This window comes from Bifidobacterium sp. ESL0690 (assembly GCF_029392315.1).
Lineage (GTDB): Bacteria > Actinomycetota > Actinomycetes > Actinomycetales > Bifidobacteriaceae > Bifidobacterium.
In genome coordinates this window covers 2,479,874-2,595,216 of the sequence record NZ_CP113939.1, presented here as the reverse complement: position 1 = coordinate 2,595,216, position 115,343 = coordinate 2,479,874, and the positions used below count along the sequence as shown (strand labels likewise).

Here is a 115,343-nt window from a genome sequence, read left to right as displayed (position 1 = left end):
GCTGACGGTCTCGCCGGCCTGCCATGGCATGGCGGTGCCTTGGATGGTGACGGTGTTGGTCAGGGTGTTGCGCTTGATGACGGAGACGTCGGGTGCGGTGAGCTTGTGCCAGATTGCATACAACGTGGTCTGGGTCTCGGTGGCTCCCGTGGTTGCGGGCAGCTGGATGTTGCGGTTGGCGGGGTCGCCCATGCCGGTGTCTGGGTTGGCGGCGCTCGCGGTGGCGGACCATCCGGCGAACAATGTGTGTTCGGGGGTCATGGTGTTGGTGGCGTTGGGCAGGGAGGCCCAGGCCTTGCCGCTGGCGGTGTCGACGAACGACTTGGCGTCGTCGGGTGCGGTGCCGGTGCCGCCGTGTGAGTCGTTGGTGTCGAAGGAGGTGTCGGCCCAGGGCAGGGTGCCGGTCACGGAGCCGCCTCCGGCTTGTGTGGCGGTGGAGTCGATTTGGTTGCGGGTCTGGGGGTCGGTGAGCGTGTAGGTGGCAGCCAGCGTGTATTGCTCTCCGGGTGCGGGGAAGGAGACCGTGTTGCCATCGAGTTGGGCGGTGCCGGGCAGTTGCAGCGGGTCGGGGGTGATGGTCTGGCTTCCCGCGGTGGTGCTGGCCTTGGCCTGGCATTGCACGCTGTAGTAGTCGTCGTTCTGGCTGCTGGGTTTGGCGCAGACCTTGACCGTGCCGCCGGCGTCTACGGCGGGTTTGGCCGGGTCGCCGTTGGCGGCGTCGATGGCGGGCATGGCCGTATCGAGCGTGGCGGTGACGCTTACGCTGACGCCGCCCTGGTCGGTGGTGTTCGGGGTGACGGACACGGCCAGTGTGCCAGGCATGGCCTGGGGGGCCGGGGTCCATTGGGCGGTGACGGTTGCCACGCCGCCGGCTCCCTTGGCCGCGGTGATGGTGTGGTTGTTGATGGTGGCGGTGCCGCCGGTCATGTTGGTGGTGTCGATGGCCCAGCCTTGGAAGAGTTGGTGGGGTTTGTTGCCGGTGATGTGGGTGGGGCTGGCGGTGGCGTATTCGCCGTCCTTGAAGGTGGTGTCGATGGCGAGGCCAGTGCTATCGGTGGTGCTGACGGCGGTGGGCAGGCTGGCGTCTCCGGCGCCGCCGTTGAGGTTGTAGGTGAGGTCGGTCCAGGTGGGGGTGACGTCGTCGCGGATGTAGGTGCCGGCCGGGTCCGAGGAGGCGGCGCGCGACTCGAACGCGTCCAGCGTGCCGTTGGTGGCTGTTCCCGCAGGGTCGGTGACGGCGCCGCCGTCGACGGGGTGGTGGTCTTTGGGCCAGTCCCATCGGTGCCAGGTGTGGGTGGCCGATATGTAGACCCATGCGTCGTCGTAGCCTGTCGAGCGGGCGATTCTTGTGTTGGGCCCGAGTCGCAGGCGTTTGAGGTTCTTTGGCATCAGCTGGGACAGGCCGTACCCGTCCATCTGGCTGGTCACCCATTGGCTCATGTCCAGGTCGACCAGACTGTCACAGCCGGAGAACATGTATTTCATGGAATCCACTTTGGCGGTGTTCCAGCCGGCGGTGCCCGACACGTCCGTCAGTTGGCCGTCGCCGTTGAACATGGACGACATGTTGGTGATGTTGTCCGTCTTCCATGACTCCAGTCCCGTGATTGATTCCAAGCTGGCGCACCTGGAGAACATGTAGTCCAGCGTTTGGGCGGCGGCAATGTCGAAACGGGTCACATCGAGGGAAAGCAGCGCCCCATCGCTATCGAAAAGACTACCGGCCGCCTGACCGGTCAGGCGGAGTCTTCCTGCTGGGATGATCGTGAAGTCGCTGAGGAGCGTCATGCGACGGAATGGCGCCCCGGCATAGACTATCCTGTTTCCGTCAAGGGTGAGGTCGCCCTCGACGCTGATCTTAGTGATGAGGGCCTTTCGAGACGCCCAGGGAACACCGTCGGGGTCTTCGTAGGCCGGGCTGGTGCCGCCGGTCAGGCGCAGGGTCGTGCCCTCAATGGCATAGCAGACCGCGCCCGTGTCCTGCGGGTGGGCCGCGTCGCCCACGCCCGCTATCGCGCCGGCCGATGTGCCCCACTGCGCCCAACCCGCCACACTCGCACACGGTTGGCCGCGCGCGGGCGCCTGCGTCGCCATCCTCCACCGGGCGTACAGGGTCAGCAAGACCGTGCCGTCGCTTCCGGCCGCGCCCATGCTGGTGGGAATGTCGGCGGCGCCTATGTCGTAGGCGCTGCCCGAACCGTCCGGGCGGGTGGTCCACCCGCCGGTTGATTGGAACGCCATGCCGGCAGGCACGGTCCCTACGCCGGCCGGCAAGGTCACGTACCCCTTATGCTCGACCTGGTCGACCAAGCCCTTGGCATGGCCAACCGTGGTGTCGCCGGGCTGCTGGCCGCCCGGCAGCAGGGTCACATCCATCCAGGGCAGGATCCCGGTGATCTCAGGACTCCAGTCGCTGGTGACGGTGTTGCCGTTGCCGTCCTTGGCCACGTCGCGCAGTTGGACGGTCCACGTGCTTCCGGGAGTGAAGTCGAAGTTCTCCGTCTCGTAAGTGTCGGTGGGTGCCATCTTGTCGCTGGGCGAGGTCCACCAGGACTGGCTGCTCTTGGGCTTGTAACGGATTTGCCAGCCGGTCGCCGCTGTCGGCAGGCCCGAGGCCGTGAACACAACCCCGGGATTGCCGTAGCGTATGTCATGCTTCCATGTGACCGTCACGCCGGTGGGTGCGGTGACGGTGTGCCATTGGGCGGTGAGGGTGAGGGTGGTGTGCCCGTTTGCGTCGGTGGATGCGCCGGTGGTGTTGGTGGGGATGTCCCTGCTGCCGGGCTGCCAGAGGGTGGTGCCGTCGGTCCATCCGGTGAAGTCGGGGAACGCGTGCGCGGGCGGTGTCATGGTGCCTTTGTCGGGCAGGGTGAATGTGGCCTTGCCGGTGGCCGTGTCGGTCAGCGCGTTGGTGTCGGGTATAGTGCCGGTGGCGCCTTCGCCGTGCTTGTAGCTGACGGTCATCCATGGGAGCGTGCCCTGCAGGTCGGCTTGGGTGCTGTCGATGTTTTTGCTGGTGAGTTTGGCGGTGAAGTGGTGCTGGCGGCCGATGCCGTAGCGGGTGGTGTAGTCGCCGGCCGGGAAGGTGATGGTCCACTGCCATGCGCTGTTGTTGGCGGGTGCGGTGATGGCTGGCTGGCAGGCGGTGTCGCCGGTGCCTTCGGTCATGCAGGCGGTGATCTTGTCGCCGGACTGGACGTTGCTGGTGCCGGACAGGGTGACGGTGCCGGCGATGTGGTAGGCGGCGGTCAGGCCGGTCGGTGCCTGGACGGTATGGGTGCGGGCTGTTGCGGTGTAGGTGGCGGTGTAGTGCTGGGGGTAGGTGAAGATGCCGCCGGGGTTGTAGTTGTATCCGTTGATGGTCCATCCGTCGAAGGCGGTGTGTGCGGGGCAGGTGGAGGGGGTTCCTGCGAGGCTGGTGTTGGTGTAGTAGGTGCTGTCGACGGACTGGTCCGGCGGCTTGTTGCAGCCGGTGGCGCCCATGTCGTAATGGATGGTGACGGTGTCGTAGCGGGTGTGCCAGCGTGCGGTGACGGTGTGGGTCCCGTTGTCGTGTGCGGCGTAGGTGTAGGTCTGGCCGGGGTTGTAGCTGGAGCCGTCGATGCTCCAGCCGTCGAAGATCTGCCAGTCGGGGTGCGAGGGTGGATTCGGGAGGGTGAACGAGCCGCCGTAATAGGTGGTGTTGAACTGCAGGGAGCCGGGTGTGCTGCCGGACATGCCGTTGAGGTTGTAGTTGAACGTCGCGGTGGTGGGCTGGTGCCAGCGGGGAGTGACGGTGTATGTGGCGTTGGCACGCCAGTCGAAGGTCACGATTTGTCCGGCGTTGTAGTTGGCGCCGTTGAAGGTCCAGCCGTCGAATACCTGCCATGAAGGGTGGTCTGGCTCGTAGGCGAGTTGGCCTCTGGCCTGTCTTGCGCTTGTGTTCACCGTCACGCTGGATGGCGTGGATGCTCCCGGCATGCTTGACATGTCGTAGATGAGCGTGACCTTCGTGGCTGACGCGCGGTTGCAGGTGTAGGCATAACGGATGATGTTACTTTGATAGGAGTTCCAGGCCCAGCTCCTGTTGTAGGCCCAGATGTCGTAATAGCCCGGTCCTGCTTTGAAGTCGCTGTCTTGGGTGGTCCAGGTGGAGTTGCCACGTCCCTCGTCGCCACTCCAGGTGAACGTGCCTCCGCCCGTATAGCCGCCAGCGTGCCCGTCGGTGTAGGTTTCGATGTTGCTGCAAGCCGCAGGCACGTCGCCATTTCCTGTGACGGGGCCGGGTTGGGTGAAGGGGTTACCGATAAGCCCGGTGGGACATATGACCACGTGGACCCAGTTGTTCGGGTAGTAGACCTGATCGGCTTCGCCGCTGATTTGGAGATGCCCGTCATCGTTTGGGTCGGCGTAGAGACGGGTGAGACGCGGGTTCTCGGACTGCGGGCCGACCATGGGTTCGTCTTGCGGGCCGACTGCGGATGTTTCACGTGTCAGTGGGGAGGTGGCTTTCGGGGAGACCGGGCTCTGCCTGGCGGTCAGCGTGGCTGTGGCGTGCGGCAGGGTGCCGGTTGCCGATGACTTAGATTCGGTGGCGGCGGTTGGTGTGGTCTGGTGACTGTCGTTGGCGTTGTGGCGGCTCGGTTGCTTCATTCTTTGCTGGAATGTGGCGAGGGTCTTAGACGCGTTGGAGAAGTCTTTTGCTGTGAGGGCGCTTAGGGTTTTGGGTTTGGCTGTGGGGGTGGCGGCGGCGTTGGTGTGGGTGAGGCCGGCTGTGGGCTTGTTGGATGCTTGCGCGTTGACGCTGCTTTGGGCCTGATTGGTGGCAGGGTTGCTGGCGGCGTTGCCAGTTTGGCTGTTGCTGTTTTGGGTGGCATCAGCGGAAGTCGAAGATGCTGTGGTGCCTGCGGAGGTGGCTGAGATCGAAGAAGTAGTTGTGGAAGATGTTGAGGGGCCGTGGGCCGGGACGATGGCCGAGGTTGATGATGCAGCCGAGGCCGTGGCAGCCTGGCTGGAAGCGGCGACCGGGCTGGAATTATTCGGATTATTTAGTGACGGTTCATTTTGCGGGGGGGGGGTACGATTCCCGTGGCTATGCACAATGTCAGTGCAACTAGACTGTGAATGACACTCATAAGGAACCCACCCTTTTACTTCAAAACTTCAAACTCTTCTAGACGCGACTTCGTATTACGCCGCGATTTCACACAACACCTAAACTATTGATTAAACATTAGGGTGTCTTACGCCCAAATTCAACCCAAGGTCGTATGGCGAATCAGGTTGCCCGACGCCGTTTCCGGAAGCTAAGTGGAACGTTTGCCGTCCTACTTTGCCTTACATTTCATGACCATTTGGAAGGATTTGACGCGTCCTCAAAACCCAGTGAATTCGTCACTTCATCGGCGTGTCGCATTCTGGCCGCAGGCTTACAGTTTTTACCTTTTTGTGACCGCTTGGTAGATTGATTAGCGCACACATCACCAATGACCGAGCGATTTGAATAGTCGGATCGTGCGATGCTACACGATACCGTCAATTGCGGTCTGAACCTGAGTTCATGGGGTCAAAGACACGCGGCTTATGCTTTGAACTTTTTTGCAAGTCAGAGATTTTTCCATCTATGAAATGTATAAGGTCATCGATATCAGCCGACTTGTTTTTGAAGCGTGGGTCATTGAGACCCGTCTCGCTTGCGTCCAACATCAGGCTATTTGACATTTGTTCTTTCCTGCAAATTACCGGTATTCATTATGTGTACACTGCAAAATCTGATAATCAACCTGCCAGAAATTGTAGCGTAAATAGTAAAATAAGGAAATATAAGGGATATTTCCTTATTTGAACTCATTTTATGTCCTTGATAACAAAAGCTTGCGGTGGAAAACTTGGACACCGCTTCTGCCGCACCCTTGCGGTTTGGTTTTTACGAATATCATCGTCCTGCTCCACGCTGTAGCGGAGATCGGGACTCAAAATATGTCGCAATGTGTTGGAAATTTTGAGCTGTGGTCTTTTGGGGCGTTTGCTCGGCTTTTGGCCATCCTCTTCCAACAGCATCTGTACCGCGGTGTCCGCGTCAGGAGCACCGGTGATATACATCAGCACTGCGTTGGCTTGCTTTTGTGCTTCTTCGCCGGTGTACATGACGGCTTTGCTATCGTCCCAGTGCCATTCTCGGTCCTTTTTGTATTTCTTGATTCGTTCGAACATTTTTCTTCTCAGGTCTTCTCAGGCTGGGTTTCTATGCCGAAGGATTCGGTTTGGCAAGGCGTGTGCGTAGCCAAGTCGGTAGCTTAAATTGCATTTGCTTGCTATGATGGCCGAGTTTCTTCGGACCCTCCTCTGGGGCCTCCAGAATCGTTTGCACCGCGGCGTCCACGTTCGTGGTGCCAGTGACCCTCATCAGCATTTCGTCGACGTGCTTTTGTCCTTCTTCGCCGGTGTATTCGACGGCTTTGCTGTCGTCCCAGTGCCATTTCTCGTCATTGTGACGTTCCTTGATTCTTTTGAACACTTCTGTCTCCGTTTCAGTCTTTAGCCCAGAAATTGCCTTGTTCTGCATTAACGTGGAATATAATGAGCCTACCGTTCCGCGCTATTCTCATCATTACTTCGATGGTTTGGACAAGCGAATCGCCATGATATTCGCCGGTAAGTTTCATATACGATTCGCCATGGCGCTGGAATTCGTCGTATTTTGTCATGTGTGTGCATGCATAGGTTACGTCATCCAAGCTGTATCCGTGTTTGCCGGCCGAATGGGTGAAGGTCACTCCCTTCGGCCGAACGTTCCAAGGTAACACCATTTGACCTCGATTCCAAATCACTCTTTAACTTCGCTGTTGATGTCTGTTGCTATCCAGTGAACACGAAAAAGCGCGATTAGCGCGGGAAAACAGGGCACTGTGGTCGAACGCTTGGGGTTATGCACATTCCGGGCGTGTCGCAAAAGTTATCCACAATAAATGTGGATGGTTGCTGCCTTGCGTTGCCTCGGTTTCGGCGGTCGTTTTGACTTGAGACTAGGGGTAGGAGTAACTTGGTAGAGCTTGACTCATGAGGAGCCGTGCTTTTGCATGGCTGAAAAGAAAACCGGGAGCATATTATGAAGAGGACATTCCAACCGAATAACCGCCGTCGCCACATGAAGCACGGATTCCGCGCTCGCATGCGCACTCGTGCCGGCCGCGCGGTGCTGAACCGCCGTCGCGCCAAGGGCCGCAAGAACCTGGCTGTCTGATCAATCGGCGGCAAGGGCATGGATCGGCTGAAAAGCCATCGTGATTTTGTCCGGGTGCTGAAGCGTCGCAGAAAAGTCACTGAAAAGGATATCGTCGTGCATTTTTTGGTGTACGACGATTCTTGTTGCATTGACGCCGATGGCCGTCACGCCGCCGCAGCACAGGCAGAATCGACCGGCAAGGCTATGGAAGCTATGGCTAAGGAAGCTACGAGTGGTTCCGTATCCGCAGACGCGATCCGGCAGAAGATGTCGGAGCGACGCCTTGGGCTTGCTGTGTCCAAAAACGTCGGTAACGCCGTTGCGCGCAATCACGTCAAGCGGCGTTTTCGCGTTTTGGCCCGCGCATATGAAGACCGTTTGCCGGAGCATTGCGATATCGTCATGCGCGCCAAGCCGAGCGCCGCACGGGCCGATTTCTCATCCTTGGATACCCAAGTAGGGGAGCTGTTCGCCGCAGTAAGCCGAAAGGCGGCGGGGCAGGGGCGCAAGAGCCGCGCAAATCGTGATGGCATGAACGATGGTATAAGCCCCAAAACCGGCAGCCGCCAGGGTGACCGATCATGACTGCCGAAAGCGTGTCGAAAGCGACGAATATCGCTGTTATCGCAGGAACGAGGGTGCCGGCTTCTCAATCCGGTAAGTCCTCCCGTTCTAAGTCCTCCCGTTCCGTTTTCGCGCACGCGATGCTTGCCGCCGTACGCTGGTATCAGGTCCATATTTCCGCCGGAAACCCGCCTTGCTGCAAGTATTATCCGTCCTGCTCCAACTATGCAATCCAGGCGGTGAGCCGTTACGGCGCCGCACGCGGAGGGCTGCTTGCGCTGTTGCGGCTGCTGCGCTGCCGGCCGTGGAGCAACGGCGGCATCGACGACGTGCCCCAACACTATTCGATTTTCTATAGATTTTCCTGGTCCAAAGCTCACGAAGAGCCGCGACTGACCCCATTGGCCTCAGACGTGAAGGAGACGGCCTAATGAACTTTACCAATCCTGATTACAACCACTTCCTTTTGGATAGTGGCGTGTTCGGCTGGGTCTACAAGATCCTGACGCCTATCGAATGGCTCATGAGCGAGATCATGTACTGGTTCCACAAGCTCATGACCCTCATTGGCCTGCCGTCGCGCGGGCTTTCGTGGATTCTCGCCATCGTCTTCCTCGTGCTCGTCGTGCACGCCATCATCTTGCCGATGTACGTCAAGCAGATGAAGGCCATGGCCCGGATGCAGGCGTTGCAGCCCAAGATGATGCACATCCAGAAGAAGTACAAGGGCAAAACGGACCAGGCCAGCAAAGAGGCCATGAGCCGCGAGACCATGAAGCTTTACCAAGATAATAAGGTCAACCCGATGGGTTCCTGCCTGCCTATGGTCATTCAGGGCCCCGTGTTCATGTGTATGTTCTATATGCTTTCCGCTATACCGTATATCGCGCACGGCTCGCGCGGAACGCTCGGCGCCTTCGACAAAGCGACGGCCTCGGAATTTGCCGACACCTACCTTTTCGGGCTCAAGATTTCGAACACCTTTGGCATGGCCAACGCTTCCGGCAAAGTCGTTATTGGCATCTTTACCGTGCTGATGTGCCTGGCGATGTGGTATATGCAGTTCAATAACATGCGCAAGAACCTGCCGCCGGCCCAAATGGAAGGCTCGCAGTACAAGATGCAGCAGGCGATGACCTGGGTCTTCCCGCTGATGTACATCTTCTCCGCCATTTCCATGCCGTTCGCGGTGCTCGTTTACTGGCTGACCAACAACATCTGCAACATGCTGCGTTCGCTCTGGCAGGTCCGTGAGTTCCCGACGCCGGGTTCCCGCGCTGACGACGAGAAGAAGAAGCGCGACCACACCAACGAGAACAGGCGTCGTGAGAAGGCCGGCCAGATATCGCTCGAGGAAGAGGCCTTGCAGAAGGCCCAAGAGGAAGCGAAATTGCGCGAAGAGCACGGCTTCCAGCGTGAGCAGCCGAAGCGCAAGCGCAAGAAAAAGAAGTAAGGCTTTGACTCGGCCCCGTTAGGTGATGTATTATATTACTTTTGGGGTCGGGTATGGTTTAAACTTAAGGACAATACGTCGGGTTAAGGAGTTGAATATGTCACGTGATGAAGAAAAGACGGTTGAGCAGCTCAATGACGAAGCTGACATTGCCGCCGACTATCTTGAAGGGCTATTGGATATCGCCGATTACGAGGGTGATATCGAGATGGGTGTGCGCAATGGGCGCCCAACCGTTCAGATTGTTGCTGATGACGACGAGGACATCAAGAACTTGATCGGGCACAAAGGCGAGGTTGTTGATGCATTACAATTGCTGACTCGCTTGGCTGTACAGCAGAAGACAGGGGACCGGTCGCGACTGATTCTTGATGTTGACGGTTACCTCAAGAAGCGTCGTCAGCACCTGCGCGACTTGGCGCTGGATGTTATTGACGAAGTGCGTGAGACAGGTGAACCGGCTAATCTTGACCCGATGAATTCCTTTGAACGCAAGGTTGTTCATGACCTCGTACGTGAAGAAGGGCTCAAGTCTCGCTCTCATGGTGAGGAACCGCATCGTTATGTCACCATTTATTTGAAGGCTCGTGCTGCTGAAGACGATCTTGACGATGATGACGATTTGGATGAGGATGTTCCTGAGAATGTTTCACGTGAAACAATCGTAGATGACGATGTTCGTGATTCTGATGATATCAACGAAGCCGATCCGGACGAAGAACGCTGATTCGGTTTCTGTCGTTTTCGCATAATTCATTTGATGTTGTGCGATGAAGAGGCCACAGTTTTATTGCTGTGACCTCTTCATTTTTGTTAGTTTCGCTCTTAATCATTCTTAAGTCCGAACATTTCTGCCCTTCGTACTGTTTCTTTTATCAATGTGCTGATATGGCTGTTTTTGTTTTAACGTCACATGTGCAAAGTCTCTGGTAGATTGGGTAGTTGTTCTTAATAGATAGGGTAGAGATGGACACAGAGATACATACAGACGAAGCGCTTGAGCAGTCTACGCTACTGCAGGATATATTTGGTGACGTATTTCCGAAGATGAAAGTCTTTAAAGAGAAGCTTGCCAAAGAAGGCGAAGAGCGGGGTATTATAGGTCCTCGCGATGTAGACATTATCTGGGAGCGTCATATCCTCAATTCGGCCGCTATTGTTCCATTTATTGAGTCTTCCACTGATGGTGAGCGATTTAAGACAGTTGCTGACGTTGGTACTGGCGGCGGGTTCCCCGGTATTGTAGTTGCGGCTTGCTTGCCAGATCACGAAGTTACACTTATCGAGCCTATGGAGCGACGCGTAGAATGGCTCGACGAATGTGTCGACGAGCTTGAGCTTGGCAATGTACAAGTTGTTCGTGCTAGGGCGGAGGAGTATATCAAAGCATTGAAGCGCGATCGAAGCTTGCATCCTTTCGCCGTAGTCACCAGTAGAGCTGTCGCGCCGATGACCAAGCTTAGCGGTTGGACATTTCCCCTTCTGAAGCATGGAGGCCAACTTATTGCTCTTAAAGGTCGTTCAGCTTCTGCTGAAGTTCGTAAAGCCGCTAAAGAGATTCAGAAGAACGGTGGACGCAACCCACAAGTTCTAGAAGCTCCCATTGCTGACGGTTTCGAACCAACTCATGTCGTCATAGTCGACAAGAAGTGACTGTTTGTTTTCATCGTTTTGAGGAATGTTTCACGTGAAACATTCCTCATTATGTTTCCTCCTTCAGTTTTCTGCAGATAATGTTCTCTATGATTGTTTTTTGTTTTTAAGTTACCTGAGAATCCATTACGCATTGTTTCACGTGAAAATTCTTAAAATCTAGAAAAGAATCAGTTTTAACACTTCTTTATATCGTTTAAATGACAAGACTTTGAATAATAAGGTGACTGTCAATTGTTTCACGTGAAACAATTGACAGGTTATATGATTTCAATTTGTTGCTGATACTGCTTTTTTTGTTTCCGTTTTTGAAGATTTGGATTTTTTACTATGGGTCGGTTGTTTCACGTGAAACATTTTTCGGGTTATATCATTTGTAATTTGTTGCAGTTCTTTCGTTTTATCGTTTTTATTATTGACGACGTCGATTTATAACTGGTCGTCTATTGTTTCACGTGAAACATTTTGATGCGAACTTTATTTGTTATTGAAGAATTCTGTTCCTGTTATATATCTGACCTTGCAGTTCTGTGATTTCTATATGCAGATTATGTAAGGTAAGTTGTAGCTATAAACCGACTTATCCACATTTTCCACAACTCGAAAAGTTATCCACATTTTTAGTTGTATTTCACAAAGTTTTCAGAAAGCCTCGAATTCCAACGATTATCCGACTCTATTTTTCCAACTTTGAACTTGTGCACAAAAGTTACGCACACTTATCCACAAGGATGTGGATAAGTGAGTAAATGTGAAATCTGTCCATACGAATGACGAAACTAGAAGAAATAGAACAATAATATGCTGTGCTGATCCCACAGTCTGTGATTCACGGCGGATCGTCGTAGGGAGTTGATTGATATGGAATCTGCCTCGGAAACAATCAGACGTATCTTCGGCGGTAAAAGCAATTCTCTAGGCTCAGAGATGGCTGAAGTTTCGTCACGATATGAGGCATTGAATAAGGTTCGTTTTCCGAAGCCTAAAAAAACACGCTACATCGCTGTAGCCAATCAAAAAGGTGGAGTAGGGAAGACGACCACAACAGTCAATCTCTCTGCTGCTTTAGCTCTTGCCCATGAGCAGGTACTTGTTATTGACATGGATCCTCAGGGAAACGCTTCAACCGCGCTGGGTGTCAAGCACAATACCGGTGAACCCTCCATCTACGACATTCTCGAAGGTCGTAAGTCCATAGATGACGTGAAGAAGACTTCTGCTTCTTTCCCGACCTTGGATGTTATTCCTTCGTCGATTGATCTAAGTGGTGCTGAACTTGAGGTAGCGGATCTGAGCAATAGGAATGATTTGCTCAAAGAAGCGCTGGAACGTTTTGCATTGACTTCGAGAAAACATTATGACTTTGTCATCATTGATTGCCCGCCAAGCTTGGGTCTTTTGGTCATCAATGCGATGTGTGCCGTCAATGAGGTGTTGATTCCGATACAAGCTGAGTATTATGCACTTGAAGGTCTTGGCCAGCTTATTCAGACAATCGGCTTGGTTCAGGAACACTACAACCCCACACTTTTGGTTTCGACGATGATTGTCACGATGTTCGACAAACGTACATTGCTGAGCAAAGAGGTCTTTGATCAGGTTAAGGGGCATTATCCCAATATCGTTTTGCAGACAACAATTCCCAGGTCGGTAAAGATTTCAGAGGCACCGAGTTTTAGCAAAACAGTCATCGAATACGATCCTCGTGGTACTGGGGCTGTGTCGTACCGAGAAGCCGCGCTGGAAATCGCAAGAAAGTCGCCTCAGGTTTTGAAGACATTAGAAGAAAGAAAGCAGAGGAGTAACTGATATGGCATCGAAGTCACGTTTAGGAAAAGGCCTTGGTGCTCTATTCCCTGCTTTGCCTGGAGAATCTGAAAAGGCGAGTCCGGATGCCAATGCTGTTTCCGCAGTTGCGGAGGAACCGATAAAGAAGGAACCGTCACGAAATGTTTCACGTGAAACAACCGCTAAAGATCGAAAGTCAGCAACGGGCAAAACTGCAAGTGATTCTTCTGCAAAAGTAACCAGCAATGAGCCGAAGAAAGTTTCACGTGAAACACCGAATAAGAAAGTCGCCGGAACAGTAAAGTCTGCAAAAACTCCATCCAAAACCACCGCTGTGAAAAGTAGCGTTCAGCCGAAGAACAAAACCGTGAAAAAGAATGTTTCACGTGAAACATCGTCACCTTCTTCGAGAAGGCGCTTGGCCATGCCATCGTTGAAAGAAGGAGTAGCGCATCCCAGTGATTTGTTCTTTGGCAGCACTGTAGGAAATAAAAAAACCAATACAGCAGATAAATCAGTTACAGAGAACAAGCCGAATCGTATTAAGGCGGCTAAAGGCGAGAACAAGGGAGTCGAGTCTTCGGTCAAGGAAGTTGCCAAGGATAAGAAAACAGGGCAATCGAATACCAGTGAACTGAAACCTGTCGAGGGCGGATACTTGGTCGAGCTGGATCTCGACAAGATAGGACCGAACGCCAATCAGCCAAGAACGATCTTTGATGAAGACGAGTTGAAAGAGCTTGCGGCTTCATTAAAGGAAGTTGGAGTTCTGCAGCCCGTTGTGGTTCGAAAGCGCCCGGCGAATCAGAAAGTCTCAAATTCGGCCGAGTCTGACAGCAGCGTCATTAACAGGCATCCGCAGCAGAACATGAACAGCGAGTATGAGCTGATCATGGGGGAGAGGCGCTGGCGCGCTGCCCATCTTGCGGGGTTGAAATCAATTCCTGCAATCGTAAAGACGACCAGCGATAACCAAATGCTTCGCGATGCCTTGCTTGAGAATCTGCATCGTGTGGCATTGAATCCTTTGGAAGAATCTGCTGCCTATCAGCAGATGATGGAGGACTTCGGCCTCACTCAGGAGCAGCTTTCGAAGTCGGTTTCGAAGTCACGTTCACAGATTGCCAACACTCTTCGCCTGCTCAATCTTCCGCCTTCCGTGCAGAAGAAGGTCGCGGCTGGTGTGCTTTCCGCTGGCCATGCCAGGGCCTTGCTTGGTCTTCCCAACGAGGAGGAAATGGAGAAGCTGGCGAACCGCATTATCGCCGAAGGTCTCTCGGTGCGCAGCACTGAAGAGATTGTGGCGATGAAAACCAACGGCAAAGACGGTGGCAAAAAGCAGAAGTCTCAGCAAAACAATCCATGGGCACAGTCGCCAATCCAGCACACATTGGAAAACCATTTCGACACGAAGGTTGCGATTAAAGGCAGCAAAAATCGTGGACGTATCGAAATCGTCTTCTCGTCGCAGGAAGACATGGATCGCATCATGAAACTGTTGGTCCCGCAGCAAAGCGAAAAGAAACAAAACGGCTGGGTGTAAACAGGTTCGTAAAATATTAAAGCAACGTAACAAAAATCCTGCCGAGTAACATATGGTATAAAGGCCAAATTACTCAGCAGGATTTCGTTTATTTGAGTTCGATTCTTGTCAACAAGGTCAGCCAAGAATCGGTGAATTGCTGTATTGAAATTATACAAAAATAAGAGTATTACATAATTTTTGGAAAGTTAATGTCGTAGCTTAGAACGATAAAAATAAAACCTTCCTGTACTTTTGAAAGTTAATTTCTCAGCTGAGAACCATTTAAAAATAAAAGCCTTCCACTGCTTTTGAAAGGCAATGCCTCAATTACGAACATGCAAAATTAAAGCCTCCCGATTCGATTGAAATCGAAATCGGAAGGCATCGTTTTGGAATGTCCTGGTTGCATTCAAGACAAAAAGCAAATTTACTTGAGGCCGTCTTAGTTGTCCAGGCTGTCCAGATAATCCTGAGCATCGAGGGCGGCACGGCAGCCCATACCAGCGGCGGAAACAGCTTGGCGGTAAACGCTGTCGACCACATCTCCTGCGGCAAAGACTCCCGGCAGGGAAGTGCGGGTGGAGGCGCCGTCGACGCTGATATAGCCCTTCTCGTCGAGTTTCAGTGCCCCGCCAAGGAATCCGGTGGCAGGGGTGTTGCCGATGGCCACGAAGACGCCAGAAGCCGGCACCTCGGTGGTCTCTCCGGTTTTAACGTTGCGAACAGTGACGGATGTGGCGCTGCCGTCTTCGCCGTTGACCTTGTCGACCACCGAATCGAGGATGAACGACATCTTGTCATTCGCCTTGGCGCGGTCCACAAGAATCTTGGCAGCGCGGAATTCGTCGCGACGGTGAATCAGAGTTACCGAAGAACCAAAACGGGTCAGGAACTCGGCGTCGGTGAAGGCGCTGTCGCCGCCGCCGACCACCACAATCGGCTTGTCGCGGAAGAAGAAACCGTCGCAAGTGGCGCAGTAGGAGACGCCCTTGCCGGAGTATTCCTTCTCGCCGGGCACGCCGAGCTTGCGCACGTTGGAACCAGTGGTCACCACGATGGCCGGAGCCTTAAAGACGTCGCCCTGGTCGCAGGTGACGCTTTTCATGGCGCCTGCATCCGAACCGTCGCCGAAGTCGACCGACACCACATCGTCGAAGACGATTTCCGCACCGAACTTTTCGGCCTGCTTCTGCATGCTGTCCATGAGGTCGGGGCCCATCACGCCGTCGGGGAAGCCGGGGTAGTTCTCCACCTCTGTGGTGTTGACGAGCTGACCGCCAGGGGTCAGGGCTCCCGCGATGACGAGCGGCTTGTAACCCGCACGGCCGAGGTAGATGGCCGCGGTGTAGCCCGCAGGCCCGGAACCGACGATGATGACGTCGCGTACGTTATTCTGGGTGTTCGTGTTATTGCTGCCCTGAGTATCGTTCTGTGGGCTGTTTCCGTCATTGCTTTGTTGAGCGCCGTTTCCGGTATTCTGCGCGTTGCTGCCAGAGATATTTATGGCGTTACTTCCCGCAAAGTTCAAAAGGTTGATCTGCTGTGCGTTTTCTTGAGTCATAAAATCACTCTAACATCGTAGCGGGTTTATGGAAACCTTACGCCGCGTCCATTGATTTTAGGGCGGAAAATCGCGTTACAGGCCGCAATCAACCTATCAGCAACCGCAATTGCCGTTAGTTGTTGTTAGTTGCCATCAGTTGCCGTCAGCTGTTGGCAGTTGCCGTCAGTTATTCACCGCGACGTAGTTCGACATCTGATGCAGAATCGGGATATTGCTCGCCGCCCACGGGCAGGCCCATTGCATGATGGCAAGCGCCACCGTAACCAGCAGCAAGAGCACCAGCAGTATGCGAATCCCTTTGATGCCAGGCTGGAGCCTCGTCAGGCCTCCGTAAATGCTCGGGTCCGGCTTCTTGACCTCACCGTTGCGAATGGCGCGGCGAAGCGGCCAACGCCAAGCGAGCGCGGCGGCGATGAACAACACGACATAGATAACGAGCAGCGCGGTGATGATCGGAACCAGCGAAGGAAGTTTGGCGAACACCGATTCCTGCTGGTTGTTGATGAACTGGACCTTGCCGTTCTGCCCGACGTGGGTGAGTTCCTGCGGCACGCCGTCCGAGACCTTCGCCCAATACTTGAACTTGCCGTAAGTAATCCAGCGGTGCGTCGGGGTGGAGTATTTCGGCTCGCAGGTCGTCAGCGTGAGCATGCGTTGCGTGGCCGGGGCCGTGGGATCGTCAGGGTTCGGCGCGACGACTTCTACATGGTCCGGCGTCACGATTTTGTAGCTGGTGTAGGTATAGACATACCAGTAATCCTTCGTGCGCAGCACAATCGCATCGCCGGCCTTGAGCTTGTCGACGTCGCCCAGCGGCTGCCCGTAACCGTTGCGATGGCCTGCCGCGGCGAAATTGCCGATCTGCCCGGGCATCTGGGAATCGGTATAATGCCCCATGCCGTGCTTGTTGAGCGAGGTCATATCGGTGCCCTGCACGATGTTGCGCTGCCACTGGTCGCCGAAACGTGGAATATAGATCTGCGCGACGATGTCGCCGGTATCGGCCGATTGCGGCTGGACTGGGGGAGCGCCGTTCTGGGCTTTCGCGATGCTGACACCCTTGGACGAGCCCGCAGCTTTGCTCGGGTCGCTCCACGAGACCGATTGGCGTTGATTGTATTGCGTATGTTCGGATTGCACGCCGGTCCACCACATCTGCCAAACGATGTATAGCGCACAAATCGCGGCTACCGTGAAGAGGATTTCGGCGAAGATTCCCAGCACTATCCACAGGCGCTTCGATTTCGAGCGCGGTGCCCTGGCGTTGCCATTTCCGCCATTGCTCCCGTTGCTGCCCGCATTGTGGCCGGAATGCCGACCATGGCCTGCTTGGCTGGCATTGGCTATATTGCCTGCGTTACCGATATTTCCAGTATTACCTGCGTTGCCATTGCCGCCGATGTTTTGTGCCATATACCCGGCCTGCCCAGCAAAGTTCCCCTGTCCCGCAAAGCCGCTTTGCTCCGCGGTTTGCGCAGTCTGGATAGGCTGGAACACTTCCGTTTGAGCTTGGTCGGTTGCACCAGTCGGGTTCGCTGCGGATCGGGGGAGAGGTATCTGGCCATCAGCCGAAGCCCAATTCTGGGTCGGAGCCGAGGAGGAGTTTGGAAGCGGAATCGCGCTCGTAGCCGCGTTTGCAGTGGCATTCGGAAGTGGAACTGTGCCCGCAACGGAACTTGCATCAGAACCCAGACCCGCGCCCGACGGCGGATCCGGAACGCCGAAATCTTCGAAGGCCTTGTCCAAGTCTGTCGGTTCAACGGCATCCTTGCGCCGCCCGCCGCCGTTAAACCCGCTGTTATCAGCCATGAAATCCATCTCTCGTTCCTTGTAACTCACCACATCAATCCGTCATTGCCGTGCAATAGTTGCGGGTTTGAATTGCCGCATTACTTTATCGGCCAGTATGCATTAATTGTATCCGTCTGTGTGCCCTTTGCGCTCTTAGTCCTTATTTATTATTAGTAGCGCCCGTTTTACTGTCGCCGGATTTGGTATCGCCAGATTTGCCGTCGCCGGCCTTTGCATCCCCGGATTTTTCATTGCCGGTTTTGCCGTCATTTTCTTTATTGTCATTTTTCATCACGGTGGCATACTTCAGTGTCTGCAGCACCGGCGCCTCGGGGAACTTCAGGTTGTCTTTGTCCTCGACCTTCCAGCCCAGCCCGAATGCGCTGACGTATTCCTGATAGGTCTGAATCGCCTTCGAATCGTTGAGTGCATCGCGCATCTTCCCGCTCGGCCCGATGGCGGAAATGGTATAAGGCGGCGAATACTGCTTGCCCTGCAGCATCAGGATGTTGCCCTTACAGATGATCGCCGAGTTGTATAGCACGCGCTGATCCTGAATCATCATCGCCTCGGCGCCGCCCCGCCAAAGCGCGTTGACCACGGATTCGATGTCCTGCTGGTGGATGACGTAATCGTTGATATTTGTGGCCGTCCCGGTCGCGGAATCCGAGACCATATGCTGCCAAAGCGGCGAATCGTTGAGCGTGACGCTTATACCAGGTCCGGTGACGGCCGGAAGCATGGTCCCAGCCCCCGGATCTTCGCTTGAATTGCCGGTTTTTGTGCTGTCTTTGCCCTCGTATTTGTTGAGGGTATTGACTTGCGAGCCCAGCGATTTGACCTGTTTCTGCAGTTTGTCGACCTGGCCGACGCGTTGCTCCACCAGTTGCGCGGTATCGGAAGAAACAACGCTGGTTTTGTTGACGCGGATATTGGTCATCAGAAGGTACCCGGTAAGCGCCACCACCAGAAATACGGCTATCCCACCAAGCCGCGAATGTTTCGCTTTATGCCTGCCCGGATTTTCCTTCATTGTTCCAGATTCCTTGACTTACAATCTCTTGCTTCGAGTGTACACTAATGTATGTTTAGGCTATTGAATGGAGACTACGCTTATGGCTGACGAAGAGCTGGACAAGGGCACCGATGCCGCCGCTAAGAAGGATGAGGCGCAGAAGGCATGGGATGAGCCGGAAACGCAGAAGGACGACGATGCCGCTGAAGCTGCCGAAAGTGACGTCAAAGTGACGGATGAAAAGGACGCCGCCAAGGACGCCGACGACGATGAGGCAAAGCCGGCCGATAAGGATTCTGATGACGCTGCTGGCGCCACCGACGAAAAGGACGCCGACACCAAGTCGGATAGCGACGACGACGATGACGACGACCTCGATCTGCCGATGGACAAGATTGATGCGTTGCTGAGCGCCACCAGCGCCGACAAGAAGTCGATGACCCCGCAGATGCGTCGCGTCGCCCAGCGTCAGGCTGAGAACAGCAAGCGCGTTGAGGAGACCATCAAGGGCACCAAGGCGAACCCGAGCTGGTTCGTGCCGCTGTTCTGCTTCCTGATGATTCTCGGGCTTGCGTGGGCTGTGGTCTATTACCTCACCAGCAAGTACCCGATTCCTGGCATCGGCGCATGGAATCTGCTCATCGGCTTCATCATCGTGATGGTCGGCTTCATCATGACCATGTGGTGGCGTTAATCGCTTTTCCTGTAGCGGGTGAATCCCGCACGGTGGCGGCTGGCAGTTGAGGCTAGGCCAGGCCACTGTCGATGAAAAACCGTTAAGCGTGTCTCCTGATTATCGGGAGACACGCTTTTTGTATGTTCTGTAGGCTGTGGTGGCGTACTGTACTTGGTTTCGTAGTTATAGGGTCATAGGTCAGGAGCTTTGGTTTGAGAATCCGGTTTCGATGGTGGTTTGGTGAGCAAAGAGGCCCGGCCAAGTGCTATTGAGATGATTGAAGTGTCCGTTTAAGAAAACAACCAAGCAATATTTGTCACCAAAGTTATCCACAAAATGTGAATAAGTGCTGTAGATAAGTGTGGATAATTGAATGCTAGGTTCGACGTATTGAGCCTGTTTCGGATTATGTGTACAACTGTTATCCACATAATCCGCATTAAAGAATCGTTGAAAAATCAATGATTTCAAATACGGCCGTGGATAACTATATAAGTTTTTCGCAGGTAATGCCCAAGTTATCCACAAATTTTTCCACATCGGTGGAAAACTACAGTGATGTAATTCGATTGTTCTTTTTAAGATATGGGTCATCTCTTGTTTATTGGCTCGAATCTGCGTTTAATTGCATCTAGTTTTAGCAAGTTGTATTCAGCTGGTGTCATCTGTACTCATGTACTCGGCTGAGGCCATCTATATCCGGCTGGTGAATCTGTACCCGGCTGAAACCATTTGTATCCACTGATGCATCTGTACCCGAGGGATGTCGTCATTCTGACCATATAAAAATTGGGATCCACCGACCAAATATCGGTGGATCCCAATTTTAGGTTCCAGCTATTGCGCTGGAATCAGGGCCGGACTTTACTCCTCGCTGCTCGTATGTTTGCGGCTGAAGTAGTAGCCTACGCCGCTTGCGGCTACCAGCAGCAGGGCGACCAACGTAACCATTGCTACGTCGGCACCGCTGTTTGCCAGCTCGCCTTGCGGCTTGGCAGCAGGCTTCGGCTGAGCCGGCTGAGCGGCAGGCTGAGGCTTCGGGGTGACGAACGTGCCGAGCTTCAGAACCTGCATGCCAGAGGAATTGCCATTGACATCAAGGGTCTGAATCTGAACCTGATCGCCGCTGCGAACGTCCACAGGCCAATTGGCGGTGAACGTACCGTCGGCATTGGTCGTGACAGACGTACCCGTGAAGCTCTTCAGCAACGGGTTCGCGTGCTGCAGCGGGTTGCCCTTGGCATCGAGCCAGGTCAACTGCACTGTGGCGCCGCCTTCGCCCTTACGGTTGGGCTGCGCGTTCGCGTTGGCAGACGACATAGCCTTGCCGGTCACGGTACCGCCTTGTTCGCCGTTCTCGCCATTCGCTGCGTAATTAAGCGACTCTGTCTGGGGGGCCACCATATCGATCAGCGTATCGGTGAAGACGAAGGCCGAATACTTCGTGGTGCCAGGCTGCGTCAGGCTGCGACGAGCGCGGAAGACGTAGTTCTGGCCGACGCCCACGGAATCCGGGAAGTCGGAAATCGGGAAGGTCGCTTCCCAATCGCCATTGCTTCTGTTGATCGTTACATTGGCCGCTGCGGTTCCCGCGGTAGGAACCTCGGAGGTAGAACCGGCGGGCAGCGCGACAACCTGAACCTCGTCATTGGCGTGAGGCGTTGGCATATTGCCCTTGACCTTGATGACAGAGCCAGATAGAGCACCGTTGACCATGTTCGGAGCTTCGACATCGGCGACGATAGGCGCATCGGAATCGAAGGACTTGGTGAGTACACTTGCGGTATTGCCGGCGGGATCCTTAGATTGCATGGTCACCTGATCGGCACCTGCTGCAGCGGCTGGAGGCGTGGCGTTGAATGCGCCATTGACGCCGCTGGTTGCGGAGCCGGTTGCGAGCACTTGCCCGCCCTTCATCCACTTGAGCGCGATCGTATCGCCGCTTTCAGCATGATTTCCGGTCTGCACTGTAGGATACATGGTCGTCAATTCAGTACCGGACAGGGTGGCTTCCAGTTGCAGGCTGCTGACATCGACGCCAGGAGCGACCATATCGACCTTCTGAGCCTTAGGCGCAGCATAATCGGAATCGGTGCCGTCACGCGTCAGACGGGCATAGAACGTGAAGTCCTGGCCACAGCCAACGTTGTCAGGCAGGTCTGCGGGGTTGAATTCCGCGGTCCATGTGCCGTCGTGTGCGATGGTCTGGCTGACAGCGGCTCTGCCGGAAACTGGCGTCGGAGAGGTGCTGGAGCCCGTTACCACCTGGGCTTCAACTGCGTCTCCAGCTGCATACGTATAGCCGGGCAGCGTTCCCGTGACCTTGACATGGCTGGTGGTGACAGCCACGCCGTTGGTCATCTTCGGAGCCTCGACCGATGTGATCGTAGGCGCATTGTTCAGAACGAAGTCGACCACGGTCGCTGCCGACGTGTTGCCGGCGGCATCCTCGGCATAGACCGAGACCTTGGTTGCTCCGGTTGCATCAGACGGAGGCGTTGCAGTGAACTTGCCGATAGGGGCTGTTGTGCTGCTGCGCACCGTGGTGGCAGTGCCGAGCTGTGAGCCATCGGTCTTCTCCCACTTCAGGTGCAACAGGACATTGCCTTCTGCGACTGGAGCCGAACCGCCAGATGCCGCCGTTCCGTTGACGCTGCCGGTCGGCTGTGGCGTGGTGACGCCAGGGGTCGGCGCGATCATATCGACAGGCTTCATCGTCGGCGTGCCATAAGCGGAGTCATGGCTGGAACGGGTGCGCTTGGCGTAGAACGTGAAGTCCTTGCCCTTGCCCACGGTATCCGAGAAATCAGTCAGCGGGAAGGTAGCGGTCCACGTGCGTGCGGAGCCGTTGACGGTAGTGGAGGTTGCCGCAGTGCCACTGACTGGCGTTGCGACAGAGCTTGTGTCTCCGCTTACTGCTTCAACATGCACATTGTCGCCTGCAGCAAAATCAGGAAGAGTGCCGTGCACGACCACATTGCCGGAAGCGGCGACGCCGTTGAGCATGTGGGGCACATCAACACTGGTGATGCTTGGGGCCTGCGAATCGAACTGCACGTTGACCGAAGCCGATTCATTCTGGTTGGTATCCTTCGCTTTGACGTCTACCTGGCTGATATCGTTTGCCCAAGTACTCGGGAAGGCGAAGTCCACAGCTCCATTAGCGCCGCTCGTGACAGGTGAAGTACCGAGCACAGTATTGTCAGCCTTCTTCCAAGTCAATGTGAGCGCTACGCCGTTCTCCTTGACACGGTTGTTTTGTGCAGTCGTATCGCCTGAAGACCAGACGGTGCCGACCAAGTGACCACGGGATTGCGTAGTCCCGTTGGGCTCAAACTCAGGAGCTACCTCATCGATCGACTGGTTGGTGAGGTCCTTGGTGGCTGCGGTTCCGCTGGAGACAGTACGCGACGCGGTGAACGTGTACGCGCTGCCTTTTCCGATTGCATCGGCAGTACCGGTGGCGAAGTCGGTTGCGTGGAACTTGACGGTCCAGTTATTGCCGCTCCAAGTGGTGGTGCCATAGGAGCTGATGTCCGGCATGCCACTGCGGGTTGCCTTGGCGGTGATGACATCGTCGCTGGATACATGATGCGGAACAGTGCCCTTGAGCACGATATCGCCGCTCAAGGTGCCGTTGGTCACGTGCGGAAGCGGCGTATCGAGCGCCAGATTCGCAGGGGCCTCGGGAGCCTGGCGGGTCAGAGTCTGCTCGTGAGTGAAGGTATTGTTGTGGGTATCGGTGACATCGATGCTTACCTTCTTCAAGTTGCTGCCGTTCACGCCACTGGGCCAGGCGACGCTGAAAGTGCCGTCAGACCTTGAAGTCGCGGTTGAATTAGAGATGCCAGGCAACGGGGTACCGGTAGCGTTCAACCAATGAATCACAATATCGACACCGCCTTCAACGACACTGGAGGTACGGGTGTTGCTGTTGAACGCGGTCTTCACCGTGCCCTTTACAACACCATCGGCGCCGCCATTGGTGGTTCCGGGCTCATAGGAGCTCCACTGTTCGTTGTCGAAACCAGGAGCGACAAGATCGATGGTCTTGGTGACGGTGTCCGTCGCCTTGTCATTCGCGGTGTTGACGTGGGTGACAGTGAACGTGAAGCTCTTGCCGGTGCCCACAGGATCCAACGCCGCAAGGGCGCGAAGCTCTGCACCGGAGAAGGTCGCCGTTACAGTCTTGCTCGTACCGGCCGCACCTGGTGTCCAAGTAACGCTGGTGGCGTTGATCGCCGGAGCCGAACCGACCGTTCCGCTAACAGTCACTGGATTGGATACTGGATCGCCGGTTTGGTGTTCGACGGTGGCAGTGACCGTAAGAGCACGGTCAAAGGTGGGGTCGGCGCCGTTGACGCCAGTCATCTTCGGCAGCGGGGTCGCAACCGCGGTGCCGGTAGGTGCTGTCGGCGCAGCAGGTCCGTGGGAGTCCAAAGTAATCACCTTGGAATAGCTGTTGCCGGAAGCATCGGCTGGGATGCTCACCTTGACCTTGTCGCCGTCGACTACACCCGCCGGCCAATTGACGGTGAACTCTCCAGCCGCATTTGTCGTAGCTGTGCTCGGGGAGACAGGCGGCGACAATGGAGCACCGGCTGAATCGAGCCAATCCAGAGTGATGGTAGTCGAAGCGAGTGGCGTGCGGTTGGGCTGTGCGTTTGAGCTGCCGTCACCGGAGGTATAAACCGTTCCGAAGACGGTACCCGTGCCGCTGTTCTCTGCAGGCGTCTTGTGATCCAGCTTGTCCGTTGAACCAGAACCGAAGCCAGGAGCGACAAGATCGAGATTGTTGTTGTGGCTGAACTCATAATCAGTCTCGGTGCTATCTATGCTTTTGCGCTTTGCACGGAACGAATAATCGGTGCCGGTTCCGATCTTATCCAGATCAAGGCCGGTGAAATCGGAGGCGTGGAACTTCGCGGTCCAGTTGCGGCTACCATCGAGTGTTACATTGAACGCGTTAATAGCAGCGTTGCTTGCGATTGATGTGCTGCCGGCAGTCTTCATCAGCCCGACCTCGATGGTATCTCTGTTTGGGTCGCTGAGGCCGGTGCCGAGATCGGCGTTAGGCGCAGTTCCCTTAACAGTGATGATGTCGTCAGGTGTGTAGCTGCCGTCAACGCTCGTTGGCTTGCTGTCGATGCCTGTGATGGTCGGCTTGGTAAGACTGCGCTGCGTCCACTGAGCCACTAATTTGGCACGGGTATTTGGCTCTGGAAGAGGATCGCCAGCATGATACGATTCAGTCAGGCTGTTCCACCTGTCCCAACGGGTCCAATCGAAGTTGAAGGCGGTGCCTTGCTGGTGAAGGCTCGAATCGGCTGCCTCCTCGGTATCTTTCCAACCGGCAAAGGTCCAGCCTGGGCGCTGTGGAACGTTATTCGGAAGGGTGACGCCGCAAGGGTGTCCGGGCCAGCAGCCGCTTGCGGTATAGGGATTTGGATTGGGAATGGTCGGCATATCAGTGACGGTGTCTGTCGTGCCTTTGGCAAATGAAAGAATGGACATATCTGGGGCGCTGCCGAACCATTTTGCGGTCGACGGAGCTGCTATGCCATCATTTGGATCGAATCCTGGAACAGAGCCGTCTTCTGCACCCCAAGTGCCGGTGCCCAGACTTGTCCACTGCCAATATGCGGCAGTGACACCAGGAACCTCCGGTACATAGGCGAGAGTGAACGGGCCTCTGGATAGACCGTTACCTGCTCCGATTGGAGTATTCGGGCCCAGCTTCAGCATCTTGATTACCGATCTATCAAACATTCCCGCCGTCGACACCGACGTGGTATCGAAGTTTGATATATCCAATTTCTGCAAGTTGTCGCAACCTGCAAACATTAGACTCATATCTGGGTGTGATGCTGTGCTGAAATGTGAAAGATTTATCGCTGAGGCTCGGCTGTTTTGGAACATGTAACTCATATCTGTGACGTTGCCGGTGTCCCAATTATTGAAGGTGCTGTCTTCGAAGTTGAGAGCGAACGTATTGACGAACAGGTCAGACATGTTCCTGACGTTACTGGTGTCCCAATGCGCTCCCCAGTTAATGCTTTCTAGTTTCTTGCAGCTATCAAACATGTGACTCATATTGGTAAGCGCGCTTGTAGCACTTGTGGAGATTGGGCTCAGATCTACCGTTTCAAGCGAATAATCACCTTCGAATAAAGATTCGGTAGTGGTGATGGTGCCTGGCAAGAAATTAGCATTTGTCCAGTCGATGGTTCTCAGATTGGGAAGATCGTAAAAAACGGAATAAAAATCGCCGCTGATGTCAATGGGTGACGAGAAAAAGACTCTCTGTACAGCTTTATTGGCTCCAACTCCACCATCAATCGACCATGGATGATGGGTGTCATCGTGCGTAGGGTCATAATATACCGATGTACCTAGCTGCCATTTGTTCCCATTTGGCTTCGTGGGATTTCTGAGTCCGATTTCTACCGAACAAACCCCTGCACCGTCTTTGACATATCGCCATTGCAGATTTCTGAACGTTGTACTTGAGCCCGTAGCCATTCTGCTCCAGCTACTTGCAGAGCCGCCACTAGTAGCGCAAGGATAGCCAGGTACAGGTCCAGTCGGCAACGGACTCAGGCGCGGACTAATGGACGGGCCTCCCCTTAGAAGAGGTCCTTGGGATTGGACTGGGCTGCGACCTCCCTGCAAAGGAGTCGCATTGGCGAGCTGTGGTGCCATACCGACCGCTAACGATGCGATCAGGGCAACCAAACTCGCGAGTGGTTTCCGCAATTTCATATTTCTTCTCTTTCCGTTTGACGGGAAACATAATTAGACATATCTTAGAATAGCTTGTGGTATGTATCACCTTTTTGCGGGTTTTAATAGATAATATATGAACTAATGCAAAAGAAATTGGATGAACAATAATTAATTTATTAATACAAAAGTCGATGTATGATGTATTATGTTGTACGACGATTCTTGTTGTGAGATTTCTCACCTGCAGAGTTCAGCTTCGCAAGGTTTGCGAGTTGTGAAGCCGATGAAGGCGAGATTCGTGGAGATATAGCGGGAATTGTATTAACGGTCCGATGACGGATTTTGTTTGTCCGTCACCGAATCCTAGGCCAGATACGATACTCGAGAAGAGCAAAGGATGCAGATATGCAAATAGGAAAGCAAATACGTTCCGGGATAGGCATCGCCCTATCTGCGGCGATGTTGCTGTCCGTCAGCCTGATAGGTGCGGGTTCAGCGAACGCTGTGGAAGAGACGAATGTCAATACAACCGGCACGGATGGAAAAATCACCATCACTAGTGATGCCGGTCATAAGCTCGATACATCGAACGCGTTCCGCGCCATTCGTATTGGAGCCTATGGTCATGCAACTTCGGTGACGAGCGGTGGGGCAACAAAGATCGCTGGTGTTGAGATCAAGGAGACAGGGGAAACCGCTGTCAACGATTACGATGCTGGTGTTCCTGCGACATTCAATCTCGATACTGTAATTGCAGATACCGTTCAAAGCGTTTTGGGATCCAGTCACACATTGACAAATGACGAGAAGGCTAACCCTATGGGTTATGTGGCCCGTCATTGGCTCGGCTATGCGCAGACTGATTCTTCGGAAACTGTGACTAATGGTGATACGGAATCTAGTGACATGTATAAGAACGGCTTGTTGCGTAAGTTTGCTACTGAGTTGCAAAGCAATAGCAAAATCAAGGCCTTGTTCACAGATGGTCTAGATAGCGATGGTGTTTATGACACGCCAATGATTAACACAGGAGACACCTCAGTCGATTTTACGAGCCTTAAAGAAGGTATTTACCTCATTGAATCTGATCCGGCTGGCGCCAAGGTGGCGCAATCGATTCCTATGATTGTCGGTAGCACCGTAGGTTCTGCTGGTTTGAAGAAATTCAGCACCGGCGATAATGACAAGCTTGGTGAGGTTCTTCTCAAGGCTGAAACGCCGTTCATTAGCAAGGTTCACACTTCGGTTGATGGCACTGCAGTTACCGGTAACGTTGTTCCTAACGTGAACATCGGTTCAACTGTTGAATATAAGATTACTGCTGTCGTTCCTAATACGACTGGTTTTAGCAATTACTATTATGAGCTTGAAGATAGCCCGACGGCTATGGGATTTGACGGTGCTGATCCTGTTCTGACTGTCGCAGGAACCGCTACCACTTACGATACGGTTACTGATGTCGAAACTGCGACTCCTACCAGTGGCATCGCTTATCAGAAGACTGGTTCCGGCAACACTCAGGGCTTCAAGATGCGTTTTACTGACATCGCCACTAGGTTCAACCAAGGTGATCAGATTGTGCTGACCTTCAAGATGAAGGTTACTGATAACGGTTCGAAGAATACGGGTATCGTGCGTTGGTCCAACAATGTCAATGATGCCACTGGACATGGTGAGGCTAAGGTCGATGCGGTGAACCCGGACAATGCTCCGGCGCCGCCAACGCCTGGCCATCCGTCAGAGCCGACGCCAACTACTGTTCATCACAACTACACCAATTCATTTGATATCAGTGTGAAGAACCTTTACAGGCCAGATACGTTCGGTAATGATCCGACAAAGCTGGAGGGTGCTATTTTCACAGTTGAGAAGTCAACTGATGGCGGTACAACGTTCAGCAATCTCAATATGCAGCGTTCGACTGTCGCCGGAAAGGATGGCGAATGGGGTCCTTCGCTTACCTCTACCAGCAATGAAGTTCAGGTTGGTACAGGCAACGAGGCTGGAACGTTGTTGCTGAGAGGTTTGCCGGCGGGTATCTACCGTATCACGCAGACGAAGGCGGCTACTGATCATCACATGGTTGCAGGCAAGCCTGTTGCTGTCGTCAAGATTGCGAACGCTGAGAATACGGACGGTGATACCCATGATGCTGGTGGCGCCTTGACTGCGGTTACTCGTCCAGAATTGGATGCCATGGTAAAAGCAACGCTTTTGAAGCAAGGCACTACCGACTTCTGGGGCTTGGTGACACCTTCAGCGGCGACTGCTGATCAAGACCTCGGTCACGATACTGCTAATGTTGCTCAAACCGGTGATGTCAAGATTCAGAATGTCGATTCTATCGCGCAGCTGCCTATGACTGGTGGCGCGGGTATCATCCTCATCGCTGCGCTTGTCCTCATCTGCGGTTCTGTGGCTGCTGGCACTTCGGTGCTGCGTCGCAAGAACAGGCTGAACAGCATGAAGTGAGGTCTCGTTCCAGTCAGTTGATAGTCGCAAGATTATTGGTTGATTGAAATCAAAGAGGTCCGTTTTGGACATGAATCCAAAACGGACCTCTTTTGTGCAAATATATTGTTGGCTGTGAAGGGTTTTGACGATTTCAACGCCATTGTAGCAATAGATAGGCAGGTTGGGTGATGAAAAGGATTGGCGCTTCCCGACGGGGCAAGCAGGAGCATGCAACTGAGCCAGCAAACTCCGAAAATGCTAAGTCTGGACTGCAACAATACACGCCGCCCAGTTTCAATGAACTCATGCAGCCCGTGCGCCATCGTAAACAGTTCATCTATGGCGTGATTATCGAGACGATCCACGATTTGTTCGTGCTTTTGACCGTTGCATTGGCCTTATGGGTACCGCTGAACAGAGCGGTAAACGCCCGTAGGGAATCCATAGCCTCCATACAAGCCGCCCAAGAGATGGCGAAGTGGCCGCGCGGACGCGTTGTGAAAGAATACCACGATGCCCTCGGCTATAATAAAACACTTGCAGACTCGGGCCAGCTTTCCCTGGGCGAGCTGGTTGATCCGTTCCAGAATGATATCAATGATGATTCTTCATCTGCGGGCGACAAAACCTACCAATCGATGCTGACTTCCAGCAACGGCGTGATGGGAACAATACGTATCCCGAAAATATCGCTGCGTCTGCCTATCTATCACGGAACCGCTCAGGGTACATTGTCGCAAGGCGTCGGCCATTTGCACGGAAGCAGCCTGCCTGTCGGTGGAAAATCGTCGAACGCCGTATTGACGGGCCATCGAGGTTTGGCAGAGGCGACATTGTTCACTCGTCTTGATGAATTGGGAAAAGGCGACAACATTTATATCCAGACGCTTAACAGAACCATGGGCTATCGCGTCATCAGCATTCATGTGGTCAAACCGGATGACACCCATCTTTATCGTGTGGTAAACGGCAAGGATTTGGTTACTTTGATGACGTGTACGCCTTATGGCGTCAACACGGAACGGCTTGTCATTACCGCCAAGCGCGGCAACATCCCGAAAACCGTGCCGGTTTTGACCGATCAGCCGGATCCGAAACTGGTTGCAGGCTTCACGGCAGCAGGCGTTTTCCTCGTTGGTTTGGCGTTTGTGCTCACACGTAACTACCGGTTGCTGGTGCCGCCGCCGTGGCACTACGATGGCACACCGATTCCGCGTTGGCGCTTGCTGCCTCATCGCCCGGATCGCCGTGGTCTGCCGCCTATGGGCGAGATTCCTGCTCATCCCAAGCACGTCACGCAAACGCATAGCAGCGGTCCGAAGTAGTAACGAGTGTAAGCGACGTGCGGGCAAAGTGTAGATAAAGCACGCACGTAAAATGGCCTTCCCGAAATCTTAACGTTTTGGGAAGGCCATTTTTGTTGATTGCCTAACTGTCGATTAGGCTCAACTGTAGCTTCAGCCTAACTACGGTTCAGCTCAACTGCTAGTTCAACCGAACCGTTTGTCCGTGGCCAACTGTTGGTTCAGCTCAACTCTGACTCAGTCTAAATCAGCCGGCAAAATCGCCTAGTTGGTTGGCTTCGCGGCATTGCCATTGGTGCCGCCGGTGCCGTTGTTGTTGCTGGTGGTCGGGGCCGGGGCTTGTGTACTCAGGCTGATGGTGTCGCCCTTCGTGGCCTGCGAGCCGGCCTCCGGGGAAATGCCGATCACTTTAAAGTTGTCGCTGCCGGTGGCGGGATTGACGTTGAAACCGGCGGCCTTAAGCTGTTCACGCACCTGCGCGACCGTGGAATTGCCGCTGGTGTCGACGTTCGGCACGCTCACCTTCGGCTTGCCGGAGGAGACATAAACCGTGATATTGCTGCGCTGCGCGAGGCTGGTGCCGGCGGCCGGGTCGGTGCGGGTGACGAGGCCCTGATTGACGGTGTCGGAAGCCTCTTGCTGCACGACAACCGTGAACGCTTTGAGCTGGTTCAGCGCCTGATCCTGTTGCTGGCCGGTGACATCAGGCACCTTGGCCAGGCCGGAGGAGACATAGAGCATCAGCGACGTGCCCTTGTCGGCGGCCGAGCCGGATGCCGGGTCGGTGCGGGTGACCATGCCTTGCGCCACGTCCGGGCTGTCTTCGGTCTGCGTGGCCGGGGAAACCTTAAAACCGGCCTTTCTCAAGACGGCCTTGGCCTCTTCCACCGACTTGCCTTTGACGTCAGGCACCTGACCTGCCTGTGGGCCGGCAGAGAACCAGACCTTGACGGTAGAACCCTTGGGAGCCTTGGCGTTGCCGGACGGGTTTTGCTTGGTGAACGTGCCCTTAGGCTCGCTCGAATCGGTATCTTGCTCCACCTTCATCTTGAGCCCGACCTCGTCGAGCTGTTCCTCGGCGCGGGCTTGTGTGGTGGTGGAATTGAAGGTCGGAACGGTGACCATTTCCGGCTTCTTCATGTGGGTGACGCCGTAAGCGATGCCCGCGATGGCGAGGATGGCCACAACGGCGCCGATAATCGAGCCGATGATGATCTTCTTTTTCTTTTTCGCCTTTTCCTCGGCCGCCTTTTCGGCGCGGGACTTGAGCGCGGTGTTGCCGCCTTGCGAAAGCTCGGCCGCAGGGCCTCCGTAGGTGCCGGTCAGCGGGTCGAAGGCCTGCGTTGCGGTGGTCTCGATGGGGTTCATCGCCTCGGTGGCTGCGGTCTGCTCGGCCTGCTTGCGTTCCTTCATATTGGCGAGGTCGGTAAGCGGGTTGAACGCAGCGGCGACAGGGATGCCACCGTTCATATAAGTCAGAATATCGTTGCGGAACTCGGACGCCGTCGCGTAACGGTTCTGCCGGTCCTTGGCCATTGCCTTGGCGCAGATCTGATCCCACATCTTGGGCAGGCCGGGAACGATGGCGCTGGGCGGGGTGGCGACTTCCGAAACGTGCTGATAGGCAATCGCTACTGCTGAATCACCGGTGAAGGGGGCGCGTCCGGTGAGCATTTCGTAAAGCACGCAACCGGCGGAATAGAGGTCGGAACGCATGTCGACGGCTTCGCCGCGGGCCTGCTCAGGGGAGAGGTATTGCGCGGTGCCGACCACGCCCTGCGACTGGGTCATCGTGGCCACGGAATCGTCGAGCGCGCGGGCGATGCCGAAGTCCATGACCTTGACCATGCCCTGTTCGCTGATCATGATGTTGCCGGGCTTGATATCGCGGTGGATGATTCCCATCCGATGCGAATAATCGAGTGCGTTCAGGACGCCCAGCATCACCTGTTCGGCGTCGCGCTGGCTCAGCGGGCCGTTCGCCTTGATGATGTCGCGCAGGGTCTGGCCCTTGACGTACTCCATGACGATGTACGGCACGCGCTCGGTGTTGCCGTCTTCGGTGGTGATGGCCTCTTCGCCGGAATCGTAGATGTTGACGATGTTGACGTTGTTCATCTGCGCGACGGAATGCGCCTCACGCGCGAACCGCTTGAGGAAGATGTCGTCGTTGGCCAGGTCGGAGCGCATGATCTTGATTGCGACAACGCGCCCCAGACGTGTGTCTTGGGCGATGTGGACCTCGGCCATGCCGCCGCGTCCGATCAGTTGCCCCAGCTGATAACGGCCATCTGCCAGTGATGTTGGCATATTGGTGCTCATTGCTGCTCCTTCCGGTTTTCAGTGCTCGCTGCCTGGTCGCTGGCTTCGGTGGCCGGAACGTTCGTCTCGGCAGCGTCTGAAGAGGATTTTGACGAATCGCTTGCGGCGGTGGCCGGATGTTCGGCGGAATCGCTGCTTGGATTCGTGGTATCTGTGTTTGAAGTTATAGGTGAGGAAGTCGGTTTGCTGCTCGCGTCTGCCGTTTTTGCGCTCGCGGCCGGACTCGTGCCCGCTTTTGCGGTATCGGCCGGCGGGAGCGATTGAGGCGGCTTGTCTTCTACGGGCACGCTGCCGTCGGTTTGTATAGCAGGAATCTGATAATCTGTGATCGCCCGCAGCGTCTGCGTCATCGTCTGCATAGCAGCCTGGGCCGCCGGTGAGAATTCGCTCATGATGTCGCTGCTGATTTTTGCTTCGGTCTCGGTGCCGTTTTCAGATTCGGCTTCTGCTTCAGCTTCAGCTTGAGTTTCTGACTCAGTGCCTGCTTCAGCACCTGCTTCATCTTTGGCACCTGTGCCGGTATCGGCTTGATTGTGCGAGTTTTCGCCGGTTTCGCCAACGGTATCGGTTTCGTCGGCGGTATCGGTGACAGTGCCAGAAGTATTCTCGGAAGTGCCTTTGGAAGTACTGTCTGAAGCGTCGTTGGTGTCGACCTTGTTGACATCGTCGGTTTCAGTTTCGGCCCGTTTCGCGGATTCGGCGTTTTCATCGGTGCTGGCGGTGCCGTTGATGATGGCATTTCGGGTTTCGCTGCCCAACGTGCTGTCGTCTATTTCGTCGTTGCCGATATCGACATGGTGAGTGCTTTCGACAACGCGCGCTCGGCTACTGCTCTTTTTCGCTACTGTCGTCTTGTGTTGCGGTGTGATGGCGGGGCTTGCCGACACCGAACCGTCGGAGGCGTACGGGGCGCTGACCACGCGGCGCGCGATGCGGCCGTCGCGAGAGACCATCGTCGTCTCGCTGAACGACGCCTCCTGGTCGAAAAGGCGACGTTCGATGTGCGAAAGCGTGCGAGAGACGACCAAGGCGTCTTTCGGCCGGTCGCGCGGGTCCTTGGCGAGCATCGACATCACGAACTGCTTGAGCTGCACATCGATGGTGTCCGGCATCGGAGGCACGGCGTCGTTGACGTGCGCGGCCGCGATGTCAACCGGCGTGGTTCCGGTGAACGGGCGTTCCCCGCACAGGCCTTCGTAAGCCACCACTCCCAGCGAATAGATGTCGGACTGCGGCGTCGCTTTCTTGCCCTGCGCCTGCTCGGGCGAAATGTATTGTGCGGTGCCCACCACCATGCCGTCCTGCGTGATCTGCGCCTGGTTGGTGGAATAGGAGACGCCGAAATCGGTGATTTTGACCTGGCCGTCTTTGGAGACCATGATATTGGCGGGCTTCACGTCACGGTGTATTACACCATGGGAATGTGCCACATAAAGGCCACGCGCGACCTGCACCAGGATCGGCAACAGCTCAAGCGGGTCCATCGCGCCTTTTTCGTGGTAGAGGTCGGCCAGCGACTCGCTGTCGACGAACTCCATAATCAAAAAACCGATACCGTCGTGCTCGTAATAATCAAACAATGCGGCGATGTTCGGATGGGCCAAATCGGCGGAATTATGCGCTTCGATGCGCAGCCTGCGCCGCTTGGCCTCCACGTCGGTGAGGTCGCCGCGCAACGCCTTGATGGCGACCACGCGGTTGAGCTGGATATCGTAACCCTTCCAGACCTCGCCCATCCCGCCTTGTGCGAGCCGGCGATCGAGGCGGTACCGGTTATGAATCAGTTGACCCTCAACGAGCTTCATTTGCCCAATGCCTCCCTCATTATCGCCTTCATGATTGGTCCGGCTGCGTCGCCGCCTGCCATATCTGTATTATGAACGACCACGGCGACCGCGATTTTCGGGTCGTCGGCAGGTGCGAAGCCCATGATCCAGCCGTCGTTGGCCTGATTGCCTACGCCGATCTGCGCGGTTCCGGTTTTTGCCGCGACGGAGACCCCGGGAATCGCAAGATGCGGGTCTTCTTTGGTGATGACGGCCTTCATCATTTCGGTCAGTTTGTTGGCCGTATCCTTGCTCATCGGCTGGCTCATCACGCTGGGATTGGTCTGCGAGATGACCGTGAGGTCACTGGAGCGCACACGGTCGACCAGCGTCGGGCGCATCAACGTCCCGCCGTTGGCGACGGCCGAGGCGATCATCGCGTTCTGCAGCGGGGTCTCCTGGGTGTCACCTTGGCCGATCGAAGCCAGCGCGAGGCGGTCGGGGGCCGGGTTGTCCGGGAATTTCGAAGCGATGGCCTGCATGGGGTCGCCCGTGGAATTGGAACCGTCGATGGGAATCGAGGAGCCGAAGCCGAACTTCTTGGCCGTGTCCTGGATGGCCTGCGAGCCGAGTGCTCCGCCGAGCTGGGCGAACGCGGTATTGGAAGAATAGGCGAACGCGTCTTCCAGCGATATCTTGCCGTCCGGGCCGCCGTTACCTGAGAAGGTGGCGTTGGTCAGCTGGGTGTTGGTGTTGGGCAGCGTATAGCTCGCGCCGGCCGGAACCTCGCTGTTTGTCTGGTATTTGCCGCTTTCCAGCGCCGCGGTGGCTACGACGGTCTTGAAGCTGGATCCCGGCGGATAGAGCTCGGAAATCGCGCGGTTCAACATCGGGTTCGAATTATCGCTGGTCAAATTCGAATAAGCCTTATTGACTTTCGCCGTGTCGTGGCTGGCGAGCACGTTCGGGTCGTAACTTGGGGTCGAAACCATGGCCAGAATGCGGTTGGTCTTCGGTTCGAGCACGACTGCGGAGCCGCTTTTATCGGCCAATTGCTCGTAAGCTATGGCTTGCAGCTTCGGGTCGATGGAGGTTTCGATGGAAGCGCCCTTGTTGGCCGAACCGGTGAACAGCGACTTGAACTGCTGCCAGAAAAGCTGGTTGGATTCCCCGGTCAACAGCTTATTGCGTGAATCCTCGATGCCGCGGTCGGCACGCTGGCTGATGGAGAAGTAACCGGTTACGGGCGCGTATAGCGGGCCGTTCGAATACGAACGCTGGTAGGCGAACGGGTCGTTGACCGGGTCGGATTTGGCCATCACCGTGCCGTCGGAGGCGAGAATCGAGCCGCGCGGAGCGTTGAATTCGTGATAGAGGCCGCGTTGGTTGCGTGGGTCGTTGTTGAGCTTGTTGGCGTTGATGGCGGTGATCATCGTGCTGGAAAGGCCGAGGATCGCGAAAAGAACAACGACGGCGGTGAACAGCTGACGGAGGTATTTGTTCATTGCTTGCCTCCCATCAGGTCGTCAAAGCTCAGATTCGGGATTTCCGGGTTATCCATATTCGTGGGCTTACCAGCGGCGTTGATATCGCCGGAAGCTGGTTTGGGTGTTCCCGTCGAGGGACTTGCCTCGTTCGGGTCGTAGTTTGGACCTGGCGTTTGCGGCAGCATTTCCGAAGTCGAGCTGGAAGCTACTCGCGGACCGGATTGAGCACTTGGCGGTTGTTGTGCGGCTTGCAAAATCGGAGCGGTCTCCTGCGACATGGAATCTGACGATGCCTTTGAAGGTGAATAATCGATTTCTGGGCCCGTTTGCGGAGCCGAAGCCGTGGATCGTGGCGAAGATGGTGATGGCGTGGATGGCATGGTTGCCGGGAAGCTGGAAGTCGCGGGCTCGGTGTTGGCCGCGCGGAAACGGGCGTGGGCGCGGGAATGCTCGGCTTCGCTGCGCTTTTTCTGCGCGCTGCGTTGGTTGAGCGCTTCCATCGCCTCATATTGCATCGTGTTGGAAAGTTTGCCGTCGGGCTCGGGCTTGTTGGCCTCGTTGGAAATGACGATCAGAAGCGCGGCAAGGATATAGTTCGCCACCAGCGACGAACCGCCGGCCGCCATATAGGGCATGGTCAGGCCTGTCATCGGTATGACCAGCGTCAGGCCGCCGACGACCGTGAATACCTGGAAGGCCATGGTGAAGACTAGGCCGGAAGCGAGCAGTTTGCCGAAACCATCCTTGATTTTCATGGCTGTAAGCAGGCCGGAAGTGATGATAATCAAGTAAAGCATCAGAATCGCCAACAGGCCGGTCAGGCCGAGTTCCTCGCCAAGTGATGAATAGATGAAATCGGAATTGCCAAGCGGGGTCAGCCCCGGATGCCCCTGTCCGATGCCGGTGCCAAGCAAGCCGCCGGAAGCCAAGCCGAAGAGGCCGGTGACCAGCTGGTAGGAACTGCCGTATTTGCGGTTGTAGACCGCCGCATCGAAGGGGTGGAGCCAGCCGTCGACGCGATAGCCGACGTGCGCGAAAACCTTGACCGAGAACACCGCCGCGACTACAAAAGCGATGCCGCCGATGATCAGCCAGCTGCCGCGGCCGGTGGCCACGTATAGCATCGAGACGAACATGGCGAAGAACATCAGCGAGGTGCCGAGGTCGTGCTGGACCACCAAGACGCCGATGGAGGCGAACCAGATGAGGATCAGCGGACCCATGTCGCGCATTCGCGGCAGCTGCAGGCCGACCACTTTTTTGCCGCCGACGGCCAGCTGGTCGCGGTGGTTGAAGAGATAGGCCGCGAAGAAGAAGGCGAGGAACAGTTTGGCGAATTCGCCGGGCTGCAGGGTGTGCGAGCCGAAGCCGATCCAAATGCGTGCGCCGCCAATTTCTTTGCCGATACCTGGAATCATGGGGGAGAGCAGCAGTGCCAGGCCGACCACCATGCTCACATACGAAAAGCGACGTAATACGCGGTAATCACGTAAGGCGATGATGAAAATGCAGGTCAGAACCAGCGCCACGCATGCCCAGATCAGCTGGCGGAAAGCCACGTCGGTGTTTTTGGCGTAATCGATGCGGGCGATCATCATGGTGCCGATTGCCGTCAGCAACATCACGCACGGGAGGATTTCCTGGCTGGCGTAGGGCTGGAATTTCAGCAGCAGTGCCCATAGCACGATGAAGAGCACGGCGACCACTACGAGGACGGTGACGAGGTTGGCCGGGAAACCGTTGTAGACGCGCGCGAAGAGCTGGAAAAAGGCAATGCCGCTGATCGCGATGGCGAACAGCAGCAGGCCGATCTGACGGAAGCGGGTGGCGATCATGCGCTCGCCGCCTTGCTGTAGACGGTCGTTATCGTTTTCGGTGTCGCACTTGAGCCGGGGCTGATGGAGCTGGGGCTAGCGGAACCGGAGCCGGAAACGGAACCGCTGGCTGCCGCGTCCGCGACGTTTACATCGCTCGGAGTACCTGCGGCGCTTGGCGCCGGCGTTGCAGAACCGTCCGAGGCCTCGCTCGACCAAGGCCAAGGTGCGTCCTTATTCTTGGATTTGTCGAGGTTTCTGGCCTCTTTCTTGATGATCGCGACATGGCTTTCCGCTTCCTCGAACGAGTCCACGGTGATGCCTTGGTCCAGCTCGTCGTTCCAGGACTGTGGCAGCTGCGAAGTCTCGATGTCGGTGGATTCGACTTTGTGTGAAAGGGCGTAACCGAAGAGATTGGTGTTGACGCCTTGGTAAATGGCCACGGACCCGTCGCTGGTACCAATGTAATACTTCGACTGGCTCCAACGATACGCTCCGAATCCGACGCCGAACAAAGCGCCCAGCGCGATTACGAAGGCGACGATAACTGCTATACGACCACGATTGTGCTTGCGGTGCTCTTCCTTGCGACGGCGCTGGTGCTCGCGGCGGATGGCCCGGGCCACTTCGGGGTCGTTGGGATCGGCGGAAACGCGGCCGTTCTTCTTCTTGACCACCGGAATCTCGCCGGTGTCCATATTGGCGTTGCTGTCGTTTTCATCGCGCACGGCTGAGGGCTGGGCGACATGGACGATATTGCCGGCATTGCTATTTGCATCATTTTCGGCGGCCGAATCGGTTTGCGCGGCATCGTCGACATGCTTGCTCTTGCGATGGCGGCTTTTCTGGCCGGACTGGTCGGACGGGTCGTCTGCGACGGAAGCTAAATCGCCGATGCTGTCCGCTGTATAGGTGTCGTCTGAAATCGCGTTATCGGTGCTCGGAGGGTATTGGCTCTCGGCGTTCGCAGCGCCTTCAGCGTTGCCCTCATTTTCGCCGTAATCGCTGTGGGTCAAGGCTGCGGCACGTTGCGCGGGCGATTGCTTGCCCAAGCGCAGAACGGGCGAGGAAGCGACCGGTTCCTTGATGATGTCGGCGATGGCCTCGAGATTCGAGCTCGCCGCGCCGCCGATCAGCGGGGTCTGATGGGGCAGGTCGAAGGAATCGGCGTCGAGCGCAAGCGTGGCGTCGGCGATAACCGCCGTGACGTTGTCGGTGCTGCCGGCCTTGAGCGCCATCGCGACCAGCTGCTGGGCACATTCCTCTTCGTCGGAAACCGTGGCGAGCATCTGCTCAAGCGTGTCATCTTCCAGCACGCCGCAAAGGCCGTCGGAGCACAGCAGCCAGCGGTCGGTCGGTTTTGCTTGGAATACCGCGATATCAGGGTGCGGGTCGATGTCGAAATCACCTAGCACGCGCATCACGACATTACGCTGGGGATGGTTGCGGGCTTCCGCTTCTGTAATACGTCCCGTATCGATCAGATGCTGAACATAACTGTGATCTTGGGTCATGCGGCGAATTTTGCCGTCGCGCAGCAGGTAAGCGCGCGAATCGCCGATATGGGTGATGACCCAGTGGCCCGAAACGAGGGCGACGGCCGTCACCGTGGTGCCCATGCCCGCCAAACCGCGCTCGCGCTTGGCTTTGCCGACGATGGCGTCGTGCGCGGCCATCACGCTGGTTTCCATCATCGAGGCGATGGAGGCCACGTCGCTTTTGGCGTCGCTCTGCTCGATATGCGCCAGCGAGCGGATGGCGATGGTGGAGGCTGTGTCGCCGCCCGCGTGGCCGCCCATGCCGTCGCAGATGGCGATGAGGCGCTCGCCGGCGAACGACGAATCCTGATTGTTCTGGCGTACGGTGCCCACATCGGAAACCGTTGTGGAATAAAGGAAAAGCTGGTTATTGTCCGCTTTGTCGGGATGTGCCGTGGCGGCCGATGTGATTTGAGCCATTTGCCCCGTATTTCCTGGAGCGATGGCAATGCGTTGCGTATTCGGCGTGCTTGCGATGTTTCTGGTGTTTTTGCCGCTTCCGTTTGGTGACGTCACGGGAATCGAAGGTGGCATCGCAGAATCGGAATTATCCCCTTGTGTTGAAGGATATTGAGCTGAAAGATGCTCGGCTGAAGGACGCTGTTCTGAAGGATACGGCTGCGCGGAATGGTCTGCGGAATTTGAAATATCTGAGGTATCTGGCATATGGCGGTCACCTCAATTCGAACGTCGTGGCGCCGATACGCACGGGAACGCGCGCGGGCAGGACTACGGGCGAGGTGATACGGCGGTGATTGACGATGGTACCGTTCGTGCTGCCAAGGTCTTCGATGGCCCACGAACCGGAGGCCGGGTCGGCGTAAACGCGTGCGTGCTGGGAAGAGACGAATTCGTCGTCCAAGACCACGGTATTCGAGCTGGAACGGCCGAGCGTGATGGTGCCGTTGCTCAACGGGACGGAGGAACCGGCAAGCGGCCCGTCGATAATTGTCAGAAGCGTCGGTTTGGTGTTGATATTGACTCCGCCGGCGCTGCCCATCTGCATGCCGGGGTTTCCGCGATGCGAGAGGGCCACGGGCGCATTGGCTGCGGCCGGCATCGGGCTGGATTCGGCGGCCTTGCGCGCGCGGCGGGCACTCTTGCGGTGCGACCACGATTTGTGCGGGCTCAGCGTGTCGACGTCGCGTTTGAGCGAACGGACCGCAAGCCATACGAAAACCCAGAGCAGGGCGAGAAAGCCATACTTGAGAATCGCAAAGGTAAGTTCGGTGATCATAAAGGATGTACCTGGCGTCTGGCCGTTATTCCTGATCCTGCGGTGAAGCCCAATAGAGGATGCGGGTATGGCCGATGGTGATGGTGTTGCCGTCGAGCAAAGTCGCGGCCGGCACTTGGTGCCCTTCCACGTAGGTTCCGTTGGTGGAGCCCAAATCGCGGGCGATGGTGCCGTTCGGAGTGATGTCGATTTCAAGGTGGTTGCGAGAGATGCCGGGATCGTCGATGACAATGTCGCAGCCTGAGCCGCGGCCGACGATGGTCTTCTCTTTGGTCAGAAGGTATTGGTTGCCGTTGATTTCGAGCATCGGGCTGTCTTCGGACTGGTTCTCGGTGGTCACCGGGACGGCGTTGCCCTGCACGGATTCGCTGGTGAGTTTGAAGTTGCCCTTGCTCAGGTCCAGGTCTTCTTCGAAAATCACGACGACAGGGCCGACGAAAGCATAATGCTGGCTTTTGGCGTACTGCGTGAGGTTGTCTGCAAGCTCGTTGGCAAGCGTCTCGCTGCCCCACTGCTCGATGCGGTCGAAATCAGGCGTGCTCAGCTTGAAACGGTATTCGTTCGGGGCGACGGTGCGGTCGCGGCCGACCGGCATGGCCTCGTTGTCGATTTCGCGTTCGAGTGCGCTGGAGAGGTCGACCGGCTGAAGGTCTTTCGAGCCGAATTTCGAGAATACGCCGTTCACGGCTCCCTCAACGCTTTTCTCAAAACGATCAAAAACGCTCATCGTAGCCCCTTTCTTATCAGGCACCATCTTACGCGAGGCCGCAAACGAGTTGCGATTTTCGCCTTAATCCGTGCAATTTCTTCATTGTGGGGGATTGCTTCCTTGTTCCTGTCACTCTGCCCGCTGCCCCGTTGGCACCGGCTCGTTCCCTTCATAAATGAGCCACAGCCACTGGACCTTGGCAAGTGGCTCATTTATGACGCTTTAGGAGGGTTTTATTTCTGTGCGCTGGCAGCTGACAGCTATAGCAGGCCGGCCATGTAGAGCGGAAGACGCACCACATCATCTTTTACGCTGAGAGGCTTGGGGTGCAAGATGTAACGTGTGCCGACTTCGTGGCCAAATTTAGCCTTGAATTTGTTGAGCGAGACCGTGGAATACCGTTTTCCCGATTTCACCTCAATGGGGCTTACTCGCGCTTTCATGGCGGCGTTCTTGTAGGGCTCGACGATGAGGAAATCGATTTCCATGCGGTTTTCTGCGTACTTGCGGTCGTTGCGGGAGTAGAAGAACAGGCGGTGACCGGAGGTTCGCAGCAACTGGGCGACGACGTTTTCGACGATCATGCCTTCGTTCAGCCCGACATTGCCGAGCAGCACATCGCGGTATACGTCGCTGTCGGTGGTGTCAGAATCAGCGAGGGCGAGCGAGACGAGCAGCCCGGTGTCGGCCATGTAACATTTCACCGTCGAATGGTCCTCGCTGATTTTGAGGCCTACGCCGGGGTCGGTCGAGTTGAAGCAGTCGTTGGTGACGAAGGCGTCGGAAAGCCAGAAGAAGGCATCGTCGTAGTCGCGTTTGCGTGCGTCGGCGCCGAGTGAGGTGATGTTGAAGCGTTTCTCCTTTTTGGAGAGCTGGCTGACGAGGTTGTCGAAGATCCGTGTAACCCGCAGCTGGCTTGTGCCACCGTGTTTGGCGATGTCTTCACGGTAGAGCTTGAGGATGAGACGTTTGGTCCGGTCGACTGCGCCGAAGTCGTGCGTTCGGGCGTAGGCTGTGACGGCCTGGGGCATGCCGCCGACCAGCATGTATTCGCGGAAGAGACGGGTGGCCTTGCGGTGCAGCGCATCGGGCAGCGGGGTGAGTTTGGCGAACGAGGTATGGATGGCGTCGGCAAGGGGTCGCTCGCCGAGCGCCCAGAGAAACTCGTCGAAATCCATCGGATCGAGGCGCATGGATTCCTCTTCGGAGGGGATGAGGATGTCGTGCACGTTCTCGCGGATGGATACCAGCGAGCCGGTTTCGACATAGTCGTAGCGTCCATCGGCCACGAGCTGTTTGATTGCTTCGCGCGCTTTGGGGTAAAGCTGTACTTCATCGAAGATGATTAGGCTGTCGCGTTCGTGCAACTTGACCCCGTAGAATGCGGAGAGGTAGAGGAAGAAGGTGTCCAGATCGTTGCGCAGGTCGCGGAAGTAGCCGAGGACATCGTCTGGTGCAGTCGAGAAATCAACCAGCAGGCAGGAGGAGTAGTGCTGTCTGCCGAACTCGGTGGCGAGCGTGCTTTTTCCCACGCGCCTCGCGCCTTCGATGAGCATGGCCGTGCCGCCGTTCGACTCGGTTTTCCACCGTTTCAGTCGGTCGATGGCTTTGCGCTCAAAAACTGAAGTTTTCTGCATCATATTCTCTGTCGCTGTTTTCTGTTGCAATTACTGTATTTTTCACGGAATCAAGGGTATCGATACAGTCAATTATACACGAAATCAAGAGTATCGAAGTCTCTCAAAATACACGTAATCAAGGGTATGAAATTTCCGCACTGGTAAAAGCGGATTGAAATTCTAAACGAAAGAGGCCATTACGCAAAAATGAGAGGCAGAAAATAAATAAGCCAGGTGGTCAAAGTTCTATGTCTAGCAGCACCTATTCCTGAACTTTAGCAGGGTCTACTCCATAGATTTAGCATGGTCTACTCCCGAACTTTAGCAAGGTCTACTCCATAGATTTAACGGTACCTACTCCTGAACTTTCGTATTTCTATCTCAGAGATATCAAGACAATGCCTGTATCTGCTCGTCGGTATTTCGATATTTATTCCTGCAAATAGTAGACGGAACTGTCGGTGGGTGCCGGGTTCATGTGGTAACCAAGCGGGTAGAGGTATGGCTGGGTTGTCGAAGCCGGCTTGCTTCTGGCGAGGGCGTCCTGTGTATTGTAAGCGTCCCATAATGGCGAATGAACGTCGTCTTGCCTGGTATACCAAGTTGAGGTGTCGGCGTTTTTGAAAACGTAGATCATGTCGGTCGGCCAGATGATGTCGCTTAAAGGTATGTGATCCTTGCAGGCCGCGCCGGTTGCTGTGCCGCAGGAGTATTCGCTATCGGAACCGAGCAAGTTCAAATATTGCGATGCCGGATCGACGTTATGGGCTGTGTCGGCCCACATCTCGCCTTTTGCTCCAAGGTGTAGCTGACTGGATGCATGCTGTTTCCCACCGGTCAGCATTCCGGTTTTGCTTAGGTCGATGCAGTCGTTGCTGATGGTGCAATATTTGCCGGCTATCAGCGAGAAATCGCCCTTTTCGACGGCTGTGGTGATCTGGTCCGGAGTTGCGTTCTTGGCGGTGGGCTTCGGATCGGCCTTGCTGCCGTCCTTCGAGATGGTGAACTCGGGCAGGGAGGCCCAATCCAACTGCGGGTCGTCGATCAGATAGTAAGCGGTTTCGTCGCTCGGAGCGGGCTTGGTGGGAACGGGTTTGCTGCCCTTGCTGTCTTTGTCACCGTTTTCCGGAACGAATGGATTGAGGGTTTTGAGGCTCGGCACATCGACTTTGGTGGTCTTGTAAAGGCTTTTGTCACGGCGGATGAAGAACGGGCGTGAGGTGTCGACGGCTTTCTGTTTCTTTGCTTTATCGACGTAGGCTTTGTCGAAGTAACCGGAATCGACCACGCCTTTGACGTCCGAACCGACAGGGAAGTAGACGTAGTGAGTACGCATTTCGTAGGACGCGCCGGACATCTTCGGGTCTTGGTCGGAGGAATTTCGCTTGGTCAGCTTGCCGTTGACGCAAATGTCCATAGCGTCCCAGCGGCCGATCGAACTGGTGCCGCAGGTTATCTGGCTGATCCTCGAGTCCATCAGCTCGAAAGCCCCATAATCTTGATAATAGAGCTCGTTACGTTGGCCGTAATCATCTTTGTACGCACGCGATGCACAGCCGGGGTCGCCTCCGGTGTGACAGAAGAGCAGTTCGTGACCGAGCCCGGTGGCGTCCGCGGAGCTGTTGTCGGAGTCCTCGGAACTTTTCACTTGGCTTGTGGTGGCGAACCAAGGGAGGTCGTTTTCGGAGCTGGAGCTGGAGGAAGGCGGATTGACTTTCTCGTCCAGATTGATGCATTGACCGGACTTGGTGCAATACGTTCCTCCTACAGGGGCGGCCGGCGCGTAGACAGAATAATCGTCTTTATCGCCTTGCACCGCCTTGTCCATCCCGCTGGCGTCGATGCCGTAGAAGAGGATGAGGTCGCCTCCGGCAACCTGACTGCCGGGCTTGGGCTGGGAATCTACGATTTTGCCGAGCATCTTCTTGGAAGAGAAGCGTGGGGCCATCCAGACCTGGAAGCCCTTATCTGTGTACTGCTGTTCCGCCTCGCCCTTATCCGTGCCGATGACGTCATAGCCGATGCCATCCACTCCAGTTTCGGCCACACCCACATTGATGCCTTGCTTCGGGTCGGTGACAGCGTTGCCTTCGGCCGGTGAAGTGGCGACGACGGTGCCTTCCTTGATCTTGCCGTTGGCCGAGACGGCGACTTTGCGATAATGCACGGGAACGTCCATGGATTTGAGGTCATCGGTCACGTTTTGCACAGGTTTGCCGCTGGTGCCCTCAGGTACGCCGGGGCCGCTCGAGGCGATGATGGTGATGGGCTGGCTGCTGGTGCTGTAACGTTTGCTCGACTCGATGCCGCTGTATTTGAGGAAGCTGCCTCGGGGTTTCGCCGAGAACGTCTGCTTGGTGACGGTTTTGAAACCGCGCTTGTGCAGGGATTTTTCAACATCCGATGCACTGAATTCGTCCGTTTTATCGGATTTGATAATCCCGAGATCGGAGGGCGTGGGAACGGTTTTGCCGCCCCAGAGCTGGGCTTTGTAGGTGCAGAAGCCGACGACCGAGGCGACGAGCGCAACGACGACGATGGCGGCGATCGCGATAATCAGGATTTTCTTCGTGCGGGTCTGCGTCGCTGTAGGCGCTGCTGTCGTTGCAGTTCCAGCGGCAGAGCTTGAAGGAGCGAAAGCCGGGGCAGAAGGGGCAGACGCAGCGTTTTGTCCCGAGCTGCCTGGTGTCGAACTGTTTGGCATTGGTATCGAGGAATCGGTGCCTGAAGATTGCTTCGTCGTGGCTGTAGGCGCCGGCGCCCCGCAACTTGTACAAAATTGTGCGTCATCGTCCATTCGTTTGCCGCAGCTGTTGCAGAATTTCATACTTGCTCCATATACGATTTGATCTATTTGTATGATACGACCAAATTGTCTTGCGAAACTCGGGGAAAGTCATGGCTTACAAGTTTCGCGCCTGATGGTCATTCTTTAAGGTAATAAACGTCGTTTGGGTGGGGTGGCTCCGTCGACGTTGTGCTGTGGCTGTTCATGATAGTTATATATGGCTTGTCGGTAGGGGCTTGGGTCGGGTCGTCGGCGCCTTCGACGTATAGGAATCCGGGATTCTTGATTGACTGATCGTTCTCTTTGTACCAGGCCGAGGTGTCCGCGCCTTTGAAAACGTAGAGAAGCTTGGTTGGAGTCGTTGTCATCTGATTCATCATCACATTCGAGCATTGGTCCAATCCGACGCCGCCATCACAGGTATATTCGCTGTCCGGTCCCTTCAGGATGAAGAAAGGTTTATCCGGCGAATAAGTGGTATCCGGGGATCCGTTGCTGCCATTGCTCAGCGAAAGGTGGCTGCCTTCGTGCGCGATCATGTCGTATTGCTTATTGACTCCGGTCAGAACGCCTTCCTTGCTCAACTGCATGCATTCGCCGCTGTTCAGGCAATAGCTGCCGGCGATTGGTGTAAAATCGCCTTTCGCCAGTGCTGTCAAAATCTGATCTGGTGTGGCGTCTTTGGCCGCAGGTTGAGTGGCTTTGCCGTTATCGTCGCCTTTCGCTGTGCTTTTGCCGCTGTTGTCCCCGCCGATGACATACTCCGGCAACGAACCCCAGTCAAGCTGAGGGTCCTCGACCAGATAATACGCGGTCTCGTCGCTGGGCGCGGGCTTGACTGGCTCCATTGGTTTCTTGCCGACTGAGCCGAATGGTTCAAATGGATTGCGGGTCTCTAATGAGGTAAAGTCCAAACTGGTCTTGTCATATAGCGTCTTATCGCGGCTGATAAAGAACGGGCGTGAAGTGTCGACGGCCTTCTGCTTTGCAGATTTGGCGACCTCGTCTTTGTCGAAGTATCCTGAATCGGTGACTTTCTGGACATTAGCGCCTACAGGGAAGTATGTATATAACGGTCCCATTTCATAGCGGGCGCCGGAAAGATTGTCGCTGGAAACGCCTGGCTGGCCGGCTTGATCCAAATAGACATGCTTGCCCCCGATGCAGAAGCCAGTGCCGTCCAGCATTAGATCATTGCCGCAAGTGAATCCAAATGCGGAATCGTAAGGCGTTAATTCGAATGCGCCGGAATTCTTCGTATATAACGCGTATGGGTCGGTTTCGGGACTACAAAACGCCTGCTGCATGGATCCGCAGAACACCAATTGATGGTGAAAATCGTATGTTCCATTCGCAGAACGCGGTGTTTCCGGGGCTTCTGAGCTGAAAATTCGTGGCTGCTCGTTGCCTGTGGTATCCGTGCCATTCGTCAAATCGATGCATTTGCCGGATTCATTGCAATATTTGCCTTCCACTGGTGCGGCGGCGCCCACCAAATCGTCGCTGGAAAATGACTGCGACGATTTATCGTTTGCAAATACATTTTTGCTGCTTACCGCGTCTTTGAAGCCGCTGGCATCGATGCCGTAGTAGAGGGTGAGGTTGCCGCCGTTGGCTTCGCTGCCAGGCTTCGGGTCCGAATCGACGATTTTGCCGATTCGTGCCTTTGATGAGAATCGGGGCTTCAATGTGACATTGAAGCCGGCGCTCGCATACTGCTGCTGGGCTTGTCCTTTGTCTTGGCCCACGACGTCGTAACCTACGCCTTTGCCTTGTTCGGCAACTCCGATGTTGATGCCGGTTTTGGTGTCGGAGACGGCTTGACCGTCGGCGGGGTGGGAGGCGATGACGGTGTCGGCCGGGGTCTTCTGGTCGGTGACTACTATTTTGTAATAATGGACGGGGACGCCCATGCTGGCGATGGATTTCTGGATTTTGCGCACGGACTGGCCGCGGGTTCCTTGCGGTACTCCGGGGCCGTTTGAAGCGAAGACGGTGATTGGGTTGCCGGTGCTGTAGCGTTTGTTCGCCTGAATGTTGTGATATCCGACGAAACTGCCTTTGGGCTTTGCCGAGAAAGTTTGCTTGATAGTCGTCTTGAAGCCGCGTTTGTGTAATGAAGCCTCGACGTCGGCGGCGGTGAATTCGTGGGTCTTGCTGGACTTGGCGATGCCGAGATCGGCCGGGTTTGGCACGGTTTTGCCGCCCCAGAGCTGGGCTTTGTATGTGCCGAAGCCCGCCCCTACCGCCACCAGCGCGACCGCGACGATGGCTGCGATGATAATGATGAGACGCTTTGTAGCGTTTGCCTTGACGGCTGTGGTTGCAACTGGGCCTGCTGGAGTAGAGACTGTGTTTGCTGGAGTAGGGACTGTGCCTGCCGAGGTAGGGGTTGGGGGATTGCTCTGAGATTCGCCTTGGGGCAGAGGGACGGACGGCGCGGGTGCTCCGCATTTGGTACAGAATTTCTGATCGTCATCGAGCTTATGCCCGCATTTGTTGCAGAACTTCATCGTTTTCTCTTCTTCGTCTTCTCGCCCAAACAACTCTGTTACATATATATGGTACGACTCCCCATGCCAAACTGTCGTAAGGCGACTTATCGCCTTGCGCAAACCCATGATTGCCCAAAGAAGCTGGATTTCAGGCAGTTACTTTTAGCAACTACCGGTGAGTGCGACTCTTTTCCCTATACTGGGAACATGACTTTAGACAAGACTGAAAATGGCGACGATTTGGATTCGCAGGCGAGGGCGATTTCGGAGTTTCCCGGGCGGAAGGCGCGGACGCTGCGGTTTACTGGTGGGGCGCCGCGGGCCGCACAGGTGATTGGCGACGGGTCTCGGGCGCTGTTTCTGCGCTCGGACGGGGCGGAGGACTTGGTTACTTCGCTTTGGATGAGCGTTATCGATTCAGACCAAGTCGGTAAGGGCGACGTTGAGAATACGCTGAATGTTCAGAAGCGCGAGGCTAAAGGTCCGCATCGCGAGGTGCTGTTGGCGGATCCGCGCGAGCTCCTTGCCGATGCCGACAACGAGGATGTGCCGGCGGAGGAGAAGGCGCGACGTGAACGTGCCCGCGAAGGTGGGCAGGGTATCGTTTCGTATTCCGTGGATTCGGCTGGGCATCGTGTGGTCTTTACGATTAACGGTCAGCTGTTCGTCAGCGAGATTGACGAAGATGGCGGCGGAGCCCGCACGCGACAGATTGCGATTGGTAGTCAAAAGAGCGAACGGATTGATGAGCACGTTGCGGCTCGAAAGAATTCTCTAAATAATGCGGAATTCGATATCAAAAATGACGGTGGCGATGAAGGTGATGAGGATAGCCATGAATCGCGAGATATGAACGATTCCTCGTCCGGCAGCAAGTGGCTGCCGGTGCTGAACCCGCGGATTTCGCCTGATGGAAGGCATATCGTTTATACTACGGGCACGCGGCTGGTGATGGTGGATATCGCCGATTGGGGCGATAGCGGATTCGATGACGCGGCTCTAAACCAAGACGCAAATGAATCTGATTTCGCGGCTGGCAATGATGCTGACGGTGGCACCGCTGCAACTCGGCGTTCGCATAAGCATGCACGTCCACATACCTGTGCGGCCGAGGCGCAAGGGGCTTGGGAAGCGGGAGATGTCAATGGTACCAACGCTTCCGGCGACAGGTTCAGCACGGTGTGGAGCGTGGGCAATGACCCGAGCGGCACACTGAAAATCGGGTTGGCCGAATTTGTCGCTGGCGAGGAAATGGACCGTTACGACGGTTTCTGGTGGGCTCCGGATTCGCGCGGTCTGCTCTTCGAGATGTATGACAGTTCGCCCGAGCCGATGTGGTATATCAGTGATCCGGCCAATCCAAGCAAGCCCGCGACCGGTCGCCGCTACGCACGTGCGCTCACCAAGAACGCCATCGTGCGGCTGATGCTGGCGCACCTTGAATTCGACGAACCCAAGCGCGGCAATGCCGATGCCACTGGGCTGGGTGGAGGTCAATATGCTGCAGGTGTTAGCGACGTCGATAATGGCAATGAGGGGAACGACGTTAATGATGAAAGCTTCGAAGTAGAGGATATCGGGGGAGACCGAGATGACACGGCCAACAGTGTTACGCATTATGTTGGTTGCGATGTGCAGAACGTTTCGTGGGACCGCGAAGGTTACGAATACGTGGCGGCGGTGAGTTGGAAGGCTGGTCGCGAGCCGCTGGTGCTGGTGCAGAACCGGCGGCAGACGCGCGACCAGGTGCTGGAAGTTCAGCCTGATGGGCGCACCTGTGTTGTGGAAGAGCACGCCAACGACCAGTGGATTGACTTGGTTCTCGGCACCCCGGCCTTCACGCCGGACGGCCGTTTGGTCTGCGCCCTGAATGATATGGATACCGACACCAACCGGCTGACCGTTGACGGCAAGCCGTTTACGCCGATTGATTGGCAGGTGCGCACGGTGCTCGACGTCAGCGATGAGAACGTGCTTGCGGTGGTGCAGCGTACGCCGCATGAAGTTGCGAGCGGGGTAGACGAAGACGCATTCGCTTCATCGGATGACGTTAAGGCGGCGAAGCTGGAGGCTGCTATCAATGTTATCGAAGTGGCGACGGCAGTCGCGCCCGAATCTGTGCCGGTATCAAATAACATGGATTCCGATGTGAGCCGTAGCGCTATGGAGATAGTTTCGGAACGCGGCTCGCTTCCGGCTGTTCCTGCGGCTTGGCGAGGCGACGAAGGATTGCATGATGCTCGAAGCTACGATGTGGTTACCATTGATTTCGACGGTAATGTTACGCCGGTTACCGCTAATCCTGGTGTGTGGACGGCCAGCCGGGCGGGTAATGGCATCGTCATCTCCGGCCACGATATGGCTTATTCCGGCGCGGTGATGGTGCACGCGTTGGCCAATAAATCCGATAATGAACGTACTGACAACGTACTGACGAACGACTCCGGCTACGTTACGGAAGTTGCTATTACCAGCTACGCCGAAACTCCCGGATTCACGCCGAATACCGAGTTTGTGTGGCTGGGGGAGCGCCGCATGTTTACTGCCATTACCCGCCCGAGCGCTTCGAGTAAGTTCGCCGGGGCGGCCAAGCTGCCGGTGTTGCTGAAGCCTTACGGTGGCCCCGGCTTCCAACAGGTCACCTTCTCGCAGGCCGGTTACGCCGAATCGCAGTGGTGGGCCGATCAGGGCTTCATCGTGGTCACAGCGGATGGTCGCGGCACCACCGGCCGCGGGCCGAAATGGGACCGCGAGATTTTCGAGAACATGAAGGACGTGACGCTGGCCGACCAGATTGAAGCGCTACGCGCGCTGCCGCAGATCGCGCCGGACGCTGACCTCGACCACGTGGCGATGATCGGCTGGTCGTACGGTGGGTTCCTTTCGGCGCTCGCGGTTCTTGACGCCCCAGATGCCATCCATGCAGCCTGCGCCGGTGCGCCGCCTACGGAATGGACGCTCTACGATACGCATTATACCGAGCGTTACCTGGGTCTCGATCCGGCGGTCTACGAGCGCAACTCCATCGTCGCCGACGCCCCAAAGCTCAGGCGCCCACTGATGCTCATCCACGGTTTCGCGGACGATAATGTCACCATTGCGAACTCTCTGCGACTTTCGCAGGCGCTGATGGAGGCCGGCTGCCCCCACACCTACCTGCCGCTTACGGGCATCACCCATATGACCAACGATCCAAAGGTCGCCGAAAACCTGCTTATCTTCCAGCGCGACTTCCTCTATGACGCGCTTTCGGATCAGGTCTGAGTTTCTGGGCCGACATTTGTCGTTTGGCGAGATGGTTTTGGCGAAGTGTTCTCTGGAACCTTGTTTTTAGCTTCTTTTGTCTGGAATATTGGAGAATGTAACGGCAGAATGTCGGCATTCTGTTGGTCATAATAAACATAAATTAATAGTAATTATCGTAATTTGATTTGCTTGGCAAAGCATAATAGTCTAAAAGAAAGAGAATTAATCTTTTTTAATGGGGGAAGTCTTGCCAAGTTTGAAAAATAGGTCAAAGCGGCCTGAACATAAGGGAAAAACAAATAGAAAGATATCCGCGAGGAGAGTGCTCTCTTCGTTGGTTGCTTTGCTGACGGGGACAGCGATGTTGCTATCTGGCGGTGGTATGGCTATCGCCGGCGAGCGCCAATCGCAACAAGCCTCCACAGGTCAGCACCAATCACAAGCGTCTGCGAGTCGTGGCAAGGCCACGGCTCAGCCGGTGCCGCTGATGCCCCGTGTCGATCCAAGCGCCACCTCTGCTGGCCATACTCCCGCTCCAGCACCGCAGGGCGGCGGCATCGAGCCCCGTTCCGGATGCATAGTCGGGTCGACTACCATCTCGGCTTGCTTCCCGGACCCGTTGCTGGCCCAGCTCGTCGCGTCCAAGAATTCAACGACGGTCGGGGCCGTGCTTACTCCGGCGATGGTCACCAATACCACGTCCTTGCAGGCCATCGGCTCGGATAAGATGACCAGTACCGCGCCCCGGATCACCGACCTTACCGGTTTGGAAGTGCTCACCAATCTCAACTCTCTGGTATTGCATAATCAGAGCATCACTGACGTGACACCGCTGGCCAATCTCAACAATCTCACCAAGATCGACTTGGCTCACGACAGAAGCGTTGCCAGTCTGCCTAGTATCTCAAGCATCGCTTCTCTTTCCTCGCTTCCCAACGTGAACACAATCCTGATGGATTACAACAGGGTCAGTGATTTGTCGCCGATCAGCAGCTGGCATTCTCTTCAGGTCATCGGAATGAACGGCAATGGCATTTCGAGTGTAGGGTTTTTCAGCACATCAAGTTTCCCGGATCTTCAAGCGCTTTATGTTATGGACAACCAGATTAGCGACGTATCCGCGCTGTCGACGCTACGGACGAATCCCAATTTCCTCCACCTGGATCTCGGCGGCAACCGAATCACCAATCTATCGCCGCTAAGCGTTCTTACGCAGGTGAAGTTTTTGGATGTTCAGTTCAATCCGATCACTGATATCGTGGCGCTGGCACCGTTGACGAATCTTCTGTTCCTGAGCATACGAGCGGATCATCTGACCAATTTCTCGACCTTGTCGCTTTTCACTCACTTGACCGTTCTGGACATTGCCGATTGCGGTATATCGGATCTTACGCCGATATCGGGCTTGACTTCGATGCAGACGTTGTATGCCTGCGACAACAATATTTCCTCTCTCGCCCTGCTGTCGGGCATGACCCAACTTTATGAGCTGCATGCCGGCAACGAATGGTATGTCAACAGCGGCGGGAACACGTGCACGAACCTCAACCAGTTGCTGCCCTTCACGCATCTTGGGGTACTGCATATGGAGAATCTGCACACTCTTGCGGACCTCACGCCGTTGCAAAGCCTGCCGACCCTGACCGAGCTGTATCTGACGAATGACGGCCTCACCAACACCCAGCTCGGCAAACTCAGCGTGCTGAACAACCTGAACGTTCTCAAGGCCGACCACAATGCGCAAGTTTCCAATCTCACCCCGCTCAGCGGCTTGGTAAGACTCACGACGCTGAACCTCGACTACGACAACATTTCCGATATCTCGCCTCTGAGGCCCTTGACCGCCATGAATTCGCTTCATCTGGTCAACAACCACGTCGCCGATCTGACTCCGATGTCGGGTATGACAAATCTTTTGTCGAATGTGGAAACCAGCAACGTTGATATCAGCGGTCAGACCTGGCAGCTTGACGACGGGCATTCGCTCCATCATGTCAAAGTGCAGACCGGCAAATTGCCCGACGGCTCGTACGCTCCGCTCGACACCGCTGCGGGAGCGATGTCGCCGGCGAGCGGATATACATTCGATGCGCCGAGCGGCACGGTGACCTGGGCGAACATCCCCGCGTCGACGTCTTCCGTGAAGGCTGGGTTCTCCGCGCAATCGGTCGCCCTCGGCTCCGCGGCATTCCCTTACAGCGGTAAGGTGACCCGTGGCGTAGGCACGTTGACCGACCACGAGGTGACGTTCGACACGGACGGCGGTTCGGCCGTACCGTCCGAAAATCTGAGCGACGGCGACACGTTCAACGAGCCGCAGACCACGAAAGCGGGCTGGCGCGTCGACCATTGGATTGAGGTTCCCAGCGGCACCACCTATCCCTTTACCTCAGGTGTCTCGCCGGCTGTTCTGAGAGACTTGAATTTGAAGGTCATCTGGGCACGCAATATGCATAACGTCACCTACGATTCGCACGGGGTTGCATGGACTGACAGGCCCGCGTCTCCGGTTCCGGTCGCCTATGATTCGACTATCGCCAACGCGCCTTCGACGGCTGGTCTGGCCGTTCCTACAAACTATCAACTTTCGGGCTGGGAGTATCAGGTCGCCGGCGGCGCATGGGCTCCGTTCAAGTTCGGCCCCTCGGCTTCCGGCACGCACATGCCTGATGCCGATATCACCGTCCGACCGGTCTGGACGAGGGGTGCGCACCGGTTGACGTATAGCAACAACGGCGGAACTTGGCCGGGAATGCCCGCGCCGGGTACGGTGAACGAAGGCGATACGGTTGCACAGCCCGCTTCCGTTTCCGGCCTGGTGGCGCCGAGCCATGATCGACTCTCCGGCTGGGAATACTCGGTTGACGGCACGACTTGGCAGAGCTTCGAGTTCGCAGGTTCTGCGAACCCGACGGCGGTGCCGGGTTCTGACTTCACCGTGCGCCCGAAGTGGGTGGCGCTGTCCTCGTCTGTGCCTCCTTCGTCTTCTGCATCTTCGTCGTCCGATCCGTCTTCATCGCCAGCACCGAACGCGGGCTCCAAGCCTGCTTCACAAACCTTGACGGAGACCGGCGTTGGCATTGAGCCAGTTGTGATTGCGATGATGACGGCGTTGGCGCTGTCGCTCGCGCTGGGGTTTGGCCTCGCGGTTTTTCGCCGACGCGAAGAATGATCTATTGATTCGCTAGTCATCTGACGGTCCGGCACGGAACCATATCGTTCCGATGCCGGGCCGTCTTGTTTGTGCCGGATACCTTTATAGCCCTTACCGGCCAATTAAATATGGTGTTTGGTGTAAGTGAAACCGATGCCAAACGTGCCAGCGTGTGCGGATAGACTGGCGGTATGCATATGCCGTTGATTGACGAGAACCATTATGCCGAGGTGATGCGCGATACCGTGCTGCCCGCGCTCGCTGGTTGCCGCGAGGAAGGCTGGATGTCGCCTGCTGGTGTGGCAGACGACCCGAGCGGGAAGACGGCTGGCGCGGCGGCTACCAGTGCAGATGCTTCTAACGATAGCGGTGCCACCCACGTCGGTATGGGCGACGCAGGAATCGGCATCAGCGGAACCGGCATCGACACCGGACCGGACGAGGAAGAAGAGCAGCGGATCATGCATAGCAAGCTCTTCGGCATCTCCTCGCTGGGAGCTCCACCGACGCTTGGCAAGTTGCATTACGTTTGCTTTGACGCGCACAAATTCGACGCCCTCAATATCGACGGTGCCAGCGCCAAGTTCCGCGGGGCCATCGTCTTCTCGTTCGGGTTCACGGAATTCGCCGCAAAGCACGCCGAAATGACATGGTATTTCCTGCTTGCCGGCTACTCCGTCTGCATTCTGGAACACCGCGGCCACGGCTATTCGGTGCGAGACGTCTCGAATCCCTCGCTGGTTTGGATTGACGATTGGCGGCGGTATGTCGCGGATCTCGCCAAATTCTCGCAGACCATCGGGCGGCAGTACGCGGGTGACCAGCCGATGCACCTCTATTCACATTCGATGGGTGGTGGCATTGCGGCGGCTGCGCTCGAAAGTTTTCCCATGCTTTTCAACCGGGCCGTACTTTCCTCGCCGATGATTGAGCCGGTCACTGGCATGCCGAATTCCATTGCCGGGCCGGTTACCGCGCTCGCCAGCACTGTCGGGCTTTCGCGACGCCGCGCCCCCGGACAGACCGAGTTCTCGCCGACCATGAAACTCAAAGGTTACGAAGGTGCCGAGCAATCGCGTGTGCAATGGTACTTTAGTCTACGCAAGAAAGATCCGCATTATCAAACCAACGCCGCCACGTTCGGCTGGGTCAACCAGGCGCTCAAGATGTCGCATGCGATTCTCTCGCGCGAGGCCTGTTCGCGTATCGAGACGCCGATTCTGCTTTTCCAGGCCGGCCGTGATACGTGGGTACGCAACTCCGCGCAGAACCGTTTTGTCGAGCGCGTCCGTGTGGAAAGCGGCGATGTGGTTTTGGAGCGCGTCGAGCCCGCTGTCCACGAAATTTTCAGCATGCCTAACGCCATCCTCGGCCCTTACGTCGACCGCATCATCGACTTCTACGGCGAATCCGTGGAAGACATGGTCGCCGAAGAAGAAGGATAGCGCGAAAGTTATGGGCGTAACAGCGCTCATGGCTGCAGCGGAGGCGTGATTTCGTTTGCTATAAGTCGAAACGTCATCGTGACATTTGGGCAATTGCCGGTTGTAAAGTGGGAATCATACGTAAGCGATTGACGTATGGCGCACAACGAAAATGCAAGGCCGCCATAAATCCATACGTTGCTTGTATAGAAGGAGAAGAAATGAAGTACGATTTCACGTCGATTATGGACCGGCACGGCAAGGATGCCATCGCCGTCGACGAGCTGGGCAAGGAGCCGGGGTTCGCGCCGGAGCCGCCGAAGGACGGGTTTGACATCATTCCGATGTGGGTGGCCGATATGAATTTTGCCACTGTCCCGACGATTCAGGACGCGATTATCGAGCGTGCGAAGCACCCTGCGTTCGGCTATTTCCGACCGACTGACGAATACTTCAATGCGATTATCGACTGGCAGAAGACGCGCAACGGCGTGACTAACTTGAAGCCGGAAGATATCGGTTACGAAAACGGCGTTTTGGGCGGGGTCGTCTCCACCGTAACCGCTTTCGCAGCCCCCGGAGATTCGGTTTTGCTGCATAGCCCGACTTACGTCGGTTTTACCAACGCTATCGAATCCAACGGCTATCATATCGTCCACTCGCCGCTCAAGCGCGACGAAAACGGCGTGTGGCGTATGGACTTCGAGGATATGGATAAGAAGCTCAAGGAAAACAATATTCACGTCGCCGTTTTCTGCAGCCCGCACAACCCTTGCGGCCGCGTCTGGGAGCGCTGGGAGATCGAAAAAGCGATGGAGGTCTATCGCGAAAATGATTGCGTGGTCATTTCTGATGAAATCTGGTCCGATATCATTCTTGGCGAGCACAAGCACATCCCGACCCAATCCGTGAGCGAGGATGCACGCAACCGTGTCGCCGCGATGTACGCGCCGAGCAAGACCTTCAACCTCGCCGGACTTGTGGGTTCGTACCATATCATCTACAACAAGTATCTGCGCGACCGCGTCACGTCGAAGGGCCTGAAGCCCGAGTACAACGCCATGAACGTTCTGTCGATGCACGCGCTGATCGGCGCCTACAAGCCCGAAGGCCATGAGTGGCTCGACGAGCTGCGGCAAGTGCTGACCGGCAACATCGATTACGTATGCGATTACTTCACCGAGCATTTCCCGGAGGTCACGTTCGGCCACCCCGAAGGCACCTACATGCTCTTCTTGGACTGCTCCGACTGGTGCAAGGCGCACAACATTACGCTCGACGAGCTCTTGAAGCGGGCGTGGAACGTCGGCGTCGCCGTGCAGGACGGCCGCCAGTTCAAGGCCCCGTGCGCCATCCGCATGAACGTCGCCCTCCCGCTTTCCCGCGTTCAGGAAGCGATGCAGCGCCTGAGCAAGTACGTTTTCGTTGATTGATCGTTTGAGGTGAATGGCTTTTGAATGCCTGAGAGCGTTCTGAACCGTTCATCCTGAACCAATTTTGCTGTGGATAATCCGCCAATCCCAGACTGGTTTTGGCGGATTATTTATGTGTTGTGTTCTGATGTGGAAAAGTTTGAATCGACTCGTGTTATTACAAAAGAATTATCGCAGTTGGTGAATGGGTGATTGCAAAAAACGATAAGTGTGGAATCCTTTAATCCCTGATAGCAGAAGGGTTTGCACGATTTTAAGTTATCGATGATTTTGCTGTATCTCATATGTTTTGGCAACTTCATCACAGAAAATGATAGAGCTGAATTTTCGATTCCGATAGCATGGAACGCATGGAATTGCTGAAACATATTCTCATTGTGCTCGATATCGTGATGAGCCTGGCCATCCTTTCGGTACACGCCTATTGGGCCTGCGGCGGGACGAAACTGACCGAATACGTGCTGCCGGCCTACAAGCACAATTACAAGCCGCATCTGATGCACGTCAAGGCGGGCGACCAGCCGCCGGCTTGGGCCGCGTGGGGAGTGGTTTTCTGCTTCGTCGTGCAGATTACACTGCTCGTTTGGGACTGGGTGAGTCCCAACATCATCGTGCGCATGCTGCTCGGTGTCGCGACGCTTGTGTTCTTCGTCCGTTTTATCGGTGAGACGAACGTCGTCGGCATCTTCAAGCGCGAACGCGACACGGTTTTCGCCTACTGGGATACACGGCTTTACACCCCGGTTTGCTTCGTTTTCGCGCTGAGCCTTGGCGCTCTGGTCTTTATTGGCTAGAAGCCTGGGTTTATAGAGAATAAAAGTCGGCTATATCGTTGGTCATATAGATATAAAAGAACGCGTTGAAAGCAACGTTTTGGAAATTTCAATCGTTGCTTTCAACGCGCTAACGGGTTTGGCCAGCCTTTAAACAGTTGTCTCCCGGTTACCGAAATCGGTTACTTACCAGCAGCGGCCTTTTCGGCGGCTTCCTTCTTGTGAATTTGGAAGGCGAGTTCGGCGACGTGGACGCCGTTGGTCACGAACTCGTGCACGCGGCACGGGCAGTCGTTCTCGCGCCCGACCCGAGCGATGTAGCCGTTGATATAGTCGACTTCGGTCTTGCGGCCGGCGACCATGTCCTGATACATCGACGGATAGTGCAGCGGCATCACGACCTTGCTGGAATTCTCGACTTCGTGGATGGCCTCGGCACGCGTCTGAATCGGCTGAATACCGCCGCGTTCCAGTGCGTCATAAGCCTCGTTGACCAGTTGCGTGGTCATATCCATCGCGCCCGGATAAGAGATGAACTGGCCCATACGGATTTGATACATCGTGCACAGCGAGTTGACCACGGAATTGAAGATGATCTTCGCCAGGCAGGTGCCTTGCAGGTCGTGCGAAATTATCGGATTGAAATGAGCCTTTTCGAAGTCATCGACCAGCTCTTGCTCCACCGGTGTCACCTCTCCGCTCATCGAGCAGATATGCATGCTTCCACCGCCAAGCTTGCCCTGGAAATCGACTTCGCCGGGCCCGAGGAAGGAGCTTCCGAGCATTGCGGTGCCGCCATAGACGCGGTCCTTGGGGAAGTACTTGAGAATTTTTTCGAAATGGCCCCAGCCGTTCATCGCGCTGAAGACGACTTGGTGGTCCTTGAAAAGCCCGGCGTCGGCGCAACGCGTGAGATAGTCCTGCAGCTGCATCTGCTTGACCATGATGATCCACATGTCCGGATCGCCGCCCTTGGCCGCGTACTCTTCAGGCGTATAGACGTTGACTTTTTCCAGATGACGGTTTTCGTAATCGCGGGAAACGTAGACGCCGCCCTGCTCCTTGATTGCCTTCAGGTTCGGTTCCCAGATATCGATGTAATCGACGTCGCGGCCCACCAGGTTGTGGAATAGTACCCCAAACCTGAAGCCCATAGATCCTGCGCCAATAATCCCGTATTTCATAATCATTCTTTCCCGTGTTTAATTTTGCTGTTTCCTGCCTTTTGAGCTCCCGCGGGCATCGCACAATCTTGTGGATATGAAAGCGATTCCCCATGGATACTTAGCTTTAAGCTCAGAAGCTGGGAGTTAAGTACTAAATGGTCAAATAGCGGACAAAATTATAGCGAATTTTGAGACAAATTGGGTGCGGTTATGGACAGATGACATTGCGTTGATGCGAGAGATGCGCTGTAAGGATTTCTAAAAGTCATTTCTTACGTGTTTACGAACGTGTTCCGCGTAAAAAGTGACATGTAGATGCTGTAAGCGCCATTTCTTACGCACAAGCGTGAAGCAAACGCGTAAGGAATGGCGCTTAATGATTTCGGCCGGCGCTTTCAATGTGCCGAGAGTGCCAGCCAGCACTTGAACAGGCTAACTATTGGCTAGCGAAACCGGTTACTTGGCTGTGGCGGCGGCCTCAGCGGCTTCCGCGGCTTCCTTCTTGTGGACTTGGAAGGCGAGTTCGGCGACGTGGACGCCGTGGGTCAGGAATTCCTGGACGCGGCACGGGCAGTCGTTCTCGCGGCCGACTCGAGCGATGTAGCCGTTGATGTAATCGACCTCGGTCTTGCGGCCCTTTGACATGTCCTGATACATCGAGGGGTAGTGCAGCGGGTTGGCGACGCGGCTGACGTAATCGATTTCCTTGATGGCCTCGGCGCGGGTCTGGATGGGCTGGAAGCCGGAGCGCTCGAGCGCGTCGTAGGCCTCGTTGATGAGCTGTGTGGCCATGTCCTTGTAACCAGAGTACGAAACGAACTGGCCCATCGTGATTTGGTACATCGTGCACAGCGAGTTGATGACCGAGTTGAAGATGACCTTGGCCATGCAGGTGCCGCGGAAGTTCTGCGTGACCTGCGGGTTGAAGCCGGTTTTGTCGAGGTCGGCCACGAATTCCTTCTCGACCGGCGTGACTTCCTCGGTCATCGCGCAGATGTGCATCGTGCCGGCGCCCGGCTTGCCGATGAAATCGACGTCGCCCGGGCCGTTGAAGGCGCTCGCGACCATCGCGGTGCCGCCGTAGATGCGGTCCTTGGGGAAGTACTTGAGGATTTTCTCGAAGTGGCCCCAGCCGTTCATCGCGCTGAAAACGACCTGATGGTCCTTGAAAAGTCCGGCGTCGGCGCAGCGTTTGAGATAGTTGTCGAGGTCCATCTGCTTGACCATGATGATCCAGAGGTCGGGGTCGCCGCCTTTGGCCGCATATTCTTCCGGCGAGTAAATATCGGCCTTGACAAGGTGACGGTTCTCGTGGTCGCGGGAAACGTAGACGCCGCCCTGCTCCTTGACTTTCTTGAGGTTCGGCTCCCAAATTTCAACGTAATCCACCGGCTGGTGCGCCAACTCCTGCAGCAGCACGCCGTATCTGAATCCCATGGCTCCTGCGCCGATGATTCCGTATTTCATGATGTTTCCCTTCTTTTGTCCCTTGTGGGTATCGCGGCGAGTGCCGCAACAATCTTGTGGACAACATCATGCGGCATTGCCGTTTACTCGCAGTATGCGTGACGGCAGTAAGGTTTCTCAGCTTCGTTCCGTAATGTGGACGATTTTTTGCCCAGTTTTGAGACAAATTGATAGATAGGTATAAAAGATAATAATGTCTAATTTATTTATTTCTTGATTGAACGACTTCGTGTAGCGATGTGATTACGGCTTACTTTGATTTTGACCGAGACCGTTTGATATCGCGTATTTCAGCGTTTTACAGTTCGTGCCAGGGGGTTGAGACGGCTGGGGATCAAACCGCAATTTTGTTATCCGACTTCAGAGGATGCGGTAACTGTAATTATTGGTATGCCGATATAGTGAGATTTACGTTTATCGACATATAAGTGGGCGGTTACTAAGGAGAACGGTATGAAGATCACGGTGTATTGCGGTGCGGCGAGCGGGGACGATCCGAAGTATGCGAAAGCGGCGAAGCGGCTTGGCGAGTGGATTGCGAAGAGTGACGACGAGCTGGTGTACGGCGGTGGCGGCGTCGGGTTGATGGGCGTCGTGGCGCAGGCGGTACTCGATGGCGGCGGCAAAGTGCACGGCATCATGCCGCAGATGCTTATCGACCGCAACGCCGCGGCGAATGGCCTGACCACCATGGAAGTCGTCGACGATATGGATGAGCGCAAGCGCCGGATGATGGAGCTCGGCGACGTGCTCATCGCCTTCCCCGGCGGCCCTGGCACGCTGGAAGAGATTGCGGAAGCGTTCTCGTGGGCGCGAATCGGGCTCAACGACAAGCCTTGCGTTTTCTTTGATTTCGACGGCTATTGGCAGCCGATGGCTCAGATGTTTGACGCTATGACCGCTGTTGGCTTCCTCACCGCCCCCGACCGCGCGAAGCTCCTTTTCACCGATTCCTACGACGAAATCACCCGCTGGGCCGCGACGTATCAGCCTCCCAAGATTCGTACGTTCCCCGAGCAGAAGTAGTTAAATAGCAACAGACCGAATGGCAGAAGGGGGCGCGTAACTATGGAAACTTCTGGTGATGACCATTTTCAGGAACATGTATATGCTGCATTGCTGGAGGCTGAACACGAAGAGAAATCATCGGACTTGCGGTTTTCTCCAGAACAGGGCTTGACGGCGATGTATAAAACGATTGAGCGGTCTGCTGAAGAATCTGGATTTTTCAATCTGTCAATTTAATGGGCAATTTGTGGAGTTAAGTAAACAAAGGTGTGTCTTATTTTCGGGGTTTGGTGTTGCGGGAGTAGGCGTGCGGGCCTGTGTTTAACGCCCGTGGTGTTAAACACGGGTCTTTTGCTTCCCGGGTTGACTTTCGTGCGGTTGTGTGCTGGCTGTTGCATGGCGGTATGGCCAGGAGGAGATCATCGAGGGCGAGGCGCTGCCCGCTGTGCGGGCTGCCGATGCGCAGGAACGGATACACGAAGGCCGGGCGGCAGCGCTGGAGGTGTGACGCGTGCTCGGCGAGCGGGGTCGCCGCAAGGCCGGACGCCACGCGCCTGGCCGAGTTCCGCGCATGGCTGCCGTGGGTGCTGGGAAGGACGGACGTTCTGCAGGCCGCCCGGGCGATCGGGGTGACCAGCCGTCAGGGGTTCGCGAAACGCACCGCCTGGTGCTGGAGCGTCAGGCCCAGGCTTCCGAAACCGGCCAGGGCGCATTGCGTGGAGGTGGACGGCACGTACCTGAACGGCTGGTGCCTGCTCGTGGCCGTCGACGCCGGCGACGGCAGGCCGCTGGCGTTCCAGTGGTGCGACACCGAGAAGAAGGCCGCCTGGCTCGCCCTGTTCAGGCGCATCCCGCGGCCGGACGTCATCGTCTGCGACGGCGGGCGCGGCTGCCTCGCCGCCATCGGCGCGCGCTGGCCGGGCATGAGGGTCCAGCGCTGCCTCGTGCACGTGCTCAGGAACACGAGGACCGACCTGACCTCCAGGCCGCGCACCGAACCCGGCAGGGCGCTCTACCGGCTGGCCAAAAGACTCGTCGACACGGAACGCTGCGGCACCCCGGAACAGGCGCGGCAGTGGCTGGCGGACCTGAACGAATGGTACCGGGAGAACCGCGACTGGCTGGGCGAGCGGACCGTGGCCAGAGACCCCGACACCGGGTTCCACCGCACCTGGTACACCCACCAGCGCGCCCGCGACGCCTACCACCGGCTCGCCAGGCTCAACGCCGCCGGCATGCTCTTCACCTGGCTCGACCCCGCCCTCAATGCCGGCGGGCCGGTCGCGTGGAACACGAACATGCTCGAGGGCGGCACCAACAAGCCGATCAAGGACGCCATGCGACGCCACAACGGGCTCAGCCCGGAGCACGCCAGACGCGTCTGCGAATGGATCCTCTACATGCGCACCCGGGACCCCGAACCCGAACGGCTCGCCAAAAACGCACTCCGCCGCGGGGAACCGGAACCAAGGAAGGCCGGCGACGCCATCGCCCTGCCCGGCCTCGACCGCCGATCTGTGCAACAACCGGCCCCCGACGACCCCGGCGTCGACCCCTACGAATCAGGATTCGGCATCAGAAAAGGATGGGCCGGACAGTCAACATGACCACCATCCGGACAGAATAAGACACACCTTTGTTTACTTAACCCAATTTGTGGGTTAAAACCGCTGGTTGATAAAAGCCAAAACTCTCGGAAATCTTGATATTTCAACGTTTCCGAGAGTTCGAAATTCGTGCGAGTAGGGGGAGTTGAACCCCCACGAGCATACGCTCACTGCCACCTGAAGACAGCGCGTCTACCATTCCGCCATACTCGCAGACAAATAATAAGGTTACTGCTCAGTGCCGACGAGCGCAAGGGGTTTCTGCGGCGCGTGTTGTCTCGTTTGTCTTATTGGGCTACTTTGCCCACTCGAAGTTATCGGTACTGGCACCAATCTCGAAGTTGCGCTTGGCACAGCCCAAGCCGACGTAGGCAAAGAGGCCGGGAGTCACGCGCGCACTTACAGTTTGTGCGTCTTCCAGCGTGAAGTGGAATGGCTGCTGGCTCAGCGACGTCGGAGCCAGGGAAGCGGCGGCGATACCGCGTTGGAACCAATCGGGGGAGTCGGCGAGCGTCGCATCCGGCCCGAGGCTTGCGGGCAATGAGCACAATGAATCCAGGGGCTTGCTGTGGTGCTTGGCGCCAGCTCGCGCAGGGTGGCCAAAAGCGAGGATCCACACTACGTGCTCGCCGGGTTCAAGCTCCCACCAGCCGGTCGTGGCGTCATCCAGAACGGCCCATGAGGTCGCCAAGCCGAGTTGCACGAGTTTCAGCGCGAGTTGTTCGCCGTAATAACCAACCTTTTCCTCGATTTCGGCCTCTTCAGGAGGAATCGGGTCGACGAGTTGTACGGCGGAATCCATGTGGCAACGAGTGCCTGTTTCCGGTTTATCTGCGTCTGGAGCGCAGTGAACGCCGGTGACCGGCTTAATCGTATGCAAATTGGCGGATGGGTTAGCTGCCGATTGCGTTGCGCATGAAGTTGAACTTAGCTTAATAGAGGTCACCGGTTTGATAGGATTTTCGCCATCGCTTGTGGCGGAATGAGCTTTTTTGGCCGGATGCAGATCGTAAGGTTCGTCGATTTTCGTGACTAGAGCGATGGCGTTGTGAACGCCGTTGAATCGGCCGTAATGCGTTTTGTAGCTGCAAAAAGCGTCTTCAAGCCCCGAGGCCATCTGGAAATGCAGACCGGAGGTGGCGTTGCAGCGTTCGACTTCGGCGGCGATGTCATCGAGTAGGGCCTTGCTTACAGGTTCGTCGGTATACATTCGTACGGAATGGCGCTCCGTCATCGCCTCGTTCAGATCCATCTTGCCCCTCTGCCTGTCTTCGGTGAACATTTCCATCATACCGATTGGCTGGGTATTCTGTGGCTACATACGCCCCGTAACCCATGAAAAGTGACGAATGATACCTTTTGCGGCCACTGGGAGCAGCGGGACCTCTTCATTCAAGTAACCTTGGGTGATCAGTGCTGGAAGACGGCGCATAGCCTGATTCTAAAGTCCGTTTACCAGCACTTGTTAAGCCATTGCCCAAATTTGTGCGTGTGAACGGACTTTCGGCGATGCTAGTAGTCCGTTCACCAGCAGTAATGATTGAGGCAGAGGGTGTACTGCTGGTAAACAGGCTTCTAGGTTGCGGCAGAGTCCGTTTACCAGCAGATAAGTGGTATGCGGATAAATTGATGCATGTGTACGGACTTTTAGCCGTTGTCAGAGTCCGTTTTCCAGCATTGATTGATGGAATATGGGTTTTGCTGCTGGTAGACAGACTTTTGGATTGTGTCAGAGTCCGTTTACCAGCACCAGAAGTTTAGAGATCGCAAGAGGCGAGCAGCTGGCTTTAGCCTTTGGAACCGTGGGCGTAGTAGCGGGCCAGGGTCTCGTCGCGGAACTCGTCGAAGTAGCCGCCGTCGATGGAAGCGCGGATGTCGTCGAGCAGGCGGATGAAGAAGCGTTCGTTGTGAATCGTGGCCAGCGTCGCGCCGTTGATTTCGTGCGCTCGCAGCAGGTGGTCGACGTAGGCGCGCGAGTAGTGCGTGCATGTATAGCAGTCGCAGCCTTCCTCAAGCGGGCCGAAGTCGCGCTTGTTGGCCGCGCGCTTGATATTGTAGCGGCCGTCGCGCGTGTAGATGGCGCCGTTGCGGGCGCAGCGGGCAGGAGCCACGCAGTCGAAGGTGTCGCCGCCGTTTTCAACGCAGGCGAAGATGTCATCGACGGCGGCAATCCCCAAGACGTGCCGGGGTCGTGATTCCGGCATCTCGTCGCAGATCCATGCACAGGTGTCGCCGATGACCCGCTTTTCGATGGCGCCGCCGATACCCACGCCATCAAAGTCGAGCGAGGCAATCTCGGAGGCTGCTCGTCGCCGCAAATCCTCATAGTTCGCGCCCTGAACCACGCCATATAGCGCCTGATACGGCTTACCGACCCGCTCCGTAGTAAGCCGCTGGTGCTCCGCGACGCAGCGCTTGGCCCAGCGGAAGGTGCGTTCGACGGAACGTTCCTGATAGCCGCGCGTGTTCATCAGCGTGGTCAGCTCGTCGAAGGAGAACATGATGTCCGCGCCGATCTTGTGCTGGATGCCCATCGAGATTTCGGCGGAGAACCGGTGCTTTGAGCCGTCGAGCGGCGACTTGAAGGTGACGCCGTCCTCGTCCACGAAGGCTTTGCGCTCGCGGCCGGGCGCGATCACGTCGTCCGATTTCATGCCAGTCACGTCCATCGCCAGCGTCTTCTTGAACCCGGCGCCCAGCGAAAGCACCTGGAACCCGCCGGAATCGGTGAACGTCGGCCCGTCCCAGTTCTCGAAGCGTGCGAGTCCGCCGGCTTCGTCAAGCACATCTTCGCCGGGACGTTCGAAGAGGTGAAAAGCGTTGGAAAGCAGGCATTGTGCGCCGAGCGTTTTCATAGTCTCCGGCAGAACGCCCTTCATCGCCGCTTGTGTGGCGACAGGTACGAAAGCTGGAGTACGAATATCTCCGTGCGGAGTATGAATGACTCCGGTACGTCCATAACGTGCGCCCCCGTGCCCCTTCCCGATCGCTGAATCCGAAAGCCGCGTGTGCTGCTCGAAATAGAACTTGCTGCGGTCGCCGGGCTTGCCGGGCTCGGCTCCGAGCGGGTGCTCCAGCAAACCGGAAGCGCTCGCGGCAAGCTGCGAAACCGTTGCCGCAGAACGTGTCTGCGCGTAAGCGGTGGCCTCGGAGGCGACGTCCTTCTGGCCGGGAATGCGGTTTCGTGCGTTTCGGTGAGCGGGGGCCTGACCGCTTTGGCTTTGACTATGGCGTCCGGAGACCTGGTGCTGAAGATCGATTGTCCGGTTTGAAGCGGCGGTGCCCCGGTTTGGCGTCGTGGCAGTCGAAGCGGTGGCATCACGGTTTGCCGCGTCTACGGCCTTACTTGAAGTATCAGGGTTTTGGCCGAGTGTGTCGATGCTCTGACTTGTCGTGCCGCCGTTCTTGCTTGGAGCTGTGGTTCTCAGGCTTGGTGTGATGGCAGCCAAGTCTGAGGTGGCGGTGCCATCGCTTGGTGTGTTCATAGTCTTACGCGATGCAGCGGCTTTCAGGCTTGATGCGCCTGTAGTCTGCTTTGCTGTGTGCGTCCGCCCTGCTGAGCTTGTACCTTGGCTTGGCGCGTTCGTTGCCTCAGCTGCCATGCCCACTTGCTTGTCTGAAGAAATATCCATATCCGTTTCCGTTACCGCAATTCCGTAGTGTCTGCTTCGCCGCACCATGCAGATGCCGGCACGCGACGAAGGCCGTTATACCTCCGATTTTAGGGGGAGCCCTAGTTTATTCGTGAGACAGATGTGCCCCTGTATCTTGGCGCACATCCGCCAAGTTTCCCGCCTGCACTTGGCGGACGTGTGTTTATCGAGGTTCGGCGATCTTGAGACGAAGTTCTCTGCTTACACCCAGTTTGTACTCAGTTATTGTTTAAAAACGTCTGACAATCCTCTGACGATGCCATTGGAAGGTGCCTTTATAAGAACGTTTGAATTGATATTTTACGAAAGAATAATTAATAGTAATTATTGATACGAAATGATTGTTATTCAATCAACAATTCCCTATAATTCCAAAGTTTTGAGCAGATTTATGCAATGCTGGAAAATCGGCGAAAAGGCGATGGGAAATCACGTCAAAAGATAAAAGCACAGCAAGAAACGCGGCTCATTTCATTCGTTATTAAGCCAGTAGATGAATTTCAGGACTTTTTTAACCGCTTTTGAGAGTTTATTTCATTATGTAAAAATCCCGCTTTTCGAAGCTTGAAAATGCCATGTTTTGTGAGACGTTTCGCGAAAAATCATGGTTTGCGGAAGTTTACTTTTCGCGGCTAAACCCTGCCGTTTTCAAGAGGGTTGCGCGGGCTCGGAGCGCGGAGCGCAACTCGTTTTTCCACTAGACTAATAATTATTGTGTTTTACAACACATGAATGGCGATTCGCTGTTGGGTTTGAAAGCGACTGTCGTTTCGCACGCCTTCGAAAGAGGGGGTGCGGGTCGTATGCGGTTTACAAAAATCGCATACGGGTAGATAAGCGGCTGGAGACAAGACCGTAACACCGGTGAGAGGGTTCTTGCCGGGGCTGGTGGCGTCCCTGGTTGGGACATGTTCTCTGCGGGATTTGTGTGGTTGCGCAATCCGCAGGCGAAAGGAGAGAATAGATAATGGAAGTACATACTTCTTTGCGCAAGGCTCTGGGGGTTGCGATATCCGCAGCCACTCTGCTTGCGTTCATGCCGCTTGGCGCTTCGATGGCCAATGCGGATAGCGTTCCGGATAGCTCGCATATTGAGCTCGAAGACGCCAGCACCTTCACCGGTGCATCGCTGACCATTCACGCGAGCGCCAACAGCTACATCAAGGGTCATAAGTTCGCGGCTGTTCGCCTCGGCACCTATGACAAGGCTGCGAAGACGACAAGCGCTGCCACCGCTGCTGATTATCATATGCTGACTGGCCTTGCCATCGGCACGGTCGATCAGACGGGTACGGGCAGCATCTATGACGCAGTCGATTCTGCGTATAAGGCTGTTTCAGGCAATAATTCGTTGAGCACCGAATACACCGGCAACCCTGTCGGCCAGGTCGCTGCCACGATGCTTGGTCTCACTTCTACCGACCCCAATGCTGATATTGCAGCTCAGAATACGGATACGACGTCCGGCAACAAGCCGTACACCGGCGCTCTGCGCAAGTTCGCTCAGAAGCTCGGCAACAATACGGACGGTAGCCTGAATTCCAAGTTCGCCGACTCCGCAACGCCTACGGCAACGGGCGCTTCGGACGGCACCAGCACGACGGTCAGCTTCAGCAATCTGCCGCAGGGCCTTTACATCATCAAGGATATGAGCCCCGCTGACACCATTCCGGCGAATTCTCAGCTGGCCATTCCTATGATCGTTGGCACCGGCGTTTATGCGACCGGCGATTCGACTCCTTACACCCGCTTCTCCAACAACCAGTCCGGCGTTGAGCTGGGCAACGTTGACGTGAAGGACGATGTGCTGAGCCTCACCAAGACGCTCGCGGAGAGCTCCATACCTGACGGTCAGTGGGGTCACTTCACCCTGCAGACCACTGTGCCGCTGACCACTGGTTATGCGCAGTATCCCTTCAAGATCGTTGATAACCCGACCAAGGGCTACACCGTTCCGACGGCCAGCGATGCCGACAATGCTGTCAAGGTCTATGTCAAGGACAGTGCAAGCACCGCGAACAGCAGCTCCAACAAGCTCTCGGCGGATTACTACACTGCGACCTACACGCAAAGCACCGACAATGCTGGCGGCAAGATTGTTGTTGATTTCGGCAACAACCTCGTTGAGCACCCGACTGCGTTCCCGCTTGGCTACACGATTGAAATCACTTACGGCCTGCAGAAGAACGCCCGTGAGGATTCCCCGTCCAACACCGCAGACCTGATTCATCCTACGGTTCCTGGTACGACTCCTTGCGATCCGACCACTGACCCGAACTGCCACACCACCGGTGTCGTTCCTTCCAACACCGTCAAGCTGCACAGCTTCGGCTTCACGATCAAGAACGTCCTTCGCGGCCAGAGCACTCGTCTGCAGGGCTCCACCTTCACCATCGCGCCTCTTAACGCTGATGGCACCACCGGCGCCAAGATCAACTTCACTGGCTCCAACGGCGTCTATTCGGCCGTCAACGGAACCGATTCCACGCTGAAGGTTGCCGACTCGACCGGCGATCCGGGCACTATCACTGTCACTGGTTTGCCACTCGGCACCTATGACGTCGTTCAGACCGGCGCTGCTTCCTCCCCGAACCTTCGTGGTGTGATGCTGCCTCACTTCCATGTCACCCTCACCGCCAGCGGCCCCATCGCTGCTGATGGCACCGCTACCGCTGCTTCCGTCAGCGTCAAGCAGGATGCTTGGGGCTTGGTTGACGGCACCGTGAGCAATGCAACCGTCACCGTCAACAACGTGGCGTCCGTTGTTCAGCTGCCTCTTACCGGTGGCATGGGCATCATCCTGGCCGTCGCTGTGGTCCTCGTTCTCGCTCTTGCATTCGGCGGAACCGTGGTCCTCAAGCGTCGCCATGAGACGACCCGTCGCCATGCGTGATCTATAGATCGCATTTGGAGAGGAACCAATTAAGCAGTAAGTTCCTCTCCAGGTGCAATCTCCAAAGGTTTCCGACGCTCGTTGAAAAGCGTTGCGTCGGAAACCTTTAAAAAGACTTTTGTCGTCAAAGATCGACTAGACGAAACGTCGGAAACTTGGCTTAAACCTTCCGCAAAATTGTTATGTTGGCCTTGCATCGTTGAGTTCACGAGGAGTGTGCGGGCATGGAAAAGAGCGTTGAGGAAACCCTTAATGCGGATTTCTATTCGTTCTTCGAGCATGACGGACCTTCTCAGAAGCATGATTTCTACGGCGTGGCAATCCACGTCATCCACAATCTACTTGCGGTGGCATTGCTGATAGCGCTGTTGTGGATTCCTGCGATACAGACATACAACATGCAGCAGGAAGCGAAGGTCACGGATTCCGTCGCCAGGACGGTCGACGATTGGTCGCCTGCGCGGATAAACAGTGAAATCAGTGCAGCGCGGCAATATAACGTGGCCATTGCCCAATCCGGGCAGAACGATTTGGGTGAGTTCAGTGATCCGTTCGGTTCGGGTGCCAAGGCTAGCGGCGACAAAAACGAAGATGCAGAGAATGAAGATTTGATTCCGCCCATACTGCGCAACAGCACGTACGAGCGGTTGCTGAATGTCGAAGACGGCATCATGGGGAGCATCACTATCCCCAAGATATCGGTGAACCTGCCAATCTACCACGGCACGTCACAGGATGTGCTTGCCAAGGGAGTTGGGCATTTGCGGGGAACGAGCCTTCCAGTGGGAGGAGCCTCGACGAATGTGGTGCTTTCAGGGCATCGTGGGCTTCCATCGGCTTTGCTGTTTACACGTCTCGACAGGATGCACAAGGGTGATGTCTTCTTTCTCAACGTTTTAAAACAAAAGATGGCATATCGGGTTGTTGGCATTCATGTCATTAACCCGTCCGATACCCACTTGTACCGGGTGGTTCCTGGCCGTGATCTGGTGACGTTGATGACCTGTACGCCGTACGGGATCAACACCAGTCGCCTGATATTGACGGCCGAGCGCACCACGGTTTCACCGGATGAGGCACATCAGCGGGATGGTCTCTTCCCGGGGGCTTTGGCATTTGTCATCGCGGTTATTTTAGGTGGGTTGTTGCTCCAGATACGGTATTACCGCCATCGTATCTACCCATGGCCATGGCATTCGGACGGAACATTCCGCAGCCAGGGTGGCGGGCGACATGATATTTGAAAATTTTTGCAATGTTAAGTCATAAAACAAACGATTGAGGATGAGGCAACATGAACAAGTCAGACCAGGGAAATCGGTCTCCGCGTGGTGGTCGTCGCCTGCTTCTTGTGGCGGGTGTTGCCTTGACTGCGGTGCTGATGGTTGTCCCGATGATCACGACGGCAGACACCGTGCAGCCCCAGTCAGGCGATAACAGCGCTCAGGCGCAGTCGACCGTCCAGGCGAGCACGGACCAAGGTTCTACCCAGATCAATGGGAATGAAAGTTCCGGCCAGTCGGGGCAGTCGAACAGTGTGAACCCGCAGAACCCTTCGCAGACGTTGGGTGGCGGCAGTAGCCAAGGCACGACTAATCAGGGATCAACCGGTTCGCAAGGCGCCACGGGCAATAAGGCAGGCAACGAAGCTGCGCCTCAGCCGGGAACGTCGGGCGATAAGGGTGACAGCAGCAACAAGGCTGTGACCCCTCAGGACTCCGGCGTCGGCCCACAAGGCGATGACGATGTGCATAAGCCGCAGCTGCAGGCCATGCTGAGCGACAATGATCGCGTCGACAGCGTCACCGACGAGCTGCGTATGGACTTCGTGTTACGTGTCGGCCATGGTGATGTCAGGCCGGATTGCGTACCGCTGGCAAAACAGTATAACAATGCCAACGACAAGAACACCGCCAAAAACGCGGGTCGCGACGGCACCGGTCAGTGCGGGCTCCAGTTCTTCTATACCTATAGTTTTGACGGTAATAACAAGGCTTCAAGCCTTCGCCGTCTCTCCTATATGAACACGCAGTTCGGCAATGCCAGCTCCAAGCCTTCCGATTACAAGGCTGCGGCAACCGAATGGGCTTGGAACATCGATGAGTATTTCACCATCGAGAACCTCAAGACCTCGGCCGATGGCAAGTATGATTACCTGACCATCTCCTTGGAAGGCGATCAGAACTATCCCGATAATCCCGCTGGCTCGAACCAACTGGGTGGCCTTAAGTATGCGCGTGGCGTCTACGCCGTGGTGAAGCCGAAGAAGGCCGTCGATCTCGGCTGGTGCTCCAACAGGCTCAATGACGGATGCTATACGAATACGCAGGCGCTTGTTCAAGACACCGCACACGTGACGAATATTGCCGCGGATTATCCTGTTTACCTCTACAACACCGGTTGCTCGGGCAGCAATTGCGCCGGGCCTATCGCCTACGTCGGCTATAACGACACCGCGAAGCTGTGGACCAACGGCCAGGCCAATTGGGGCCTGCGTCCGGACAACGGTTTCAACGGCCAGGATTTTGTCAACAAGACCCCTGCGGGCACGGCTCCCAAGCAATCGTTCTTCACGATGTGGAACAACCCCGGGCCGGCCGATGATCCTTGCGCCTATACCTCAAGTTTCTATTACGAATGGTTCGGCCTAAAGGACGGCAAGTGGGTGCCGGCACTCTCCATCAATTCGCATGCGCTAGCCTCTAATGGCCAGAACCCGACGAATCCAGGAACTGCCCCCAACGGCTACAAGTATGATCCGAATACTGGTCAGTTCAGAAGCAGTTCGGACAGCAACTACGCCTCCTACAACGATCCGGACGGCGACAACGCCGACCGCACGATCATGGGTGATGGCCCTGCACAGAACGCGGACGGTTCCATCAACTTCGCAAAGGCCAAGGATGACCAAGGTCTCGACGGCTATTTCAAGCTCGTTACCTGGCCTACCAGCGGTGACGGCAGCGGCAATATCTCCTCCTGCCTCGCCACCAAGAAGCAAGGCCCGAACGGATTGAGCCAGCGCGAAGTCTACAACCCGCTTTACGGCGGTGGCAACGAGAACCAGGGCGTCACCGAGGATATGGCGGTCAACCATCCCGACAACGCCCAGTACCTGATGAACTTGGGCTGGACAGTTGGCACGGCTTATGAAGGCTACGACTACAAGGGCTTCAACCCAAGCAATCCGGTGGCCACCACTCCCACGGACCCCGTTGACACTTCCGGCGGAATCGTGCCTGCGGCCAACGACCCGGCCCATACGCCGAAGATCGAGAAGATGCTTGGCTACAACAACAAGGTCAGCGCAGACGACGATGAGCTTCGTGCCGACTTTGTGCTGAGGGTTGCTCACGGAGACGTCAATCCCGGCTGCACCGCCATGACTAATTATCCGAATAAGGACACGATGCTATGGACTGTTGACGGCGTTGTGCAAGGCCTTGACAAGCAGGATAGATGCGGGTTGAAGCTGAGCTACAGCTATGACGGCTCCGGCCAGCAGCGGTCGCTTCACTACCTCAACACGTTGCAAAGCGACAACCAGGCGCAGAACACGGATGCCGCCAAGTCCATCGCCGCCTATTGGTGGGCGAAGGACGTCGGTGACGGTTCGTTCAACTACTACACCATTCGTAGCGTATCGACGCAAGGCGCTTACGATTACCTGACGGTTTCGGTTGAAGCCGATGTCGATTATCCGAATAGCGGTGCCTGGGGAACGTCCAACAGACTTGGCGGCACCCCGCAGGCTCTGCATATCTACGCCACGACTCACAACAAGTCCACGAACAAGGACGGCGCTCAGGTCGACGTCAGTTCCAAGACCTACCCGCTGCGCACCTATCGCAAGGGATGCAACGGAAAGAACGATTCCGGCCAGTGCGATGGTCCGTTCGCCTTCGTCGGTTACGACGAGACCCACCCGCATCTGTGGAGCAATGGCCAGGCCAACTGGGGCCTGATCACCGATGCCGGTGCACCTGCCTATTCCGGCTTGCCGAATTACGGGCAGAGCAAATCTCCGACAAACGTTACGCAGGCGGCACCGAAGGACTCGTTCTTCCTGCGCTGGGTCAACCCGGATCTCAACAGGGCCAACAACAACGTCTGCAGCAAGGTCACGAAGTATTACTTCCAGTGGTTCGGCCTTGTCAACGGACGCGATTGGAAGCCGGTGGATTCACTGACGCCGCAGGCGCAATCCACGAACCAGGCCGCTGACGATGACTTGGTTCCGCTGTGGGCTCCGAACGCGAAGCTCAACGAGCCTGGCGGATTGATGGCCAAGAGCGCTGACGGAAGCCTGGCACCTGCCCAGAATCAGGATGGGTCGATTGATTTCGGCAAGGTGAAGGCCAACCAGCCTGAATTCGATGGCTACTACAAGTTGGTCACTTGGCCGGTCTCGACGACTTCGTCCGGCAACCCTGCTGCAGCGGCATGCTCCGCAACCCAGGCATTGAAGGATGTCTACAATCCGCTGATCGATCAGGCGAATGATGCCAAGGGCGTTAGCGCCAACATGGCCATCACCGACCAGCCCAACGCTCAATCACTGATTGACAAGGGTTGGACCGTCGACACGGTTTACAACAACTTCACTTACAAGAAGGGTCTCGAGACGCCGGCGGTTTCCGTCGATGGCATCGATATTCCTCACACCAAGAAGGAAGCGAACGGCGAGCTTACCGATGGCGACAATGCCAAGGTCACGGTCAGCGGCACCGCGAAAACGGTGGGTTACGGCACCGCGAGCGTCCAGCTGTACATGAAGTTCAAGGATCCTTCGGCATCCACTTCCGGCGACATCGTTGCGGACACCACCAAGATTGGCGCGCCCATTTCGGTACCGTCGCCTGGTGACACTCCCTGGAGTGTGGATATCCCGATTTCCAACTTCAAGGTTCCGGCAAACGTGGCGAAGGGTGATACCTATACCTTCGAGGCCGTGCTCACCAGCACCCAGGGTCCGGCAACCGCCGGCCCGAAGGATTGGTCCGTCGACGTTACCTCGCCTGCGCTGACCTTCGACACGACCACTTACCGCAAGGTAAGCGGCAAGCTGACGGCCCGGGATTCGCACACCGACCTCAGCGGTACCAAGGTGACGGTGATCTGGGATTCGAACGATACGTCCGGTACCTGCCGGATTCCGGTGACAGGCGATCCCACGGCCGGAGCTGCCGGCGATTGCAAGACCTCCGAGACCACGGCTGATGCCGCAGGCAACTGGTCACTGGTTCCGCCTTCGGACGTTCACAGCGGTATCGTAAGGGCCTTTGCTACCGACCAGGCCACCAACGAATCCGCGATCGTAAAGGCCAAGGTTCCGCTGGCGCCGATGGTTCGTCAGCTGCCGATAACCGGTTCCTGGTTGCTGTGGTTGCTGCTGGCGATTGCTGTGCTCGCAACGGCTGACCTCGTCTATCGCCGCTACAAGAAGAATGCGCAGCTGCAAGGCGCATCGGCTGGACGTCACAGCGTTTCGTCCACGAGCGGCCCGCGGCACAGGATCTAACGGCTTGCGGCCGGATGGCATCAGCTAGTCGCTACTTGGTGGCGGCCTGATAGCCAGCTGGTAACAGTTAAGAAGGTTCAATAATAAGGACGGTTGCTCTGCACAAGCAGGGTGGCCGCCCTTATTTGTATGTTGAGTACTTAGGGCTGACGGTGCTGGACATGAGTCCTGCAGGGTTTGGTGGCCTTTGCGGTTTTCGCTTTTATTCTTAACCGTTGATATTGCTTTATTGATCTCCAGCTTTGGCTGGAACGTGGCTGACAGGTAGATTGGTCAGTCATAGATGATGTTTTATAACACTAAATGTTATGAACTGTGTCCTCAGACGCACATAAAGGACCATATATAAGGACCAATCTAGTTGGCCTAACAACTCTATAGATCCATGGTTAAAGGCGTTCTATGCGGCGTTTTAGCAGATGAAACGAAATGGCCGTGAGCGGGTTTGTCTAAGATTGGTTCTCTGGGAATTAGCTGTTGTGTACAAGCTACGTTCTGATAGAAAATGCTGGCCGGGGAGCTCTTGAAGACCGTTGTATCAGCGAGACGGTTCATGGCCGAAAGCCTAAAGATGATCGGCTCCATAACAACGCAGGTTGCAATATAAAGCAAGCTCCTGAAAGCGAACGGCCTGAAGACGTATAAAAAGCAAGCTCCTTAAACGCTCTAAGGCGTTATGGCCGAGCAAAAGCACGGAATCCGAAACTTGTGAAAAGCGAAGTCATCGAAATTCGTTCCCCAGGCTCGTCCCTAAAGGTACTGTCTTAAGACACGGCCATGAGTGCCTGAAACGCATTGACGCCCTCCAACCTATAGAGGTCGGAGGGCGTCAATTTCGTTGAGAGGCCGCTAGTTTCAGCGCCTGCAGGGCTTACTTATAAATCTCCGCAGACTTGTGCTGGCCGATATTCGGCAAGCGATCACGGGAGAAGAGCAGCGGCAGAAGCAGGAACACCAGGAGCAGCAGCCAGAGCCAGCCGAGATTCGAGTGATGCTCGACTCCAGCGGCTGCCGGTGCGGTGGCTACGCACTGTGCGTCGTAATCGGAGATCGACTGGACGCTGCCGAACGTACCGTCGTTGCGCATGGAGGACGGAGTCGTGGTGCTGATGGTGTTGGCCTTGCAGACCTTCTGGCCACCTTGCGTGTCGGGCTTCGCCTGTTGCTTCGAATCGTTCGCGCTTCCGTTGCTGCGCAGGAGGTTGAAGCCGTTGCCATTGGCCGCCACCGCGTCCTTGCCGCCGCCGATTGCGTTACCGACGTTCGCAGCGCTTGCATTGCCTGCGTTGCCAGCAGCGTAGTTTTGAATGGTCACGTAACGGTTGGCAATCTGGCTTGAAGGGGAGGAAGGAGCCGGTGCGGAGACCTGTGCCGAACTGGAGCTCTTCGGCGTCCACAGGGCGTAGAGCACCAAGTTCGAGTTGACGGAGTTTCCGAAGTTATAGGCAGTGCCTTCATCGGGCGTAGTGGACCAGCCCTTGAAGTCGAAGCCTGTCCTTACCGGGGTAGGCGGTTGCTTGACCGTGTTGCCGGCTGGAACGTCTTCCTGGGTGCCGGGCTGGCCGTTGCGATGGTCGAATTGGACCGTATACTTCGCTGCCAGGCTTTCGGGTGCGGAACCTTCGGGTCCCCAATGGGCATAAAGATTGAAGTTATGGTCGATCTCATGGCCGAACTCGTAGAGCACTCCACTATTAGGATCTGTGTACCAGCCCAAGAAAGCATGGCCGGGATTTCTTGGTGTTCTTGCCGGCCTTTCGAAAATGCTGCCGATAGGTACGGGAGTGGTCCATGTGGCTTGGTTGGCTCCGGGAACGAATACGACATCATGCTTGTTGTCGCTTTGCCAGAAGGCATAGATTGTCATGTCATCGGTGATCAGGTCAGTATCGACATAGAATTTCGGTGCATTGTTGAACGTGCAGGGAGTGGGGTTGTGATTGCTGGTTCCGGTGTTGCAAGCCCTCCAGCCTCGGAACGTGTCGCCGCTACGGAAGCCATCATGCATACCCTTCAACGAACTGCCGTAGACCATCTGCCTGGTTGGAGGGTTGGCGTTTCCATCGAGCGTGCCGCCACGCAGGTCGAACACCACTCGCGGCGCGCGCACTATGGGTGCGAAAAGCCCGTTGAAATTGCCGATCAACCGGCCGGTGGAATCGGTGATGGACCCTGAGAAGGGGATCGCGACAAGGCCGTCACGCAACTGATTGTTCACCACGTTGCCGAGCTCGGAGGTAGGCAAGTCGCGAGGGACATCCACATGGGGATCAATCAGCTTTACCGAATCTCCGTTGATAGCCACATTGCCCGGGTCGAGGCAGGCCGGCTTCGTTTCGTTCTTGTAATAGAAGCACGCCGACCTGCCGAACGTGATGGCCGGGGACTGGCGGGTGTTGGCGACGGTTCCGGAAGGAATGGTCACGTCCGGATTCGCGACATAATCGCCGGTTTTCATCTGCTGGTCATTGGCATCCAGCTTGGTGAGGTTCGTCAGCGTGGAAAGCGGGCTGATGTCATCAAGGCCGTTCCAACTCAGATCGAGTGTGGTCAGGTTGGTGAGCCCTGCAAGGCTTGTCACGTCGCTAAGCCGGTCGTCATGCATCTTGAGGGTGCGAAGCTGCGTCATCTGTGCAATGCCGGCGGGGATCTTGCCGTGGATGCCGATGCCGATACCGCTCGCGTCAAGGTCGGTCAAATGCGGCAAAAGCGTGAGTACGTCGAAGTTCGTGTCTTCGTGCAGCGCCTCGTCATTGCCGACGTCGAGTTGCCGCAGGTTCGGGAACATCGTGTTGAAGTTCCTGAACGCGCCCTTGTCATCGGGAGCTCCGGCGGCGGTGCCGCTCTTGCCGAACAGGTTCCTGTTGAGATTGAGGCTGGTGAGATTTGAAAGACCTGCCAGCTGGGAGACGTCCCAGAAGGAGGATTCCTCGAGGTTCAGCGAAGTCAGGGCAGGCATGTTTGCCGAAGTCCAGGTCGAAAGCTTGGCGTTGTTGACGTCGCCAGGAACGTTATTGCCGATATAGGCGAGATTGACCGTGGTGAGATTGGCCAGGTGCGACATGGGGGAGTAGTCGGTAACAGCCGAGAACCCATGGTCTACGCGGCTTGCGGCGGTGAACGTACTGAGGTTGGTGAACAGCTGGATGCCGCGGATGTCGCTGATCTGGCTTGCTCCGCCGAGTCCGTACGCGCCGAGGCCACTGCCGTCGATCTTGTCCACTCTGCCGGCCCAAGCCGCCGTGACGACGGAGTTATCGAATTTATTGCCTGGATTATTGCTGTTCGACGAGTTGCTGTCGAACGGATACGCCCTGGCCAGATAGGCACGGAAAGCCGCGTCGGGGAAGCAGTCTTTGAAGGTGCTTGTACCCTCGGTGCAGGCGTAGGGCGTCTCATCCTGTGCGCTTGGTGTGGCCGGTGCCGCAGGGGCGGGCGTCCGCGTTTCTGGCGTCGTGGGCTCCTGCCGCAGGGTTTGCTGGCCGGGGGCCGGCATTTGCGTGGCACTTTGGCCCGCTGCCGGTTGTTTCGGCGCAGATGTGGTTGGAGTGTCGGCCATGGCTATTGCAGGCGACAATGTTAATGCCATCGCGGCAACGGCTGCTGTAATACCAGTCAGAAGTCGCGCCGGACTGTTCAACTTCGAATTCCGCATAATTTCTAGCTCTCTACTACCATTTTTGTTATGAATGATAATAATTAGTCTATCATGACGTAGTGCAATTAGAACGTTAGACGTAACCTGAAAAAACGGCTTTTACTGTGTAATTATCGATAAATAATCGTTTGAATTCTTTGCCTATTTTTATGGTTTGATGCAGCAAAAATCAATGAGATAAGCGGGAATATAACACAAAAGAATAACTCTGATTATGCGCGGTGAAGGTGTCTTCTCGAATCCGGTTTTATGGTTTGATATCTCATAGAATTTTGCTTTCGGCAGAAAACTTGGCATGGATAACCAAGAAAAAAGCGCCCGGAATCGGTTTATGGCAACGGTTATTATGTCTAACTGATGCCGATTTAGTGGACATGACGGTGATGTTTCGTAGTGCTGGGATTATTTTTTCAAGAAATGTTCAGGAAACATCCAGACCGGGTGTCTTTACTCATTATTAAGGCTCAGGGGTGGCTTTCGTGACGGACGTCGCCGATGGCATACCCGTTGGAGGAAATAAGGAGCAGCAATGGCTGAAGACAATAAAGACGAGTGGAGCAGCGGTCAGCCTGCACGTCCCAATCAAGACAATATGAATATAACACCGGATTTGCCGGACTTTCTCGGCAGCGCTCACACGGATGAAGCGGCGGGAAGCGGCAATGACGCGGCCGCATCGGGCGAGAACCAGACGGATGCCACGCAACCGACGCAGCCCGGGCAAGATACGCGGGGCTTCAATAGCGAACCGAACGCGGATTCCAGCAGCGTGCCAGACGGTGCCTCCAATGGCACGCCGACGGAAGTGTTCTCGACCGGATACCGGCCTGACGACGCGAATTCAACGGATACCACCTCTGCCGGCACCCCTTCGGACAATCCCTATGGAACTTCCGACCTGGTGAATTTCGGCAATGCGAGCAACCCGAGCAGCGATGCCGGGGCATACCGTCCGGCTCCGGAGTACGGCGCCTATGGTCCGCTGCCTGATCACATCGGCAATAACGACAACGGCGGTAACTTGGGCAATGGGAACGCGCCATTCGGTGCGGACAATGCCTCTTCCTCGAACGCGCCTGGCGTCAACGCTCCAGCCAACGCCCCGAGCATGCCGTGGAACGGTATCTTCGGCGGTGCCGGCCAGAATCCGAATACTGGCCAGAACGGCGGCAATGGGCAGAACGGCAACGGAGGCCCTTACAACGGTGGTCCCGGCCAGCCCGATGGCCCCAATGGCGGCAACTTCGGCGGGCCGAACGCGCAGGGCGGCGGCTACGGAAACGGTTACGCGGAACCCAAGTCGCACAGCAATATCATCACGGCCATTGTCGCGGCCGTGATCACCGCAGCGCTGTGCTTGGGAATCGGCTACCTCGGGATTTCCAAGGGGTGGGTCACTGTGCCGGCCTCCAGCACCATGTCGGGCATCACTTCCAACAAATCCGGTTCCGGCTCCGCCACCGTCAAGGGCGGCCAGGCCCCGGACTGGGCTGCCGTCTCTTCGCAGGTCTCCAATTCCGTGGTCTCCATTACCACGCAGGTCAGCCAGGGCATAGCCAAGGGCTCCGGCGCGATTATCGATGACAAGGGCCATATCGTCACCAACAACCACGTCGTCTCCGGCGGCACCAACATCCAGGTCACGCTTTCCAATGGCCAGATGTATAAGGCCGATGTCGTTGGCTCAGACAACACCACCGATCTCGCCGTAATCCAATTGGAAGGCGCTCCGAACGGCCTTAAGCCGGTGCAATTCGCGGATTCCAGCAAGCTTGCGGTCGGCGAGAATGTGATGGCCGTCGGCAACCCGCTGGGTTACGACGACACCGCCACCACCGGCATCGTCTCGGCGCTGAACCGCCCGGTCTCCGTGATGGACGACAACAATTCCGAAATCGTGACCAACGCGGTGCAGATCGATGCGGCCATCAACCCCGGCAACTCGGGCGGCCCGACCTTCAACGTGGCCGGCCAGGTCATTGGCATCAATTCCTCGATCGCCTCCGCTTCCTCGTCTTCCGGCCAGTCCGGCTCCATCGGCATCGGCTTCGCGATCCCGTCGAACCTCGTCAAGCGCGTGGCCGATCAGATCGTCTCGAAGGGCTCCGTCGATCATGCCATGCTCGGCGTGACCATCAAGTCCGCGAACGCCGAGTCCGACGGCATCACCCGCGGCGGCGCACAGATTACCTCGCCTGCCGGCGGTGGCGCGGCCGTTGTCAAGGGAAGCCCGGCGGACAAGGCCGGCCTCAAGGCCAACGACACCGTGGTGGCCTTCAATGGCCAGGCGGTCGGCAGCAGCTCTGCATTGCTCGGCTACGTCCGCGCGGCGAGCCTTGGCGACAAGGTGAAGCTCACCATCGTGCGCGACCACAAGACCATGGACGTCGACGTCACCCTCGACCAGAAGGAAAGCAGCGTCAAGGGCAGCAACCGTTCCGAAAACCAGAAGCAGAACAGCAACGGCCAGAACGGGCAGGGTCAAAACGGCCAAGGCGGCAACAGCAACGGAGACGGCGGCGGCCTCTTCGACCCCTTCGGTTTCTGGTAAAGCGAGGCCGCTGATTCGGCCTGCCGGCTGATGTGCAGATGCCGGAGTCTGTGATTGGTTCCGGGTTATTCCGCATTTTGGAATAGTCCGGAACCATTTATATTTTGTGGGCACATTTTGCGGTCGGGAGGGCGAATTTAGCTTAGAAATAAATAAGACATTTATTACTCATGTGTCTTATTTTTAATATATAATTCAGTCGTCGTTAAAAGGTAATGCAACCTTTGGCAAAATTGGGGAATTTGGAAAGACTGAATTTATTTTGTCGCGCTTTAAATTTGTGCATATTTTAGTCAGTGTGGTTAGCGGTGTCGTCGCGTTGGGAATGTTCGCTCCCTCTGCGATCTGCGCGCCGAATGCGATTGGAAACAATGACGAGCAGGCATCGGTGTCGTCGCCCTCCGATCCGTCACCTGGCAATGAAACGTCTCAGGTCTCCTCGCAGACGGGAAGCCAGATCGTCGTTGATTCCCGCAATGCGCAACGGCAAGGTTCTGCTTCCGTCGCCGGCAGCCAATCGATTCGCGGTTCGCTGAACGACAAGTCGGCGGTTTTGCAGCCGGTTTCGCAGCCGAATCCGCAACAGAACGGTGGTTCATCGGTATCGGATCTCGGCAAAGCCAGCAGCGGCAACTCCTCAGCCAAACAAGCCGATGGTGGTTCCAAGGCGGGCGTGCCGCTAGTCAGAGGAGGCACTATCGTCTCCCATGATGTCGCCACCGCCGCCGACAACATCACCGTCACCGGGCTCAGCCTTGACAGCATGCACACCGGCCAGGCGCCCTTCGACTCCGACGACAATCCCGGTGACGATTCCAGCGCCAGTAATGCCATCGTCCGTTCTTTCGACAAAGTCACCTACGATTACGATTACACGCTTACCCCGCAGTCCCCGATGGACTATTATCGTGACGCTCACGTGCGTTTCGACGTCCACATCCCGGTCGACAAGAACAAAGCGGTGTTGGACACCAATGACATGAACTGGATCGATCGGAATCCGCAATATCCCAGCACCCATACAGACAATCCCGACGGTTCGCAAGACTACGTCTTCTGGCGCCACACCACCGCCTCCCGGCCGGGCACCTACGTTGCGCCGGGCACCGCCACGGTGACCATCGTTCTTAAGATCAACGTCATGCTCAACGGCCAGACGCTTACGCCGAGCGTCAACGCGCGTTCGGAATATACCGGTGACACCGTCGGCAAAACCGATACGCCACGCACGCTGACCATCAGCGCCAAGACGAGCCTTGATATCCGCATCGGCAATTTCGCCGGTGATTCCACTGTCACCCAAGCCTCGCCCATCAGAAAATTCGATTTCGACAAGCCGGAAGCTGCAGGCCAGATCAATTACGGTCTGGGCAAGAAGCGTGGCTACATCACGGGCATGCCCTGGGCCGTCGATCTGCGCTGGCCCAATGCCGATATCGTCCGTGGCAAGGGGATGAAAGGCCTGGAAGCCCCGCAAGGGCCGATCACCTTCAACCTGAGCACCACCGACAAGTGGAACAAGGACAACGGAGACGTCGCCGACGACGGAGCGGACGTGCAATCCAGATTCTGGGGACTGGCGCCGGTGACGACGCCGACCATGAGCCATGCGGACGCTGCCGCGCAACAGGCGACGCCGTCGACCCCGGGCAGGGAACTCAACAACGACACCCAGAACTACGTGCCGCGCTCGGACAATTACAAGATTGCCGGGGGTTTCCGCACCCATACCGACAACAGCGACCACAACAGGACCTACGACAACGGCGACTACCAGGTCACCCAGGAGATCGGCAGCGACTACAGCGCCTATCATTTCACGCTCAGCGGTTATGACATCGGCCCATTCTGGCCAAAGCAGGGGAGTTCCCCTCAAGCCGGTGCGACGTGCAGCAGCGAGTTTATGGATGACGGTTGCACCGTCCAGAATGTCGGTGAGATCTCCACCGGTTATCTCTATCTTTTCCATCCCGTCGATAAAACCGACAGTCAACTCCAGGCGGCTTATGGATCCGGTGTCACCGTGACTCTTCATGCCGATGAAGGTGGCATGAGCTACACCGATGTCAGCGGCGTGGCTTCCAACACTTCCGGTTCCGATCGAAGCAATCAGGCGGTCAACGACCACAATACTGACGGCAGTACGGTCAATAACGACAACTGGCGGCCGGACAGGTTCAGCCTCGTCGTTCCGGGTTCCGTCTCGCCGTTCTATGCCTATGGCTGCGCCACCGATCGCGCCTATGAGGAAAACGGCCTCGATTGCGCTGGCTGGACGGGCGACGACAACCGCAAAGACACCGATGTGGCCACTCCGGGCGATCCCATCCGCATTTCGGCCACATACGTATTCCAGCAACCCGATGCAAAACTGCCTGTCGGGCACATGATGCTCATCAAGATCGATCCGACGGTCATCGATCTGGCGGACGAAAATCATCTTGATGCCGGAGGCTCCGGCGGCTCCGGCGGGGATGCGGGGAAAACCGGGTTCTTCCACAGTTGGAATGATCCCGATCCCTTCTTCAACCGTGCCACCCCGGTCAAGGCCAAATACGCGGTCAAGCCGAATGGCCTGGGATGGACCAACGACACCGAGGAACGCACCGCCGTGCTCGGCGACCTTAGGTATTACAATTCAAAGGCCGAAGCCCAGAGCCACGGCACCATCGTCGGCGTCCTGCTCGCCTCCAACCAGCCGGCATACAGCCGCAGCGCAGGCATCGAGACCAAATTCAGCATGGGCAATATCCGCGCGACGGTTCGCAGGGACGCTCCGGACGGCTCGGTGGCCCAGCTCAGCGCCATCAGCTACATGTATACGCGCCAACAGATGAAGACCGCGAAGGGTCTGTCCCTTTCCGTCGAAGGCCAGGACTCCGATTGGGCCGATTGGACCATGACCCAAAACCCGATGGATTGGTATTTCAACGACCATCTGCAAGGTGCCGTCGATACCGATATATTCCAACGGAAGCCATACGTAAAGCCGTCATACACCGCTGCTGGCTATCTGGCAGGCTCCGGCACCCACGAACGTCAGTGGGGCGATGCGCTCTATGTGGCAGGCGAGCAGCCGGCGGTCGACATCTCCGTCGCGCAGCGGTCGGGCGGGAATCCCAAGTCCGAGTTCGACCTCGACAATCGGCAACGTACGGTGGATTGGGCGATTGGCGCCAGAATCCGCAGCATCAGCGGAAGAGGCACCAGCAATGCCGTCGTCACCGCCACCTTGCCGGTCGGCCTGCATTATCTGGCGAATTCATCCAAGCTCGACGGTATCTACACGGAGCACACGCCTGATGCCGGTACGGTGATCGGCGGCACGGACTTCGAGCCGTCTGTCACCAATAACCCGAACGGCACCACCACCCTCGTCTGGCATGTTCCGGATATTCCGCGCGACAGCCGCGACCGGACCATCCATTTCAGCACCACAATCGGCAACGAGGATGACTCCAGCCACGACGCGAAGAACAACGACCACTTTACGGTCAGTGCGTCCATCTCCTCTGACGGCTACCATGTTTCGCCGAACAACGCGAAGGGAACCTTGAGCTCGGCGAGCATGGGCGTCTCCAAGCTCCGGGAAGCAGGGCTTGCCACGCGAGCGAAGACACTGATTAACGAAATCGGGCATCCGTTCGTCTATCGTTCGATGTTCGGCAATTATTCGCAGAGCAGCAAAGCCGATCCCTTCTCCGTGGAGATTATGCCGCACCATGGCGGCAACGACAGCCTATCCACCTTCCACGGCACCTACCAGATCCAGAGTGTGCGCATCAAGGCGCAGGGCAGTGCCTCACTGAGTGGCTTGGTGGTGCGTTATTCCACCGATACGAGCCTGCAGGGAGCGGGTGTGAGCCCGGCGGACATCACCCGTATGCAAATCGATACGCACGCGGATATCTGGAAGACGGCTGATGTCGTTCCCGACGGCGCCGACGACTTGGTTCGCATCGATTTCAGCAGGTCGTTTACCATGCCTTCCAGAGGTGTCACGGCCATGGCGTTTGAGCTTCCGACGCTGCCCGCCGGCTCCAGTCTGCTTATCGACACCACGTTGAAGCCACGAAATAACAAGGCAGGAGATTTTTACGAGCAGCAGTGGGCCGATGGTGCCAACAACGTCATCGCGCTGACCCAGACCTGCAACCGCATTGTCAGCGGCACGGTGTGGTACGACTCCAACCAGAACGGACTCAACGATCCCGGCGAGCCCGTCGTACCCAACGCGTCGGTGAAGTTGGTCGACGGTTCGGGCCGTATCGTCACGGATACGGGTGGCCATCCGCTGCAGGGCGTGACCGACAGCCATGGCAACTATAGGTTCGACGACGTCTCGTCCGGGTCGGGGTATCGCGTGCGCGTCAACGGGCCGAGAGGTCTGACGCCCACCACCGCCCATGTCGGCGGCGACAGGACCATCAACAGCAAGGCCGACGAGCACGGATCCATCGCCATCGCCGGCATACCGTCATTGGCGAGAATGGTCAGTCCGACTTACGAAGATGACTATGAGAACGAAGGACTCGTCGGCCCCTTGGATGCCGGAGAAACCGGTTTCGTCGTCGTCAAGAGGCTTCTGGGCCGTGATTGGTTGCCTGGCGAGCAATACCGGTTCAATATCGCTCCCATCGGCGGCGCGCCGGCCGCCGGCGAGGGGCAAGCGGTGCCTTCCAGCGTCCGTGTGGGAGGCTTGGGCAGCGCTGCCGGGCGGAAGACGGTTCTCGTCGACGCCTCCAAGTTCACGCTCCCATCGCCGGCTCACTACACGTTCAGATACAAGATCACCGAGGACAGTACGGACCATCATGCGCGTGTCACTCCGGCTCCGGGCACTCCCACCGAGTATGTGCTGACGATTGTGACCTATGATGATTACGTCGATTTCACCCGCCATGTCACTGCGACGTTGAGCGATGCCAGTGGCGCCAGCGTCCGCACTGCGACTTTCACCAACAAGTACACGCCTGCTTCGTCTGGACTGGGTATCGGCGGCCATGAGTCCAGTGTGCCCGGGCCTGGTAACGGTAACGGGCATACGCCTGGTGTGCCTGGGCCAGGTTCCGGTTCCGGCAATGGCGGCACGCACGGGCTTGGCTCTGGCAATGGTAACGGTAACGGTGGCGGAGCCATGCCGTCTAAGCCGGTGCTCGGCAGTGCCAATGGGCCGGTTTCGCTGAATCCGGTTCGCAGAAACGGTGCCTCTGCCCGGTTGCGGCCGATGAAAAAGACGCTGGCGAAGACCGGAACCGAGACGTCTGTGATTGTGACGGTTGCCTTGCTGACTGCGGCTTTGGGAATTCTGATTTGTTGGCTCAAGAGGTCGCGATACAACGCGCGACAATGAGAATCCGGTGATGTGCTTGGGCCGTTGGCTTCGGCTTGCGGCCCTGCGACCCGCATGAGTTTTTGGGACTGATTGTCCGTGCGGTTCCGATATACTGTATTTCAATATCTTTACGCCGTGTATCGGGGGTTTGTTAGCGCCGCCGGTGGGTTAACAAGGCGTGACCAACTTGCTTGGTCGCGCAACTTGTGCGGCCGGGCAGTACACGCGCAAGGAGAATCATGCGGATTATTCGCAGAATCGGCGACATCTGCCGGCAAGTACCAATGCTTCCCATTACTATTGTGGCTGCGATTTTCGTGGCGTTATTTTGGAATTATCGGCCTTGGTTTAACGGTGTCGGGGCACTTGATACCGGCAATTTCGTGGTCGCTCCGCCCGACGCTGAGGCTTGGCATATTGGGCCGTTCGTGTTCAATCCTTCGGTCGGTCAGCTCATCGTGGTGCTGCTCGTTGCGTATTCGGTTTTCGACTCGATTCGCGGCATGATCGCCTCACTCAAAGCTGGTCACGTGGGCATTGACGTGCTGGCGATCTTGGCGTTGCTCTCGACGCTGGGAGTACAAGAATACTGGGCCAGCTGGGCCGTGGTCCTGATGATTTGGTCGGGCGAAGCCATCGAGGAATTTGCGCAGACCAGAGCCGAAGGCAATCTGAGCGCCTTGATTGCCGCCGCTCCGCAGATGGCGCATATCTCCGATTTGCCGGGAGTCGGTGCGGCCTTGAACGATGGGGGTGCGGGGGTTCCAAGCGAAGCTTCTAAAACGAACGAGGACGCCGATACCCGAAAAGCGCATCTTACAGCATTATTTGCCGATAACAACAAACGTTTGGCCGATGGCTTCCGAGCAACTTTGGCTGCCGCGCTGCCGCAAGTGGACGTGCGAGATCTGGAAAATAATGTATGCAGAATCGACGTGAATGATTGCAGTTGCGAACTTGCGTCCGTAGCCAAGGATGGGGCTGGAAGTTCGCAGACTGGTTCTCAGAGCCGACGTGTGCAGCCGGCAGGTTCGTTGGCGCGGCACACGTTTATCGGGGGTTCGTTGGCGCGCAACTCGCAAGCCGTGAAAATCATGGAATCGCAAGCCGCTCAGGACGCGCATTTCCATACGGTTCCTGTCGATCAGGTTGCCTTGGGCGACGTGCTGGTGGTCTTGCCCGGCGAGACGATTCCCGTCGATGGCAAGTTGCTGAGCGGAACGGCGACGCTCGACCTGAGTGCCATCAACGGTGAACCGTTGCCGCGTACCGTGTTTGCGGGCGCTCGCGTGATGTCCGGGGCGATCAACGGCTCGACGATGATCGTGATTCGCGCCACGCAGTTGGCCAAGGATTCGCAGTACCAGCAGACCATGCAGCTGGTCGATTCCGCGCGTTCCTCGCGTGCGCCCGTGGTCAAAACCGCCGACGTGCTCGCGGTGCCGTTTACCATCATTTCCTTGGTCATCGGCATCGTTGCTTGGATCGCTTCCGGCACTCCGGAACGCTTCGCGCAGGTGCTGGTACTGGCCACGCCCTGCCCGCTGCTCATCGCCGCTCCAGTGGCGTATATGGCGGGAACCGGAAGGCTTGCGAAGGCCGGAATTCTGACGAAAACGCAGGAGGTTCTGGAGAATCTCGGCAAGGTTTCGCATATCTTCTTCGACAAAACGGGAACGCTCACCGTCACGAAACCGCAAGTCGTGCGGGTGGATGTGCCGCAAGCCGCGCGTAAGCGGTTGCCGGTGGTGCTCGATTTCGATGCAGAAAAGGCGGAGTCAAATTCCGCACAATATATAAAGGACATCATTGTCGAACTTGCAGCGGTGGTGGAGACATATTCGGTGCATATCCTCGCGCAAGGCATCGTGGCCGCCGGAGCCGCCGCGTCGAAGAAGTTGCACAACGGTCGCACGGCTTTCCCCGTGGTCAAAGGGGTTCATGAGGATGCCGGCAACGGCGTTCAGGGCATGGTCGAAGGCCATACGGTTCGCGTCGGGCGGTTGAATTTCGTAATGAGCGCGAGTGATGATAACGGTGTCGGCCGACTTGAAACCAAGAGGGCCATGGATTCGTCGCTTTTCCAAGATTCAAATTCTGTATTGTCTTCGGATGAGGCGTTCCCGACCTCGCAATTCAAGCCGCGTTCGGCTGACGAAATGGTGGCGTACGTTTCGGTCGACGGCATTCTTGCCGCCCGTATCGTGTTGCGTGACGTGCCACGAGATAATGCTCGCGAATCGTTGCAATGCCTACGTTCCATGGGCATCGGCAAGGTGACGATGTTGACCGGAGACTCCCGCAGCTCGGCCGATGTGATTGCCGGCGAGGTTGGTATCGATGACGTTCGTGCAGATCTGCTCCCGCAAGATAAAGTATCCGCCGTCAAAGAGGCTTCGCAAGAGCCTCTGCAGCATCCGTCGAAAATCGAAGCATTCCTTGACCGGCTTTCCGGCCAACCCAAACCGCGTCCGATTTCGGTGATGGTCGGCGACGGCGTCAACGATGCGCCCGTTCTGGCTGCGGCCGATATCGGCATCGCCATGACCGACGGCACCTCTACTGCCGCCTCGCAAACGGCGCAAGTGGTCATCATGAACGACGACATCGCAGACGTGCCCAAGGCCGTGGCCATCGCCCGCCAGACCAAGCGCACCATGCTGCAGGCCGTGGTCACCGGTCTCGGCCTCGCGCTGGTCTGCATGGTCGCCGCCGCCTTCGATCTCATCCCGGTGGTGGTCGGCGCTTTCATGCAGGAGGCCATCGACGTCGTCTCGATTCTTTGGGCGCTGACCGCGCTGCGTGAGCGTGGGTGATGGGGCGCAGCTCTGCTGGTCGTACATCTGAATCGATATAAAAGGTGTTATTTCGTGGCAGCGGCTTTATGCTTGACGATTAGTTGAGTAGAGGGAACCCTATAGGCGTTATTGTGTTTTAATGCTTATTGATAATTAATGATGATATGGTAGCTAGTATGCAAGGTGTTCAAAAAAGCCATAGTGGCAAGGTCGTGTTGATTGTTGTGGCATGTGTGCTTGCTGTTGCCGTAGTGATTGGGGGAATCGTGGTCAAGCGTCATAACGATCAAGAGCAGTGGATGCGTAGCGTTGTGTATAGCAAAGAAGCTGACAAGGTATTTAGAGACACGTTGGTAACTCAATATGATTCAAAGGCTTTTTCTAAAGACGGCGTCATCCAGTCTTATAAAGTTGACGACAAGAGCATTAAACATAGTCCTATGGGAGGAATATTAGGGGTCCTTATTATTAATGACAATCCGGACCTATATGTGTATTTTTCTCTTGATAAAAACATTGAAACTGGTGCGTTGAAGGGCGGCGGGGGAGGTAACTCGGCTGCACTCGGAAAACTTTTGAAGAATGAACAAAAAGGTACAAGTGGGCCGTCCGTTTCGTAATAACTGATTTTAGCTGGAATCGAGGGTATGCATGGCTTTCACTGATGAAGATAGAGTCTCTATTGCGAATGATGAGTATAACGACTATACGTTTGGTAGCGAGGTAAAGACGGATAGTGGCGCTCGAGTTGGCTACGTGGCAGAAGTGCATTATGACCAATCAACAGGCGAAAACTCGTACATTATCGTTGACGCCGATCCAACTGCCAATGGCTATAAACCCAGTGACGTAAAGCATGTCACCGTTCTCTATCAAGGATCGTCTACTGATTTCAAGGGGGATACCGGAAACGCTTGGAACGATTGGGTCCAGAATGATGCTCCCCTAGCGGTCGGGTCTATAATCGGCGGAAACCCTACGCCGCAGATGAAGTCTGGTGCGGCGACTTTGCAGCGAACGCTATCGGAATAAGGGAGATGGTGATTCCGGCGATGCCATCGAAAAAGCCTTAACGGTGATCGAGCAGAATCGGCAGAACGGTGAAGTCGTGGTCAACGAAAAACTTCGTTATATCGATGACGTCCGTGAACAGCTTGCCCAGTCTCATCGCGAATGTGAGCGGGCTTTTGAGCGCGGGGAAGAAGATAACCGCAGACGGGCGAGAGGGAACAATGACTAATTTCTGGGATCAGGCCACGGCGGAGGCCGATCGGCTCTGGAATGGGGCGAAAAAAAGTTGTGAACAGGCTGGTGCGGAGGCGCAGGCGATGCTCAACAGATGCCTCAAACAAGCAGAGACGGGTATTATCAAGGACGTTGTGGCTCCATGGCATACAAGTCTCGCCTCGATTAACGTCAACCAGAACGAACGTGACAAGAATGCGTTTCTTCGCTCGGTAGCTGATGATTGGAGCAGCTATGCCGATAATATTGACGGCGGTGCCAAAGGTGAGTGGGCGACTCAGGCCAAGCAAACAATGCAGGATGAAGCTACGAAAGTTCGCCCAGAATGAGCGGAATTATGGTGGATTCAGGCGGCCGTAGAGGCCATGCCGGCAAGATCGTGTTGATTGTTGTGGCGTGTGTGCTTGTCGTTGCTGTGGCGATTGGTGGGATTGCGGCCAAATATCATCACGATCAAGAGCAGTGGATGCGCAGCGTTGCGTATAGCAAAGAAGCCGACAAGATATTCAGAAAAACTTTAAAAAAGATGGACCCGAAAGCCTTTACGCCCCAAGGTGTTATCCGTTCTTATACCATTGATGAACGGAAAATTACACATAATCCAATGGGCGGTATCGACGTGACTGCTTACGTCAATAACGATCAATCTTTGTATGTCTTCTTCACTCTGGAGAGAAACGGCGGCACCGGACCTTTGGAAGATGGCGGCGGTGGAAATTCTGCAAAATTGGAGAAAATGCTGGACAAGGCCTATCCGCATCTGCATCAAGGTAGTGGCGGTGAAGCTGACTGAACGCAAACGTTTCTTGTACTATCGTTTTTGGTTATATATTGATTTGCAGGAAGGTGATGGGGTATGCGCCGTAGTGGCAAGATCGTGTTGATTGTTGTGGCGTGTGTGCTTGCCGTTGCCGTGGCGATTGGTGGGATTGCGGCCAAATATCATCATGATCAAGAGCAGTGGATGCACGACGTTGTGTATAGCAAAGAAGCCGACAAGATATACAGGGATATTTTTAAGTATGATGATCCAAGCGCTTTTACCGAGAAGGGGAAAATTCATACATATCAAATCGACGACAAAAGTATTCGACATAATCCTATGGGTGGCATCAATCTCACACTTTATGTAAATCGCAGAAATGATTTGTGTGTATATGTCACGCTGAATAAAAACGGAAGTTCCGGGCCTTTGGAGGATAGCGTAGGCGGTTATTCCAAGGGATATTCGGATTTAATCGGTGCTAAATCGTAAAACCGTTAGAGAAATGTGTTGATGGCTCATACCGATAAACGGTGTAGGGAAATCGCAAATAATGAGTACAACGATTATGTGCTAAGACAAGAAGCGACGAATGGGAAACATCGTGAAACCCATATCGGCTATGTTGTCGCGGTAAGTCATAATTCTTCGACTGCGTTGATGAGAAATAACCGACAGGGCTTTGTCGTCTTTATACTAGTCACGCAAATATAGAGTAATCGGTTTCGTAATTTATCGTTATTTATTTTGTGATTTATTCTCTTCGACACTTCATTTATATTTTTTTGAACGAAATAAAACGTTGTAATAGAGCCGTTTTATAAGTCTTATATCAAGAAATTTGCTGCTCAGCTTGCAATTTTCAAAAAGTGGCATATAGTGTTATTTACGTAACCGGTTACGTAAAGGAAAACCGGCGGAAAACCAACGAAGAGATAGAGAAAGCTCTACGAGGAGGTAGGTATCAATGGATTTCTCCAAAATTGTAGGCGCATTGGACCAAGGTTTCAATTGGTTCATCAGCCTGGGCGGAGCGGCGATGATGTTCATCATCATCACTCTGCTGTCGCTGGCATTTGGCGTCAAACTAAGCAGGGCGTTCGAGGGCGGTCTGCGTATGGCGATGGCCCTGACCGGCATGAGCGCTGTGATTTCATTGCTGACCACAGCATTTGGTCCGGCATTGAAGGCATTCGTCTCCTTCACCGGCCTGCACCTGTCAATCAGCGATCTGGGCTGGGCCCCAATCGCGGTGATTACGTGGAGTTCGCTGTATACGCTGTATTTCGCGTTCATCTGTATCATCACCAACCTCGTGATGCTGGCGCTCAAGGCCACCAACACGCTGAACGTCGATCTGTTCAACATCTGGAACGTATCGATTCTCGGCTTGCTCATCAACTGGAGCTCGGGTGGCAATTTCTTCCTGATGTCGATCTTCGTGGTCTTCATCTATGCACTGATGCTGTTCAACGCCGATGCAATGAAGCCGACTATCAACGATCTGCTCGGCTACGACGATACGAATATCACCACGACTGCGCACCCCGAGCTGTTGGTCACGCCTATCGTGGTGCTACTCGACAGGCTGATCAGCAAGATCTTCCCCTTCATCGACAAGTTCGATTTCGATGCGGAAACGCTTAACAAGAAAATCGGTTTCCTTGGCAGTAAGGGTGCGATTGGTGCGTACCTTGGCGTGTTCGTCGGTCTGCTCGGCCGTCAGGATGCCCCGCATATCTTCACGCTGGCGTTCACCGCGGGTGTTGCTCTCGAACTTTTCGGCATCGTGGGCGATTGGTTCGCCCCAGCCATCGAACCGCTTTCGGAAGGCATCACCTCCTTCATGGAGCGCAGGATGCACGGCCGCAAGCTCTACGTTGCCATCGACTGGCCGATTCTCGCCTCCCGCGCTGAGATCTGGGCGGTGGCGAACATCCTGGCACCGATTCTTCTGGTCATCGCCATGGTGCTTCCGGGCAACAACGTACTTCCGTTGGGTGGCATCATTCTCACCGTCCTCGCCCCTGCGCTGCTTATCGGCACCCGCGGCAAGGTCGTGCGCATGACCCTGATCGGCACCATCATGATCCCGATCTTCCTGTGGGCTGCGACGCTGATCGCGCCGTTCCTTACGCAGACCTCGAAGGCTATGGGCGTCTTCCCTGCTGGTCTCGGCAAGAACGAGATGTTCAGCGCCGTCGATTCCGACCCTATCGAAAAGATGCTTGCGTTGCTCTTCGGCAATGCGGCGAAGACGCTTGATTGGAAGCTGATTCTGTGCTCCGTGCTCGCGTTGGTCGCTTATGTTGGGCTATTCATGTGGTATGTGCATACGTTGCGCAAGGAAGCAAAGCTGCGTGGTGAGAACAATACTCCGACAGTTGCGGTGACTGCTGATATGGCTTCCAAAGCCGTTGAAGAAGATGAAGCAGATGTGGCTGCTCAGCCCAATGAATCCACTGGTTCAGTTGAAAAGGATGAATCGTCTCAAAAGAGCAAAAGAACTGTTGGCGCTCGCGTTGCGATGACATCAATGGTTCCGTCCTTGTTGGCTTGGATAAAGGATTCTGGTTCGGGCTCTTTACGTAATCGTTTACGTTCATTTATCCCGCGTGAACCTGTCGCAGTCGGATGACCTAAAACTTGGAATACGGCCGCGACTCTGACAAATCTTGAATTTTGGCCGTATTCCCCGTTGGATGCTTGCCAAATCATGACTCCGGTTTAGTGTGAAGATACCTGACCCTATCCGATACCTGACTAGAAGGCAATGATGGCAACGATTAAAGACATCGCGCAAATGAGCGGAGTGTCCACCGCAACCGTATCGCGCATCATCAATCAGAAAGGGGGAGCGAGTGAGAAGACCATAAAAAAGGTCAATGCCGTAATCAGCAGACTTGGCTATGAACCTGATTTCGTTGCAAAAACATTGTCGCAGAAGGCTTCGGACCTTATCGCTTTGCTCGTTCCCAATCTGACCAATCCCTTTTTTGCTGAATTGGTCAGCAGCATCGAGAAGGCGGCGGATGCGCACGGCTATCGCGTGTATCTGTGCAACAGCGAAGACGACCGAGACAAAGTCGAATATTACCTGAAGTTCATGTGCAATATTCGAGTTCGGGGAGCGATTATCAATTCGCTTTACGTTGATGAGGATGATCTTGAGGTTCTCAGCAGCCGCGGGATTGTGCCGTTGACGATCGATAGGGCATGTTTTTCGCATCCTTATGCAGCAATGGCGGTCAACAACGTAAGCGGTTCCTACCAAGCGACCAAGTATCTGATTCAGGAAGGCCGCAGTTCAAGACTGGTCTTCATCTCGGGGCCTCAAGGAGAAAAAAGCTCTGAGGACCGATATGAAGGTTATCTGAAGGCCATCAACGAATGCAGTGCCACACATGTGGCCAAGCTTTACAGCGACTTTTCGGTCTCCGAAGGCTATCGGACAGCCAGTGACTTGTTCAAAGTTCGCAGGGATATCGACGGGATTGTGTGTTCTGACGATGCCATCGCCCTGGGGGTACTGAGAGCGGTCGCGGACGTGGGCTTGCGGGTTCCTGAAGATATACGAGTAATCGGTTACGACAACATCGAAATGAGCAGGTATTCGGTTCCGCGTCTGAGCACGGTCAACCAACTTCCCGAAAACATTGGGGATTTGGTGTTGGACATGTTCGAGAAAAGCGTTGAAGCCGGAAACAAACCTCAAAAAAACGTGATTGAGCCGCACCTTGTCATACGTGACACTTCTCAGACAAGGAGCGCATAAAGGAGTGTTATAAATGTGTGAGATAGGTCCCTCGTTGATGTGCGCGGATCTGGGTAATCTGGAGCGCGATGTCAAGCAACTTGATGCCGCAGGAGTTGATTTCTACCACATCGACATCATGGATGGTTCGTTTGTCCCCAACTTCACGCTCGGCCCCGATTTGGTGAAAAGTGTGCGTGGCATGACGGAGAAGCCATTGGATATGCATCTGATGGTCGATAAGCCCGAGCGCTACATTTCCATGTTTGCCGATGCGGGTGCCGATAGAGTGGCCGTGCACGCTGAGTCCACGAACAATCTGCAAGGTACGCTTACTGCGATCCGCCAGGCTGGCATGGAAGCCGGTGTGGCGATCAGCCCGGCCACGCCTCTGGAAGCTCTGGATTATGTCTATGACGTCACCGATTACGTCATCATCATGACCGTCAATCCAGGGTTCGCGGGGCAGAAATTCATCGATCCAATGTACGACAAGATCGGCGATCTGTCCAGCCGAATTGCGAAACACGGTCTTGTCATTCCCATTGAGGTGGATGGCAATATCGGCGCAGAGACGATTCCGGAATGCGTGCGCCGCGGGGCCACAAGGTTCATCGGCGGGACCAGTGCGATTTTCCGCAAGGGTTCTACGCTGGCCGACAACGTGAAAGCGACCCGAGCATTGTTCGGCAAGGCTATGGCTGGTTCGCGCTGACCGACCGGAACGGATTCGCGGCTTCTCAAAAAGTCTTAAAGCCGGCTTTGCAAAAATTCAATAATGGGTAGTTCCATAATCAAATAATCAAATAAAAAATCACAACAAATTCCATCACAGGTGCACGTTTTTTCCATCAAAAATGCGTACCTCGGCGATAGCTATACCTTTTTTGGCGTTCAACGTTCGGAAAAAGGTCGCGTAACCGGTTACTGCGTAATCCTACAGGTGATGGAGCACGAGAAGGAATACAGCAATGAATATGAAATATGATGTGGTGGTTCTCGGCAGCATGCACCTTGACATCAAGGCGTTCACCAAAACATATCCCAAACACGGAGATACCGCCACCGCCAAAAGCATCACGATGATTCCTGGCGGCAAAGGCGCGAATCAGGCTGTTTCAGCAGCCAAACTCGGTGGGAAAGTAGCTATGCTCGGCAGTGTCGGTGATGACGGTGCCGGAAAGCAAATTCTGGACGATTTGGCTTCGTGGAATGTCGATACCAAATTCGTCAAGCAGACCAAGGAGCTGGGGACAGGAACGTTCATCGTCGAAATCGACGACAGCTCCGAGAACACGATGCTCGGCACGATGGGCGCGGATAATGCCACCACCGAGGAGGATATCAAGACCGCGATGAGCCAGATTGACGCTCCTGTCCTAGATCTGCAGCTGGAGACTTGCAAGGAATCGGTGATGGCCGCGCTCAAAGAGGGCAGGAGAAAGGGCATGTATATCATCCTCGATCCCGCCCCGGCCGACAACTACTTCCCTGAAGCCATGCAATATGCTGACTGTGTGACTCCCAATCAGCAGGAAACCGAGAAGATTACCGGCATCAAGGTTAACAATCGCGTCGATGCCATCAAAGCCGCAAAGGCGATTGTCGAGCTCGGTCCGAAAACCGCCATCGTCAAGATGGGCGGCAACGGCAGTGTCGTTTATCATGACGGCCAAATATACGAAATCGATGCGGTAAAGGTCAATGCGGTCGACAGCGTATGCGCGGGCGATGTGTTTGCAGGTGCTCTGGCAGTTCATTATTCACAGCATAATGATTTCCTTGCCGCCGTGAACTTTGCCAATCGTGCTGCAGCAGTAAAGGTCAGCCGTGTCGGCAACCACGCTGCTTTCCCGACGCTCGCCGAAATGAAGTAACCGGTTAACTAAAGTTAAGCAGAGGTTCTCTTCGCCGGGCCGTCCTACCGGGGAATGCCTGACGAAGAGAACAAGCCGGCCGGTTTGACGCTTGGCCGGGTACGTCATAAATAACAAACGCATATTTGGTTGGGAATTCGGATGTTCGTCAAACGCTGGTATAGGCGTGACGGTAGGCTAATAACGGCGGAATAACGCGTATCTCGGGAGGTTAGTATGCCTGGAATTGTTCTGATTGGTACCCAATGGGGAGACGAAGGCAAAGGTAAGGCCACCGACCTCATTGGCACGAAGGTCGATTATGTCGCACGCTTCAACGGTGGCAACAATGCAGGCCACACGGTGGTGGTCGGCGACGAAACGTATGCGCTGCACCTGCTGCCCAGCGGCGTCGTGAACCCTCACGTCACGCCTGTTATCGGTAACGGCGTGGTGGTCGATCCCGAAGTGTTGTTCGAGGAGATCGATGGGCTGCAGAAGCGTGGTGTCGATTGCTCGCACTTGAAAGTTAGCGAATCGGCGCAAATCATCGCTTCTTACCATCGCGTCATCGACAAGGTGACCGAGCGCTTCCTCGGCAAGCACAAGATCGGCACCACCGGCCGTGGCATCGGCCCGGCCTATGCGGACAAGATCAACCGCGTTGGCATCCGCGTGCACGACCTCTTTGACGCCGAGCGCCTGCGCGACAAGGTCGAGGCGAGCCTGCACCAGAAGAATGAGATGCTCGTGAAGCTTTACAACCGCCGTCCGATCGACGTCGACGAGACCACCGACGAGCTGCTGAAACTCGGGGAGCGCCTGAAGCCGTATGTCGCGAATACGTCATTACTTTTGAATAATGCCCTCGACGAAGGCAAGACCGTGCTTTTCGAAGGCGGCCAAGCTACGATGCTCGACGTTGATCACGGCACTTATCCGTTTGTGACATCCTCCAACCCGACCGCCGGCGGCGCCTGCACCGGCACGGGCGTCGGCCCAACGAGAATCGACCGCGTCATCGGCGTGGCCAAGGCCTACGTCACCCGTGTGGGCGAGGGCCCGTTCCCGACTGAACTCAACGACGATTCCGGCGAATGGCTGCGTCAGCAGGGCCACGAGTTCGGCGTGACCACCGGCCGTCCGCGCCGTTGTGGTTGGTTCGATGCCGTCGTCACCCGTTACGCCACGCAGGTCAACGGCCTGACCGACATCGTGCTCACCAAGCTCGACGTGCTGACCGGATTGAACGAGATTCCGATTTGCGTCGCCTACGACGTCGACAACGGCGACGGCACGCATACCCGTTACGACGACATGCCTATCGATCAGGCAGCGTTCGCCAAGGCTACGCCGGTCTACGAGACCATGCCCGGCTGGACCGAAGACATCTCGAAGGTGCACAAGTTCGAGGACCTGCCTGCCAACACCCAGGCCTACGTCAAGCGCCTCGAGGAGATCTCCAACTGCCGCATTTCCGCTATCGGCACCGGTCCGCAGCGCGACCACATCATCGAGGTCCGCTCGCTCGTCGACTGAGCGGTGGAAGCCCGTTGCTGAGCGCACACTATTGATGTCAGCGTAAGAAAAGTGCACTTTACGATTGCTAAGGTGCACTTTTTCGACGTTGGCGTCAAATTAATGCACATTGGAAGCGTTAAGGTGCACGTTTCTGACGCTAGCGTAAAAATAGTGCACTTTAGGGTTGCTGGCTTGCATGTTTTGTACGGTACCGTTGAATTGATGCATCTGATGAGCGACATAGTGCACTTTTTCGACGGTAGCGTACCAATAGTGCATCTAAGGACTGCTAACTTGCATGTTTTATACGGTGATGTCAGATTAGTGTATTTTGGGCATGCCAACTTGCACTTTTTGACGCTAGCATTGGGGAAGCGCACAAGGGAACGACGGTTTTGTTGAGCGCCAGTGCGGGAAGGGTTCGGTAGCAATGGCAACGGTAGGCATATCGCGGCGCAGCCAGTGGGTTGTGGCGGCTCGCGCGGTGGTCTGCGGCCTGATTGCCGGGGTGCTGGTCACCTGCTACCGCCAAGGTATCGAATGGGGCACGCAGTTCGCGCGCTGGATGTACCCGCAAATCCGCAACAATCCCTGGCTTCTCGCACCTTGGGCGCTCGCAGCGGTGGCGGTTGGCTTCTTCGTCGCCTGGCTGGTCAAACTTGAACCGATGGCATCCGGCAGCGGCATTCCGCAGGTCGAAGGTGTGGTGAGGCTGGGCCTGAAAATGCGGGCGGGAATCGTTCTGATTGTTCGCTTCGCCGGCGGTTTGCTCTGCGGAATGTTCGGCCTTTCGCTTGGCCGCGAGGGTCCGTCGATTCAGATTGGTGCCGCCGCCAGCCAAGGCGTAGCGCAAGGGATGAGGAAACTTTGGCATAGAAGTGAAACCGTTGCGGATTCAAGGGATAATGCAGATGGTTCCGGCCATGTGAACGTGGGCATGGGCAGAGCCGGGGTAGACGCAAACGACAAGTCGAGCAAAGTCGCGAATGCGAATGCAAACGCGGGCACGAAAAGCAAGTCGGGTAAAGTCATAAACGGAAACGTTGGTGTAAATACAGGCAAAGTCGCGAATGCAAACGTGGGCGCGAATACGGGCAAGACCTTGAACGCTGATGGCGAGTTGGCTGGTGCCGGTTCTTTTCGTCAGCGCGTAGACGGCCGCGAAGGCGCGGGCGGCAGCAAAACCGCCGAAACCAACATCCTCATCACTGCCGGTGCCGCCGCAGGTCTTTCGTCCGCGTTCAACGCCCCGCTTTCCGGTATGATGTTCGCGCTGGAAGAGGTACATCACAACTTTTCGCCGGCCATCCTGCTTTCGGCGGCTGCGGCTTCGATAAGCGCTGATTTCGTCTCGAAATACTGGTTCGGCCTGAAACCGGTGCTTGATTTCGCGCGCCTTTCGCAGCTGAGTCTGCCGCAATATTGGTGGATGATTCCGCTCGGCCTCATCGCCGGCCTGATTGGCGTGGCGATGAACAAGCTGCTGCTCGGCTTCCAGACGCTATACAACAAACTGCCTTGGCAGATCCGTCCGATGATTTCGTTGACCATCGCGCTGCCTGTTGGTATCTTCCTGCCGCAAGTCTTGGGTGGCGGCGAAAGCCTGATCGGTTTCGCGGAACGCGCGACCGACGGCATCGCATTCCTAGCAATCCTGCTGGTCGTCAAAATGCTCTTCACTTCCACGAGCTTCGGCAGTGGCGTTCCCGGTGGTATTTTCATGCCGATTCTCGCCGTCGGCACCTTGACCGGTTCCATTTTCGGTGTCGCACTTCACTCGGTGACCGTCAACGGAAATCCGCTCGTTTCAACGAAAATCATCCCGTTGTTCGCCGTCTGCGCGATGGCCGGAGCACTGACGGCCTCGGTAAAAGCCCCGATGACCTCGATCCTGCTCACCGTCGAGATGAGCGGCACCCTGATGCACATGCTCCCAGTTGCCGCGTGCAGCTTCATCGCCCTCTTGGTCTCGGATCTGACGAACACCGAGCCGATTTACGATGCCCTCTTGGATCGCTACATAGCGGGCCATCCTGAACACGTTTCTAAATCCGCTGGCCAATAACCCCCGAAACGCATGTTTCCCCGGTCGTGTGGCCGGGGAAACATGGAATTTATGCACCGTCTTGCGGTGAATACTTGACATAGTAACATCAACCCACAATTTGGCCCATAACCCTATAACCCAAATTGTGGGCAAAAAGCGGGCAAGGATTTTAAGGAGGCCGGGTACACCTTGGCCCCGGTGTTCGTTTCCGAGCATCGGGGCCAGCGGCATTAGTAGCGGGATGGAATAAACACCCCAATCCATTACGGCCTCAGCGGGTAAAAGCTTTATAGGCCGGCTAGATTCCGGTGAGTCACCTTCCGTAACAGACAAATTAAGTATACCATCAGCCGCGGTATATACCTATTTCGCGGTAGGATGAGCCTGCCGTCAAGCCCCTCACCAGAGCTTGTGCGACCGTGCGGCTTTTCAGCCGTAGCGACCTCGCCGCGCCCGTCGTGGCGTGGCATTAGTAGAAGGACATATCATGTCCAAGAATAACAGGAAGGGCTCTGACGGGCCTGAGGCTATCCGGGCCATCGTGGCGCTGGCTGTCGTTCTGGCGGCCAGCGCGGATAACGCGGTGGTGGACGTGCTGCTCGCGATTGTCGTCGGTTGCGGGCTGGCGGTTATCTGGAGGTGGCGCAGGCGTTAGTTAGGGCCGGCCCGGCGCGGGGCGACCCGTGCCGGGCACTTCCTCCTTACCGTCCTTGTTCCTTGTTTTCCGGTTCGGGGGTTATCGGGTGAAGACGCGAGAAGCGCCGGCCCCTCATCAAGGCCGACGCTTCTCTTCCATCAAATACAACGGCTTATAGGTAAGCCGTTGCTGTAGACCCGATCGTTAAGTTTGTTTCAGGCACCATGTTTAAGTGGCAGAAAGACTTTGGACACGAAGGAAGTCATCCTGTGTTGATGAATCGGTGGACCACTACAGCAACAGCCTCAGTATACATGCTTCGTTTACGGTGGTTTCTGTTTCCGTCGTGGCCGGAGTCGTTCTTATCCAGCTGAACCGCGATAGAGACAATTCGTAGCAACCGGCCGTCCGCAGAGTAATCTTTATGCGGCTTTTCGCCCGCATGCCTTCGAGATTTTATTATCTCGATTTGTTCACTGATCGTTAAGGGCTATAGCCTCACAAAATTTGGCCTATACTCCGTAATGGCGTTTCATGGTTGCAATCCCATGGTCTCCATTGGTGTGCATGATCCAAAAGCCGCTGATATCGAATCTATATCGATATCAGCGGCTTGGATGAAAGTTCTCGGATGATTTCTGGTTTGTCTGGCCTATTGTCGGTGGTTAGGCAATTTGAGGATTTAAGTTAGTCGACATGTTTGCCTCTCCTAGAAGTTCTCTTAATGTACTAAAAACTGTGCGGAATGACGGGTTCGAATCCGCGGAAAGAGAACGGTAAAGACTTTCGCGTCTGACTTTCGCCCTTTGCGCTATGTCGTTCATTCTTTTTTCCGCTCTCGCCGCATCGCCGATCGCGCTGAGGAAGACGGAAGCGGCGGTGTCGTCGTCAAGGTCTTTCGTCTCTTCGAGAATCGCCTGAAGATATTCGCGGATATCGGTCTCGTTGTCAAGTACTTCCGACGGATCGTAATCTTTGACTTCGGCATCATCGGAGGATGAAGTGGGTTCCATGGTTTGGTTTATTTTTCTTTGCGTTTTATTTTTTGGACTTGGATGATTGTGGTGTTGTTGAGGTCCAAATTGTTTTGTGGTTAGCATGATCTTCTCGGGTTTCTTAAAGATAAACCTTAAGAGTTTGCCAGCTCTATGGCTTTGTCGATGTCCTGTTGTTGGTTGGTTTTAGCCTCACCATTTGATTGGCGTTCTCGGGGATAGGCCGTTCCGGGATTTCCAAATCCAGCTTGAGCATCAGTGCGAGGGCGTAATCCTGCATTTCGGAAATCGTGGGATCGGAATCGTATTGCTCGAATCGTTCGAGGTCCTTTTCGGTGCAGTCCAGGAAATCGGCCATTGCGCCTAAATCCAGTTTGTTCTTTTCCCGGTAAGAAACGAGGTTCGCCTTCAGGTCGAAGAATTGCCGGTAATTCAAGGCTTTGACTTCGCCGATTTGTTCGTCGGTGTATTCTTCATTGAGATTCGTCGTGTCGTCTCCTTTGCGTAAGGCGGCTTTCATTTCCAAAGGTTCTGGTCCCGCCAGTCGGGCGGGAATCCCATTTGCGCGATGGGGATGTGGGGGTTGTCGTCCATGAGCCTGATGAATTTGTCCTGCCAGGCGGTGGTTCCTTCGATTTGTTTGAGCAGATAATTCTCCGTTGTGAGGAATGCCGCAGGCCCCTTCTTTTGCCTGAGGAAGTCCCAGTCAGGTCCCCACCAACGTCCTTCATAGGGTGTTTTCGGCTGCTTTTGCGGGAGCTTGATGGCGACTTCGCGTGTCTGATCGTTCCAAAGGCGGTCGTGATGCGCTACTTTGTTCCGAACCTTTCTGATGGATTCCAGCCAATCGCCCAGTAGCTTCGTGTTTCCCGGAATGCCTATATGCTGGTTCGGTCTGTGGATGGCAAGCCGGCTGGCCAACTTGTGTTTGATTCCGTCCGGTGCGCCTTCATAGAAGAATCGTTGCAGGCTCCCGTAATCGAGGCAACCTACGATCATCCAATAAGGAGGAAGTTCGTTGCTGTATGTTCGCCGGAAATGTTGGATATACGTCAGTTGGGATCTGTGATAGCGGTCTTTCAGTATTGTTATACATTGTTTGTAGTGGGAATCGTCGAGTTTGGGAAGCCCGTGATGTGTCATGAATCCGAAGGGCCCGTCTCGCAGCGCGAGTTGCGTGGCAAGGAAGCTTCTGAGGAATGTTTCGATGGTGATGATTCCGTCAAACACCAGGAGCCGTAGTTTTTGATCGAATACGTAATGTTCCATGACGTCGTTGAAGTTGGCCCCAGGTCGGAAAGGAAGACGGCGTTTGTGGTTTTCCACCGGTGTGAGCAGGGGATACCAATAGCCTTTAAGCCGGTAATAGCCGAAACGGCGTATGCAATCAGCGAGTTGAGAGGTCGACGCTCCTTGGAGACCGTTTGAAAGGAGCATTGCCGCCAGAGCGTGAGGCGTCTGGGCCAGATGGGCGGTGTACGGCTGCAGTTCTCTTGGAGCGTTCGGTTGCCGTTGACGCGCCATGGTAAGCCTCACTCTCCGCTGAGTATAAAAAATGCCACCCTAGGGTGTCCGCAACGAAACGATAAGAACCGTTTCTTTTATCGTTACGATAAATCTGGTGGCTTGAGCAATTCTTTTATATCATCGAAGGTAAGACGACACGCCCGGATTGATGTAACAGGTACGGAAGCCGGGTCCCGTACCAACGCGGGCTCCCCGGCTTCTGCTTCCGTACCTCCTCGAAGGCAGGCATAGCCTCATGCTATCAGATATGTAACGCGACGGGTTGTCGTGCATGCGCACGCTCTCATCGCCCCATGCCTGTCTGGCCTTTGCCATGTGCGCTCTCCTCCGTTTCGTCGCGTTGCTGGTTGGTTCTCAGTCTGTCACCGCCCGGGGAAACTACGGTATCGTCTTTTTGCCTGTTCGGGGCTGTTGCTTGGCTGTATCGTTTTCGGGTATTCGGCGTGTCTAATTATTTTGTCGGGGAATTTTTTGAAAAAATTTTTTGGAATTTTCTTAAAACGTTATACATGAGTGAGCTGGCGGGAGACGGTCGGATGGTGGGGCGGTGAGTGGGCAGATGCGGCGCGGGGGCCGAAGTGTTGCAATGCAAAGCGTTCGGTGTGAAAAAGACGATCTGGGGAACAGTGTTACCGTTATTTAGCAAATCAATGATTGTTGTCTGAATATAAGAATTGTGAGAGTTGTATTAAACGTTTGAACAAGAAAATTATGTTTCATTAATTAGGCAGAAATGTGGTGCTCGTGTCGTGGTCGTGTTACAGTTTTGCGTGTCTGAAGTGTAGTTCCGCGCCGGGGTGGTTTGCGGTGCGGAGATTTCCATTGATACAGGGAGAAGAAGGATGATGTCTCGTTTTACAGAGTGGTTGCGCGGTGTGCGTGACTTTGCCTCGCATCGCGGGGGGGGGGTGCGTTTAGAGCCCTAGTTTGCCTTGTGGCTGGTGTGGCGATGGTGCTGCCCGGCACGGCGACGGCGGCCGAGCCCGAGGGCGGGCAGGCCTCCGAGCAAACGCAATCCCAACAATCTACTTCACCCGAGCAGGGTCAGGCAGCGTCGCCTGAACAGTCGCGGAAGGGGCAGAAGACCACTGAATCTTCGAAATCTGCCAAGCAAGGCAAGAGCAGTGTTTCCGCGAAGTCCGGCCTGCAGACCCGCGATGGCGGCGTCGGCCCGCAAAGTTACTGCCTTAAAGGGTCGAGCACAATCGCACAATGTTTTCCGGACACGGCTTTAGCTAATGCAGTTGCCAATGCGAATTACAAAAGTACAAGTGATACGTTTACACAGGCAATAGTAAACAACACCACAAATGTGACTATCACCGAAGGGTCGGCAGATCTTAGAAATCTTGATGGCATTCGGAATTTGACGAATCTGCAGACATTTTACGTGCCTTATCAACATCATTTGACCGACATTTCCCAGCTGGCAGGCATGTCAAGTCTTCGACATGTTAACGTTAATAGTGATGCCGTGATCGATTTCTCGCCTTTGAGTGGTCTTTATTTAACCAGCATTGGAGCCGGCAATCAGAACCTTGAGTACCCGCGTGTCGGGGGTTCAACTTCGACTATAACCCTTCCGAGTCCACGTGATATGGATGGAGCGTATCTTACTCCGACAAATATCTATCCTTCAAATGGTGTGTATAACAGTGGCTCGCATACGGTGACTTGGTCCTCGTTGCCGGCAAATGCTACTTGGGTGAGTTATAGTTTTTCCGGTCACAACACCAGTGTGCCCAGTGATGGTGGTGGTTGGCCTGCAGGAGGTGTAATCCAACGACGAGGTTGGCAGGTCAAATTTGATTTGGGTGATGGAACCCTGTACGGCACTGACATTATAGCCAATAATGGAAGTAAACCGACGGATCCTACTCGTGCGGGCTATACGTTTACAGGTTGGCATACAGGTAACTCATCTGGCCCTTTGGTTTCGTTCCCATATACGCCGGGTGGGGATGTGACGTTGTATGCGTCATGGACTGCGAATCCCTATTACTACTTTGACAATCACGGGGTTTCGTGGCCTTCGATGCCAACGGGTGGCACGCAGGCGCCTTATGATTCCGCAGTTCCGGCGTCTTCAGAGCCGTCGGCGAGCGTGCTGGCCGATTTGGCTGTTCCTGCGCATAATCATCTGACGGGTTGGGAGTATCAGCCGAGGAGCGGCGGCACTTGGCAGCCGTTCGTGTTCGGCACAACGCATATGCCTAATTACGATATCAACATCCGTCCGGTATGGGGATTGGACCAGTATTCGGTCTCGTATGATCTCAACGGGGCGTCCGCGTGGGGCAGCAAGCCGGCTGCGACGGACCATGATTATGGTTCGGCGATCTCGCCGGCCCCGAACACGTCGGATCTGATGCCTCCCGCGCACAAGCAGCTGGACGCGTGGGAGTATTCGCAGAACGGCTCCGACTGGGACCCGTTCGCGTTCGGGTCCACGCCGGTCCCGGATCATGCCATCACCATCCGGCCGACGTGGAAGGCCATCCCGCGCCACGTGACGTATGACGGCAACGGCGGCACGTGGACGTCGATGCCCGGCTCGCCGGTCGAGGTGGGCGAGGACGAGACGGTCGCTCAACCCAACCTGACTGGCCTGAATGCCCCGGCGAATAAGCACCAGGACACGTTGACCAGCGGCTGGGAGTACCGGAAGACGGACAGCACGGACAATTGGGCCGAGTTCACGTTCGGCGTGACGCATGTGCCAGCTTATGACATCACGGTTCGCCCGAAGTGGGTGACCGACCAGTACAACGTGAGCTATGCCGCGGGCGACGGTGCTGCATGGTCCTTGATGCCCTCGGGCACGACCACGTACGACTATGGCTCGACCATCCCGACTGAGCCGAACATCACGGGCATCACCGCCCCGAGCCACAAGCATCGCAATGGCTGGGAGTACCGCGAAACTGGCGGCAGCGGCAGCTGGGACACGTTCACGTTCGGCGCCCCGGGTACCGGCACCACGATCCCTGCGTACAACATCACGATCCGCCCGAAGTGGGTGCTGAACACCAATTCACTTTCGTATGACGTGAACGGCGGCACGGGTGGGAGCCTGCCTGCTGCAGATCCGTCGGTGGCGTATGGCGCGGCTTTGACGGCACCGGCCGCCTCGGCCCTGCCTGATGCTCCTACGGGCCATGAGTTCGACAAGTGGCAGCACAAGACCGGTTCGGGCAACTGGACCGACGGGTTCCCCTCAACGATGCCCGACGACGACGTGCAGATTCGTCCGGCATGGAAAGCGAAGCATTACAATCTGACGTTCAATCTGGGCGGCGCGCCCGGCACGGCGCCCGGCGGCGAGTCGGTGGAGTACGGCACGTCGGACGCGACGGATCCCGGTGACCCGACGTGGACGGGCCATACGTTCCATGGCTGGAAGGATGCGTCGAGCAATACGTGGACGTTTGCCGGCCCCGGTGTCTCGTCTCCTTCGCTGATGCCGGCGAATGATGTGGTGCTGACGGCCCAGTGGACGCTGAACACGAATTCGGTGACGTTCAAGGACCGCGGCTCGACGGTCGCGACCCGGACGAATGTCGGTTACGGCACGCTGGTGACTCCTCCGACGGATCCGACGCGCACCGGTTACACGTTCAAGGGCTGGCGCGAGCCGGGTGCCAGCGCGGACTGGGTGTTCTCTGGTCCTTCGGCCGATACGATGCCCGACCGTGCTGTGATGCTCGAGGCGCGCTGGGAGGTCAAGAGCTACAACGTGTCCTACAATCTCGACGGCGGCTCGTGGCCTTCGGGCACGGGCTACACCCCGGTGACCGGTTCGAAGGATTTCGGCACGATGCTTCCCACGCCGACTGCCGTGCAGCGTCCGACGAAGACGGGCTACACGTTCGACAGCTGGTCGTATACGGTCAATGGCGGCACGTCTCAGACAGGCTGGCCGACTGCCGTGCAGGCCGGTGCGATGGTCATCACCGCCAACTGGCGAATCAACCACTACAACGTCACGTACAATCTGGGTTCCGGCGGCGCCTGGCAGGGCGGCTACACGCCCGTGGACGGCTCGCAGGAATATGGTACGACGCTTCCCGCACCGGCTACGAACCAGCTCCCGACGCGTCCCGGCCGTACGTTCAATGGCTGGGAGTACTCGGTCGGCGGCGGCAGCGCGCAGACGGGCTGGCCGTCTACGGTACAGGCCGGCGCGATGGTGATCGCCGCCAAGTGGCGCACCAACAGCTACGGCGTGACCTACAACTTGGGTTCTGGCGGCGCCTGGCAGGGCGGCTACACGCCTGTGTCCGGCTCGCAGCCCTTCGGTACGGCGCTTCCCGCGCCTTCGACGGGCCAGGAGCCGACGCGTCCGGGCCATACGTTCCGCGGCTGGCAGTACTCGGTCGACGGCGGCACCCCGGTTTCGGGCTGGCCGACGAGCGTGCAGGCCGGAGCCATGGTGGTCACGGCTGTGTGGGACACCGTAAGCTACAACGTCTCGTATGATTTGGGTTCCGGCGGTGCCTGGCAGGGCGGCTATGTGCCCGTCTCGGGCTCGCAGCCTTTCGGTACGACGTTGCCGACACCCACTGGTGCGCAGGAGCCGACGCGTTCGGGCTATACGTTCCAAGGCTGGCAATACACGGTCGGCGGCGGCAGCGCACATGCTGGCTGGCCGGCGAGTGTGCAGGCCGGTGACACGGCCATCAAAGCCATTTGGACCACCAACAGCTACAACGTGACCTACGATCTTGGCACGGGCGGCGACTGGCGGGGCGGCTACACGCCTGTGTCAGGTTCGCAGCCTTTCGGTACGACGTTGCCGACGCCCACTGGTGCGCAGGAGCCGGCGCGTACGGGCTATACGTTCCGCGGCTGGCAATACACGGTCGGCGGCGGCAGCGCGCAGTCCGGTTGGCCGGCGAGTGTGCAGGCCGGAGCCATGGTGGTCACGGCCCTCTGGGATCCCGTAAGCTACAACGTTTCGTACAATCTTGGCATGGGCGGTGCGTGGCGTGGCGGTTATGTGCCTGTGTCCGGTTCACAGCCTTTCGGTACGACTTTGCCGACGCCCACTGGTGCGCAGGAACCGGCGCGTTCGGGCCACACGTTCTCCGGCTGGCAGTACACGGTCGGCGGCGGCGCGGCGCAGTCCGGCTGGCCATCCGATGTGAAGGCCGGCGACATGGTCATCACGGCCATATGGGACACGGTCAATTACAACGTCTCCTACGATCTCGGGTCCGGCGGCAGGTGGCCTTCGAGCTACATGCCGGTGGAGGGTTCGACGGCGTTCGGCACGACCCTTCCTGCCCCGGGTAGCGACCCGACGCGTTCTGGCTATACGTTCCAGGGCTGGCAGTACACGGTCGGCGGAGGTTCCGCACAACCGGGCTGGCCGACGGATGTGCAGGCCGGAGCCATGGTCGTCACCGCCTTGTGGCGGGCCAAGCACTACGACGTGTCCTACGTCCTCGGCGGCGGCGCGTCCTGGCAGGGCGGCTATACGCCCGTTGAGGGCTCGCAGGAATACGGCACGACGCTCACCGCGCCCACGACGCTGCAGGAACCTGCACGTCCAGGCTACGCGTTCGGCGGCTGGTCGTACGCGGTCGACGGCGGCGCGTCTCTGGCGGGCTGGCCGAGCGATGTGAAGGCCGGCAATATGGTCATCACCGCGTCGTGGACCCGCAACAACTACAACGTCTCCTACGTTCTCGGCGGCGGCGCCTGGCCTTCGAGTTACACGCCGGTGGAGGGCGCGAAGCCCTATGGCACGACGCTCACGGAGCCGACTACGGCCCAGCGTCCGACCCGCACTGGCTATGCGTTCGACGGCTGGTCGTATACGGTCGGCGGCGGCGCCTCCCAGAGCGGCTGGCCTGCCGATGTGCAGGCCGGTGCGATGGTGATCACCGCTCATTGGCGGATCAACCAGTACGACGTGTCCTACGACCTCGGTTCCGGCGGCTCTTGGGCCGGCGGCTACATCCCGGTGTCCGGTTCGAATGATTTCGGCACGGCGCTTCCTGCTCCCGGCAGCGATCCGACGCGTCCCGGCTTCACGTTCGACCATTGGGAATACATGGTCGCGGGCGGTACCGCGCAAACGGGCTGGCCGTTCGATGTGAAGGCCGGAGCCATGGTCATCACGGCCAAGTGGACGCCCAACAACTACAACGTCTCGTACGCCCTCGGCGGCGGCAGCTGGCCCGGTAGCTATACACCGGTGTCTGGTTCGAAGACATACGGCACGACGCTCACGGAGCCGACTTCGGCCCAGCGCCCGACGCGCACCGGTTTCGCGTTCGACCACTGGTCGTATACGGTCGGCGGCGGTTCCGCGCAGGCGGGCTGGCCAACGGACGTGAAGGCGGGCGCGATGGTCATCACCGCGTCGTGGACCCGCAACAGCTACAACGTTTCCTACGCTCTCGTCGGCGGCGCCTGGCCCGGCGGCTATACCGCGGTGTCCGGTTCGCAGCCTTACGGCACGACGCTCACGGAGCCGGCTGCGGCTCAGCGTCCGACCCGTTCGGGCTATACGTTCGACAGCTGGTCATACACGGTCGACGGTGGCACGTCCCAGGCGGGCTGGCCCGCGGATGTGGAGGCCGGTGCGATGGTGATTACCGCTCATTGGCGGATCAACCAGTACAACGTGTCCTACGTTCTTGGCACGGGCGGCAGGTGGCCTTCGGGCACGGGCTACACTCCGGTGACCGGTTCGAATGACTACGGCGCGAGCCTTCCCGCTCCGAGCACGGCCCAGCAGCCTACCCGTCACGGCTATGACTTCGATGGCTGGTCGTATACGGTCGGCGGCGCCACCCCGGTTTCGGGTTGGCCCGCGGATGTGAAGGCCGGCGCGATGGTCATCACCGCGGCCTGGCGCGCACACACGCATGCGGTCGCCTACGAGGCCAACGGCGGTACGGGCGGCAGCCTGCCCGCCACGGATCCCGCGGTACCTTACGACTCCGCGCTCACCGAGCCGACGGCCCTGCAGCGTCCGACGCCTCCCTCCGGCAAGTCGTTCGCCGGCTGGCGCTACGCCAAGACCGGTACGACGGCCTGGGATACGTGGGTGTATGGCGTGAACACGACGCCCGACTACGACATCACGATCCAGCCGGTGTGGAGCGCGAACCCGTACAACGTCTCCTACGACGCGAACGGCGGTGTGGGCGGCAGCCTGCCGGCCACGGGCCCGATGACCTATGGCTCTGCGCTGACGGCGCCGACGGTGAACCTGCCTGAGCCTCCGACCGGCCATTCGTTCGACAAGTGGCAGTACAAGGTCGGTTCGGGCAGCTGGATCGATGGTTTCCCGGCCGATGTGAAGGCCGGCGACATGACCATCCGCATGACATGGAGGATCAACCACTACACGGTGCATTACGACCGTAACAACGGTTCCGCGCTGCCCGCCGACACGCACCCGGGCTACGGCACGGCCCTGACCGCGCCGTCGAATCCGAACCGCACGGGCCATACGTTCGCCTCCTGGCGCTTCCAGGTCGCAGGCGGGGCATGGCAGCCCGGCTTCCCGACCACGGTGCCCGCCGGCGACACGGTCATCCAGCCGACTTGGACCACGAACCCGTACAGCGTCACCTACGATGCGAACGGTGGTGTGGGCGGCGGCTTGCCTGCCGCGGCGCCGATACTTTACGGCACCGCGTTGCACGCGCCGACGGTGAACCTGCCGGCGGCCCCGGCTGGCCACTCGTTCGACAAGTGGCAGTACAAGGTCGGTTCCGGCAGCTGGACTGATGGCTTCCCGGCCGATGTGAAGGCTGGCGACATGGTCATCCGCATGACATGGAAGACCAACTGGTACCGCGTGACGTTCGATCTGGACCATGGCACGGGCTCGGCCCCTGCGCAGACCATCGAATACAACCACCATGCCACCGATCCGGGCAGCCCGACGAAGGAACACTACCGGTTCGACTTCTGGACGCTCGACGGCTCGCATGCCTACAATTTCGCCACCACTCCGGTGACTGGCGCGTGCACGCTCAAGGCGCACTGGACGCGAATCACGCACACCATCACGTTCAACGTGGAAGGCGGCATCACCATCGCGCCGCGCACCATCGCTGACGGCGACCAGCTGGGCACGCTGCCCACGCCGACACGGACTCACTTCCGCTTCGACGGCTGGTTCGTGGACTCCATGGTCCGCAGCCTGGTTCCGTACGATCCGACGGCCCTGGTGACCGGCGACATCACCGTCATCGCGCGCTGGACCCGCATCGAGCCCGACAATCCTGCATGGCTCGTCACCCGGCCCGGCCAGGAATGGCTTGGCACGCAGCCCGGTCATGAATGGTTGGGCACGCAGCCCGGTCACGATTGGCTTGGCACGCAACCTGGGCACGAGTGGCTCGACACGCAACCCGGTCACGAGTGGCTGCAGACCCCTGAAGGTCAGCACTGGTCGGCAACTCCGGAAGGTCATGCGTGGGTTTCCACGCCGCAGGGCCATCAGTGGCTCCAGACCCCACAGGGTCACGCGTGGTTGCAGACGCCCGAGGGCTCGGCATGGCTCGGCACTTCCGAGGGTCACGCCTGGATCTCCTCGCCTGAAGGCCATGGCTGGCTGAACACCCCGGAGGGTCACGCATGGCTCGGGACCCCCGTCGGAGGCGCCTGGCTGGCCACTACGACCGACGGCCATGCTTGGCTCGCGACGCCTCAAGGCCAGGCTTGGCTTTCGACTCCTGCCGGTTCGGCTTGGCTCGCGACTACTGCTGGTCATTCGTGGCTGGCCACCCCTGCGGGCTTGGCTTGGCTGAAGACGCCGGCCGGTCAGAACTGGCTGAAGACCTTGGCTGGGCAGGCATGGCTTGCCACGCCTGAGGGCCGGAAGTGGCTCGCCTCCCAGTCGAAGCCGCAGCCGCAGTCGAAGTCTGTGGCGGCCACGGGTTCGGATGTCGCGGTGCCGATGGGCCTGATGGTGTCCGCCCTGATCATGGCGCTCGGTCTGCAAATTATCCGCAGGCGCCGCCGTGACTAGGTGATTAAATACTGGCCGCGCCCCACACACCCAACCTAGGCGCGGCCTCAGCTGGCAACTGCATCTTGCCGGCTCTTCTAGGGCCGGGCGCTGTCCGAAGGAAACCGGGGTTCTGCCCCTTGCGTTCCCTCAGACAGCGCCCGGCTTTCTTTATTTCTGCTCTGGCTGTTGTTCGTGTTATTGACGTTATTGTCCGGAAAGTGCACTCTAGAGTTGCCAACTTGCACTTTTATGACGCTGACGGAGCGTGATTGCAATGGGCACAAAGCCCGTTAGCGGTTTCGCTGCAAGATACGCCGGCGGAACGTTACGAACGCAGTGAGCAAGATGGCTGCGGAACCGATCAGAGCAGCGAGTGCTATCATGATGCGGCGGAAAAGTCCGCCGGTGAAGGGGAGAGCGTTCGTGGAGGGCGGGGCGCCGCCGAGGTACGCCTCGGGCGAGATGACGCTGAGCCGACTACCGCCACCTCCGCCTCCCGAGGCGTTGTTCCTCCAAGTGTCGTCGATATAAAGATGCGAACTGGTGTCGTAGGCGTTGGCGCTGTCGAACGCGGTGCTTTCGGGCAGGTCGAGGCTCCAGCTATGCGTGGTGGTGCCGTCGAAAGTAGCTGTGTTGTCCATGGTCGCGGTGCCGCAGACGTAGTTGCTGGAATCGGTGTTCGCGGTCTTGACGCAGGTCTTGACGGAGTTGTCGGAACCTTGGACGATCGGGGTGATCATGAGCGGCCCGTCGATAGGGCCGTCTTGCGTTTGCGCGTAAACCCAGATGTACGGTTTGCCGGTGACGTTGAGGCTGGCCGACCATTCATTATTGAGGCCGCCAAGCCAGATAGGATACATGGGAACCTGAATAAAGGAGGACGGCGGCCCAAAGACCTGGGTGCAGCCTGCGGGAATGTCGTTGTTATCGTTGCTCCAGCCGATTTTTGCGGGGGGTGCCGTGCCGTTTTGGCCGGGTATGTTGGCGGAGCAGGCGCGTATACGTACGGTGACCACATGTCCGCCGACTGAGGTTTTGATGCCGGAAGCGATGCCGGCAATGGAAAGTGTCCCGTCCGCGGCGAGCGTCGCCATATTGACTTGCAACCCCGTGTTCGCGTGTCCGGTGACGGTGGGCGAGCCGATAGCATTCCATGGCTGGGCGGTGCCGGTGGCGATGACGTGGTGGCTCGTAGGGTCGCGGTGCACTTCGCTGATGACGGGGGCTTTCGCCTCGTGCCACACGGCGTAGAGCGTCTGGGTTTTGGCTGATTGGTGCGAGCTGTCGTACTGCCAGAAGGTCGGTGCGTAAGTGCCGGGGTTATAGGCGTAGTCCGGTTGCGTGGCCGTCGGACTGGTGGACCAGCCGGCGAACATATCGTGCTCGCCTTTGGTGGGGATGACGTCCGCGGGGATCGGAGCCGTAGTGCGGTAGTGATTGTCCACGTCGGCGAAGCCGGACATGTCGGTGGGGGCGCCTGTGCCGCCATTGGCGTCGAAAGTGATATTGTAATACGGAATCATGCCGTTTTTCGACACCGGTCTGGCTGTTACGGTGTTGCCGGTGAGCGGGTCGGTCATGGTGGTCAGCACGTTGATGGTGTAGGAGCGGCCCATTACCGGTTGGACTTGGGCTATCGGGACGCCCGATTCGGTGAATGTGCCGATGCCGTTTTCCGTTGCATGAAAGCCCAGAGGCGTGGTGATGGTGGTGACGCTGCTTGCCATCGCACTGGCGACAAATGAGTTCGTGTTCGGGGTGTTCGTTACGGTGATGTCCGCGGTCGGGCTCGCACCGAGGGGAGCGTGAACCATTGGCGTGTTGTTGTCGATTACGGGCCATGGAACCTTGGCCCACTGGGCGTAAAGCGTGAGGGTTCTGACGGGGTTGGAATCGCCTTGGGCCACGGCGATGGTGTCGCCAGGCTGGTAGGGTTTGCAGCTTGTCGAAGAGACTGGGCTTGCGCAACTGTTCCAGCCGGTGAAGACGTATTGGGACATGTTGGCGGTGAGCACGTTGCCCTGCGGCACGGTGATGGTCGCCGCCGCGGTGGTGGTGTCGTAGGAGACGGGGGTGAAGTTCGTGACGCCGCCGTTCGCGTTGATCGCGAGCTGCACGCCGGTCGGCGTGAGGCGTGAGTCCCAATACGAACCAGCGGGGTTGCTGGAAGCCGCACGCGTCTGCAGAGCGCTCAGATTGCCAACAGAACCGATATGGGTTGCGTTGTTGTCGAGGCTTGACATTTCCTCCCAGTTGATGGTGCTGTCGACGTTCGAAAACGCGGTGTTGCTCAGTTGTGTGTTCGTTCCCAGCTTCAGGCGGCGCAATCCGTTCGGCAGAAGCTGGGTCATCGAAGACATGGCCTTGGTGGTATCGAAGCTTGAAATGTCAAGGGTTGTGAGGTTGGTGCATCCGTCGAACATATAGGCCATATCGGTCACGAGGGAGGTGGCGAAGTTGGGCTGGACCCACGAGGTGAGGGAAGAGCAGTCATTGAACATGTAACTCATGTCGGTGACTTTGGTGGTGACGAAACTTGAAAGATCCAACGAAGCGAGTTTGTTGCAGCTTTGGAACATGGCGTTCATGTTGTTGACGTTGCCGGTGTCGAAATTGGAGAGGTTGAGGTCGGTAAGCGAGGAACAGCCGGCGAACATGTGGGCCATGCTCTTTACGGCGCGGGTGTCGAATTTGGACAGGTCGAGCGAGGGCAAAAGCGAGCAGCCATTGAACATGTCTGACATGCTGGTGACGTTGCCCGTCTTGAAATTGCTCGAGAATTTGATTGAAGTGAGGGCATTGTCGGCGTCGAACATGTTGGACATGTCTTCCACGTTCG

Annotated in this window: 62 protein-coding genes, 1 tRNA gene and 3 pseudogenes (2 of these 66 running past the window's edge); 39 read left to right on the top strand and 27 right to left on the bottom strand. The window is 56.5% G+C overall.

Features of this window, described 5'->3' with window-relative positions; genetic code table 11:
• The 3 genes from OZX62_RS09920 to OZX62_RS09910 all read right to left on the bottom strand — a co-directional run.
• On the bottom strand, positions 1 to 5,079 hold the 5' portion of the coding sequence (locus OZX62_RS09920; protein ID WP_277176011.1) for a BspA family leucine-rich repeat surface protein. 390 nt of this gene lie to the left of the window's left edge; only the first 5,079 of its 5,469 coding nucleotides appear in the window; the start codon lies at positions 5,077 to 5,079; its stop codon lies off the left edge, out of view.
• 747 nt (positions 5,080 to 5,826) lie between these two features.
• Positions 5,827 to 6,192 carry a hypothetical protein gene (locus OZX62_RS09915; RefSeq protein ID WP_277176010.1) on the bottom strand — a complete coding sequence of 122 codons (366 nt, stop codon included), beginning with the start codon at positions 6,190 to 6,192 and terminating at the stop codon, positions 5,827 to 5,829.
• Between the two features lie 31 nt (positions 6,193 to 6,223).
• Positions 6,224 to 6,496 (bottom strand): hypothetical protein, encoded by a 273-nt coding sequence (locus tag OZX62_RS09910; protein WP_277176009.1) that lies wholly within the window; start codon positions 6,494 to 6,496, stop codon positions 6,224 to 6,226.
• Between the two features lie 591 nt (positions 6,497 to 7,087).
• Here OZX62_RS09910 and rpmH point away from each other — a divergent pair.
• From rpmH to OZX62_RS09870, 8 genes are all read left to right on the top strand, one after another.
• The gene (rpmH, locus tag OZX62_RS09905; RefSeq protein WP_277145976.1) at positions 7,088 to 7,222 is read left to right on the top strand and encodes a 50S ribosomal protein L34; all 135 of its coding nucleotides are present in this window, start codon (positions 7,088 to 7,090) and stop codon (positions 7,220 to 7,222) included.
• Between the two features lie 18 nt (positions 7,223 to 7,240).
• On the top strand, positions 7,241 to 7,789 hold the full coding sequence (rnpA, locus tag OZX62_RS09900; RefSeq protein ID WP_277176008.1) for a ribonuclease P protein component: 549 nt from the start codon (positions 7,241 to 7,243) through the stop codon (positions 7,787 to 7,789).
• A gap of 119 nt (positions 7,790 to 7,908) precedes the next feature.
• Positions 7,909 to 8,199 (top strand): membrane protein insertion efficiency factor YidD, encoded by a 291-nt coding sequence (gene yidD / locus OZX62_RS09895; RefSeq protein WP_277159430.1) that lies wholly within the window; start codon positions 7,909 to 7,911, stop codon positions 8,197 to 8,199.
• A complete protein-coding gene (gene yidC, locus OZX62_RS09890; RefSeq protein WP_277176007.1) occupies positions 8,199 to 9,221 on the top strand; it encodes a membrane protein insertase YidC in 1,023 nt (340 codons plus the stop codon). The genes yidD and yidC overlap by 1 nt, the downstream gene beginning before the upstream one ends.
• Positions 9,222 to 9,318: 97 nt before the next feature.
• Positions 9,319 to 9,948, top strand: coding sequence for a R3H domain-containing nucleic acid-binding protein (locus OZX62_RS09885; RefSeq protein WP_277176006.1), 630 nt, complete (start codon positions 9,319 to 9,321; stop codon positions 9,946 to 9,948).
• 239 nt (positions 9,949 to 10,187) lie between these two features.
• A complete protein-coding gene (gene rsmG / locus OZX62_RS09880) occupies positions 10,188 to 10,874 on the top strand; it encodes a 16S rRNA (guanine(527)-N(7))-methyltransferase RsmG (RefSeq protein WP_277176005.1) in 687 nt (228 codons plus the stop codon).
• 861 nt (positions 10,875 to 11,735) lie between these two features.
• Positions 11,736 to 12,683: an AAA family ATPase gene (locus OZX62_RS09875; RefSeq protein WP_277176004.1), complete on the top strand. Its 948-nt coding sequence runs from the start codon at positions 11,736 to 11,738 to the stop codon at positions 12,681 to 12,683.
• Position 12,684: 1 nt separating this feature from the next.
• Positions 12,685 to 14,205, top strand: coding sequence for a ParB/RepB/Spo0J family partition protein (locus OZX62_RS09870; RefSeq protein WP_277176003.1), 1,521 nt, complete (start codon positions 12,685 to 12,687; stop codon positions 14,203 to 14,205).
• Between the two features lie 424 nt (positions 14,206 to 14,629).
• Here the strand turns inward: OZX62_RS09870 and trxB are convergent, their stop codons facing one another.
• From trxB to OZX62_RS09855, 3 genes are all read right to left on the bottom strand, one after another.
• The gene (gene trxB, locus OZX62_RS09865) at positions 14,630 to 15,748 is read right to left on the bottom strand and encodes a thioredoxin-disulfide reductase (RefSeq protein ID WP_277176002.1); all 1,119 of its coding nucleotides are present in this window, start codon (positions 15,746 to 15,748) and stop codon (positions 14,630 to 14,632) included.
• Between the two features lie 165 nt (positions 15,749 to 15,913).
• Complete coding sequence (locus tag OZX62_RS09860; RefSeq protein ID WP_277177097.1) at positions 15,914 to 16,984, bottom strand: class E sortase; 1,071 nt, start codon at positions 16,982 to 16,984, stop codon at positions 15,914 to 15,916.
• A 718-nt stretch (positions 16,985 to 17,702) separates the two neighbouring features.
• Positions 17,703 to 18,575, bottom strand: coding sequence for a DUF881 domain-containing protein (locus OZX62_RS09855; protein WP_277176001.1), 873 nt, complete (start codon positions 18,573 to 18,575; stop codon positions 17,703 to 17,705).
• An 82-nt stretch (positions 18,576 to 18,657) separates the two neighbouring features.
• Between OZX62_RS09855 and crgA the strand changes: the two genes are divergently transcribed.
• Positions 18,658 to 19,251: a cell division protein CrgA gene (crgA, locus tag OZX62_RS09850; RefSeq protein ID WP_277176000.1), complete on the top strand. Its 594-nt coding sequence runs from the start codon at positions 18,658 to 18,660 to the stop codon at positions 19,249 to 19,251.
• An 846-nt stretch (positions 19,252 to 20,097) separates the two neighbouring features.
• Here the strand turns inward: crgA and OZX62_RS09845 are convergent.
• Complete coding sequence (locus tag OZX62_RS09845; protein WP_277175999.1) at positions 20,098 to 25,002, bottom strand: hypothetical protein; 4,905 nt, start codon at positions 25,000 to 25,002, stop codon at positions 20,098 to 20,100.
• 1,362 nt (positions 25,003 to 26,364) lie between these two features.
• On the opposite strand from OZX62_RS09845, the gene OZX62_RS09840 reads away from it, so the two are divergent.
• The gene (locus OZX62_RS09840) at positions 26,365 to 28,431 is read left to right on the top strand and encodes an isopeptide-forming domain-containing fimbrial protein (protein ID WP_277175998.1); all 2,067 of its coding nucleotides are present in this window, start codon (positions 26,365 to 26,367) and stop codon (positions 28,429 to 28,431) included.
• A 170-nt stretch (positions 28,432 to 28,601) separates the two neighbouring features.
• Positions 28,602 to 29,738, top strand: a complete 1,137-nt coding sequence (locus OZX62_RS09835) for a class C sortase (protein WP_277177096.1) — start codon at positions 28,602 to 28,604, stop codon at positions 29,736 to 29,738.
• A 243-nt stretch (positions 29,739 to 29,981) separates the two neighbouring features.
• Here OZX62_RS09835 and pknB read toward each other — a convergent pair whose 3' ends face one another.
• From pknB to OZX62_RS09785, 10 genes and pseudogenes are all read right to left on the bottom strand, one after another.
• Complete coding sequence (pknB, locus tag OZX62_RS09830; protein ID WP_277175997.1) at positions 29,982 to 32,039, bottom strand: Stk1 family PASTA domain-containing Ser/Thr kinase; 2,058 nt, start codon at positions 32,037 to 32,039, stop codon at positions 29,982 to 29,984.
• Between the two features lie 905 nt (positions 32,040 to 32,944).
• Positions 32,945 to 33,844, bottom strand: a pseudogene (locus OZX62_RS09825) (serine/threonine-protein kinase); the annotation flags it as partial.
• Positions 33,841 to 35,310 carry a penicillin-binding protein 2 gene (locus tag OZX62_RS09820; protein ID WP_277175996.1) on the bottom strand — a complete coding sequence of 490 codons (1,470 nt, stop codon included), beginning with the start codon at positions 35,308 to 35,310 and terminating at the stop codon, positions 33,841 to 33,843. The gene OZX62_RS09820 and the pseudogene OZX62_RS09825, both read right to left, overlap by 4 nt.
• Entirely contained in the window at positions 35,307 to 37,127 is a 1,821-nt protein-coding gene (locus tag OZX62_RS09815) for an FtsW/RodA/SpoVE family cell cycle protein (RefSeq protein ID WP_277175995.1), read from the bottom strand. Before OZX62_RS09815 ends, OZX62_RS09820 begins: the two co-directional genes overlap by 4 nt.
• A 992-nt stretch (positions 37,128 to 38,119) precedes the next feature.
• Positions 38,120 to 39,064: pseudogene (locus OZX62_RS09810) on the bottom strand (Stp1/IreP family PP2C-type Ser/Thr phosphatase); the annotation flags it as partial.
• Between the two features lie 253 nt (positions 39,065 to 39,317).
• Complete coding sequence (locus OZX62_RS09805) at positions 39,318 to 39,881, bottom strand: FHA domain-containing protein (protein WP_277175994.1); 564 nt, start codon at positions 39,879 to 39,881, stop codon at positions 39,318 to 39,320.
• Positions 39,882 to 39,906: 25 nt separating this feature from the next.
• Positions 39,907 to 40,608, bottom strand: coding sequence for a DUF3662 and FHA domain-containing protein (locus OZX62_RS09800; RefSeq protein WP_277158403.1), 702 nt, complete (start codon positions 40,606 to 40,608; stop codon positions 39,907 to 39,909).
• 242 nt (positions 40,609 to 40,850) lie between these two features.
• Positions 40,851 to 42,230: an AAA family ATPase gene (locus OZX62_RS09795; protein ID WP_277175993.1), complete on the bottom strand. Its 1,380-nt coding sequence runs from the start codon at positions 42,228 to 42,230 to the stop codon at positions 40,851 to 40,853.
• Positions 42,231 to 42,639: 409 nt separating this feature from the next.
• Entirely contained in the window at positions 42,640 to 45,036 is a 2,397-nt protein-coding gene (locus OZX62_RS09790; protein ID WP_277175992.1) for a zinc-ribbon domain-containing protein, read from the bottom strand.
• A 98-nt stretch (positions 45,037 to 45,134) separates the two neighbouring features.
• Complete coding sequence (locus OZX62_RS09785) at positions 45,135 to 47,510, bottom strand: PASTA domain-containing protein (protein WP_277175991.1); 2,376 nt, start codon at positions 47,508 to 47,510, stop codon at positions 45,135 to 45,137.
• Positions 47,511 to 47,699: 189 nt separating this feature from the next.
• Here OZX62_RS09785 and OZX62_RS09780 point away from each other — a divergent pair, with 189 nt between their 5' ends.
• The 5 genes from OZX62_RS09780 to OZX62_RS09760 all read left to right on the top strand — a co-directional run bounded on the left by OZX62_RS09780 (position 47,700) and on the right by OZX62_RS09760 (position 57,543).
• The gene (locus tag OZX62_RS09780; RefSeq protein WP_277175990.1) at positions 47,700 to 50,756 is read left to right on the top strand and encodes a prolyl oligopeptidase family serine peptidase; all 3,057 of its coding nucleotides are present in this window, start codon (positions 47,700 to 47,702) and stop codon (positions 50,754 to 50,756) included.
• 364 nt (positions 50,757 to 51,120) lie between these two features.
• Positions 51,121 to 53,910 (top strand): InlB B-repeat-containing protein, encoded by a 2,790-nt coding sequence (locus tag OZX62_RS09775; protein WP_277175989.1) that lies wholly within the window; start codon positions 51,121 to 51,123, stop codon positions 53,908 to 53,910.
• Between the two features lie 173 nt (positions 53,911 to 54,083).
• Positions 54,084 to 55,337 carry an alpha/beta hydrolase gene (locus tag OZX62_RS09770; RefSeq protein WP_277175987.1) on the top strand — a complete coding sequence of 418 codons (1,254 nt, stop codon included), beginning with the start codon at positions 54,084 to 54,086 and terminating at the stop codon, positions 55,335 to 55,337.
• A 200-nt stretch (positions 55,338 to 55,537) separates the two neighbouring features.
• Positions 55,538 to 56,749 (top strand): aminotransferase class I/II-fold pyridoxal phosphate-dependent enzyme, encoded by a 1,212-nt coding sequence (locus OZX62_RS09765; RefSeq protein WP_277175986.1) that lies wholly within the window; start codon positions 55,538 to 55,540, stop codon positions 56,747 to 56,749.
• A gap of 350 nt (positions 56,750 to 57,099) precedes the next feature.
• Positions 57,100 to 57,543, top strand: coding sequence for a DUF3995 domain-containing protein (locus OZX62_RS09760; RefSeq protein WP_277175985.1), 444 nt, complete (start codon positions 57,100 to 57,102; stop codon positions 57,541 to 57,543).
• A gap of 161 nt (positions 57,544 to 57,704) precedes the next feature.
• On the opposite strand, the gene OZX62_RS09755 is transcribed toward OZX62_RS09760, so the two are convergent.
• Together OZX62_RS09755 and OZX62_RS09750 are read right to left on the bottom strand one after the other, a co-directional pair.
• Positions 57,705 to 58,706, bottom strand: a complete 1,002-nt coding sequence (locus OZX62_RS09755) for a 2-dehydropantoate 2-reductase (RefSeq protein ID WP_277175984.1) — start codon at positions 58,704 to 58,706, stop codon at positions 57,705 to 57,707.
• A 438-nt stretch (positions 58,707 to 59,144) separates the two neighbouring features.
• Entirely contained in the window at positions 59,145 to 60,155 is a 1,011-nt protein-coding gene (locus tag OZX62_RS09750; protein ID WP_277175983.1) for a ketopantoate reductase family protein, read from the bottom strand.
• A 453-nt stretch (positions 60,156 to 60,608) separates the two neighbouring features.
• Between OZX62_RS09750 and OZX62_RS09745 the strand changes: the two genes are divergently transcribed.
• From OZX62_RS09745 to OZX62_RS09735, 3 genes are all read left to right on the top strand, one after another.
• Positions 60,609 to 61,181, top strand: a complete 573-nt coding sequence (locus tag OZX62_RS09745; protein WP_277175982.1) for a TIGR00730 family Rossman fold protein — start codon at positions 60,609 to 60,611, stop codon at positions 61,179 to 61,181.
• Positions 61,182 to 61,223: 42 nt separating this feature from the next.
• A complete protein-coding gene (locus OZX62_RS09740; protein ID WP_277175981.1) occupies positions 61,224 to 61,400 on the top strand; it encodes a hypothetical protein in 177 nt (58 codons plus the stop codon).
• A gap of 167 nt (positions 61,401 to 61,567) precedes the next feature.
• On the top strand, positions 61,568 to 62,770 hold the full coding sequence (locus OZX62_RS09735) for an IS1249 family transposase (RefSeq protein ID WP_277175552.1): 1,203 nt from the start codon (positions 61,568 to 61,570) through the stop codon (positions 62,768 to 62,770).
• A 130-nt stretch (positions 62,771 to 62,900) separates the two neighbouring features.
• Here OZX62_RS09735 and OZX62_RS09730 read toward each other — a convergent pair.
• The 3 genes from OZX62_RS09730 to tgt form a co-directional block, all read right to left on the bottom strand.
• Positions 62,901 to 62,983: transfer RNA gene (locus OZX62_RS09730), tRNA-Leu, on the bottom strand.
• 82 nt (positions 62,984 to 63,065) lie between these two features.
• The gene (locus tag OZX62_RS09725; protein WP_277175980.1) at positions 63,066 to 64,061 is read right to left on the bottom strand and encodes a nitroreductase family protein; all 996 of its coding nucleotides are present in this window, start codon (positions 64,059 to 64,061) and stop codon (positions 63,066 to 63,068) included.
• Positions 64,062 to 64,557: 496 nt separating this feature from the next.
• Positions 64,558 to 65,850: a tRNA guanosine(34) transglycosylase Tgt gene (gene tgt, locus OZX62_RS09720; protein WP_277177095.1), complete on the bottom strand. Its 1,293-nt coding sequence runs from the start codon at positions 65,848 to 65,850 to the stop codon at positions 64,558 to 64,560.
• A 1,540-nt stretch (positions 65,851 to 67,390) separates the two neighbouring features.
• On the opposite strand from tgt, the gene OZX62_RS09715 reads away from it, so the two are divergent.
• From OZX62_RS09715 to OZX62_RS09705, 3 genes are all read left to right on the top strand, one after another.
• Positions 67,391 to 69,316 carry a hypothetical protein gene (locus OZX62_RS09715; RefSeq protein WP_277175979.1) on the top strand — a complete coding sequence of 642 codons (1,926 nt, stop codon included), beginning with the start codon at positions 67,391 to 67,393 and terminating at the stop codon, positions 69,314 to 69,316.
• 224 nt (positions 69,317 to 69,540) lie between these two features.
• On the top strand, positions 69,541 to 70,560 hold the full coding sequence (locus OZX62_RS09710; protein WP_277175978.1) for a class C sortase: 1,020 nt from the start codon (positions 69,541 to 69,543) through the stop codon (positions 70,558 to 70,560).
• 50 nt (positions 70,561 to 70,610) lie between these two features.
• The gene (locus OZX62_RS09705; RefSeq protein WP_277175977.1) at positions 70,611 to 74,837 is read left to right on the top strand and encodes a hypothetical protein; all 4,227 of its coding nucleotides are present in this window, start codon (positions 70,611 to 70,613) and stop codon (positions 74,835 to 74,837) included.
• A gap of 871 nt (positions 74,838 to 75,708) precedes the next feature.
• On the opposite strand, the gene OZX62_RS09700 is transcribed toward OZX62_RS09705, so the two are convergent.
• A complete protein-coding gene (locus OZX62_RS09700; protein WP_277175976.1) occupies positions 75,709 to 78,414 on the bottom strand; it encodes an InlB B-repeat-containing protein in 2,706 nt (901 codons plus the stop codon).
• A 610-nt stretch (positions 78,415 to 79,024) separates the two neighbouring features.
• Here OZX62_RS09700 and OZX62_RS09695 point away from each other — a divergent pair.
• The 16 genes and pseudogenes from OZX62_RS09695 to OZX62_RS09620 all read left to right on the top strand — a co-directional run bounded on the left by OZX62_RS09695 (position 79,025) and on the right by OZX62_RS09620 (position 101,020).
• Positions 79,025 to 81,046: a trypsin-like peptidase domain-containing protein gene (locus OZX62_RS09695; RefSeq protein WP_277175975.1), complete on the top strand. Its 2,022-nt coding sequence runs from the start codon at positions 79,025 to 79,027 to the stop codon at positions 81,044 to 81,046.
• Positions 81,047 to 81,344: 298 nt separating this feature from the next.
• Positions 81,345 to 86,399, top strand: a complete 5,055-nt coding sequence (locus tag OZX62_RS09690; RefSeq protein WP_277175974.1) for an SdrD B-like domain-containing protein — start codon at positions 81,345 to 81,347, stop codon at positions 86,397 to 86,399.
• Positions 86,400 to 86,665: 266 nt separating this feature from the next.
• Complete coding sequence (locus tag OZX62_RS09685) at positions 86,666 to 89,197, top strand: heavy metal translocating P-type ATPase (RefSeq protein WP_277175973.1); 2,532 nt, start codon at positions 86,666 to 86,668, stop codon at positions 89,195 to 89,197.
• 158 nt (positions 89,198 to 89,355) lie between these two features.
• Complete coding sequence (locus OZX62_RS09680; RefSeq protein WP_277175972.1) at positions 89,356 to 89,799, top strand: DUF1310 family protein; 444 nt, start codon at positions 89,356 to 89,358, stop codon at positions 89,797 to 89,799.
• Between the two features lie 31 nt (positions 89,800 to 89,830).
• On the top strand, positions 89,831 to 90,211 hold the full coding sequence (locus OZX62_RS09675; RefSeq protein WP_277175971.1) for a hypothetical protein: 381 nt from the start codon (positions 89,831 to 89,833) through the stop codon (positions 90,209 to 90,211).
• A gap of 43 nt (positions 90,212 to 90,254) precedes the next feature.
• Entirely contained in the window at positions 90,255 to 90,419 is a 165-nt protein-coding gene (locus OZX62_RS09670) for a hypothetical protein (protein ID WP_277175970.1), read from the top strand.
• Complete coding sequence (locus OZX62_RS09665) at positions 90,412 to 90,753, top strand: hypothetical protein (protein ID WP_277175969.1); 342 nt, start codon at positions 90,412 to 90,414, stop codon at positions 90,751 to 90,753. The genes OZX62_RS09670 and OZX62_RS09665 overlap by 8 nt, the downstream gene beginning before the upstream one ends.
• A gap of 8 nt (positions 90,754 to 90,761) precedes the next feature.
• The gene (locus tag OZX62_RS09660) at positions 90,762 to 91,217 is read left to right on the top strand and encodes a DUF1310 family protein (protein ID WP_277175968.1); all 456 of its coding nucleotides are present in this window, start codon (positions 90,762 to 90,764) and stop codon (positions 91,215 to 91,217) included.
• Between the two features lie 63 nt (positions 91,218 to 91,280).
• Complete coding sequence (locus tag OZX62_RS09655) at positions 91,281 to 91,679, top strand: DUF1310 family protein (RefSeq protein ID WP_277175967.1); 399 nt, start codon at positions 91,281 to 91,283, stop codon at positions 91,677 to 91,679.
• A gap of 475 nt (positions 91,680 to 92,154) precedes the next feature.
• Positions 92,155 to 93,825: a PTS transporter subunit IIC gene (locus OZX62_RS09650; protein ID WP_277175966.1), complete on the top strand. Its 1,671-nt coding sequence runs from the start codon at positions 92,155 to 92,157 to the stop codon at positions 93,823 to 93,825.
• A gap of 135 nt (positions 93,826 to 93,960) precedes the next feature.
• Positions 93,961 to 94,962, top strand: coding sequence for a LacI family DNA-binding transcriptional regulator (locus OZX62_RS09645; protein ID WP_277175965.1), 1,002 nt, complete (start codon positions 93,961 to 93,963; stop codon positions 94,960 to 94,962).
• Between the two features lie 13 nt (positions 94,963 to 94,975).
• Complete coding sequence (gene rpe, locus OZX62_RS09640; protein ID WP_277175964.1) at positions 94,976 to 95,656, top strand: ribulose-phosphate 3-epimerase; 681 nt, start codon at positions 94,976 to 94,978, stop codon at positions 95,654 to 95,656.
• A gap of 256 nt (positions 95,657 to 95,912) precedes the next feature.
• A complete protein-coding gene (locus OZX62_RS09635) occupies positions 95,913 to 96,818 on the top strand; it encodes a ribokinase (protein WP_277175963.1) in 906 nt (301 codons plus the stop codon).
• Between the two features lie 216 nt (positions 96,819 to 97,034).
• Positions 97,035 to 98,336, top strand: coding sequence for an adenylosuccinate synthase (locus OZX62_RS09630; RefSeq protein WP_277175962.1), 1,302 nt, complete (start codon positions 97,035 to 97,037; stop codon positions 98,334 to 98,336).
• A 547-nt stretch (positions 98,337 to 98,883) separates the two neighbouring features.
• Positions 98,884 to 100,341, top strand: a pseudogene (locus tag OZX62_RS09625) (ClC family H(+)/Cl(-) exchange transporter); the annotation flags it as partial.
• A 511-nt stretch (positions 100,342 to 100,852) separates the two neighbouring features.
• Positions 100,853 to 101,020, top strand: coding sequence for a hypothetical protein (locus tag OZX62_RS09620; RefSeq protein WP_277175961.1), 168 nt, complete (start codon positions 100,853 to 100,855; stop codon positions 101,018 to 101,020).
• A 647-nt stretch (positions 101,021 to 101,667) separates the two neighbouring features.
• On the opposite strand, the gene OZX62_RS09615 is transcribed toward OZX62_RS09620, so the two are convergent.
• From OZX62_RS09615 to OZX62_RS09605, 3 genes are read right to left on the bottom strand one after another with little or no spacing between them, the layout of a single operon-like run.
• Positions 101,668 to 102,102, bottom strand: a complete 435-nt coding sequence (locus tag OZX62_RS09615) for an addiction module antidote protein (RefSeq protein WP_277175960.1) — start codon at positions 102,100 to 102,102, stop codon at positions 101,668 to 101,670.
• Between the two features lie 46 nt (positions 102,103 to 102,148).
• The gene (locus OZX62_RS09610; protein WP_277175959.1) at positions 102,149 to 102,523 is read right to left on the bottom strand and encodes a hypothetical protein; all 375 of its coding nucleotides are present in this window, start codon (positions 102,521 to 102,523) and stop codon (positions 102,149 to 102,151) included.
• Positions 102,514 to 103,521 (bottom strand): Abi family protein, encoded by a 1,008-nt coding sequence (locus OZX62_RS09605; protein ID WP_277175958.1) that lies wholly within the window; start codon positions 103,519 to 103,521, stop codon positions 102,514 to 102,516. Before OZX62_RS09605 ends, OZX62_RS09610 begins: the two co-directional genes overlap by 10 nt.
• 1,438 nt (positions 103,522 to 104,959) lie before the next feature.
• On the opposite strand from OZX62_RS09605, the gene OZX62_RS09600 reads away from it, so the two are divergent.
• Complete coding sequence (locus OZX62_RS09600; protein ID WP_348519295.1) at positions 104,960 to 112,522, top strand: InlB B-repeat-containing protein; 7,563 nt, start codon at positions 104,960 to 104,962, stop codon at positions 112,520 to 112,522.
• A gap of 272 nt (positions 112,523 to 112,794) precedes the next feature.
• Here the strand turns inward: OZX62_RS09600 and OZX62_RS09595 are convergent, their stop codons facing one another.
• On the bottom strand, positions 112,795 to 115,343 hold the 3' portion of the coding sequence (locus tag OZX62_RS09595; protein WP_277175956.1) for a BspA family leucine-rich repeat surface protein. 730 nt of this gene lie beyond the right edge of the window; 2,549 of the gene's 3,279 nt are visible here — the last part of the coding sequence; the start codon falls outside the window, past its right edge — the gene reads right to left on this strand; its stop codon occupies positions 112,795 to 112,797.

Coding starts and splice junctions, on each gene's coding strand:
- OZX62_RS09915 (WP_277176010.1), bottom strand. CDS start 6,192: ATGTTCGAACGAATCAAGAAATACAAAAAGGACCGAGAATGGCACTGG.
- rpmH (WP_277145976.1), top strand. CDS start 7,088: ATGAAGAGGACATTCCAACCGAATAACCGCCGTCGCCACATGAAGCAC.
- rnpA (WP_277176008.1), top strand. CDS start 7,241: ATGGATCGGCTGAAAAGCCATCGTGATTTTGTCCGGGTGCTGAAGCGT.
- yidD (WP_277159430.1), top strand. CDS start 7,909: ATGCTTGCCGCCGTACGCTGGTATCAGGTCCATATTTCCGCCGGAAAC.
- yidC (WP_277176007.1), top strand. CDS start 8,199: ATGAACTTTACCAATCCTGATTACAACCACTTCCTTTTGGATAGTGGC.
- OZX62_RS09885 (WP_277176006.1), top strand. CDS start 9,319: ATGTCACGTGATGAAGAAAAGACGGTTGAGCAGCTCAATGACGAAGCT.
- rsmG (WP_277176005.1), top strand. CDS start 10,188: ATGGACACAGAGATACATACAGACGAAGCGCTTGAGCAGTCTACGCTA.
- OZX62_RS09875 (WP_277176004.1), top strand. CDS start 11,736: ATGGAATCTGCCTCGGAAACAATCAGACGTATCTTCGGCGGTAAAAGC.
- OZX62_RS09870 (WP_277176003.1), top strand. CDS start 12,685: ATGGCATCGAAGTCACGTTTAGGAAAAGGCCTTGGTGCTCTATTCCCT.
- trxB (WP_277176002.1), bottom strand. CDS start 15,748: ATGACTCAAGAAAACGCACAGCAGATCAACCTTTTGAACTTTGCGGGA.
- OZX62_RS09855 (WP_277176001.1), bottom strand. CDS start 18,575: ATGAAGGAAAATCCGGGCAGGCATAAAGCGAAACATTCGCGGCTTGGT.
- crgA (WP_277176000.1), top strand. CDS start 18,658: ATGGCTGACGAAGAGCTGGACAAGGGCACCGATGCCGCCGCTAAGAAG.
- OZX62_RS09845 (WP_277175999.1), bottom strand. CDS start 25,002: ATGTTTGATAGATCGGTAATCAAGATGCTGAAGCTGGGCCCGAATACT.
- OZX62_RS09840 (WP_277175998.1), top strand. CDS start 26,365: ATGCAAATAGGAAAGCAAATACGTTCCGGGATAGGCATCGCCCTATCT.
- OZX62_RS09835 (WP_277177096.1), top strand. CDS start 28,602: ATGAAAAGGATTGGCGCTTCCCGACGGGGCAAGCAGGAGCATGCAACT.
- pknB (WP_277175997.1), bottom strand. CDS start 32,039: ATGAGCACCAATATGCCAACATCACTGGCAGATGGCCGTTATCAGCTG.
- OZX62_RS09820 (WP_277175996.1), bottom strand. CDS start 35,310: ATGAACAAATACCTCCGTCAGCTGTTCACCGCCGTCGTTGTTCTTTTC.
- OZX62_RS09815 (WP_277175995.1), bottom strand. CDS start 37,127: ATGATCGCCACCCGCTTCCGTCAGATCGGCCTGCTGCTGTTCGCCATC.
- OZX62_RS09805 (WP_277175994.1), bottom strand. CDS start 39,881: ATGATCACCGAACTTACCTTTGCGATTCTCAAGTATGGCTTTCTCGCC.
- OZX62_RS09800 (WP_277158403.1), bottom strand. CDS start 40,608: ATGAGCGTTTTTGATCGTTTTGAGAAAAGCGTTGAGGGAGCCGTGAAC.
- OZX62_RS09795 (WP_277175993.1), bottom strand. CDS start 42,230: ATGATGCAGAAAACTTCAGTTTTTGAGCGCAAAGCCATCGACCGACTG.
- OZX62_RS09790 (WP_277175992.1), bottom strand. CDS start 45,036: ATGAAATTCTGCAACAGCTGCGGCAAACGAATGGACGATGACGCACAA.
- OZX62_RS09785 (WP_277175991.1), bottom strand. CDS start 47,510: ATGAAGTTCTGCAACAAATGCGGGCATAAGCTCGATGACGATCAGAAA.
- OZX62_RS09780 (WP_277175990.1), top strand. CDS start 47,700: ATGACTTTAGACAAGACTGAAAATGGCGACGATTTGGATTCGCAGGCG.
- OZX62_RS09775 (WP_277175989.1), top strand. CDS start 51,121: ATGGCTATCGCCGGCGAGCGCCAATCGCAACAAGCCTCCACAGGTCAG.
- OZX62_RS09770 (WP_277175987.1), top strand. CDS start 54,084: ATGCATATGCCGTTGATTGACGAGAACCATTATGCCGAGGTGATGCGC.
- OZX62_RS09765 (WP_277175986.1), top strand. CDS start 55,538: ATGAAGTACGATTTCACGTCGATTATGGACCGGCACGGCAAGGATGCC.
- OZX62_RS09760 (WP_277175985.1), top strand. CDS start 57,100: ATGGAATTGCTGAAACATATTCTCATTGTGCTCGATATCGTGATGAGC.
- OZX62_RS09755 (WP_277175984.1), bottom strand. CDS start 58,706: ATGAAATACGGGATTATTGGCGCAGGATCTATGGGCTTCAGGTTTGGG.
- OZX62_RS09750 (WP_277175983.1), bottom strand. CDS start 60,155: ATGAAATACGGAATCATCGGCGCAGGAGCCATGGGATTCAGATACGGC.
- OZX62_RS09745 (WP_277175982.1), top strand. CDS start 60,609: ATGAAGATCACGGTGTATTGCGGTGCGGCGAGCGGGGACGATCCGAAG.
- OZX62_RS09740 (WP_277175981.1), top strand. CDS start 61,224: ATGGAAACTTCTGGTGATGACCATTTTCAGGAACATGTATATGCTGCA.
- OZX62_RS09735 (WP_277175552.1), top strand. CDS start 61,568: ATGGCCAGGAGGAGATCATCGAGGGCGAGGCGCTGCCCGCTGTGCGGG.
- OZX62_RS09725 (WP_277175980.1), bottom strand. CDS start 64,061: ATGATGGAAATGTTCACCGAAGACAGGCAGAGGGGCAAGATGGATCTG.
- OZX62_RS09715 (WP_277175979.1), top strand. CDS start 67,391: ATGGAAGTACATACTTCTTTGCGCAAGGCTCTGGGGGTTGCGATATCC.
- OZX62_RS09710 (WP_277175978.1), top strand. CDS start 69,541: ATGGAAAAGAGCGTTGAGGAAACCCTTAATGCGGATTTCTATTCGTTC.
- OZX62_RS09705 (WP_277175977.1), top strand. CDS start 70,611: ATGAACAAGTCAGACCAGGGAAATCGGTCTCCGCGTGGTGGTCGTCGC.
- OZX62_RS09695 (WP_277175975.1), top strand. CDS start 79,025: ATGGCTGAAGACAATAAAGACGAGTGGAGCAGCGGTCAGCCTGCACGT.
- OZX62_RS09685 (WP_277175973.1), top strand. CDS start 86,666: ATGCTTCCCATTACTATTGTGGCTGCGATTTTCGTGGCGTTATTTTGG.
- OZX62_RS09680 (WP_277175972.1), top strand. CDS start 89,356: ATGCAAGGTGTTCAAAAAAGCCATAGTGGCAAGGTCGTGTTGATTGTT.
- OZX62_RS09675 (WP_277175971.1), top strand. CDS start 89,831: ATGGCTTTCACTGATGAAGATAGAGTCTCTATTGCGAATGATGAGTAT.
- OZX62_RS09665 (WP_277175969.1), top strand. CDS start 90,412: ATGACTAATTTCTGGGATCAGGCCACGGCGGAGGCCGATCGGCTCTGG.
- OZX62_RS09660 (WP_277175968.1), top strand. CDS start 90,762: ATGGTGGATTCAGGCGGCCGTAGAGGCCATGCCGGCAAGATCGTGTTG.
- OZX62_RS09655 (WP_277175967.1), top strand. CDS start 91,281: ATGCGCCGTAGTGGCAAGATCGTGTTGATTGTTGTGGCGTGTGTGCTT.
- OZX62_RS09650 (WP_277175966.1), top strand. CDS start 92,155: ATGGATTTCTCCAAAATTGTAGGCGCATTGGACCAAGGTTTCAATTGG.
- OZX62_RS09645 (WP_277175965.1), top strand. CDS start 93,961: ATGATGGCAACGATTAAAGACATCGCGCAAATGAGCGGAGTGTCCACC.
- rpe (WP_277175964.1), top strand. CDS start 94,976: ATGTGTGAGATAGGTCCCTCGTTGATGTGCGCGGATCTGGGTAATCTG.
- OZX62_RS09635 (WP_277175963.1), top strand. CDS start 95,913: ATGAATATGAAATATGATGTGGTGGTTCTCGGCAGCATGCACCTTGAC.
- OZX62_RS09630 (WP_277175962.1), top strand. CDS start 97,035: ATGCCTGGAATTGTTCTGATTGGTACCCAATGGGGAGACGAAGGCAAA.
- OZX62_RS09620 (WP_277175961.1), top strand. CDS start 100,853: ATGTCCAAGAATAACAGGAAGGGCTCTGACGGGCCTGAGGCTATCCGG.
- OZX62_RS09615 (WP_277175960.1), bottom strand. CDS start 102,102: ATGCTAACCACAAAACAATTTGGACCTCAACAACACCACAATCATCCA.
- OZX62_RS09605 (WP_277175958.1), bottom strand. CDS start 103,521: ATGGCGCGTCAACGGCAACCGAACGCTCCAAGAGAACTGCAGCCGTAC.
- OZX62_RS09600 (WP_348519295.1), top strand. CDS start 104,960: ATGTCAAGTCTTCGACATGTTAACGTTAATAGTGATGCCGTGATCGAT.